At 47.1% G+C, this 115,343-nt stretch carries 110 protein-coding genes and 1 other annotated feature (1 of these 111 running past the window's edge); of the genes, 35 read left to right on the top strand and 75 right to left on the bottom strand.

The annotated features are described in order from the left end of the window. The 11 genes from KNP99_RS05250 to KNP99_RS05200 all read right to left on the bottom strand — a co-directional run. Positions 1-35: the start of a S41 family peptidase gene (locus KNP99_RS05250; protein WP_214766833.1), read on the bottom strand. 1,384 nt of this gene lie to the left of the window's left edge; the window shows 35 of its 1,419 coding nt (coding positions 1-35); it begins with the start codon at positions 33-35; its stop codon lies off the left edge, out of view. Positions 36-420: 385 nt separating this feature from the next. After that, positions 421-1,755: a murein hydrolase activator EnvC family protein gene (locus KNP99_RS05245; protein WP_215193074.1), complete on the bottom strand. Its 1,335-nt coding sequence runs from the start codon at positions 1,753-1,755 to the stop codon at positions 421-423. Between the two features lie 38 nt (positions 1,756-1,793). Beyond that, complete coding sequence (ftsX, locus tag KNP99_RS05240; protein ID WP_215193073.1) at positions 1,794-2,693, bottom strand: permease-like cell division protein FtsX; 900 nt, start codon at positions 2,691-2,693, stop codon at positions 1,794-1,796. Continuing rightward, on the bottom strand, positions 2,683-3,369 hold the full coding sequence (ftsE, locus tag KNP99_RS05235; protein ID WP_088837760.1) for a cell division ATP-binding protein FtsE: 687 nt from the start codon (positions 3,367-3,369) through the stop codon (positions 2,683-2,685). The genes ftsX and ftsE overlap by 11 nt, the downstream gene beginning before the upstream one ends. 200 nt (positions 3,370-3,569) lie before the next feature. Next, positions 3,570-3,932: a cytochrome c551 gene (cccB, locus tag KNP99_RS05230; protein ID WP_214810566.1), complete on the bottom strand. Its 363-nt coding sequence runs from the start codon at positions 3,930-3,932 to the stop codon at positions 3,570-3,572. 110 nt (positions 3,933-4,042) lie between these two features. Further along, on the bottom strand, positions 4,043-4,912 hold the full coding sequence (locus KNP99_RS05225; RefSeq protein WP_029331387.1) for a YitT family protein: 870 nt from the start codon (positions 4,910-4,912) through the stop codon (positions 4,043-4,045). 103 nt (positions 4,913-5,015) lie between these two features. Continuing rightward, positions 5,016-5,519 carry a GNAT family N-acetyltransferase gene (locus tag KNP99_RS05220; RefSeq protein ID WP_215193072.1) on the bottom strand — a complete coding sequence of 168 codons (504 nt, stop codon included), beginning with the start codon at positions 5,517-5,519 and terminating at the stop codon, positions 5,016-5,018. Between the two features lie 57 nt (positions 5,520-5,576). Then, positions 5,577-6,677 carry a peptide chain release factor 2 gene (gene prfB / locus KNP99_RS05215; RefSeq protein WP_034800913.1) on the bottom strand — a complete coding sequence of 367 codons (1,101 nt, stop codon included), beginning with the start codon at positions 6,675-6,677 and terminating at the stop codon, positions 5,577-5,579. A gap of 67 nt (positions 6,678-6,744) precedes the next feature. Next, positions 6,745-9,264: a preprotein translocase subunit SecA gene (gene secA, locus KNP99_RS05210; RefSeq protein WP_088837764.1), complete on the bottom strand. Its 2,520-nt coding sequence runs from the start codon at positions 9,262-9,264 to the stop codon at positions 6,745-6,747. A 218-nt stretch (positions 9,265-9,482) separates the two neighbouring features. Then, entirely contained in the window at positions 9,483-10,046 is a 564-nt protein-coding gene (hpf, locus tag KNP99_RS05205; protein WP_026827559.1) for a ribosome hibernation-promoting factor, HPF/YfiA family, read from the bottom strand. A gap of 282 nt (positions 10,047-10,328) precedes the next feature. Next, positions 10,329-10,529, bottom strand: coding sequence for a cold shock domain-containing protein (locus KNP99_RS05200; RefSeq protein WP_088837765.1), 201 nt, complete (start codon positions 10,527-10,529; stop codon positions 10,329-10,331). A gap of 250 nt (positions 10,530-10,779) precedes the next feature. Between KNP99_RS05200 and KNP99_RS05195 the strand changes: the two genes are divergently transcribed. From KNP99_RS05195 to KNP99_RS05165, 7 genes are all read left to right on the top strand, one after another. Beyond that, positions 10,780-11,286 (top strand): competence protein ComK, encoded by a 507-nt coding sequence (locus KNP99_RS05195; RefSeq protein WP_088837766.1) that lies wholly within the window; start codon positions 10,780-10,782, stop codon positions 11,284-11,286. A gap of 93 nt (positions 11,287-11,379) precedes the next feature. After that, positions 11,380-13,224 (top strand): hypothetical protein, encoded by a 1,845-nt coding sequence (locus tag KNP99_RS05190; RefSeq protein ID WP_215193071.1) that lies wholly within the window; start codon positions 11,380-11,382, stop codon positions 13,222-13,224. 9 nt (positions 13,225-13,233) lie between these two features. Beyond that, positions 13,234-13,521 (top strand): EscU/YscU/HrcU family type III secretion system export apparatus switch protein, encoded by a 288-nt coding sequence (locus KNP99_RS05185; protein WP_088837768.1) that lies wholly within the window; start codon positions 13,234-13,236, stop codon positions 13,519-13,521. After that, complete coding sequence (locus tag KNP99_RS05180) at positions 13,521-13,913, top strand: flagellar export chaperone FliS (RefSeq protein WP_214766826.1); 393 nt, start codon at positions 13,521-13,523, stop codon at positions 13,911-13,913. Before KNP99_RS05185 ends, KNP99_RS05180 begins: the two co-directional genes overlap by 1 nt. Next, positions 13,913-14,806, top strand: coding sequence for a flagellin N-terminal helical domain-containing protein (locus KNP99_RS05175; protein WP_215193070.1), 894 nt, complete (start codon positions 13,913-13,915; stop codon positions 14,804-14,806). The genes KNP99_RS05180 and KNP99_RS05175 overlap by 1 nt, the downstream gene beginning before the upstream one ends. Positions 14,807-14,824: 18 nt before the next feature. Further along, positions 14,825-15,265, top strand: coding sequence for a YaaR family protein (locus tag KNP99_RS05170; protein ID WP_029331409.1), 441 nt, complete (start codon positions 14,825-14,827; stop codon positions 15,263-15,265). A gap of 24 nt (positions 15,266-15,289) precedes the next feature. Then, positions 15,290-15,958 (top strand): DUF2225 domain-containing protein, encoded by a 669-nt coding sequence (locus KNP99_RS05165; protein ID WP_215193069.1) that lies wholly within the window; start codon positions 15,290-15,292, stop codon positions 15,956-15,958. A 44-nt stretch (positions 15,959-16,002) separates the two neighbouring features. Here KNP99_RS05165 and KNP99_RS05160 read toward each other — a convergent pair whose 3' ends face one another. The 12 genes from KNP99_RS05160 to KNP99_RS05105 form a co-directional block, all read right to left on the bottom strand. Further along, on the bottom strand, positions 16,003-16,179 hold the full coding sequence (locus tag KNP99_RS05160) for a hypothetical protein (RefSeq protein WP_204251403.1): 177 nt from the start codon (positions 16,177-16,179) through the stop codon (positions 16,003-16,005). Between the two features lie 27 nt (positions 16,180-16,206). Next, positions 16,207-16,593 carry a hypothetical protein gene (locus tag KNP99_RS05155; protein ID WP_251133056.1) on the bottom strand — a complete coding sequence of 129 codons (387 nt, stop codon included), beginning with the start codon at positions 16,591-16,593 and terminating at the stop codon, positions 16,207-16,209. Further along, a complete protein-coding gene (fliS, locus tag KNP99_RS05150; RefSeq protein ID WP_214807194.1) occupies positions 16,557-16,925 on the bottom strand; it encodes a flagellar export chaperone FliS in 369 nt (122 codons plus the stop codon). The genes KNP99_RS05155 and fliS overlap by 37 nt, the downstream gene beginning before the upstream one ends. 15 nt (positions 16,926-16,940) lie before the next feature. Then, positions 16,941-18,515, bottom strand: a complete 1,575-nt coding sequence (fliD, locus tag KNP99_RS05145; RefSeq protein WP_215193068.1) for a flagellar filament capping protein FliD — start codon at positions 18,513-18,515, stop codon at positions 16,941-16,943. An 18-nt stretch (positions 18,516-18,533) separates the two neighbouring features. Continuing rightward, positions 18,534-18,890, bottom strand: a complete 357-nt coding sequence (locus tag KNP99_RS05140; protein ID WP_215193067.1) for a flagellar protein FlaG — start codon at positions 18,888-18,890, stop codon at positions 18,534-18,536. A gap of 129 nt (positions 18,891-19,019) precedes the next feature. Continuing rightward, positions 19,020-20,228 carry a flagellin lysine-N-methylase gene (fliB, locus tag KNP99_RS05135; RefSeq protein ID WP_215193066.1) on the bottom strand — a complete coding sequence of 403 codons (1,209 nt, stop codon included), beginning with the start codon at positions 20,226-20,228 and terminating at the stop codon, positions 19,020-19,022. A gap of 117 nt (positions 20,229-20,345) precedes the next feature. Beyond that, positions 20,346-21,185 carry a flagellin Hag gene (gene hag / locus KNP99_RS05130; protein ID WP_215193065.1) on the bottom strand — a complete coding sequence of 280 codons (840 nt, stop codon included), beginning with the start codon at positions 21,183-21,185 and terminating at the stop codon, positions 20,346-20,348. Between the two features lie 223 nt (positions 21,186-21,408). Continuing rightward, entirely contained in the window at positions 21,409-22,692 is a 1,284-nt protein-coding gene (locus KNP99_RS05125; protein ID WP_215193064.1) for a methyl-accepting chemotaxis protein, read from the bottom strand. A 208-nt stretch (positions 22,693-22,900) separates the two neighbouring features. Beyond that, positions 22,901-24,415, bottom strand: coding sequence for a peptide ABC transporter substrate-binding protein (locus KNP99_RS05120; RefSeq protein WP_215193063.1), 1,515 nt, complete (start codon positions 24,413-24,415; stop codon positions 22,901-22,903). A 94-nt stretch (positions 24,416-24,509) separates the two neighbouring features. Beyond that, positions 24,510-24,746: a binding site (T-box leader), on the bottom strand. Positions 24,747-24,808: 62 nt separating this feature from the next. Then, positions 24,809-25,201 carry a hypothetical protein gene (locus KNP99_RS05115; protein ID WP_088837779.1) on the bottom strand — a complete coding sequence of 131 codons (393 nt, stop codon included), beginning with the start codon at positions 25,199-25,201 and terminating at the stop codon, positions 24,809-24,811. A 621-nt stretch (positions 25,202-25,822) separates the two neighbouring features. After that, on the bottom strand, positions 25,823-26,653 hold the full coding sequence (locus KNP99_RS05110) for a GNAT family N-acetyltransferase (RefSeq protein ID WP_215193062.1): 831 nt from the start codon (positions 26,651-26,653) through the stop codon (positions 25,823-25,825). Between the two features lie 63 nt (positions 26,654-26,716). Further along, positions 26,717-27,199 (bottom strand): hypothetical protein, encoded by a 483-nt coding sequence (locus KNP99_RS05105; protein WP_214768847.1) that lies wholly within the window; start codon positions 27,197-27,199, stop codon positions 26,717-26,719. A gap of 138 nt (positions 27,200-27,337) precedes the next feature. Here KNP99_RS05105 and KNP99_RS05100 point away from each other — a divergent pair, with 138 nt between their 5' ends. Further along, positions 27,338-27,841, top strand: coding sequence for a hypothetical protein (locus KNP99_RS05100; protein ID WP_029331436.1), 504 nt, complete (start codon positions 27,338-27,340; stop codon positions 27,839-27,841). 47 nt (positions 27,842-27,888) lie between these two features. Here the strand turns inward: KNP99_RS05100 and KNP99_RS05095 are convergent, their stop codons facing one another. Beyond that, a complete protein-coding gene (locus KNP99_RS05095) occupies positions 27,889-29,151 on the bottom strand; it encodes a HAMP domain-containing sensor histidine kinase (RefSeq protein ID WP_214768848.1) in 1,263 nt (420 codons plus the stop codon). Continuing rightward, positions 29,148-29,810 (bottom strand): response regulator transcription factor, encoded by a 663-nt coding sequence (locus tag KNP99_RS05090; RefSeq protein WP_215193061.1) that lies wholly within the window; start codon positions 29,808-29,810, stop codon positions 29,148-29,150. Before KNP99_RS05090 ends, KNP99_RS05095 begins: the two co-directional genes overlap by 4 nt. A 131-nt stretch (positions 29,811-29,941) precedes the next feature. Here KNP99_RS05090 and KNP99_RS05085 point away from each other — a divergent pair, with 131 nt between their 5' ends. The 4 genes from KNP99_RS05085 to KNP99_RS05070 all read left to right on the top strand — a co-directional run bounded on the left by KNP99_RS05085 (position 29,942) and on the right by KNP99_RS05070 (position 35,987). Beyond that, complete coding sequence (locus tag KNP99_RS05085; protein WP_215193060.1) at positions 29,942-31,081, top strand: hypothetical protein; 1,140 nt, start codon at positions 29,942-29,944, stop codon at positions 31,079-31,081. Positions 31,082-31,264: 183 nt separating this feature from the next. After that, entirely contained in the window at positions 31,265-34,090 is a 2,826-nt protein-coding gene (locus tag KNP99_RS05080; RefSeq protein WP_215115581.1) for a sensor domain-containing protein, read from the top strand. Between the two features lie 86 nt (positions 34,091-34,176). Next, positions 34,177-35,058: a YitT family protein gene (locus KNP99_RS05075; RefSeq protein WP_088837786.1), complete on the top strand. Its 882-nt coding sequence runs from the start codon at positions 34,177-34,179 to the stop codon at positions 35,056-35,058. A 32-nt stretch (positions 35,059-35,090) separates the two neighbouring features. Then, complete coding sequence (locus tag KNP99_RS05070; RefSeq protein WP_088837787.1) at positions 35,091-35,987, top strand: alpha/beta hydrolase; 897 nt, start codon at positions 35,091-35,093, stop codon at positions 35,985-35,987. An 834-nt stretch (positions 35,988-36,821) separates the two neighbouring features. Here KNP99_RS05070 and KNP99_RS05065 read toward each other — a convergent pair. The 14 genes from KNP99_RS05065 to KNP99_RS05000 all read right to left on the bottom strand — a co-directional run bounded on the left by KNP99_RS05065 (position 36,822) and on the right by KNP99_RS05000 (position 47,591). Beyond that, on the bottom strand, positions 36,822-37,646 hold the full coding sequence (locus KNP99_RS05065; RefSeq protein WP_214807181.1) for a squalene/phytoene synthase family protein: 825 nt from the start codon (positions 37,644-37,646) through the stop codon (positions 36,822-36,824). 137 nt (positions 37,647-37,783) lie between these two features. Further along, positions 37,784-38,008, bottom strand: a complete 225-nt coding sequence (csrA, locus tag KNP99_RS05060) for a carbon storage regulator CsrA (RefSeq protein ID WP_214807180.1) — start codon at positions 38,006-38,008, stop codon at positions 37,784-37,786. Beyond that, on the bottom strand, positions 38,008-38,448 hold the full coding sequence (fliW, locus tag KNP99_RS05055; RefSeq protein ID WP_239456754.1) for a flagellar assembly protein FliW: 441 nt from the start codon (positions 38,446-38,448) through the stop codon (positions 38,008-38,010). Before fliW ends, csrA begins: the two co-directional genes overlap by 1 nt. 4 nt (positions 38,449-38,452) lie before the next feature. Further along, entirely contained in the window at positions 38,453-39,031 is a 579-nt protein-coding gene (locus tag KNP99_RS05050) for a DUF6470 family protein (protein ID WP_088837790.1), read from the bottom strand. A gap of 14 nt (positions 39,032-39,045) precedes the next feature. After that, the gene (gene flgL, locus KNP99_RS05045) at positions 39,046-40,005 is read right to left on the bottom strand and encodes a flagellar hook-associated protein FlgL (RefSeq protein ID WP_214768854.1); all 960 of its coding nucleotides are present in this window, start codon (positions 40,003-40,005) and stop codon (positions 39,046-39,048) included. A gap of 7 nt (positions 40,006-40,012) precedes the next feature. Next, entirely contained in the window at positions 40,013-41,539 is a 1,527-nt protein-coding gene (gene flgK, locus KNP99_RS05040; protein ID WP_214768855.1) for a flagellar hook-associated protein FlgK, read from the bottom strand. Between the two features lie 12 nt (positions 41,540-41,551). Then, positions 41,552-41,959: a flagellar protein FlgN gene (locus KNP99_RS05035; protein WP_088837792.1), complete on the bottom strand. Its 408-nt coding sequence runs from the start codon at positions 41,957-41,959 to the stop codon at positions 41,552-41,554. A gap of 89 nt (positions 41,960-42,048) precedes the next feature. After that, on the bottom strand, positions 42,049-42,297 hold the full coding sequence (flgM, locus tag KNP99_RS05030; RefSeq protein ID WP_088837793.1) for a flagellar biosynthesis anti-sigma factor FlgM: 249 nt from the start codon (positions 42,295-42,297) through the stop codon (positions 42,049-42,051). Between the two features lie 36 nt (positions 42,298-42,333). Beyond that, positions 42,334-42,495, bottom strand: a complete 162-nt coding sequence (locus KNP99_RS05025) for a hypothetical protein (protein ID WP_159173375.1) — start codon at positions 42,493-42,495, stop codon at positions 42,334-42,336. Positions 42,496-42,756: 261 nt separating this feature from the next. Next, the gene (locus KNP99_RS15305; protein ID WP_353048579.1) at positions 42,757-43,119 is read right to left on the bottom strand and encodes a ComF family protein; all 363 of its coding nucleotides are present in this window, start codon (positions 43,117-43,119) and stop codon (positions 42,757-42,759) included. A gap of 272 nt (positions 43,120-43,391) precedes the next feature. Beyond that, a complete protein-coding gene (locus KNP99_RS05015) occupies positions 43,392-44,606 on the bottom strand; it encodes a helicase-related protein (protein ID WP_215193059.1) in 1,215 nt (404 codons plus the stop codon). Between the two features lie 140 nt (positions 44,607-44,746). Then, entirely contained in the window at positions 44,747-45,592 is an 846-nt protein-coding gene (locus KNP99_RS05010; RefSeq protein WP_215193058.1) for a DegV family protein, read from the bottom strand. Positions 45,593-45,726: 134 nt separating this feature from the next. Further along, a complete protein-coding gene (locus KNP99_RS05005; RefSeq protein WP_088837798.1) occupies positions 45,727-46,422 on the bottom strand; it encodes a response regulator in 696 nt (231 codons plus the stop codon). Beyond that, positions 46,419-47,591, bottom strand: coding sequence for a sensor histidine kinase (locus KNP99_RS05000; protein WP_088837799.1), 1,173 nt, complete (start codon positions 47,589-47,591; stop codon positions 46,419-46,421). Before KNP99_RS05000 ends, KNP99_RS05005 begins: the two co-directional genes overlap by 4 nt. Positions 47,592-47,679: 88 nt before the next feature. Between KNP99_RS05000 and KNP99_RS04995 the strand changes: the two genes are divergently transcribed. The 3 genes from KNP99_RS04995 to KNP99_RS04985 all read left to right on the top strand — a co-directional run bounded on the left by KNP99_RS04995 (position 47,680) and on the right by KNP99_RS04985 (position 49,857). Further along, positions 47,680-48,318, top strand: coding sequence for a YigZ family protein (locus KNP99_RS04995; RefSeq protein WP_214768858.1), 639 nt, complete (start codon positions 47,680-47,682; stop codon positions 48,316-48,318). A gap of 86 nt (positions 48,319-48,404) precedes the next feature. Further along, the gene (locus KNP99_RS04990) at positions 48,405-49,442 is read left to right on the top strand and encodes an LCP family protein (protein ID WP_214768860.1); all 1,038 of its coding nucleotides are present in this window, start codon (positions 48,405-48,407) and stop codon (positions 49,440-49,442) included. Further along, entirely contained in the window at positions 49,417-49,857 is a 441-nt protein-coding gene (locus tag KNP99_RS04985) for a GNAT family N-acetyltransferase (RefSeq protein ID WP_215193057.1), read from the top strand. The genes KNP99_RS04990 and KNP99_RS04985 overlap by 26 nt, the downstream gene beginning before the upstream one ends. A 687-nt stretch (positions 49,858-50,544) precedes the next feature. On the opposite strand, the gene chrA is transcribed toward KNP99_RS04985, so the two are convergent. From chrA to KNP99_RS04965, 4 genes are read right to left on the bottom strand one after another with little or no spacing between them, the layout of a single operon-like run. Further along, positions 50,545-51,711, bottom strand: coding sequence for a chromate efflux transporter (chrA, locus tag KNP99_RS04980; protein WP_214807177.1), 1,167 nt, complete (start codon positions 51,709-51,711; stop codon positions 50,545-50,547). 54 nt (positions 51,712-51,765) lie between these two features. Continuing rightward, positions 51,766-52,887 carry a DUF418 domain-containing protein gene (locus KNP99_RS04975; protein ID WP_088837804.1) on the bottom strand — a complete coding sequence of 374 codons (1,122 nt, stop codon included), beginning with the start codon at positions 52,885-52,887 and terminating at the stop codon, positions 51,766-51,768. A gap of 59 nt (positions 52,888-52,946) precedes the next feature. Beyond that, positions 52,947-53,990, bottom strand: coding sequence for a glycosyltransferase family 4 protein (locus KNP99_RS04970; protein ID WP_214766783.1), 1,044 nt, complete (start codon positions 53,988-53,990; stop codon positions 52,947-52,949). A gap of 57 nt (positions 53,991-54,047) precedes the next feature. Continuing rightward, positions 54,048-54,449: a Rok-like winged helix domain-containing protein gene (locus KNP99_RS04965; RefSeq protein ID WP_029331484.1), complete on the bottom strand. Its 402-nt coding sequence runs from the start codon at positions 54,447-54,449 to the stop codon at positions 54,048-54,050. Positions 54,450-54,740: 291 nt separating this feature from the next. Between KNP99_RS04965 and KNP99_RS04960 the strand changes: the two genes are divergently transcribed. Further along, positions 54,741-56,234, top strand: coding sequence for an N-acetylmuramoyl-L-alanine amidase (locus tag KNP99_RS04960; protein WP_215193056.1), 1,494 nt, complete (start codon positions 54,741-54,743; stop codon positions 56,232-56,234). Positions 56,235-56,929: 695 nt separating this feature from the next. Here the strand turns inward: KNP99_RS04960 and pgmB are convergent. Then, on the bottom strand, positions 56,930-57,592 hold the full coding sequence (gene pgmB, locus KNP99_RS04955; protein WP_214767987.1) for a beta-phosphoglucomutase: 663 nt from the start codon (positions 57,590-57,592) through the stop codon (positions 56,930-56,932). 295 nt (positions 57,593-57,887) lie between these two features. Here pgmB and secA (KNP99_RS04950) point away from each other — a divergent pair, with 295 nt between their 5' ends. After that, positions 57,888-60,248, top strand: coding sequence for a preprotein translocase subunit SecA (secA, locus tag KNP99_RS04950; RefSeq protein WP_214768866.1), 2,361 nt, complete (start codon positions 57,888-57,890; stop codon positions 60,246-60,248). Then, complete coding sequence (locus tag KNP99_RS04945; RefSeq protein ID WP_214768868.1) at positions 60,232-60,990, top strand: SLAP domain-containing protein; 759 nt, start codon at positions 60,232-60,234, stop codon at positions 60,988-60,990. The genes secA (KNP99_RS04950) and KNP99_RS04945 overlap by 17 nt, the downstream gene beginning before the upstream one ends. 47 nt (positions 60,991-61,037) lie before the next feature. On the opposite strand, the gene KNP99_RS04940 is transcribed toward KNP99_RS04945, so the two are convergent. Both KNP99_RS04940 and KNP99_RS04935 read right to left on the bottom strand, forming a co-directional pair. Then, complete coding sequence (locus KNP99_RS04940) at positions 61,038-61,370, bottom strand: Asp23/Gls24 family envelope stress response protein (protein WP_235195173.1); 333 nt, start codon at positions 61,368-61,370, stop codon at positions 61,038-61,040. Positions 61,371-61,421: 51 nt separating this feature from the next. Continuing rightward, the gene (locus tag KNP99_RS04935; RefSeq protein ID WP_088837812.1) at positions 61,422-62,489 is read right to left on the bottom strand and encodes an acyltransferase family protein; all 1,068 of its coding nucleotides are present in this window, start codon (positions 62,487-62,489) and stop codon (positions 61,422-61,424) included. 43 nt (positions 62,490-62,532) lie between these two features. Here KNP99_RS04935 and KNP99_RS04930 point away from each other — a divergent pair, with 43 nt between their 5' ends. Continuing rightward, positions 62,533-63,273 carry an SGNH/GDSL hydrolase family protein gene (locus KNP99_RS04930; RefSeq protein ID WP_088837813.1) on the top strand — a complete coding sequence of 247 codons (741 nt, stop codon included), beginning with the start codon at positions 62,533-62,535 and terminating at the stop codon, positions 63,271-63,273. 424 nt (positions 63,274-63,697) lie between these two features. After that, positions 63,698-64,165, top strand: a complete 468-nt coding sequence (locus KNP99_RS04925; RefSeq protein WP_088837814.1) for a hypothetical protein — start codon at positions 63,698-63,700, stop codon at positions 64,163-64,165. Between the two features lie 52 nt (positions 64,166-64,217). Here the strand turns inward: KNP99_RS04925 and KNP99_RS04920 are convergent, their stop codons facing one another. After that, the gene (locus tag KNP99_RS04920; RefSeq protein ID WP_215193055.1) at positions 64,218-64,826 is read right to left on the bottom strand and encodes an alpha/beta hydrolase; all 609 of its coding nucleotides are present in this window, start codon (positions 64,824-64,826) and stop codon (positions 64,218-64,220) included. 324 nt (positions 64,827-65,150) lie between these two features. On the opposite strand from KNP99_RS04920, the gene KNP99_RS04915 reads away from it, so the two are divergent. The 3 genes from KNP99_RS04915 to KNP99_RS04905 all read left to right on the top strand — a co-directional run bounded on the left by KNP99_RS04915 (position 65,151) and on the right by KNP99_RS04905 (position 67,735). Further along, entirely contained in the window at positions 65,151-66,044 is an 894-nt protein-coding gene (locus KNP99_RS04915) for an ABC transporter ATP-binding protein (RefSeq protein WP_215193054.1), read from the top strand. After that, positions 66,034-67,236 carry an ABC transporter permease gene (locus KNP99_RS04910; RefSeq protein WP_088837817.1) on the top strand — a complete coding sequence of 401 codons (1,203 nt, stop codon included), beginning with the start codon at positions 66,034-66,036 and terminating at the stop codon, positions 67,234-67,236. The genes KNP99_RS04915 and KNP99_RS04910 overlap by 11 nt, the downstream gene beginning before the upstream one ends. 64 nt (positions 67,237-67,300) lie before the next feature. Continuing rightward, on the top strand, positions 67,301-67,735 hold the full coding sequence (locus tag KNP99_RS04905) for a hypothetical protein (RefSeq protein WP_088837818.1): 435 nt from the start codon (positions 67,301-67,303) through the stop codon (positions 67,733-67,735). Between the two features lie 57 nt (positions 67,736-67,792). Here KNP99_RS04905 and KNP99_RS04900 read toward each other — a convergent pair whose 3' ends face one another. The 8 genes from KNP99_RS04900 to KNP99_RS04865 all read right to left on the bottom strand — a co-directional run bounded on the left by KNP99_RS04900 (position 67,793) and on the right by KNP99_RS04865 (position 76,516). Continuing rightward, a complete protein-coding gene (locus KNP99_RS04900) occupies positions 67,793-68,422 on the bottom strand; it encodes a helix-turn-helix domain-containing protein (RefSeq protein WP_214767127.1) in 630 nt (209 codons plus the stop codon). 25 nt (positions 68,423-68,447) lie between these two features. Continuing rightward, complete coding sequence (locus KNP99_RS04895) at positions 68,448-70,289, bottom strand: FtsX-like permease family protein (RefSeq protein ID WP_251133054.1); 1,842 nt, start codon at positions 70,287-70,289, stop codon at positions 68,448-68,450. A gap of 55 nt (positions 70,290-70,344) precedes the next feature. Beyond that, on the bottom strand, positions 70,345-71,109 hold the full coding sequence (locus KNP99_RS04890) for an ABC transporter ATP-binding protein (protein ID WP_088837820.1): 765 nt from the start codon (positions 71,107-71,109) through the stop codon (positions 70,345-70,347). Further along, positions 71,102-72,094 (bottom strand): sensor histidine kinase, encoded by a 993-nt coding sequence (locus tag KNP99_RS04885; protein WP_214807171.1) that lies wholly within the window; start codon positions 72,092-72,094, stop codon positions 71,102-71,104. The genes KNP99_RS04890 and KNP99_RS04885 overlap by 8 nt, the downstream gene beginning before the upstream one ends. After that, complete coding sequence (locus KNP99_RS04880; protein WP_214807170.1) at positions 72,091-72,777, bottom strand: response regulator transcription factor; 687 nt, start codon at positions 72,775-72,777, stop codon at positions 72,091-72,093. The genes KNP99_RS04885 and KNP99_RS04880 overlap by 4 nt, the downstream gene beginning before the upstream one ends. A gap of 81 nt (positions 72,778-72,858) precedes the next feature. Next, positions 72,859-74,775, bottom strand: coding sequence for an ABC transporter permease (locus KNP99_RS04875; RefSeq protein ID WP_215193053.1), 1,917 nt, complete (start codon positions 74,773-74,775; stop codon positions 72,859-72,861). Beyond that, positions 74,762-75,523, bottom strand: a complete 762-nt coding sequence (locus KNP99_RS04870; protein ID WP_214767119.1) for an ABC transporter ATP-binding protein — start codon at positions 75,521-75,523, stop codon at positions 74,762-74,764. Before KNP99_RS04870 ends, KNP99_RS04875 begins: the two co-directional genes overlap by 14 nt. A gap of 489 nt (positions 75,524-76,012) precedes the next feature. Next, positions 76,013-76,516, bottom strand: coding sequence for a PTS sugar transporter subunit IIA (locus tag KNP99_RS04865; RefSeq protein ID WP_088837825.1), 504 nt, complete (start codon positions 76,514-76,516; stop codon positions 76,013-76,015). A 176-nt stretch (positions 76,517-76,692) separates the two neighbouring features. Here KNP99_RS04865 and KNP99_RS04860 point away from each other — a divergent pair, with 176 nt between their 5' ends. Further along, entirely contained in the window at positions 76,693-78,399 is a 1,707-nt protein-coding gene (locus tag KNP99_RS04860; protein ID WP_214767117.1) for a M3 family oligoendopeptidase, read from the top strand. A gap of 183 nt (positions 78,400-78,582) precedes the next feature. Here the strand turns inward: KNP99_RS04860 and KNP99_RS04855 are convergent, their stop codons facing one another. Then, entirely contained in the window at positions 78,583-81,381 is a 2,799-nt protein-coding gene (locus tag KNP99_RS04855) for a putative bifunctional diguanylate cyclase/phosphodiesterase (RefSeq protein WP_214767115.1), read from the bottom strand. A gap of 128 nt (positions 81,382-81,509) precedes the next feature. Continuing rightward, positions 81,510-81,932 carry a CBS domain-containing protein gene (locus tag KNP99_RS04850; RefSeq protein WP_029331512.1) on the bottom strand — a complete coding sequence of 141 codons (423 nt, stop codon included), beginning with the start codon at positions 81,930-81,932 and terminating at the stop codon, positions 81,510-81,512. A gap of 174 nt (positions 81,933-82,106) precedes the next feature. Between KNP99_RS04850 and KNP99_RS04845 the strand changes: the two genes are divergently transcribed. Further along, a complete protein-coding gene (locus tag KNP99_RS04845; RefSeq protein ID WP_214768880.1) occupies positions 82,107-84,356 on the top strand; it encodes a methyl-accepting chemotaxis protein in 2,250 nt (749 codons plus the stop codon). Between the two features lie 120 nt (positions 84,357-84,476). Further along, positions 84,477-85,634 (top strand): helix-turn-helix domain-containing protein, encoded by a 1,158-nt coding sequence (locus KNP99_RS04840; RefSeq protein WP_214768883.1) that lies wholly within the window; start codon positions 84,477-84,479, stop codon positions 85,632-85,634. Between the two features lie 87 nt (positions 85,635-85,721). On the opposite strand, the gene KNP99_RS04835 is transcribed toward KNP99_RS04840, so the two are convergent. The 10 genes from KNP99_RS04835 to KNP99_RS04790 all read right to left on the bottom strand — a co-directional run bounded on the left by KNP99_RS04835 (position 85,722) and on the right by KNP99_RS04790 (position 97,395). Further along, on the bottom strand, positions 85,722-86,231 hold the full coding sequence (locus KNP99_RS04835) for a DUF6933 domain-containing protein (RefSeq protein WP_215193052.1): 510 nt from the start codon (positions 86,229-86,231) through the stop codon (positions 85,722-85,724). Positions 86,232-86,269: 38 nt separating this feature from the next. Next, complete coding sequence (gene rlmD / locus KNP99_RS04830) at positions 86,270-87,628, bottom strand: 23S rRNA (uracil(1939)-C(5))-methyltransferase RlmD (RefSeq protein ID WP_215193051.1); 1,359 nt, start codon at positions 87,626-87,628, stop codon at positions 86,270-86,272. 30 nt (positions 87,629-87,658) lie between these two features. Continuing rightward, entirely contained in the window at positions 87,659-88,621 is a 963-nt protein-coding gene (locus KNP99_RS04825) for a diacylglycerol kinase (protein WP_029331519.1), read from the bottom strand. Positions 88,622-88,777: 156 nt separating this feature from the next. Beyond that, positions 88,778-90,211 (bottom strand): Asp-tRNA(Asn)/Glu-tRNA(Gln) amidotransferase subunit GatB, encoded by a 1,434-nt coding sequence (gene gatB, locus KNP99_RS04820; RefSeq protein WP_088837831.1) that lies wholly within the window; start codon positions 90,209-90,211, stop codon positions 88,778-88,780. Positions 90,212-90,223: 12 nt separating this feature from the next. Beyond that, on the bottom strand, positions 90,224-91,666 hold the full coding sequence (gene gatA, locus KNP99_RS04815) for an Asp-tRNA(Asn)/Glu-tRNA(Gln) amidotransferase subunit GatA (RefSeq protein WP_214807167.1): 1,443 nt from the start codon (positions 91,664-91,666) through the stop codon (positions 90,224-90,226). A 16-nt stretch (positions 91,667-91,682) separates the two neighbouring features. After that, positions 91,683-91,973 (bottom strand): Asp-tRNA(Asn)/Glu-tRNA(Gln) amidotransferase subunit GatC, encoded by a 291-nt coding sequence (gene gatC, locus KNP99_RS04810; protein ID WP_088837833.1) that lies wholly within the window; start codon positions 91,971-91,973, stop codon positions 91,683-91,685. Between the two features lie 201 nt (positions 91,974-92,174). Then, positions 92,175-93,395: an Nramp family divalent metal transporter gene (locus tag KNP99_RS04805; RefSeq protein WP_088837834.1), complete on the bottom strand. Its 1,221-nt coding sequence runs from the start codon at positions 93,393-93,395 to the stop codon at positions 92,175-92,177. Between the two features lie 446 nt (positions 93,396-93,841). Continuing rightward, positions 93,842-95,353: a sodium/proline symporter PutP gene (gene putP / locus KNP99_RS04800; RefSeq protein WP_285800494.1), complete on the bottom strand. Its 1,512-nt coding sequence runs from the start codon at positions 95,351-95,353 to the stop codon at positions 93,842-93,844. Positions 95,354-95,432: 79 nt separating this feature from the next. Further along, the gene (gene pruA, locus KNP99_RS04795; protein WP_029331525.1) at positions 95,433-96,977 is read right to left on the bottom strand and encodes an L-glutamate gamma-semialdehyde dehydrogenase; all 1,545 of its coding nucleotides are present in this window, start codon (positions 96,975-96,977) and stop codon (positions 95,433-95,435) included. Between the two features lie 130 nt (positions 96,978-97,107). Continuing rightward, positions 97,108-97,395 (bottom strand): HesB/YadR/YfhF family protein, encoded by a 288-nt coding sequence (locus KNP99_RS04790; RefSeq protein WP_088837836.1) that lies wholly within the window; start codon positions 97,393-97,395, stop codon positions 97,108-97,110. Between the two features lie 126 nt (positions 97,396-97,521). Between KNP99_RS04790 and KNP99_RS04785 the strand changes: the two genes are divergently transcribed. The 4 genes from KNP99_RS04785 to KNP99_RS04770 all read left to right on the top strand — a co-directional run bounded on the left by KNP99_RS04785 (position 97,522) and on the right by KNP99_RS04770 (position 102,071). Continuing rightward, complete coding sequence (locus tag KNP99_RS04785) at positions 97,522-98,364, top strand: hypothetical protein (protein WP_215193050.1); 843 nt, start codon at positions 97,522-97,524, stop codon at positions 98,362-98,364. 14 nt (positions 98,365-98,378) lie between these two features. Continuing rightward, positions 98,379-98,828, top strand: coding sequence for a thioredoxin-dependent thiol peroxidase (gene bcp / locus KNP99_RS04780; protein ID WP_214807164.1), 450 nt, complete (start codon positions 98,379-98,381; stop codon positions 98,826-98,828). 664 nt (positions 98,829-99,492) lie between these two features. Then, positions 99,493-101,142 carry a peptide ABC transporter substrate-binding protein gene (locus tag KNP99_RS04775; protein WP_214807162.1) on the top strand — a complete coding sequence of 550 codons (1,650 nt, stop codon included), beginning with the start codon at positions 99,493-99,495 and terminating at the stop codon, positions 101,140-101,142. A gap of 278 nt (positions 101,143-101,420) precedes the next feature. Continuing rightward, positions 101,421-102,071, top strand: coding sequence for a homing endonuclease associated repeat-containing protein (locus tag KNP99_RS04770; protein ID WP_088837840.1), 651 nt, complete (start codon positions 101,421-101,423; stop codon positions 102,069-102,071). A gap of 207 nt (positions 102,072-102,278) precedes the next feature. Here the strand turns inward: KNP99_RS04770 and KNP99_RS15495 are convergent, their stop codons facing one another. Next, positions 102,279-103,973, bottom strand: coding sequence for a GGDEF domain-containing protein (locus KNP99_RS15495; protein ID WP_214807160.1), 1,695 nt, complete (start codon positions 103,971-103,973; stop codon positions 102,279-102,281). Positions 103,974-104,096: 123 nt separating this feature from the next. Here KNP99_RS15495 and KNP99_RS04760 point away from each other — a divergent pair, with 123 nt between their 5' ends. Continuing rightward, the gene (locus KNP99_RS04760) at positions 104,097-104,705 is read left to right on the top strand and encodes a YktB family protein (protein WP_029331532.1); all 609 of its coding nucleotides are present in this window, start codon (positions 104,097-104,099) and stop codon (positions 104,703-104,705) included. 33 nt (positions 104,706-104,738) lie between these two features. On the opposite strand, the gene KNP99_RS04755 is transcribed toward KNP99_RS04760, so the two are convergent. From KNP99_RS04755 to KNP99_RS04730, 6 genes are all read right to left on the bottom strand, one after another. Continuing rightward, positions 104,739-105,248, bottom strand: coding sequence for a hypothetical protein (locus KNP99_RS04755; protein WP_029331533.1), 510 nt, complete (start codon positions 105,246-105,248; stop codon positions 104,739-104,741). Between the two features lie 129 nt (positions 105,249-105,377). After that, complete coding sequence (locus KNP99_RS04750) at positions 105,378-106,439, bottom strand: ABC transporter substrate-binding protein (protein ID WP_371816049.1); 1,062 nt, start codon at positions 106,437-106,439, stop codon at positions 105,378-105,380. A gap of 15 nt (positions 106,440-106,454) precedes the next feature. Beyond that, positions 106,455-107,258 (bottom strand): ABC transporter permease, encoded by an 804-nt coding sequence (locus KNP99_RS04745; protein WP_088837844.1) that lies wholly within the window; start codon positions 107,256-107,258, stop codon positions 106,455-106,457. Further along, the gene (locus KNP99_RS04740; RefSeq protein WP_214807158.1) at positions 107,255-108,064 is read right to left on the bottom strand and encodes an ABC transporter permease; all 810 of its coding nucleotides are present in this window, start codon (positions 108,062-108,064) and stop codon (positions 107,255-107,257) included. Before KNP99_RS04740 ends, KNP99_RS04745 begins: the two co-directional genes overlap by 4 nt. Further along, positions 108,061-109,155: an ABC transporter ATP-binding protein gene (locus tag KNP99_RS04735; protein ID WP_215193049.1), complete on the bottom strand. Its 1,095-nt coding sequence runs from the start codon at positions 109,153-109,155 to the stop codon at positions 108,061-108,063. The genes KNP99_RS04740 and KNP99_RS04735 overlap by 4 nt, the downstream gene beginning before the upstream one ends. Positions 109,156-109,167: 12 nt before the next feature. Then, positions 109,168-109,713 carry a helix-turn-helix domain-containing protein gene (locus KNP99_RS04730; protein WP_088837847.1) on the bottom strand — a complete coding sequence of 182 codons (546 nt, stop codon included), beginning with the start codon at positions 109,711-109,713 and terminating at the stop codon, positions 109,168-109,170. A gap of 192 nt (positions 109,714-109,905) precedes the next feature. Here KNP99_RS04730 and KNP99_RS04725 point away from each other — a divergent pair, with 192 nt between their 5' ends. The 3 genes from KNP99_RS04725 to KNP99_RS04715 are packed head-to-tail and all read left to right on the top strand — an operon-like array spanning position 109,906 to position 111,938. Further along, on the top strand, positions 109,906-110,751 hold the full coding sequence (locus tag KNP99_RS04725) for a DegV family protein (protein ID WP_214807155.1): 846 nt from the start codon (positions 109,906-109,908) through the stop codon (positions 110,749-110,751). Between the two features lie 59 nt (positions 110,752-110,810). Further along, positions 110,811-111,539 (top strand): tryptophan-rich sensory protein, encoded by a 729-nt coding sequence (locus tag KNP99_RS04720; RefSeq protein ID WP_214767096.1) that lies wholly within the window; start codon positions 110,811-110,813, stop codon positions 111,537-111,539. Positions 111,540-111,590: 51 nt separating this feature from the next. Beyond that, positions 111,591-111,938 (top strand): iron-sulfur cluster biosynthesis family protein, encoded by a 348-nt coding sequence (locus tag KNP99_RS04715; protein WP_088837850.1) that lies wholly within the window; start codon positions 111,591-111,593, stop codon positions 111,936-111,938. A gap of 263 nt (positions 111,939-112,201) precedes the next feature. On the opposite strand, the gene KNP99_RS04710 is transcribed toward KNP99_RS04715, so the two are convergent. Then, complete coding sequence (locus KNP99_RS04710) at positions 112,202-114,244, bottom strand: putative bifunctional diguanylate cyclase/phosphodiesterase (protein ID WP_215193048.1); 2,043 nt, start codon at positions 114,242-114,244, stop codon at positions 112,202-112,204. A gap of 204 nt (positions 114,245-114,448) precedes the next feature. Here KNP99_RS04710 and KNP99_RS04705 point away from each other — a divergent pair. Beyond that, the coding region (locus KNP99_RS04705; protein WP_215193047.1) for an RNA-guided endonuclease TnpB family protein at positions 114,449-115,343 on the top strand (895 nt) is incomplete at its 3' end.

Raw genomic sequence — 115,343 nt, 5'->3', positions numbered from 1 at the left:
CTGACTGCTATGACTGCCGTTGTAGATTTTTTCACGCTTGATTCCTCGTTTCCGGTGTAAACCTGCTATTTTTTTCAGTATAGCAAAAAAAGATAGGTTACCCTATCTTTTCAACGTGTAGACAAATTCTTATAGAGAGTGAACAGGAGATATCGAGAGACAATCCGTTCGGGCTTTCCGTCACGATATTACCTAAAAAGCGTCACGTTTCGTTGACTCCTACGGGAGAAGTGCGTTGTTAACGCGACTTGCCAGAGGCAGGCAAGACCCAGCTCGTTGTCCGCTGGGATCCAAGGAGCAACGGCTTGCGCCTCGCCCGAGGAAAGCAACGAAAAAGACGCTTGATCTCCCGATAGCACGTTGTCTACAGTCTGAAAAAAATAGGTTACCCTATCTTTTCGCTAAAGAGCTATAGGTCAATCAAAAAATGTACGGGGCTGGATCGACCGCGTTCGGTTGTCCGACCGCCCACTCCCCTTGGTGAATCTCAAAGTGAAGATGAGGACCAGTCGACCAGCCTGTCGAACCTAACTTTCCGATGACCGTCCCCGGCATGACCGTTTGCCCTGCCTCCACGGCGACGGAATCAAGATGTCCGTAAACCGTCGTCCAGACTTTCCCGTCGATCAGATGGGTGATCATCACGACATTCCCGTATCCTGTCGCACTTCCGGCGCGCAGGACGATACCACCTGCCGCCGCCTGAATCGGTGTTCCTTTAGCATTGACGAGATCGATGCCCGTATGAATCTCCGACTTGCCGGTCAACGGATTGTTCCGTGGACCGAACGGGCTGGACACGTAACCGGAGACAGGTAATTGAAATGGCTTTGCATGATCCGTCGCAGATGGTACCGGCTGCGTTTTCGTCGTTGGCGATGCCGTCCGGTCCGCTGCCTGCGTGTCGTCCGCTTCCTCTTGCTCACGTTTCGCTGCCTCGATACGGGCGAGACGTTCTGCTTCCGCCTTTATCTTTGCTTGTTCAGCGGCACGTGCTGCTTCTTCGAGTTCCGTCAGTTGCGTGCTAATCAATTGTTGCTGATCTGCTAAGATTTGGGCTTCTTCCGCCTTCGTGAACTGCTCCTGCTTCAATTGTTTGACCTGATCGTTCAATTGGACGACCAGTTTTCGTTTCAACTCAGATTCCGCGATAATCCGCGTCTGCAGAATCAACAGTTTCCGTTGGTCTTTTTTTAGCTGACCGAGGATGAGTTCTTGACTTGCGCGTTGCTCCGTCAATTCCGTGACATTTGCTTTATAGGCATTCAAAACACCGTCATCTTGTTTAATGATTTCACTGACAGTACTAAAACGCGAGATTAAATCGCCGAAATCTTTTGAGTCGAGCAACACTTCGATGTATTTGATGTCGCCATCCCGCTGAACGGCACGAAGCCGGTTCCCAAGTAAATCTTCCTGCGCCCGTAACTCGGACAATGTTTGTTTAATCGCTTCTTCGATCGCTTGCAACTCTTCTTTCGATGCAGAAACAGCCGCTTGTTGATCTGCAATTTCACTCGCTAAATCATCCAAACGGCTGTTGACTTCATCCAAACGCTCCTCTGCGAGGCGGCGTTCTTTTTTCGTCAAGATTAACTTCTCAGATGTCTGATTCTGTGATCGTTCCGTCTCTTGCAGACGGGACTCGATCTCCTGTTGTTCCTTCAACAATTCTTCTTTAGACACGGCGTGAACGGATACACTTGAACCAATGAGGGCCAAGCTGAGCACAGCTGAACAGAATCGAACCTTCATGAGAAGCATCTCTCCTCTATATTTTGTTTTTGCGTAACTTATACTTTTAAGAAACGTCCGAGTGACGTCGTTGATCCCCATACTCCGATGAAGGCACCGAGCGCAAGTAAAATCAATGCGACTTGAACGGATAGTTCACCTGGTGGAATCAAGTTAAAGATTGATGCATTTAAAGATACGAGTTGTGGTTGAAGGGCATTGTATGTCACTTCATAACCAAAATAAACGACAGCGATTGGAATCAATGCTCCGAGTACACCCATCAAGAGTCCCTCGACGAAGAACGGTGCACGGATGAAGCCGTTTTTCGCTCCAACGAGACGCATGATTTCGATTTCCCGACGACGCGAGAAAATCGTTACTTTGATCGTATTCGAGATAAGGAACATCGCCATGAAGGTCAGACCGACAATTAAGATGATTCCACCGACGCGTACCCCTTCAAGGAAGTTGAACATCTTCTCGACGTAATCTTCGCCATACTCGACACTATCTATATTTTCCATTTTTTTGACTGTATTTGCAATAGTTTCTGTCTCATTTGGGGAAGTTGCTTTGACGATGTAGCGATCGTGAAGCGGATTATCCTTCTCGACCGACTGGTACGCCTGCGATCCCTCTCCTAACTGTTCTTTAAAACGATCCAGTTCATCTTCTTTTGAACTGTACCGGACAGACGCGACACCCGGCATCTGTTCTAATTTTGAACCAACGGCGTCGATTTTTGCTTGATCGGCCTCGCGTTCGACGAACACTTGAATTTCGACGTCTTTTTCGACGTTGTCTGAAATCTTGTTGACGTTGAACATGACCATCGCGAAAATTCCGACGAGTAATAATGTCACGGTTACGGCACTGACAGAGGCGAATGTCATCCAGCCGTTTCGGACAAGACCTTTCGACCCTTCCCGTAAATGACGGAATCCATTAAACTTCATAGCCGTACATTCCTTTCTCTTCGTCACGGACGATTTTTCCACCGTCGATCGCCAGTACGCGATGACGCATTTTGTTAACGATGTCTCGATTGTGTGTCGCCATTACGACCGTTGTCCCACGGCGATAAATCTCTTCGAAGACCTCCATGATTTCCCATGCCGTATCCGGGTCAAGGTTTCCTGTCGGCTCATCAGCGATGACGAGTGACGGACGGTTGACGATGGCTCGGGCAATCGAAATCCGTTGTTGTTCCCCACCCGATAACTCATCCGGATAGTTCCGCGCTTTATGTTTGAGTTTGACGAGATCGAGGACCTCGTTTACTTTTTTACGGATTTGCGCTTTGTCGTCTCCGACAACTTCGAGTGCGAATGCGACATTTTCATAAACCGTCAATGACGGGAGGAGTTTAAAGTCTTGGAAGATGACGCCGATTTGGCGACGGAGTTCTGGAATTTGACGGTTTTTCAATTTACCGACTTCGATTCCTTTAAACAAAAATGAACCGCTCGTCGGTTTCTCTTCGCGGTACATCATCTTCATGAATGTTGATTTGCCGGCTCCAGAAGGACCAACGATATAGACGAACTCACCTTGATTGATCGTCAAATTGACCTCACGAAGTGCAGTGACTCCGTTCGGGTATATTTTACTAACTTGTTGCATCTTGATCACTTACTTCACATCCTTATTTGATTACTGGGGGTGATCAGCTAGGTCTTAAAACCTACCGATTCCCATTATAACAGGCATGAAAAAAAACCACATTACAATCAAATGTCAATTCCGGCTGTTTTTCATAAAAAAAGGGATAAGAAATGACGAACACGTGTCGTGTCAGCCCTCTCTTATCCCATACTATCACATAGTTATGTTTATTTCTTTTCTGCTAACCAATCAGCAACAGCAACGATTTCTTCGTCCTCTTTCAGGATTCCGGCAGGCATTTGCCCTTTACCGTTCTTGATGATGTCCTGGATCTCTTCAGACGAATACTTTGAACCGACTTTTGTTAAGTCTGGTCCAACATTTCCTTCTAAATTGTTCCCGTGACATGAGGCACAGTTATTCGCGAAGATTTTTTCCGCATCAACCGCTGATTCTGTTTTTGAAGAATCATCATTCATCGACGTGTCTTCTTTCGTTGTATCCGAAGAACTGGAATCATCACTGCCGCAAGCGCCGAGTACGAGTGTCGCGCCAAGTCCTGCCGCGAGTAAAAGATTTTTTAACTTCATCCGTATACCCCCCTTAAAAAATACCAATCAACGTTCTTACCTATTAGAGTATAACCGTTCTTGATGTTTTCTAAGCGTGATTTCACAAAAACTTCACGTTTTCGATGTGTTTACGGAACATTGTGATACCGTTTGTCATCCGTGAAGCCAAGCCCGAGTACTTCATGGGCCTCACTGACGACAAGGAACGCTTCCGGGTCAATGTGTTTGACGATTTCTTTCAACGTCGTGATTTCACCTTGACGGACGACGACCATCAGCATCGGTTTCCGTTTCCGTGTATAGGCACCCGCTGCCTCGATTTCCGTTGCGCCGCGATCGAGTGTCTGGAAAATCTCTTTAACCAGGGCTTCCCGTTGATCAGAAATGATGTAGGCCAGCTTATCGTTCGTGATTCCGAGCTGGACGATATCAATCATCTTAATCGTGATGAACAAAGCGACGAGCGCATACAGACCAATTTCGAGCGAGAAGATAATCGCGGCACTGATGACGATTGTCCCGTCAAGCAAGGCAATGCACAAATGAATCGGTAACTTCGTAAACCGGTGTAAAATCTGGGCGATTAAATCCATCCCGCCGGTCGACGCCCGACCTTTAAAGATCAGACCGAGTCCGATTCCGACGCCGGCCCCGCCAAAAATCGCAGCGAGCATCGGATTCATCGTCGCTGCCGGGACCTCGAACCGTTCATAAATCAAGATGACGACGGGCAAAAAAATCGATCCGACGAGTGACTTGACGCCGAACCCCATCCCGAGAATCATCCAACCGATCGCGAGTAATAGGACGTTCGCAACGAGCTGGAACAGTCCGGGTGAAATCCCGAATAAATCATTCAAGACAATCGATAGCCCACTGACGCCTCCTGAGGCGAGTTGATTCGGTGCGAGAAACAGACTGAACGCACTGGCGACGAATAATGAACCTAATAATAAATAAACATAGTCGCGAACGACTTCCTGACGCGTTGATGTCATGGCGTTGCATTTCCCCTTACCTTAAAATCTAGAACCCGTTTTTTATTTTAGCGCAAAAAGGGAAGTGACGACTAGCCCGTCCGACCAACTCGCAGTGGTTCTCTTATACCGCACTAAAGGGTTTCGGATAACGGACCGTCCCTTTGACGCCCGTTAAGCCGTTTCGGACGAGCGGCATGACGAGAAATACTTCAGCCGGGACCGGGAATGGTGCTTCAATCCCGTAATCGATCGCCCGTTCGAATCCGAACTGCGGATAATAACTGTCGTGACCGAGCACGACGACGTGGTGTTCCCCCGCTTCCCGGGCGTCCTCGATGACTTGGCGGATCAATTCTGATCCAATGCCTTTACGTTGCCAGACCGGCATGACGCCCACCGGTGCCAGGGCGAGCGACGGGACGTCCTCGATGTAAATCCGGCTCAGCAAGACGTGACCGACGATTTCGCCCCGGTCAGCGACGGCGACCCGGCTAAAACGTGGTGCCGCCTCGTCATCTTCCCGCAAGGCGTCGACTAAATCCGCTTCAGCCGCCTGTTCGAACGCTGCTTCATGCACGCGGCGAATCGCCGCTGCATCCTTAAATTTTTCCTGACGAATGATCATCTCATGTCCTCCTTTTTGAAAAAAACCGTCGACTTGACCGTCGACGGCAGGTGCTTCTTACATATTGAGTAAACGAAGGTAGGCATCGATGAAGCCCATGATGTCTCCATCCATTGCCCCTTGCGTATTCCCGACTTCATAGTTCGTCCGGTGATCCTTGACCATGCTGTATGGGTGGAACACATACGAACGAATTTGGCTGCCCCACGCGATATCCGATTTTTCGCCACGGATTTCATCGAGTTTCTTTTGTTTCTCCTCGATTTCACGTTGGTAGAGTTTTGCTTTCAACATCTTCATCGCCGCTTCACGGTTCTTGATCTGCGAACGCTCCTGTTGACATGAGACGACGACGCCCGTCGGTACGTGTGTGATCCGGACGGCAGAGTCGGTCGTATTGATGTGCTGTCCACCGGCACCTGACGCGCGGTACGTATCGACACGAAGATCTTCCGTCCGAATGTCGATATCGATGTCATCGTTGAACTCCGGCATGACGTCACATGAAACGAACGACGTATGACGGCGGCCTGACGAATCAAACGGTGAAATCCGGACGAGACGGTGGATTCCTTTTTCCGCCTTCAAGTATCCATAGGCATTGTGCCCTTGAATACGGAGCGTGACCGATTTAACACCGGCTTCGTCACCTGGTTGGTAGTCCATCGTCTCGACTTTCCAACCCTGTTTGTCACAAAAACGTTGATACATCCGGAGTAACATCGAAGCCCAGTCTTGCGACTCGGTCCCACCCGCACCCGGGTGCAGCTCAAGAATTGCGTTGTTCGCGTCATATTCGCCGTTCAACAAGATTTGTAATTCAAACTCGTCGAACTTCTGTTTGATGTCACCGAGTTCCGACTCGAGTTCTTCTTGCAACTCGACGTCCGGCTCTTCTTTAATCAATTCATACGTCAGGACGATGTTTTCGTGTCCATCGGCGAGGTGTTGGTACTTATCGACCATCGCCTTCAAACCGTTCGACTCGTCGATGACTTTTTGCGCTTCTTCTTGATTGTTCCAGAAGTCCGGGAATGTCATCTCGTTTTCGAGCTCTTCGATCCGGGAAATCTTCGTTTCTAAATCAAGCGATGCCTTATATTCTCCGAGTTTCTTCTCCATCCACTCGGCGGTGTTGCGTATTTCTGCTAATTCCATTGTGTTCCACCTTCTCTTTCCGTCAAAAGAGGCAGGAATCTCCCGCCTCTTTCAGTCGATTCATCACTTATGCCTGACGGCCGTGACAGTTCTTATATTTTTTACCGGATCCGCACCAACATGGGTCGTTGCGTCCGATTTGGTCGTTCGGATTTTTGCGGACAGGCGCTTTTTTGACGACCTTGTCCTCTTTGCCTGAGACGGCGACTTCATCCTTGACGACTTTTTCGCGTTTCAAGTTCGGGTCAAGATCAGCACGAAGGACGAATTGTGTCACTTCTTCCGCGATCGCCGCGTTCATCGTATCGAACATCATTGAACCTTCCGACTGGTATTCCCGCAGCGGATCGTTTTGACCGTAAGCACGAAGGTGAATCCCTTCACGCAACTGATCCATCTGATCGATGTGGTTCATCCAGTGTTGGTCGACGGCACGTAAGACGATGACTTTTTCAAACTCGTCAAACGCTTCAGCCGGTACTTCCGACCGTTTGTGTTCGTAGTGTGCGAACGTCCGCTCTTTGAGCAGTTCGATGATTTCTTCGCGTTCTTTGCCGAACAACTCTTGTTCCGTCACTTTTTCTTCGACGGCAAGCGTCTGGTTCGACCAATCCGCGAGTGCACCGATGCTCCACTCTTCCGGTACGAACTCGATTGGCGTGTACTGATGCACACCTGATTCAATCGTTTGTTCCATCATTGGACGAACGATGTCTGAGACAGACTGGGCGTCAAGGATCGCTGCCCGGTCCGCGTACATGACTTTCCGTTGATCAGCCATGACGTTATCGTAACCGAGGACTTGTTTCCGTGCGTCGAAGTTATTTCCTTCGACCCGTTTTTGAGCGGACTCGACGGCACGTGAGACCATCCGGCTTTCAATCGGTTGCGAGTCGTCCATTCCGAGACGATCCATCATCGATTGTAGGGAATCGGATCCGAAACGGCGCATCAATTCATCTTCGAGTGAAAGATAGAACTGGGATGCCCCCGGGTCACCTTGACGACCGGCCCGGCCACGTAACTGGTTATCGATCCGGCGTGATTCGTGACGCTCTGTCCCGAGAATGTAGAGACCGCCTTTTTCGATGACACCTGCACCGAGCTTGATGTCGGTACCGCGTCCGGCCATGTTCGTCGCGATCGTGACCGAGTTCGCTTGTCCCGCGTTCTCGATGATTTCTGCTTCCCGTGCATGGTTTTTCGCGTTCAAGACTTCGTGGCGGATGCCGCGTTTCTTGAGAATCCCGCTGAGGAGCTCAGACGTTTCGACGGCGACCGTACCGACGAGGACCGGTTGTCCTTCGCGGTTGGCACGTTCGATTTCGTCTGCAACAGCAGCGAATTTCCCGTTCATCGTCTTGAAAATCAAATCAGGCTGATCGTTACGGATGACGGGCTTATTCGTCGGAACGGGAACGACATGCATGTTGTAGATGTTCCGGAACTCTTCTTCCTCCGTCTTCGCCGTACCGGTCATACCGGCAAGCTTCGTATACATCCGGAAGAAGTTTTGATACGTGATCGTTGCAAGTGTCATCGATTCACGTTGAATCTCGACGCCTTCCTTCGCTTCAATTGCTTGGTGCAATCCCTCTGAGTAACGACGTCCTTCCATGACACGACCCGTGAATTGGTCGATGATCATGACCTCATCTTCCCGAATCATGTAGTCGACGTCGCGGTGCATGACGGAGTTCGCACGGAGCGCGAGACTCAAGTGATGGTTCAGGGCGACGTGCTCGAGACCAAACAGGTTGTCGATGCCAAAGTATTTTTCAGCGCGGTCGATGCCTTGCTCCGTCAAGAGCACACTTTTCGTTTTGATGTCGACCGTATAGTCTTCATCTGCCTTCATCATCTTCGCGAACGTATCTGCTTGTGAGTAGAGGGCCGTCGATTTCTCAGCAGAACCTGAAATGATCAACGGTGTCCGTGCTTCATCGACGAGGATCGAGTCGACTTCATCGACGACAGCATAAGAAAGCGGACGTTGAACACGGTCTTCTTTATACAGGACCATGTTGTCACGCAAGTAGTCGAAACCGAACTCATTGTTCGTTCCGTACGTGATATCACAGCTATAGGCTGCTTGTTTTTCTTGACGCGACATGCTTGACAGGTTCAAACCGACCGATAGACCGAGCGCCGCATAGAGCGGCTCCATGATGTCACGGTCACGTTTCGCCAAGTATTCGTTGACGGTGATGACGTGGACGCCATTGCCGGCGAGTGCGTTCAAATAGACAGGAAGCGTCGCGACAAGCGTTTTCCCTTCCCCTGTCTTCATTTCAGCAATATCACCGTTGTGAAGGACATATCCCCCAATTAATTGGACACGATAATGGCGCATGCCTAAGACACGCGTCGATACTTCACGACAGACGGCGAATGCTTCCGGTAAGATATCATCTAAATCTTCTCCGCCCGCAAGACGCGTCCGGAACTCCACCACTTTACCTTCTAATTCTTGATCTGATAAAGCACCCATTTGTTCCTCGAATGCTTCGACGGCGTCTGCCACTTTTTCTGCTTTTTTCAGGACACGTTTCGTCGGTGCGAATAACTCTTTTAGAAAATTAGCCATGCCATACAGTCCCCTTACTTCGAACGATTCTTTATATGAACAGAATTCCGAGATTTTTCCTTTATTCAGTGTACCGAATACAGCGTCAAATTTCAACAAGCGGACGACGTGACGTCTCGTCCTGTTCGATCTATGTAGCATACGCATCGACTTAAGATATAGTTTTCTAACATATCAAAAAGGGACCCACTCCTAAGAGCGAGTCCCTTGTACATTCATTATTCTGGTTCAATCAAGCCGTAACGACCATCTTTTCGACGGTAAACGACGTTCGTGTTACCCGTTTCAGCGTCTGAGAAGACGAAGAACGTGTGACCGAGCATGTCCATTTGAAGAATCGCTTCTTCCGTATCCATCGGCTTGAGTGTGAAACGTTTTGTTCGAACGAGTTCGAGTTCCGCTTCATCCTCTTCGTAGACAGGTGCTTCTGCCTCCGGTCCTTCGAGCGTTTTGAAGTATTCGCCAATGCCGCCTTCTTTGGCGCGTCCTCTCCGGTTGATTTTCGTTTTATGTTTCCGGATTTGACGTTCGAGCTTATCGACGACGAGGTCGATTGCTGCGTACATGTCGCCATTTACATCCTCTGCACGAAGCAAAAGGTTTGGCATTGGAATCGTCACTTCGACTTTTTGTTTCTCATTATTGACTTTGAGATTGACATAAGCCGTCTGCGCTTCCGTAGGAGTTGTAAAATAACGAGTTAACTTTTCAAGCTTTTTCTCGACGTAATCCTTGAGAGCATCTGTGACGTCCAAGTTTTCACCGCGAATGTTGTAGATCATGTAAACTCCTCCTTAAGTAACCGGTTGAACCTATGAATTCGCTAAACTTCAGTCGTTTCCTTCTGAAGATTCAAAATTCTTTTGGTTCGTATTTATTATACCACGATAAATGATACAAGGAAATGAAAACGATGACATTCTGTTGAACATCCTCCTCAATCTTTAGCGTACTATAATAGTTTTGTGTGGTGATATTAGCGTATATACCCTTACGAAACTAAATCGAAACAAAAAAAACCGCCTTTAGACAATGCCTAAAGACGGTGGCGGCTGCTATTCGGATTAAAGTTTTGTAACGTTCGCAGCTTGTGGGCCACGATCGCCGTCAACGACTTCAAACTCAACTTCTTCGCCTTCTTCAAGTGACTTATAGCCGTCTGCTTGAATTGCTGAGAAGTGGACGAAAATGTCTTTTGCGTCCGATGTCTCAATGAAGCCGTAACCCTTTTCAGCATTAAACCATTTTACTTTACCTTGTTCCATTCGAATTCACGTTCCCTTCGCAAACCAGAGTTCGAGAGCAAGCTCTCTACCGCTTAGTCTATCAAAAGAAGGAATTATTGACAATTGAAAATTCTGATTAATGCGAATTCATTGATGATTTTAAATAAATAGCGCGATCTATTGCTGTTCTTTTCAAAAAATTACATTGTCATTACAGGTGTAGTATTGTATTATATCGTTAGTAATTACCTATTTTATCCATTGTCCTAATTGAGGAGGATGTAGTCGAATGCGACCATTCCATAATGACGAAAAATACCGAATCACGAAACGGACCGTCGCGATCCTGCCGTGTTATGACATGATGAAACAATCCATCATCGTCCTAGAAGACGGCTCAACGATCATGACCCCGCTTCGTCCGTATCAACTCCTGCAACTATCTTGCAGGCAGTACAACAGTTCCATCGAAGAACGGATCGTCACGGCAAAACGTGTCGCTTCCGTCAAAGGAAAAGTTCCAGTCGTCATCGAACCGACGCTCGGTCTTGTCTTTTTCCCTACCAAATCACCAAAACGTGATGATTGCGAGTGGTACGCCTGGAGCCACATGTCCGACGTCATCGAGGAAGACGGACAAACGAAACTCCAAACTCGTAATGGCATGATCCTTCCTGTAAACGCCTCTCCTTACATTGTCCGTAACCAAATGAAAGCAACTGGCGAGCTGATGGCTCGTTACCAACAATTGAACGCGATGACACTAGAGGAACGCTTTAATTCAATTAAACATTAAAAAAAGCGGGTTGGGCGATAATTTCGCTCAATCCTTTTTTATTTATGCCGATATATAATAAGATGAAGAAATTATGAAACAGGAGGTGCCTCGATGAACATCCAGTTGCAACCAAATAGTCCGGCCGTTCCGTCGCCACCGACGACGTTGTCCGACAAAAAGACGTATAGCGGGACCGTCCTTGAAAAAACGGGTCCGCATACAGCGCTCGTCCAAGTCGGACGCGACCAAATCGAGATGACGTTTACAGGTGACGTCCCAACAGGAGACTTCCAGTTTAAGGTAAAGAGAGCGACAGCAGAAGGCTATTTGATTGAACAATTGACGGATACCTCGGACACAGCGCCGACAGGCTCCGTCAAGACCGATGCAACTGGCATCGATCCGACCTTACTCGACGAATTGCCACAAGAGTTAAAGCAAGCTGTCGCCCGACTGCTTGCGACAGGACAATTGCCGCAAACGAAGGAAACCGTCGCCCGGCTCGTCGCCGCTCTTCAGGGAACGTACAAAGATCTCGTCGTCGCTCTCGTCTCACGCCCTTCCGACAGTGCCTTGCCAACGGACGTCGATGCGTTGATCAGCAGCCTGCTGACTGAAACGGATTCACTCGTCGACCTTTTACCGGAACGTCAGGCCGTCGTCGATAAACCGACACTCGGCACTGCCATCGCGCTCGACGTTGCTCGAACGACCTTGCCGACACAAGCAGACATCGAGCAAGCGAATGCGCCAAGACTTCGGCAAATCGTGAACCACCTGCCCCTGAACGACCAAGGCGCGATTGTCGAAACGATCGAACGCGGTGCGTTGACACAGGCACGGGAGCAACTGCGCCCGCACTTCCCCGTCACGCTCGAAGCGCCGGAACCGACGAAGCTCGAGCAGTTAACGGCACTGACCGCTGCGCGCCAGACGACGGAACCCGCCCGGTCGGCGTTGACCGTCGTCCGCGAAGTCACGCCACGACTGGCTGAGATGACGAACGACTTCCGCAGTAATCAGCGGACGATCGTCTCGCAACTCAAACAGATTGAACCGCTCGTCGAAGGGCGTCCGGCACAGATGGCACAAGTCATCGAGAGTACGGCGAACCGGCTTCGCCAAACGTTCCAACAGACGGATGCGATGTTACATACGTCGATGCGGGACGAAAAACAATTGATTCAGTGGCTCTCGAAACTGGAGCGCGGTGCCGACCTTGCCGCAACTGGTCGCGGGACGGAAGCAAAAGCACTTCTCCAGGAAGTCCGGATCGGATTCGAAGCGTTCCGCTTCACACCGGCGAACGTCCGGACGACGTACTTACCGGAGCTCAATCAACCGGCTCGTCCTGTCAGCGGACAAACACAGACCTCACAAGCACCGAGCCGCCCGCTGCCATATGAACCAAGCCAAAACAGCCCGCGCGTCTTACAGGAGACGGTCCAAAAAACACTCCAACTGCAGACGGCCGAGTTGAAGCTCGCGACACCAGCCGCGAACCCGGAAGCAGCGAAACTGCAAACGTTTTTGACGACACAACAACAAGTCAATAAACCGGATGCCAGTCAACAACTCCAACAATTGTTGCTCGCCCTTCCTATTCAACTTGTCGAAGGGACAGCAGGCTTACACGTCCATCTGCAAAACAAACGCCCGGACGAAGTGATTGACTGGGAAAACAACACACTCTATGTCCAGCTTGAAACCCCGCGGCTCGGTGACATCGGCGTCCGCGTCGAAACGGTCAACCGGAAGATGCAGATTACGATTGAAAATGATGTGCCGATTCTCGAGCGACTGGCAACCCCGTTCCTCGAGCGGACGACCGAGGCGTTAGAAGCGACCGGCTTCCAAGATGTCCGGATTCGCTTCAGTCCATTTACAAAAGAACAGGCGACGCCAGAACCTGTCAAACCGGCAGAGACACCAGCTGGCTACGATTACCGGATTTAAGGAGGAGCCATGTATCAAAAAATTGATTTAAAACATCGAAAATCAGCTGCCGTTCTACGGTATGATGAACATTCAGGCAACGCTCCCGTCGTCGTCGCCCGGGCGACCGGGCAAGCCGCCGACCGGATTTTACAGGAAGCGCGCGCCAGTGGTGTCGCAATCGAACAGGATACATCGTTGCTCGGTCACTTACTCGACCTCGATCTTGGAACGGCGATTCCGCCACAACTCTACGACGTGATGGCCGAATTATTGTTATTGATTGAAGAACTCGATCACGCGAAAGGACGAGACTGATGACAGAACAAGAACTGTTTCAAATGACACCGCAACAATTGACGGAAACGATGCTCCAGGGACTCGTCCTGCAATACGACCGGTCGTTGCTCGCCCGCGACGACAACCGGTTCGATGAAATCAACGAACGGTTGCAAAAAGCGTATCAACTTTTAACGAAACTACAAGCAGGGCTCCATGACGACGGTGGCATCATCACCGGTCAACTCGACGCCCTTTACCAGTACTTAGCAGACCAGACGTTACAGGCCTACCGGACGCCACTCGTGTTAGACGAACTGCTCCAACTCGCAGAAGAACTGCTCGTCACGTGGCAAGCCGCAAGTCTGAAAAAAGAACGACCGCTCGTCCGGGCGGCACACCATGAACGGTATGAAGGGATGGATTATTAATGCGGATCACCAATAACGTACAGGCACTGAAAGCGTACCGGAATTTAAGTGCTAACCAACTGAACGTCAAGACGACGATGGATAAGCTGTCGAGCGGACAAAAAATCAATCGCGGCGCCGATGACGCGGCCGGTCTCGCTATCTCGGAGAAGATGCGGAACCGTCTCAAAGCGCTTGATAAAGCGGAACAAAACGTTCTCGACGGGATTTCGATGGTCCAAACACTTGAAGGCGGGATGAGTGAAACCCATAACTTATTACAACGGATGCGCGAGCTTGCCGTCCAGGCCGGCAATGGAACACTCGCGACCGAGGACCGGACAGCCATCCAGGAAGAAATCAACCAATTGACAAATGAAGTCTCACGGATTGCGCAAACGACGCAGTTCAACGGGAAAGACTTATTGACGGGTAACTTCAGCACGGAAGACAATGCGATCTTCATCCAGACGAATGCCGGGGCGAACGAAGGGATTTCCTTGACAATCGACGATGTCCGCGCTCTGAGCATCGGCATCAGCTCGACCGTTCAACCGAACGCCGACGTCCGCAAGCTCGATGTCCCGAGCGTCGACGGTACACCGGAGTATGCGCTCAGCATGATGACGGAACAGGACGCGAATGATGCCATCAGCCGTTATACGCAAGCAATCGACACGATTTCAGCGCAACGGTCGAAACTCGGTGCCATCCAAAACCGCTTTGAAGCGATGTCGTCCGTCCTCAGCGTCAGTAAAGAAAACTTAACGGCGTCGGAATCACGAATTCGCGATACGGATATGGCGCGTGAGATGATGGAATATGCGAAATACAATATTTTGAATCAATCCGGGATGGCGATGATCGCCCAAGCAAACGCCTTACCGCAGGGCGTCTTGCAACTACTCAACTAATCAAGGAGGACGACAGCTATGGACATCCGGCGCATCCAAGAAACGAGCCGCCTGCAGACACCGAAGACCGGACCACGCGAGGTCGAGGCGTCGACGACGTTTTCTGCGTTGATGCAAGATAAACGCGAGCATAAAGGCTACGAACGGCTCCAACAGAAATTGACACTCGTCGAAGAGCACGGACAATTGCTCGCTGAGAGCCAGACGATTGAGAACCTCGAGAGTTACAAAGAGAAAATCAAGGACTTCCTAAAAGACGCCCTTGATCAATCGCAACAACTCGAGGAGAAACGTGGCTTCAATCGCCGCGGACGGACGAAAATCTACAAAGTCGTCGAACAGGTCGACGCGAAGTTGCTCGAACTGACAAACACCGTCATCTCCGGTGAGTCACGCCGTCTCGACATTCTCGACCAAGTCGGAGAAATCAAAGGGATGCTCGTCAACGTCTTTGTCTAAATCGATTCCGAGGAGTTTTATCTAATGCCTGCTATCTACTCAAAAAAATGTAAATGCCCGTATTGCTTGAAGGAAACGGAAACGAAGCGCGTCTTAAGTCGACATATCCGTGTCGCGAAGACCGACTTCGACGGTTTCATTCACTACGACGGACCAAATGTCTATTATTACGAACCGGTTCAATGCACGCATTGCCGCTTCATCTTCCATGAAGCGTTCGAGAAGCTCCGTCCGGATGTCCGGGAACGACTGACGACGGACATTCTTCCCGCTTTACCCGTGTTAGCGTTCGCTACGACTGAGCGGACAGCGGAGCAGGCAATCCAGCTTTATAAGCTTTGTCTTTATAGTGCTCAAGTGACACTCCAAAAAGAGAGTATCCTCGCGATGCTCGGCGTCCGAATCGCCTGGTTAAATCGTTTGCTTGCAAACAAAGAGCAGGAAGTGCTCTGGATGGAGCGGTCGGTCGAGAAGTACGAAGCGCTTTATCTCAATTATACCGATGCTGTCCGGACCGGGATTCCGCATGATGTTTTATTATTACGAATTGCCGATCTCTATGCGAGTCTCGAGCGGACAGATGACGCGAAGCAATGGTATAGCCTTATCTTTCAGAGTCAAAAAATATCTGACCGAATCAAAAAAGAGGCACGGGAACACTGGGAACTGTATCGGGAACGGCACCAAATCTAAATATCATAACAAAAAAGGACATCCATACAGGATGCCCTTTTTTGTTACGACTCGCGTCGATATTTTTCTTCTTCATAGACGTCAGGCCCGTCCGAAATCGGGCGTTCCGCCTCTTCCCAAGATTCGGACTCAACGTCCGGTTCGATGAATTGATCATACGAACCATCCGATCGGTAAAACGGTTTTGGCACGGTACGTTTTTTCTCTTCACGTTTAGTCACGCAAGATCCCTCCCTGGAATAAGAAAGTTACTGACGAGAATCAAAATATGGTGAAAAACTACCTTCCACTTCTTCGTACGGGTCGATATACGATTTCCGGCTGACTTTCGTCTGTCGGAGTTGATTGATTTGTACCCCTAATTTAGCGGTTTCTTCAGATAATTTCAAGTCCAGTTTCCGACTTTCGGCGACAAGTTCTTGAATGACCGCTTGATTGGCCCCGGCAAGCAAGTTCGAATGAGCGGCAATGAACGCTTCCCGTTCATTCAGCAAGTTTTGAATCTTGCTGAGCCATTCGTCATAAACTTCTTCTTCCGGTGTCTGCTCAAGCAAGTCCATCAAGTGTTTCGTCTTCAGGCGCAGCGGATCGAGCGGACTCATCGCTGACGGGCGAGCTTCATCGCTTCTTTCCATGTTTCACGAAATTCTTCCGCGAACCCAATCACTTCGTCAATCGCCGTCACATCATTTTTAATGTTCGCATCAATCAAGCGTCCCTGCATGTAATCATATAAATTATTTAAATCGGTTGATAAACTGATTGATTTATTGAGCGTCAGTTGGAGCTCCATGATGATCGCTTGCGCTTTTTGAATGTACGTGTTTTTATCTTGAATATTTCCTTGCTCGATGTTGCGCTTCGCCATCATCGCAAACTTAATCAGACCTTCATAGAGCATCAACGTCAAGTCTTGCGGCAATGCTGTCGTCACCGAGTTCGTTTGGTACGTCGCATATGGGTTCATCGTCAGAAGCCCTCCTTATTGTCCTAAGTATGAAGCGAGTGTCGCTGATTGACTATTCGCTTGGTTCATCGCTTGTTCCATCGCCGCGAAACGACGGTAATAGGCATTTTCTTTAGCTGTCAATTTGTCTTCCCAAGACAAGATACTCTTATCGACGTCAGCAAGTGATTTTCCGAGCCGGTATGTCGTTGCAACAGCACCATCAAGTCCAGCGACTTGTGAAATTTTATCTCGCATCGTTTTTGCAAATCCTTGAATTTGGCGTGCAAATCCATCCAGTCCGCCAGGGTTTGGAGTAACAGAACCATCAGGATTTGTAACTGGATCTGGTGCATCCGCTGTAAACAGCTTGTAGACACCTTCAGGTTGTTCTTCAAGCATTTTCTTCAGCTTTGTTTCGTCAATTTTTAGTTTACCACCGTCGCGGAAGTCACTTGTCGTCGTAATCCCGATTTGCGACATGTAGCTCAAAGCAATCGTATCCGTCCCTGATTGGTACGTGTATCCCGTATCAATTTTTGAGGAAATGGCACTGCGGAATGAATTCATTCCGTCACGCAAGAAACTATCATTCTTTAAGACGCCACTCATCGCTTTTTCTTCCCACTTCTTGACTTCGTCTTCACTCAGTTCTTTCCGCTGCGCATCTGTCAACGGTTGGAAGTCACGATACTTCTCTTCGTTGACTTTTTTGTTTATCTTATCAATCATATCGTTATATTTATCGACAAACTTTTTAATCGAATCGAAGTTCGTTTGCGTGTCGACTTTTGTATTCAAGGTGATTGGCGTTGTCGATGTATTGTTTAATGTAATTGTCAATCCGTTTTGCGAGAACGTATTGGTTGTTTGTTCGAGTTGTGTTCCACCGATTGTATAAATCGCATTTTGTCCCGCCACAGCGTTTAATACAGGTTCGGCACCAGAGGCCGGAGTATTTTTATCAGTCCAAGAAATTTCATTGGAGGCTCCAAGTTGTCCCGTGCTTTGCCGTGTTACAACTAATTTTCCTGTGATGTCATTGAAGACGGCATTCAACCCTAGTGATTTATCACTATTGATTTTTGAGACGAGGTCGCCAATCGTTGCCGTTCCATCAAAATTCATCGTCACCGGTGTCGCAAGCATGCTTCCGTCTGCTTGGTACGTATTTAACTCAAGTGAGACATTACCGGAAGCATCTTTGGCAACGAGCCCACTGTCAGCAAGCTTCGACTGACTCGTCATCTTTCCGGTAGCAGAAGCATTTCTCGAAATCGTTAACGACGACGCTGATGCAAGCTGATCAACACTATCAATCGTCACACTTCCGGTAGTCGCAGCTGGACTTGCCGATACTGATACCTTTGACGTATCAGAACTTGTGACGGTCTTTGACGTATAGTTTTTTGATAACAACATGTCGCTCGCTGCTGTCCGTAAGTCAAGTAATCCCCGATTCATTTCACGGTAGGCATCGCGTTGCCACGTTAAGGTTTGTTTCTTTTGCGCTAAGCGATCGACGGGCGCACGTTCCGCCTGCATCAATTGTTTAATCATCGTTTCTGTATCAATCCCGCTTGCGAGACCACTTATCCGAAGTCCTGCCATCCAATCAGTCCTTTCCCGTTAAATCCGCTTATCGATCAGTTGATTAAATTCCATGAATGCCGCAAAAAAATCCAGTTCTTTTTTACTCGGGATTTCTTGCACGACATTGTTGTTCGTATCAACGACTTGAATATAAAACTCATTCAGTTTTTCATGTTTGACGAACTTTAGACCAGTCCGTTGCGTTTCTAATTGTAAATTTGCTTTATCAATCGCCGTCTCAAGTTTCGTTACATGTTGCGGCGTCGGTAAGATGACGATTCCGTCTTGTGCCAGTTCTTCTTGATTCGCTTCAACGAAGACGTTCCGCGTTGCTTCGTAGGGCAAGACATTTGCAGGCAGGTGAAGCCGAATTTCTGATTTTATGGAATACATTTTCTTTCACCCCAAAAAATATTTTAAAACCATTTATAAAAATCAAATTTAAGTCAAGACTTAAAGAAAAAGTTTCACTTCAATTCTCTTGAAAAGTGAAACTTTTGCAATTTTAATGTAATCAAAAATTTAGTTTTTAATAAGAATAGTCATATAAGCTATATTATTCATTTTATTTTCTTTAACAAGATTTAAAACTTTACTTAGATACAAATAGTTATGCTCGACAACTTTTGAATAAGACTGTATTAATTTAATTATTAAGTCTTCATTTAACTTTTTATGAAAGCCTGATAAACCTATCAGATGGTATTTAATTAAGGAAAAATGAACCGTAAGCATAATGTAGCTATCAAAAACGTTCATAGAATCACTTGGAAATAAACTTTTAAAAAGATAATTAACAACGTAGTTTTCTAGTATATACTCATTATCTTCCATAAAAGGAGTATAATAATCGTTATATGCTTTATTATACTTTTCTTCTTTACTGATAACGTCTTCAATAAGTAACGCGTCGTTAATTTCATTTAAGCATTCTAAATATCTTTTGTTTCTAATTCCTAAATCTACCTTATATTCAATAAGTTCTTCACATAAAGCTAATTTAATTTTTGTATTTTTTTCACGAATTTCAAATATTTTTTTAAATTCATTGTTATTTATGTGAATACTAAAATCACTTATTAAATTCGGAATTTTAACATACTTTTTTTGAGTAACTATGTTTTTTAAACTATTACAAAAAATACCCAACATAATTAAACGATCTTCAATTGAAAAGTCACGATTTTGCATCAAATTAATTGAAAAAATACGTATATCCCAAAAATATAACTGTATTTCATCAGTCGATGATTTTTGTGTCATTATTTTCTTAACTATATAGTTTGAACGTGAATCTTCTATTTTTGTTTCAAATTCCATTTTTCTAGAATCTAATAACGCAACTCTAGCCGCTTCTGGACAAGACAATGAAGCAGATTTTTCTATACTGTTATCTACTGCATTAATTATTCTTGGATAAACTGAACAAGTATCCGATAAATAATCTTCTCCTAAGTTCAATTGTATCCCGCAAAGTTTTTCGTCAGTTAAAAAAGAACAATCACCGTTTTCTTTCATTTTTATTTTCGCAAAATTTTTGGAACTCTTATCAGATCTTTGTCTTGTTATTTTCTTTTGAAAGTCAGTTTTTAGTATTGGGTTATTTGTTTTTCTGTATTTACGATATGTTTTTTCATCGACAATTACTTTCCATCCACTGCAGCATGTATCTTCACATTTAGAGCCTATACATTGAAATTTATTCATATATTGAGGAATCAGTGTATTCATAGTTTAATCACCTTTTTATCCATTTTTTTATAAATTTAAATTACTATAAAAATATAAAGTAATTTAAATTTATATAAAAATGGATAGAAGAATGTTCTTCCATCCATTTTTTAAAAATTAACGAAGTAATTGTAAAACACCTTGTGGCTGTTGGTTAGCTTGAGCAAGCATTGCTTGGGCAGCCTGAGCAAGAATTGAATTTTTTGTCTGGTTCATCATTTCTTTTGCCATATCAACATCACGAACACGTGATTCTGCTGCTGTAAGGTTTTCAGACGCATTTGTAAGATTATTAATTGTGTGCTCTAAACGGTTTTGATTCGCCCCCAACTTAGAACGTGTAGCAGAAACTTTTCCGATTGCATCATCCATCAACTTGATATCTGCATCGAAGTCAGCTTTTGAACCACTTAGTTTCAAATCAGCAGTTTTAACTCCTAGATCAGTAGAACTAAACCCTTTAGTAGCAGTTCCGTTATCGATTTTTAATGAAAGTTGTTGAGTAGAATTTGCTCCAATCTGGAAATCACTAGAAAATGCACCAGTAAGTAATTTTTTTCCGTTGAATTCTGTTCTTGTAGAGATTCCATCTAATTCAGCATTTAACTCAGTAATTTCATCTTTAATTGCTGTAAGATCTTCTGTCGCAAGAGTACCGCCATTCCCCGATTGAACGACCAATTCACGTTGGCGTTGTAAAATAGAATGCGTTTCGCTTAACGCGCCTTCAGCCGTTTGAATCAATGAAATTCCATCTTGTGCATTACGCGATGCTTGGTCAAGACCACGAATTTGTCCACGCATTTTCTCAGAAATCGAAAGACCCGCTGCATCATCTCCCGCGCGGTTAATCCGAAGACCTGAAGCGAGTTTCTCCATTGATTTACCTTGCGCTGATGTAGCGCTAGAAAGCTTACCGTGTGTGTTAAGTGCTGTAATGTTGTGATTGATAATCATTTTAAGTTTCCCTCCATAGGAATAATTTTTTTGTCTCTTTGAAGATCCTTCTTCTCCGAGATGCGCCCCCTGGCCGGCCCAAGAGTAGCGCGGTGGTTGTAGTCGATGACTGCTTCCACTCTATATATCGTCGCCGTGCCGAAATGTTTAACAGTTTCTCTCAAAAAAAATAAAAAATTCTAAAGAAAAATCGCAGACGGGACTTCCGCCTGCGATTCCTAAATTAGAGACGCGTCGCGCCTGTCTCTTCCTGTAATTGTTCCGCGACTGCGACGAGCTCTTCCATCGCACCGTTGACTTCACTGAGTGAAGCCGCCTGATGGCTCGATGCTTGTAAGACTTGTTCTGCATGTTTTGATGCTTCTTCGACCATCGCCAGGATGTTCGCCGTCGTCAAACCGACTTGGTCAATCTCTTTGTCTGATTTCACGACAAGCTGATCAACCGATTTAACGCGTGAATAAACATGTTCTGTCGAATGGTGAATTTCTTCAAAGGATGATCCGGCTTGTTCGACGAGTCCGACACCGGTCGCAACTTCTTTTTGGACGTCCGTCATCGCATTCGCTGTATCGTTAACGAGACGTTTGACACCGGAAATCAAATCCGTGATTTCTTTCGCTGACGTCGCTGTTTGTTCGGCCAGCTTCTTGACTTCCGCCGCAACGACGGCGAAACCACGACCGGCTTCTCCGGCACGTGCTGCTTCAATCGAGGCATTCAAACTGAGTAAATTCGTCTGTGCTGAAATATCACTGATAACATCGGTAATCCGTGAAATTTCACCCGTCATATCCGTCAAACGACCATTGAGTGTCGCGGATTGTTCCATCTTACTTGAAATCATATGCATCGCTTCAACGGAATCCGTCGCGAGTGTCTTGCCGTTCTCGGCTTCTGTCTGCATGACGGTCGCTGATTTCAAGGCTTGGTTCATTTCCTTTGCGACTTCATCCATCGTCCGTTTGACGGCACCGAGCGCATCCATCGAGAGGTACGCTTGGTCGACGTTTTCGTTCATCTTCGTCGATAGTTCCGCCATTGCAGTCCGGATGCTTTCACCTGACGCATTGCCTTCCTGGACGGCTGCCGCGATTTCCTGAGCAGATGCCGTCAGCTTATCGCTTGAGCTGCCCATCTGTGTCGCTTGCTTGCGGATATGTACTACCATCACTTCAAGTTCATGCATCAATTGATCGACTTCGTCACCACGCTTCGCTTCTTCGAAATCCACATCAAAGTTCCCCTTCGCGACTTCACGTGCCGTTTGTGTCGCTTTTTCGATTGCTTTGATCGGCTGACGGAGAATCAATTGAATCAATAGTGATCCGAGAATCGACAAGACTAATCCGATACCCGCTCCAAATAAAATCGCTTGGTTTTCTGCAACGTCGACTCCACGCGAGAGGAATAATGTCAGCTGGGCAGAAATTCCGCCTGTAATGATTGAAATCACGAGAACCCATACAAATAACCGAATCTTTAAATTGCTACGTAACTTACTCATATCCGTAACTTCCTTTCCTGATTCTTTTCTCAACATTCTCCTTATCGGCAAGATATGAGAACGCTTTAATAGAATTGACCTGATTTCAAAGTCGGTTATAGGATTTACTTGTCACAAAATAACAATTTGATTTGTGACAATGACAGATCCACACAAAAAAACCGTCCGCTTCATCATCTAATCATGACAAGGCGGACGGCTGATCTTTTTACTTCCGGTCAATTTCGACGTACTTATACGAGATGTCCGTCCCGACGTTGTGTCGGGCGAGGTGCGTGATTTCCGTGTTTTGCAAGAAGGCGTTTTTGCGTTGGTAGACCGGCGAAATCGCTTGATCGTCGAGTAACAGCGATTCGGCTTGGCTCAAGAGTTCCAACCGTTTATCTTGATCAAGTTCTTTTTCTGCCTGTTGCAAGAGACGGTCATACTGTTTGTTCGAGTAATCCATCATGTTGAACGGGTTACCGGTCATGAACAAGTTCAAGTACGTCGTCGCGTCTTGATAGTCCGGTGCCCAGCTCGCGAGTGACAAGTCGTAGTCCCCTCGTCCTTCACGGGCAAGACGTTCCTTCTTCGGCAGCGGCAAGAGTTTGACGTCGAGGTTTTGACGTTTAAGCGTTCCTTGAATGTACTCACCAATTTTTTTCGAGACGTCATCGTCCTCGATGATCATCGTCAATTCTAGATTTTGCGGTTCGAGGACTTTCTTCGCCTGTGCTTCGTCGAATGATGACGTGATTTGACGTGTTTTATCGTACTGCGGGTCAAGCTCTTGCGGGACGATATAATCGGCCGGTAACGAACCGTTTCCGAGTAACGTTTCCGTCAACGCTTCTTTATTATAAGCAGCGTCAATTGCTTGGCGGGTCTGCTTATCTTTTAAGGCGTCCGTTTTTTGATTCATCCGGATGAAAAACATCCGTGAATCACTGAACGTGTTGTACTCTTTTTTATCTTTATAGTTGATGACGTTTTCCGAGTTGAGCGGTGCGACATCGAGTTCACCTGTTTCAAACAAGTTGATCGCAAGCATCGGGTCCTTGATGATTTTGACGTCGACTTCGTCAATCTTGACTTGTTTTTGGTCGGCGTAGTCAGCATTTTTCGCGAGCGTGTAGCCTTGCTCCGCTTGATACTTCTTGAACGTGAACGGTCCATTGTAGACATTCGTCTCCGGATCCGTCCCGAACTTGTCGCCTTGTGCTTCAACGATATCTTCACGGACCGGCATGTATGTCCCGAACGTCGTCATGCTGAGGAAGTACGGCGTCGGCCGTTTCAGTTCGATTTGCAACGTTTCGTCGTCGATGACTTTCGTTTCTTTGACGGGCTCAAGCAAGTACGCAAACGGGGAGTTCGTCTCGATGACGCGCTCATAAGCATAGCGGAAGTTTTCTGCCGTGACGGGTTTTCCGTCAGACCATTTCGCCGTCGGGTCAAGCTTGAACGTATAGAGTTTACCGTCTTCCGATACGCTGTGTGACGCAGCAGCTGCCGGGACGAGTTCATTGTTTTCATCGAAGCGGTACAGTCCTTCATAAATCTGGTTGAAGATGTTCGACGTGATGGCATCTGCCGGGTCAACCGACAGGAGATCATAACTTTCCATCGTGTGCAGGACTTTCTTTTCGTTTTCATTTGGTGCTGCCTGTTCTGTGTCTGTCGTCGAGCATCCTGCGAGTAGGAACGCCGTGCTTGCCGCCGCGATCAATGTCTTCTTCATAAAAAATTCCTCCTAAAGATAATGTGCGTTGGATGATTCGGCGTTCCTTGACGTAAAACAAAAGACGCCCTCTATGCATAGCAAAAGCTGCTGCATAGAGGACGCCTGTATCCGCGCGGTGCCACCTCTAGTTGAGATTAAAAATCTCCTCTTGTCGCTGGTCCAACAACCAGCTAGCCTTGTAACGGGGGCAACCGTCCTGTCTACTGGAATCGTTCAACAGGCTCTCAGCGGTCCATTCCCTAATCAGCTTACCGCGTCAGGCTCTCACCTTTCCTGACTCGCTTTGTCGGCAGTATTGACGGTACTTACTCCGCGTCGTTGATTTGTTTGATATGGCTTAACTTGGTCTTTACTTTACACGGCTCGGATTTCACTGTCAATCAAAAGTGCTCAAAACGGATGATCTTCCTGTTTCTCCTGTTCTTTCCGGACCGGACGGGGACGAATCGGTTCGACCCGCTCGACGTGGGTCCGTGTAATAATCCGGTTACCAAATGCCGCGTCAAGTAAAATCGTGATGGCCGCTGCCATGTGCAATAACATCCCGACGACCGGAATGACACCGACTGTCGACGCGACGATTCCGACGATGTTTCCTTTTGAGACATTGCCGGCCCGCGCCGTCAACACCACAACCACGATGTGAAACGCAAGCATCAACCATAAGGCGTTATAACCTGACCCGATAACAATCAATCCACCGAGAATCGGAATCCCGAGGATGGCCTCTAAACCACCTGACACCCACTTCAACGTCCGTAATGACTCCTGTCGATCATTCATGTCGTCGCCTCCTCTATTTTTCCATATATCTAGTATACGACAAAACACGGGAGAGGTTTCAGACTTCCTTTAGATTATGAACTTATTTTTTTACGTGGTTTCCTTCGCTACATGTCCCCTAATTGCTAACAAAAAAGTTTCCGTCGTCCGGGCGCGACTCCTGTGGGAAAAGGAAGGGCTTGTCCCTTCCGTCAGGAACAGGCAAGACCCGGTCGGCTGCAAGTCGATCGCGGCTTGCGTTCCGCCCGAGGAAAGCGCGCCCGAGGACGATAGGAAACGATACTCTATTTTTTAAAATCAGTAAGACCCAAACGCCTATGCCTTTTATAACGATTACATAAACAAGCCCACTCCCATGAACTTTCCATCAAACTGCTTATGCTCCTATCGTCCGGGCGCGACTCCTGCGGGAAAAGGAAGGGCTCGTCCCTTCCGTCAGGAACAAGCGAGACCCGGTCGGCTAAAAGCCGATCGCGGCTTGCGTTCCGCCCGAGGAAAGCGCGCCAGCGGACGATCGGAAACGATATTCTATTTTCTTAGAGAGTAGTAAGACCTAAGGTCTATGCTTGCTATACGATTTCACAAAAAAAGCCCACTCCCGTGGACTTTCGTTCAGACTTCTTATAATTCAAGCACGTGGAACTGATAACCGCGACCGACGACGAATCCGGCATCTTTATAGAGATCCAGTGCCCGTGCGTTATCCGTCTCGACATCGAGTTCAAGCTGCGTTCGACCTGTCCGGAACATCGCTTGGACCATCAGTTTCAACATCTTCTTCCCGTAGCCATTGCCCTGCGCTTCCGGACGAACGGCGAACGCATGGATGCTCGCTTGTGTCTCGGATGCTAAATATGCACGGACGACACCGACCGGCTGACCGTTCGCGACACCGACATACGTGACGCGATCCTCTGTCTCAATCGCTTGATAAATCGCTTCCGCCTCGTCCGCTGTATTTCCGAACGACTGTCCGAGCGTCTCGACGATGAACGGACGGTCCGATGCCGTCGCTTCGCGTAATTCGAAATCAGGGTCTGCTTTTAAGAACAATTGCGCTTTTTTCAGCACCATATTGTATTCCGTCATCCGGTACTCTGCCCCAAGCTTGCCCAAGACTGCTTTACCGGATTGACTTGCATCATCAATGACGAACGTAAAGGCTTCCGCACCCGCTTCGCGCGCTACGCCAGCCGCCGTTTCGACGAGCGATTTAAAAATCCCTTGCTGCCGGTAATCGGGATCAACGAAGACGTTGACTTCCCATTCTGTCGGTAGATACGCGAAGGATTGCAGGTAGCCAATCAATTTTGAGCCGTCATAGACAGCAAAATCATTCTCGCCGACATAATCTGCCGCCACCTTCAATTCAATTCCATCATGATCGTTGACACATTTCTCAAGTTGCAAGACATCTGTCGTTTGTAAGACTTTCGTTACTGTAAATTCCATCTCTCTTCACCTCAATCTTTACTATAGCGAACCACTAAAAGAAGCACTAGCAAAAGCTAATGCTTACTGCAGTTTAAATGTTTTCATCATCCGCGGAACGTGATATGTGATCAAGCGTTCGATTGTTTTGTTCCCGACTGCACCTTTAACGGCTTCCGTCGGTTGGACATAATAGTACGTTTTATTGTCCTTCGTCCCAAGATACGTGCCGTACCCGACTTGACGATCGAACTGTTTTTTCGACAGTTTCTTCGGTTCATAGTTCAAGTTGACGAGCAACTGATCTTTTCCCTTCACCTTATAATAGAGCGAAAACGTTCCACTTCGTGTCACGGTACCGTACTTCGTCTTGACCGTCTTGTTTTTGATCAGCTCGACTTTGTCTTGCGCGATCGCTTTCTTCAGCGTCTCTGTCGCCTTGACGGTATAACCAAGCTGTTTGTTTTGAACCATCCCTTTTTGATAAGAGACGTTCGTCGCACCAAAGGCCGTCACCGGAATCAGACATGCCCCGATTAATAGTCCTGTCATTGCGATTCGTTTCATGCTGATTCCTCCTTTATGTATGCGATAATAGTAAAATTCCCTTTCGTACAATAGGTAAACCTTATTCTCGAAAAAGATTTGACGGAATTGTCTAAATTTCTTACGATAAGAGTAACGAAACGAAATGGGGTTAAAAGGATGGCTGAACAAGAACAATTAACACAAGAACAGCTCGATAATCTGCTCAAGAACTCATTCGCGATGCAGGTACCAATCCTCGAGAAGTTCATGAAAGATACACATGACCGCTATGCACTCGCAACGACTTCTTTCAAACGGGATATGGACGCGATGAAAGAATCGGAATGGCATCAATTCTTCGCCGGCAAATTGTTACCGCACTTCTTCCTCGAGCATCTTGGATTCGGCGCTTCGTTCCGCTTCAACGGACACGATAAAGAAGTCGACCTCCCGGAAAACGTCGTCCCTGTCCGTAATGATGCAGATGACCAAATCGCGAAAGTCGTCCTCGGCGTCGAAAAAGCGATGAAAGACATGCACATCAAAAACCACAGCCTCGTCGCGAAATTTTACCAAGAGACACTCGAACTCGCTTGCCAAATGGGCAGCCGTGTCGGCATGAGTGATGAATTCTATACACTCGTCAAACCGAGTCTCGTCCACGAAAACGAATCAAAATAAGCACTGACAGCCCCGCTCCTCTCGACGAGGAACGGGGCTTTTTTACATTATAGACGAATAAAGAAACACGCTCCGCCTTGCGGACTCGTTCGGACGCCATAGACCAGTTCATGGCTGTCGAGAATCAAACGGCTAATCGCAAGCCCGAGCCCGTGCCCGGAACTGCCGTCTTGTTTGACGTACAAATCCCAAATCGTCGTCCGGTCGGACTCCGGGACGCCACGCCCCGCGTCCTCGACCGTCAATTCAGTCTCCGTCAGCCGAATGATGACCCGGCTATCAGGCGGAGCAGCCGCGTGGGCATTCATCAGGAAGTTGACGAGGACCCGTTCGAACATGTGCCTGTCAACACGACGCGTGACGGACACAGCTTCAGCGACAAGTGCCACTCCATCCTTCGCAAACGTCGCCTCCAACCGTCCGACCGTATCGAACACCAGGTCATCTAGTCGCGTCTCAATCCGTTCGAGCGGCATCATCCCTCCGGCAAGTTTCGAGTAGACCAGCGTCTCATCAATCAATAGGCCGAGGCGATCCGTCTCCTCGATGATGCTGTCCGTGACATCCGGTAGTTCGTCTAGCGGAATCACTCCTGCTGCGAGCGCCTCCGTTTCGTTGCGGATGATTGCGAGCGGCGTCCGCAAATCATGGGTGATACCGGCGATGAATGACTTTTGCAACGTTTCTTTTTGGAGGAGTTGTTCCTGCATCTCATCGACGGCAGCAATCAACTCACCGACTTCATCATTCGGTCGTTCGGGTAGCGGGACGCTTTTTTTCCCCGCTCCGATTTGCTGGGCGACGGACCGTAAGTTGACGATCGGCCGCGTGAACTGTCGTCCCATATAATAAGCAAGCCCTGTCGCAAGCAACAAGGTCACGAGGAGCGCGACACCAATCGCCAAGTAGACACCGTTCAACGCACTACTCGCGAGCGGTGCATTTCGAATCGTCGTGATGACCGTGTCCCCCTCTTTCAGCTGATAGGTCAACAAACGTTGATTCTGAACATCAATCACGTCTTGTTGCTGCAACTTCTCGAGCGCCGGTAAGTTGACCGGTTGCGGTCCTCGTCCACCGAGGCGTTGCGTTTGTCCGTCGATCGTGATGAAACCTTGAATGTCACGGGGAAGCGGTTGATTGCCGTCGATCGCTTCTTGAATGATATTTGCTTCACGTGCGAGTTGACTGTAGCGTTCGTCTTCCGCAAACCGATTGACGAGCACCGCCGTCAAGATAAAACTCAAGCTACCCATGACGAGGAGCGGTGCGACGACCGCCAGTAAAAACTTCCGCATCAATTTACTCATTCCATCGCCTCCAGTCGATATCCGACCCGGTGGACCGTCTTTAACTGTTGTTTGATCGTCGGTAACTTATCACGCAATTGTTTGACGTGCGTATCGACGGTCCGGGTATCGCCACCGAACGTATATCCCCAGACATCATCCAGGATTTGATCGCGACTGAGTGCTTCACCGACATGTTCGACGAAGTATGTCAACAGCTCAAACTCCATCTTCGCTAGACTAAGCGACTGCTCGCCGTTTTTGACGAGACGCGCTTTCGGATCCAACGTTAAGTCACCCAACCGGAAGGCGGTGTCTTTCGGACGCTGGTTCAGCGCCCGCTCGAGCCGGATCGTCAGTTCTTTCAAGACGACGGGTTTGACGAGGTAATCGTCTGCTCCGAGCTCAAGTCCGAATACACGGTCATCCGCTTCACCACGCGACGTCATCATGAAGACGACGGGCGGCATAGCGACCGCTTTAATCGACGGGACGAGCGACCAGCCGTCCCCATCCGGGAGTCGAACATCGACGAGGACCGCGTCAAACGTCGTTTTGCTTAAGGCGTCCTTCGCTTGTCCAATCGACATCGCGAGTGTCACTTCATATCCGTGGTGCCGTAAAAAACGTTCTGTCACGTGTGCTAACTTTACTTCATCTTCAATCAATAAAATATTCATCGTTATCCCTCCACATGCTTAGTGTACCGCCTTTTCCAGCCGATTTGCTTTTCTTGGCAATTTCTTTGCAACTTCCTCACAACTTCGTTTTCGATTCACGCTAACATACAAGGTGAAAGGAGTGATCAACCATGAAATTCAAAAAACAATGGATCACCGCACTTACAATCAGCGCATTAACAGTAGGAGGAGCTTCTGCTCTCGCTGCAACAAATGATAGCGATGCATCGAAAACGAAATCCGAGCGTCATCACTTCGAAGGTATGAAAAAAATGGACGTTACAATCCTCTTAGATAAACTCGGCATCACAGAAGACGAGGCACAAACAGCACGGGAAGCGAAGACATCGATCGCTGAGCTCGCAGAAGAAAAAGGTATCTCGTTCGCCGACTACAAAGCCGCTGAACTTGCAGCAACAAAAGAACAACTCGCTAGTCTTGTCGCGTCAGGTGATCTTACGAAAACACAATCCGCTGATATGTTAGAACGTCAAACGGAGCGCTTCAGCAAAGTCTCGAGCTATGACGAATTGAAAGAACAGCAGCCTAAAGGGCAACGTCACGGTAACAAGGGCGGTTTCTTTAATAAAGAACTCGTCGCAGATGTCCTTGCCGCACTTAACTTAAATCAAGAGGACTTCGATGCTGCAAACCAATCACTCGCCGCGTTCGCGAAAGCCCAATCAATCCAGTTCGCCGACTACAAAAAAGCGGTCATCGCCTCACAATCAGAACAACTTGACCAATTCGTCAAAGACGGTAAGATGACGGAAAAACAGGCGACGACGATTAAAGAACGGATGACGGAAGAGTTCTCAGACATGACGAGTTATGACGAGTTGCCGGATCGGGAAAAACAAGGACAAGGCAAACGTGACGGCGGAGCACGCGACGTCTTCGGTGACACGACTGCAACGGTCTTAGCGAGTCTCAAACTCGATGAAGCGCAATTCGAAGCTGCCGATCAAGCACTTCCTGAATTTGCGGAAGCGAACGATATCGCCTTCGACGACTTCGAGCAAGCAGTCCTCACCGCTCAAACGGCTGCAATTGATGCGAAACTAGCAGACGGTTCCATCACAGAAAAACAAGCGACGTCGATGAAGGAACGGATGCAAGAACGTGCGGATCAGGTCTCAAGTTATGACGACTTTAAGCAAGGACCACGCGATGGTGGACAAGGTGGACGTCACCACGGAATGAACGAAAAGAATACGGATCAATCAACGGACCCGAATGCAAGCGAGACATCTGTCGATCTCGCCATTTAATCCATTCAAAAAGAACAGGTGCTTCTGTACCTGTTCTTTTATTTGTTTTTTGATATTCCGATTCTCTTTTTTTGAAAAAACAGTCTATTTTTCGAACTTTAATTGCAATTGTCGCCACTTAGAACCGATACTAGAAATAGGATTACAGATTCTTGAATTACATTCTAGTGAGGAGATATAGCTATGACTTTTTTCGACGCTATGCAACGACTAAGTCGTTCATCGACATCCCCTCTATTCATTGGTGGATTAGAACTCTCACATCCCGATAGCGCAGAATTCTTTTTCCATCAAAACGCGGATGCGATTTTCTTTTTTAACCATCTTGGTGAAATCATATATTTCAATGAAAAATTGCCTGCAATGCTTGGGTATTCCACGGAAACACTGTATGAACACTTTGGAGTATTTAATCCCCCTGAACAAATTGATGCAGTCACAGCATTTTTTGAACGTGCTCTTACAGGAGAGACCGTTCACTACACCGCCCAAGGCCTCCATAACGATCATTATCGGCTGACCTTAAAGATTACGAACATGCCCATTCTTCAAGATAATCGAGTCATTGGTGTATACGGGATCGCACGTGATATCACTCGAGAAAAACAACTTGAAGAAGATGTTGTTCAAATTCGATCACAGCTCGAACTAACGGAACACATTCCAGAACTTGTTGTCTTCCATTACGATCCTTCTACAAGGAGCATCGAACATTCCGCCTCTTTGATGAATTACTTAGGCGTTTCATCTGACGAGTTGGGGACATTATCACGCGAACAGTTACATAACCTCATTCACCCGCGCGATTTTGACCCGCTTCTGTTTAATATGGAGCGACTCATTGATTGTGAAGTGGAGATGTTTGAACAAGAGGTTTCTGTCTTAAATGCCTCAAACGGATATCAATTATTACGCTTAAAAGCATTTCGCCGCCCGGAAAACAATGAACTAATTTCCGTTATCCTGTATGACTTATCGGAAGTCAACGAAGCGCGACGCCAATTAACGCTTGAACGGGAACAGACACGTGAAATTTACGAAGCGCTTGATGCAGCCATTTCGCAAATCGACCCTTCTACTGGCCGAGTCCTCTTCCACTCCCAGGGGTTTCTTCAAATTTTTGAAGAATTGCCAGAGGATTTGTGCTTAAGTCAAAAATGGCTATTCGAGCGAATAGACGAACGGGATCACCTGGCGATGAAACATTTTATCCAACAACTGCTTTCTGGAAAATCCGGAACGATTCAATATCGTCTCCGCTTTCCAGATGGACGACGGAAATGGATTGAAGATCAACAGTTACCTGTTTTCCACCTGGATGGGAACATTGCCTATTCAAACAGTATCATGCATGACATCACGCTTCAAAAAGAGTATGAGGAACGGCTGCAGCAACTCGCATTGATTGATGCAATCACCGAATTGCCGAACCGTCAATTATTAACGGACACCATTGAGGAATGGATGAAGAACGATCAATCTTTCTCCGTTCTTTCGGTTTCCTTCAACCGGATTTCTGAAATCAATAACGCGTTCGGCCATGCATCCGGTGATCAATGGTTACAAGCGACGAGTCGCATTCTGTCGATCACTAAACCGGAAGAAGTATTCCTTGGCCATCTTGGGGGAGATGAGTATGCCATGCTCGTACCCTCCAGTTACAGTGATGACATTACTTCCTGTGCGGAAAAACTGCTCGCACTCTCGGCAAATCCGATTTTGATTGAACCGTATGAATTGTTCGCCCGTATTTCTGCTGGGGTTAGTCGTTTCCCGGGAGACAGTCAGGATGCGATTGAACTGCTAAAACATTCCTACACTGCCTTACGCCGTTCACGACGGGAAGATCACAGTACGTTTCATCATTACGCTTCGAATCTTGACATCGATTACTACAGACGTTACCGACTCGAACAAGACTTACACTATGCCATTGAACGCAACGAGCTATTCCTTGAATACCAACCGAAAGTCGATAGCTGGACCGGAAAAATCATTGGACTTGAAGCTTTAATCCGTTGGCAACATCCAGAATGGGGACGGATTCCGCCAAATGACTTCATCCCCCTTGCTGAGGAAAGCTCACTTCATCTTGCAATTGGCGACTGGGTCATTGAGACCGCATGCCAAGCAATGAACTCTTGGGCACGGGCCGGTTCAAATCTTATTCCAATTTCAGTGAACGTCTCACCAAAACGTTTCTTGATTCCCGGTTTTGAACATCAGATTGAGCAGGCATTGCTAAAATACAATTTATCCCCTCATTTATTTGAACTCGAAATCACGGAAGCAGCACTTATTATGGAAGACCCGAACACGAACCGTATGCTCGAACACTTAAGTCACCTCGGTGTTCGAATTGCATTGGATGACTTTGGTAAAGGTTACTCATCGATGGTTTATTTACAGCGATATCCGATTGATGTCGTCAAGATTGACCGTCAGTTTGCAACGCACATTGCTGATGACGCAAAAGCACAGGCCATTGTTAAAAGCATTCTTTATATGGCGTCCGTCTTCAATCTTTCCGTCGTTGCAGAAGGTATTGAAACGATACGACAGCTGGAAACGTTCCGTGCCCTCAATTGTCCGAACATTCAAGGATATTTGTTCAGTCGTCCTGTTTCAACAGAAATCATGCAAAGTTATTTGTTACGGGAAATTTTGTATCCGATTGAAGCCTGCGCCCTGACAAGTGAAGGTACTCCCAGTTTTTCGATTGAAGGGAAAATTAAGATGTTGACGCACCATGAAATGGCGCTGGATTTCGATTATTCGGACATTCATGCGCATCAGACGGATACACGCCACCTCTATTTCACAACAGAAGTCCCGCTGCCTTTAAACACAGCGACCTTCGAAGTCCGTTTATCCGAAGGGTTACAACTTGTCAGCTGCACACTGACCGTCATCGGTTTCGAACATGGACAATATATCGGTGCCTATACGAACACTTCGGAAGCAGAACTCGTTTTACGGTTTTTCCAATCAATTCGACCGTTTATCTAATTATTCGCACTAAGGTTGCTCTCGCATGCCTTAGTGCTTTTTTGTTATAGTAAACACAGAAACACTTTTCAAAAAGGGGGAATTCGATGAGTGGTGCGATCCAAACGAAAGCTCACCGACGAACGACGAAATGGCAACTTATACGCCGCCTTTTGTTATTGACGATTGGTGCCATCGTCTTCGCAATCGGTTTGAAAGGATTCCTTGTTCCGAATAATATCATCGATGGTGGGATTGTCGGAATTTCCATCATTGGGTCAAAACTGACGGATACGACACTTGCATTATGGCTCTTCTTTTTAAATATCCCGTTCATCTTTTTTGGTTATAAACAGATTGGTAAGACCTTTGCCCTGTCTACGCTTTATGCAATTTTCATCATGGCGGTCGCGACGAAATTACTCGAAGGCATCGGACCGATGACGAACGTCGATCTCCTTGCGACCGTCTTCGGTGGTTTAATTCTCGGAATTGGCGTCGGTATCGTCATCCGGGCCAGTGGATCGCTCGACGGAACGGAGATTCTTGCTGTTTCCTTCAGTCGCTCGACCCCCTTTTCCGTCGGTGAAATTGTAATGTTCTTTAACGTCTTCATCCTCGGAGCAGCCGGATTCGTCTTCGGTTGGGACCGGGCGATGTACTCGCTGATTACGTATTTCATTGCCTTCAAGACAATTGATGTCGTCATTGACGGACTCGATCAATCAAAGAGTGTATGGATCATTTCTGAGAACTACGAAGAAATCGGCCTTGCCATCATGGACCGGCTCGGTCGGAGCATGACGTACTTACACGGAGAAGGATCCTTTTCCGGAGATGATAAGAAAGTCATTTTTTGTGTCATCAGCCGGCTCGAAGAAACGAAATTAAAAGAAATCGTCCGCGACTTCGACGAACAGGCCTTCATCGCCATCGGCAACATTCATGACGTCCACGGTGGCCGCTTCAAGAAAAAAGATATTCATTAATTCACAGTTGTTCGAGAAAGGGAGTCGCGCCGTTGTTGAAGAAACATCGCAAGAAAATCATCGGGGGATTGATCCTCGTCATCGTTCTTTTGTTGATTGCTCTCGTCGGAATTTCTGCTTATGTCGGTTCGTCCTTAACGAAACCGGAACGGGAAGCATTGACGACGAATCCTAAAAAAGCAGAAAAACTGGCTTATGAAGACGTCTCCTTCCGCTCGCTAAAAGATCGCACGCGGCTATCCGGCTGGTGGATTCCGAGTGAGGATGCGAAACTGACAATCGTCTTTGCTCACGGCTATGGGAAAAACCGGGAACAGACGGATGTCCCCATCTTCCCGCTCTTCAAAAAATTTCATGATGCCGGCTATAACGTCTTAACATTTGATTTCCGCGGGTCCGGGATCTCGGAAGGAAAACGTGTCACGGTCGGGGCAAAAGAACAAGATGACTTGCTGACAGCTGTCAGCTATGCCAAATCACGTGCTTCAGAGCCGGTTGTTCTTTATGGTATCTCAATGGGCGCTTCGACTGCCCTTGTCACGGCTCCAAAAGCAGATGTCGCCGGTGTCATCGCGGATAGTCCGTTCAGTGATTTAGAAAATTATTTAGAAACGAACCTCCCCGTCTGGAGCGGGTTGCCGAACTTCCCGTTCACACCCGTCATCCTGCAAGTGACGCCTCCACTGACAGGGCTGAACCCGGAACGTGTCAAACCGATTGAAGCGATTCGACGGATTGATCTTCCCATCCTGATGATTCATGGCAAGGACGATGATGCGATTCCGGTCACGGAAAGCATGCGCCTTCAAAAAGCGGCGCCACATTCTGAGCTTTATGTGACGGAAAACGGCGGACATGTCCAGTCTTATGCCCATGACCGCAAAGCCTATGAAGACAAGGTCCTATCTTATTTAGAAGACATCAAATGATTTCACATCAATAATCGCAGCAACTCTTTAATTAAGGAACAGTCGCTGTACCTTCAATCTCTTAATCCAGAAAAAAGAGTCAATCCAAGCTGATCTTGTATCAGTAGGTTAGACTCTTTTTTGTTTGGGACGACTTCACTAAAATGATTCGAAGTAGAGAAAAACACGGCGACTACGCTCAGACCTTAGACAAATGCTTATGAAGCGTGAACATGCTATAACGAGATGCGATCCGTTCGCACTTCCCTGTCTCGCCTCGTCTTCAAAGCGGCAATCGGTCACGCCGATACAGCAAAGCTGCAGGGTCGCGACCGATTGCTTTTCGCGGTTCTAAGCGATTCGAAACGGATTGCGCTCTAAACCGCCTGCATGCCTGGATTTCTGTCACGGTATTACCTAAAAAGCGTCACGTTTCGTTGACTCCTACGGGAAAAAGTGCGTTTTTAACGCACTTTCAGAGGCAGGCAAGACCCTGCTCGTTGTCCGTAAGGACCAAAGAGCAACGGCTTGCGCCTCGCCCGAGGAAAGCAACGAAAAAAGAGACGCTTTCTCTCCCGATTACACGTTGTCTACAGTCTGAGTACGTTTTTAACGCACTTTCAAAGTCAGACAAGACCCTGCTCGTTGTCCGTGGGGATTAAGGAACAACGAACAAGGAAGACGCCTTCTCTCCCGATTGCACGTTGTCCACACGTTTAAACCCAGCTACTACACTGTTCAGAAACCGCGGCAGAACATTAAAGTTCCGGACTCTTGCTAACGACAAAAAACACTTATCCACACGCCTCATCCTGCCAAGCGTCATGTGTAAGTGTTTCTCTTTTAGTCAGTTCATTATCGTTTTAAAACCGCACTTCCGACGATTTTCAAGACTTCTGGTCGACTGAGCTTCTCTTTTCCCCGAGCGAGCGCATCCAGCGTTCCATGTGCGAGGGCAAGTGGAATCTTACAAAACTCGTAGATCGTCGTCTCTTTCGGAATCGACGCGAGATACAAATCCGCTTCTGCCAAGTTATCCTGCGCGTACGTAAACATCGTCTCCGTCGTCCAACCGGGTGGGAAGTATCCGACACCGCGTTCTGCATCTTCTTGTTGGTTCCGTAAGATGTTAACTGCTTGGAGTCCCCGACCAAAACCAATCGCCTGTTGTTTATCCGTGACGATACCCGCTTTCCAGTACCAAATATCTGACAACATGACACCGACGAGTCCCGCAACATAATACGTGTACTCATCAAGATCCGCTTCCGTTTCGACCGTCCAATCACGTTCTGCCCAGACGGCCATCCCTTCTGCCATCTCTGCCGTCGATTCAAGAACTTTCGCTCGGATACCACTCGGGCAGTAGGCAATCCATTCTGAAAGACGAAGGGTCACTTCCGGCAACTGATTTGCATACGGCGCAATCAATGCTTGATAAGCAGCTCCCGAAAACGTTCCACGCATCTGGAGGGCCGTCTCCCGAAGGAGCGTCGTCTTGACGTCTGTCGGCAAGTCTTCATGGTCCTCAATCTCATCAATCGCACGCATGCACAGGTAGGCAGACCCGACTGCCTCTTGCAGTTCTTGCGATAGGCGACTGATTGGTATATAAAAGGTTCGGCTCGTCGCTTTTAGTACACGATTCGCATCTTTTTTCAGCTGCTTCGTCTCATTCATTGCTTACACTCCCTCTTTGTCTAAAAAGGTTTCTTTTCTCTACATTACTATACACGATTCGAAAGGAATGAGCATTTTTTTCGTAGAAACGAAAAAAACTTCTTTTGGTCGCGTGCGCACAAAAGAAGTTCACCTCATTATTCAGAACGCTGTTTTAACAACTGACTCATCAATCCGGTACTTCGAGATGCTTCCGCATTTTCATCTTGGATTGCAAGATAAATTTCTTTCCGATGGATGTCGATGTGACGCGGTGCCTCGATTCCGAGTTTGATTTGGTCCCCTTCGATTGCAAGAACCGTCAACTCGATATCATCCCCGATTTGAATCGCTTCCCCCGTTTTACGTTTTAAGACGAGCATCAGCGACCACCTACTTCCGTTAGACTACCAATCACATGCCGGTTTGAATACGTTTCATCAAGGATGACTTGTTTCGCTTGCCGACGTTTCGTCTCCATTACGAACGGTGCGCGTAAGTTCGTCGTCGACTCCTCGAACCGTTCACGTAACGTGACCGTCGTATAGACAGCGACTTGTGCCGTATCTTGGATACCGAGTTGTTCTTTCGCTGATTCTGGTAATTCAAAGACATACTCCGGATCAATCCAAAACGGATTCGTCACGACGAATGCGCATTCCGTTTGATCAATCGATTGGAAGGACCAGAACGGAATGCCTTCTCCGAACGGTAATAAGATAAAACGACGTGCCTCTGGAAAACCGGGTACTTCGGAAGCGAACGTGATGATTTCACTTTCCTCGATTTGAACCGTTCCAAAAAAATCTGTTTCGATATGCATGTGATTATCCTTCCCCATCGAATATGCCGCCGACTGGCCACATATCCAGTTGATTTTGTTCCCGTAGGTAAATTTCTGTCGTGCCTGGCGTGACGTTTAATTCCGGTCGATGTATCTCAACATCGATTTGCGGTTTTTGCGCCGTATAGTTGACACGCACCTCTGCCGGTGTGTAATTGATTTTGACCCGGTCGAGACTGCGTGGCGTAAAGCCGAGCGTCGTCACTTCTGCCGGTGGTGCTTGCCGGGATGTCGCGATGCGAGCAACGGCATCTCCCCGTTGCTCGATCCGCATCAACTGATCCCCTTCAGCTGCTGCCCGCCCGACTGCTTGTTGTCCCATTTGTCGTCCGTAATCAGCATAACGCTGAACGGATTCAAATGCCGGGATTCGTCCGATTTCAATCCATGCCTGGGATGAATCAATTTCGAGTCGTGCCGCGACCGTTTCGAGCGACAGCTCGCCTTTCGGTTGCTCGATTGACAAGGACGCTTGTTGTTGGTGTTGTTCAAGCGTCGCCCGTGTCGTATTGATACCGATTTTAGCAGACGTTTGACGCATTTCAAGATGCGGAAGGTTCATCTCCCGTCACCTCCTTAACGTAGGAAATCGAGTAGTGTCGGTTGAATGATTCGCGCACCGGCACTGAGTGCGGCCCGGTGAAGCGTCTCGTACGATTTGAGTTCCATGATGACTTTTTCCGCTTCGATGTCTTCGTTATCCGACATGACGGATTTCGCGATGATTTCTTGATCTTCAAGGCGTGACGCATTCAGTTCAAGACGATTGACGCGTGCTCCGAGATCCGCTCGTGTCTCGACCGTTTGATTCAGCATCGTGTCTAAATCCTTTAGCATCCCTGACAACTCGGCTCCATTGTTTGAGCTATCGACGGCTCCCGTGTCTGAGACACCACCAAGCGCATCATATAATTTTTTTAGTGTTGTAAACGTCTCTGCGCTAAACACGCTCGTCGGCGAGACATTGACCTGGACTTCGATTCCTGACGACACTTCATAGCGGATTACTTCGCTGTCTTTACCGCCCGGGTTTCCGTCCGTAAAGACCGTATCGACAGACTTACCAGGCGTCGCTAAATACTCTTTTAGACCTTCCATCGAAACGAACGGTTGATCCGTCTTCGTTCCGTTGAAGATGACTTTTTCATTGTATTTCGTGTTGGCGAGTGTCCCGATGTGTTCAATCAGCTGCCCGACCTCACTTTGAATTGCTTTTCGTTGTGTCGCGTCATACGTATCCGTTGCTGCTTGCGTCGTCAATTCACGAACACGACTCATCGCTGACGTCACTTCGTTCAGTGCCGAATCGGTTAAGTCCATCCAACCTGTCGCTTCGTTGACGTTCTTTTTGAACTGTTCGACTTCACGGACTTCTGTCCGGTAACGGATTCCTTGCATCGCGACGACGGGGTCTTCCGAGGGACGTTGGATTTTTTTACCGCTGATCAATTGCTCTTGTAATGTGCTTAATTTTTGGTAGCTTGACGATAAGTGTCCGATATTCGTTTTCGTCAGCATCGTTTGCGTTACTCTCATTTAGTCATCACCGTCCTACGATTCCCATACCGTTGATGATCTTATCGAGCATCTCATCAACCGTCGTGATATTACGCGCTGCCGCGTTGTAAGCATGTTGGTACTGAATCATCATCGTCATCTCTTCATCGATTGAGACAGCCGAGACTGACATACGGCGCTGTTCCGCGCTTTCCATCAAGACGGCCGAGCTTTGCCCGAGTCGCGCGACTTGGTCGGTCGCGACCGCCATGTCACCGATGACGTTTTGATAAAAGGAACCGATTGTCGTTGTCGTATCCGACTGGTCGAAACGAATGCTTGCCGTCTTCATGTTGGCGAGCTTCAAGGCACCGGCGCTGTCCCCGATGTTTCCATCCGTCGACGTCGCGATGTTATCGAGACTCCTCTTGATTTCGCTTCCTAGTGCGATCGTCTTCGCTGTGATCGGACCGTTGGATGAACCGAAAAATTCGTTTGTCCCATTCGTCCCGTCTTTTTTAAGATTCCCTGCGTGGGCTGTGTTGAAGGCTTCGGCAAATGTTGCTGCCATCTCATCGAGGTGCCCTTGCATGTTGACGTATTCGCCCGTTGCTTGACCATTCTCGACATGACCATACATCTCAATCAGACCGATTAGCCGTCCTGATGAGAAGCCGCCTGCTGTGTCAAATGAAATCGTTTGTGAATCTGTTTTAAACCCTGTATAGAGTCCGTTCGCATCGGTCGTGAACGTGAGTGTCCCGGCCTTCGGTAAATCCGAGTCGACTGCAAGCAACTTATCGCCGTTCGGTAGTTTAATCCGGACATCGATTCGTCCTTCTGCCGTTTTGACGGTATTTCCGAGCTGCCCTTGCTGGATCGCATCGCTGTCGACGGAGACTTTTTCAAAGTCGACATATTCAGCGAGCTCATCAAAGTAACGGTCCCGCTCATCGTATAGCGCATTCGGTAAGACGCCGAGCGGCTCAACCGTATGGATTTCCGCATTGATATTGTGAATTTTTTTGAACAAATCGTTGACTTTTTTCGTCGAGACGTCGATTTCGCTTTTCAGGTCGCCTTGCACTTGATTAAGCGCCTTCGCCATGTAGTTGAACGTTTGCGTCAAGGTTTCTGCTTTTTGACGGACGACACTGCGCGCCCCGGAATCTTGCGGATTCGTCGACAGTGTTTGAAGCGACTCCCAAAATCCATCAAAAGCTTTTGATAGACCGGTATCCGACGGTTCATTGATGATGTCTTCCATTCGGCCGAATGCCGCTTCTTTCGTACCATAGTACGATGTCTTCGTCGCTTCGTCGCGATACTGTTTATCGAGCATCACGTCACGCACCCGTTCAAGCAATTCCCCTTTGACCCCTGTGCCGATTTGCCCCATCTTGCCCGTTCCGATCGACATCGAGAGTTGCTCTGTCGTCGCCATGATTAAGCGCTGACGTGAAAAACCAGCCGTTCCGGCGTTCGCAATATTGTTTCCTGTGGATTGGAGCGCCCATTGGTTCGTCGTCAGTGCCCGACGTCCTGTCTCAAGCCCCATAAAAGTTGATGCCATTCGTCTACCTCCTTAAGCATTCCGGTTGAAGTGTGTGCGGTCGAGTGCGGACTGACCATATGTAAAATCATCGGCTTCCGGGATCAGCAATTGTAAGTGCCAATCGAGATAATGAAGCGATTGTTCGAGTAATTCAGCGTTCAGGTCGTTCAGTCGTTTGAGTTGACCGATCGTCTGTAACAAGCGGCGTAATGAAGCGACATCCTCCGGGTGATCTTGTAACCACTCGGTCATCGTCACCTGTCCCATCCGTTCAAGCCGTTGTTGTTCGAGCTGTTCAATCCGTTTCAGATGTACCGGTTCTTCTTTGACGATTTGTGAGAGTCGCTTCATATCATTTTGAATCAAAATTGTCTTTTTTTCTTTTGCAAGATCCAATAAAGCATCGTGCTCACTTACGAGTTGTTCAAGGATTTCCATCCGATTGCCTCCTCACAGTTTGCTCTTCATATAAAAAGCGACCCGCGCATCCGTGCCCCGAGTCGCCTCTACTGTCATAGTTGTCCCTCTTACAAGTTCAAAAAACGCTCCGCGATTTTTTTCGCGTCTGGTTTATAGGTTCCATCCTGAATGGCTTGACGAAGGGATTCGATTTTTTCGGTCCGTGATGTTGGTGTCTCATTGAAACGCGCACGCGCTTCACTCGAGATTGTCACTTCATCCGGCCGATTCGTACGTTTTGCTTCTGTTCCTTCTACTGCTTGATTTCTTTCGTACGCTTTAGGCATATTCACCCATTTCGTAGAATCAATTCGCATGTGAACACCTGCTTTCTAGATTACAAGATTCTTAATTCATGTTCGATACGTTCTCGGTTTCGAAGGGGCAGAAGAATCTAGCATCGCTTGGGCGAGGTCGCGTCGTAATTTCTCACGACAATCGGCACAAATCGTACCGTCACGGGAAGGTTTCCCGCAACTCTCACACGTGATTTCCATCTGTGTGATTTCTGACATCAGTAAACGCCCATCCCTAATGTACCGGAGGACTGTTTCTCGTTTGACCCCGACCGCTTGCTCAACATCAATAGGTGAGGTTCGGATTTTCCGCCGTTCTCGCAGGAACTCACGCACCTTCTCAAAATCAGTATGATCTTTCCTAATGCAATCGATGCACAGGTCAGAAGATTGACGAACAAATAATTTCCCGCAAGATTTGCAGTTTAACACATCCATTTCCTTCACCTCATTATGAATATCGGCAGAAATGAAGAATTCTTAAACACTTCGAAATAAAGTTACGGCAGAAATTTCTTTTGCACCTGCTTCACGTAGTCGCAAAGCCGCTTGATGCAAGGTCGTTCCCGTCGTATACACATCATCGACGAGTAAAATCGTTTTCCCCTCGACGGAAGTGATCACTTCATACGGATTGGTCCGAGACAGGCGCTCTCGCCTCGCCTTGCGACTTTGCGCTGGACCATCTGAACGTGCCAAACACAATGTGACCTTTCCACGCATCATCCGGGCGATGCCTTCCGCCTGATTGAAACGCCGTTCGCTCAGTCGCTCTCGACTGAGCGGAATCGGCACAATGAAATCCTGTTTCACTTTTACCTTCTTCAGCTCTTCTTTAAACACGTCCAACAGCGCCGTATCCCCTAAAAACTTATAGCGCTTCAAAAAATCCTTTGCGGTTGCCTCATATAAAAATAATGGGTCCGTCTTCAAATCATAACCGAGTCGCCGCCACTGCTGACAATCGCTGCAAAGGGTGAGACCCGGTTTTCCACAATCCGTGCATTCCCCTCTTTTTACAAACTTTATTTTACAGGTTCGACATACCGTTTGCCTAGTCCATACGTTCGACAATGACCAGCTCGGTAAAAAAAATTGTTGGCAAAGCAGACAATTCATCGGAAACCCTCCCGGTTCGCACGCTGAATATCAGCGATTGCTTCGTATAACGCATTCGATCGATCATTTGCGAAAAAGATGACGTCCCCACTCGGGAAATCGACATCTCGCCCGACACGTCCACTGATTTGAATCAATGCCGCTGCCGTAAACGACACGTCTGCATCGACGACCGCGACTTGGACGTTCGAAAAGGTGACGCCACGTTCTAAAATCGTTGTCGTCAATAAAATCGTTGCCGTCGTCCGAAAGCGTTCGACCTTAACGATCCGGCCAGGATCTGCCGCGTGGACCGTTTCAGCCGTTAATCCCGCTTGTTCGAGTCGCTCCTGCCATAACGCGAGTACGGCAACGGTCGGCACAAAGACGAGTCGTGGTTTGTCTGCGTGACTGTGAAGCCATTCAATCAAATGGGCTGGTGTATAGGAAAAGTGGAGTTGCGGAACGGGTAACGGGAAGCCGTGATACCGCCGCATCAGGCGGACGGTCGGCAGGCGTTTGTTCCTAAAGGAAGGGGTTGCACTGAGAAGGATGAGTGATGCCGCGCGGCACATCACCCGTTTGACGTAGCGATGTAGCGTCCGGTCCGTACTGTAAGGAAAGGCATCGACTTCATCGATGAAGACGACGTCAAAGCAAGCACGGTAATGGATCAATTGATGGGTCGTACTGATCGTGATATCTCCAAGCTGAAGACGTTCCTCCGAGCCGCCGAACAACGAGACGATCCGCGCGTCCAAAAAAGCACGTTTGACGTGTAACGTTAATTCTCGGACGACATCCGCCCGTGGCGTCGTGATGAGGACACGTTTCTTCAGACGCAGTGCCGTCTCGATGCCGGGAAACAGCATTGGTGTTTTTCCGGCACCGCAGACAGCGTGGACGAGCAAACGTCCTTGTTGCTCAATCGTTCGTTCAATCGCCGTCGCAATCCGTTGTTGGTCGGGTGTTAATGCGAGCGGCTCGTGCCGACTCGGCAGGACGGAGTCAAGCGGACGGGCATCCGTGACGAGCGTATCACACGTTCTTAATTTACCGAAGATGAGGCAGTGCCGACAATAGTAACAGCGTTTCCCGCATGTACATGGTCCGCGTGTCGGCAGTCCCCCGCATCGTTGACACCGCCATGTCACAGCAGGGTACCGACGTTCATTCGAACCAAGCGAAACCTTTACTTGATCGCTCGGAATCAGGCGTCCTCGAATATCCATGACTCACTCCCTTTCTTGATGAGACTCCCCCTCCTTTCGTCAGTCTTGCGTGCGCTTCCTGCCGGCAGTGTAAAGACGAGTCAAAAAAGAAAGAACATCCCATTGAAGTGATGTTCTTTCTCGGTGCAACACTTGTTTCATTAATCCGCTTTGTACCACGTGATCCCGATCGCACCAGGACCAAGGTGTGTCCCGATAACCGGACCGAACACGCTCATTTCAATTTGCGCTTTCGGGAACCGTTGCTTGAGTACTTCGATTTCAGCACGTGCTTTGGCATCGTCTTCGGCATGGATGACACCGATGACATATCCTGCACCCTCATTATGAATCGTATCTTCCATCATCTCTTCAATCCGTTTAACCGCCCGTTTGAACGTCCGAATCTTTTCGAACGGAACGATTTTCCCATCGACGAAATGAAGAACCGGTTTAATCTTTAAGAAAGAACCAACGACGGCTTGCGTCATACTGAGACGTCCGCCCCGTTGTAAATGCTCTAAATCATCAACGACGAAATACGCACGAATCATCCCTTTAAGATCTTCAAGACGTGCGACGATTTCTGTTGCCGTCGCCCCGGCATCACGCATCCGGACAGCCTCCTTCACTAAGAATGCTTGCGGCATACATGAAATTCGTGAGTCGACCGGGTGCACTTGAACGTGATCAACCATCATATTAATGGTATGTAAAGCTTGATACGTTCCACTAATCCCGCTTGATAACGTAATTCCGATGATATCCGTTCCCGCCGGTAGTCGTTCAAAGGCATCCGTGATGTCACCGATGTTCGGCTGCGAAGTCGTTGGCAGACTTCCCGTTTGAATCTTCGCATAAAACTCAGGGACTGAGATATCGAACCCTTCACGATATGCATCACCATCAAAAATGACGCTGAGCGGTGCGACATGAACATTATTTTCTTCACAATAGGTAGTTGACAGATAGGCTGTACTATCCGTTAAAATCACAATCTGGCTCATCCGTGAATTTCCTCGCTTTTAAGAGTTCCGTCGTGACTTGTAATTTTCTGACACGTCACAATCGTTATTAAGTGTATCATAGTTCGTTTCGATACAAAAACAAAGACGGCGCCGCTTTGGCAACCGTCTTTTTATTATACGACGACGACCCAGCCGCGTCGGATTGCTTCGACGACAGCACCTGTCCGGTCGGGTACATTCATTTTCCGCAAAATTGAGGAAACATGATTTTTGACTGTTTTCTCACTGATATAGAGCGTATCACTAATCGCCCGGTTCGAGAAACCGTCAGCAAGCAACTGCAGTACTTCGCACTCACGACGCGTCAAGACGTGTAACGGCGCTTCCGCGACACGTTTTTCAATCGGTTGGGAAGACATCGTTTGTTTCATCTTCATCAAACGACGGTACTCTTGCAAAAGGTTTGGTGTGACTTTCGGGTGGACGTATCCCCCTTCGCGATAGACGGAACGAATCGCATTCACGAGTTCATCCGTCGCCATTTCTTTCAGAAGATAACCAACCGCTCCTGCGCCTAACGCGTGCATGACGTACGTTTCATCGTCATGAATCGACAAAATGATGACGCGGACATCCGGATGGACCTCCATGAGACGTTTTGTCGCTTCAACACCATTGACTTGCGGCATATTAATATCCATTAAGACGATATCCGGTTGATGGGCTTCGACGAGTGGAATCACTTCCGCTCCGCTCGCCCCTTCTGCGACAACGATGAATTCTTCTTCAAAATCAAGAATCCGTTTGACGCCTTCCCGGAATAACTGATGATCGTCGATGATGACTACTTTTACTTGCTCGTTATTCACTGTGTTTCCCCTCTCGCTTCGGATTCTTCGATCGGAATCCCTACCTTGATGACCGTCCCTTTATCTGGTTTCGTTTCGATTTCAAACGAACCATCAATCAATTCAATTCGCTCACGCATGCCAACAAGTCCAAACGACTCATCGCACGAAGCAAAAATTTCATCAAAGTCAAACCCGATCCCATTGTCCTTCACATGAATACGGACAGAATGTTGATACTGTTCTATGATAATACGAATGTCACTCGCTTTGGAATGCTTAACTGCATTTTGGACGGCTTCTTGAACAATTCGGAAGACAGCGACTTCATACGTCGACTCAATCCGCTCCCCACCGCCAAGATAATTAAAATGAATCGGAATGTTCGAAATTTCCTGCATATGACGAAGATAACGCTCGAGTGTCGGAACAAATCCAAGATCATCGAGTGTCATCGGACGTAAATCATAAATGATCCGGCGAATATCCGCGAGCCCGTCACGAATCAAGATCCGGAGGCGATGTATTTCTTCAAAGGCTGCTTCTGCTCCGTTATGCTGGTGAATCTTTTCAATTAAATCTGCACGAATCAAAACGTGAGCAAGCGTTTGTGCTGGTCCATCGTGCATGTCTCGAGATAAGCGCCGTCGCTCATTCTCAGCCGACTGAAATACTTTTAAACCCATCTCTTGTTTTTGCATCGCCTTTTCATACTTTTCATTCATGACCTGCATATCGTCCGTCAAAAAATTCAGGACAACCGAGACGCGACTGATCAGCATATCGGCTCGCTCAATCGTCTCATCAAGGTGGACTAAGCGACGCTCGAGTTCATCCCGCCGCTTTCGGCAGTTCATTTCATCCCGTTGGTTGATGAACGACTCGAGTTGAAGGGCATTCGCCGTTTCGTAGGCGCTTCTGACGTCTTGTTCGGAGTAATGATCGAAGTTCTTGCTGACGACGACGAGTCGTGCTTTTGAATCCTTGATCAGTCGTTCCAGTCGTTCGGCTTCTTTAATATAGTCATGAACACGCGTCTTCAAATCCCGTAACTCCTGTTGGATTTCTGCGTATTGTTCTCTTGAATCTTCTGTAATTCGAACGATTTCTTCCCGACTTTCTTCTACGACACCAATGATGTTCTGTACGATATCATTCAAGGACAGCCGCTCCCTCATCTCATTCGTCATGCTACTCCCTCCAGTCCCCGTGGTTGTCTCTCTCCCGATTCGTCGTTATGCTAGAAAGAACTAGTTAACGAGGAGGACATTTTTGATTATGTCATTATTTAATTATTATACAGTAAAAGAAAATGGTTTCCATGAAATCATTATACAAAAGTCACGATTTATTACATATTTAGCACGCGCTACCTCTGAGCAAGAAGCACAGGGCTTCATCGCGGCGATTAAAAAGCAACACCATGACGCCAATCACAATTGTTCAGCGTACGTCATCGGTGAACGAAATGACATTCAAAAAGCGAATGATGATGGTGAACCGAGTGGAACGGCCGGCGTTCCGATGCTCGAAGTGTTGAAAAAACGTAATCTCCGGAATACGGTTGTCGTCGTCACCCGCTACTTCGGAGGAATCAAGCTCGGTGGCGGTGGTTTAATCCGTGCTTACGGCACAAGTGTCTCAGAAGGATTGAATACAATCGGCGTCATCGAACGCGTTTCCCACGACCTCCTTGAAGTGACGGTCGATTACACATGGCTCGGAAAATTAGAAAATGAACTCCGGGCGACGCGTCACCTCATCGACCAAATCCATTACCTCGATCATGTTCAAATCGACGTCCTCGTCAATTCAGACGATGTCGCCCCATTCATCGAGTGGATGACGAACTTGACGAATGGGCAAGCGAAGATACACGAAAATGGTTCTCGCTACATCGAGCACGATGTGACCTGACGTGACATTCTGTCTCGACCTGCTATACTGTTTGTAAAGAATTTAAAAGTTTTTTAATTATTCAGTAAAGTTAGGGGCAATGAACAGTGGAGGATTCTACACGATCTCGTTCTAATAACCGAAAATCAAAACGCTCTTGGTTTAAGATTTTCGTCACCGTATTTCTCATCGTCTTAGTCACAGGTGGCGCTACGTTCGCCTACGTCGCATATAAAACCTTTCAAACAGCCAACAAAACAGAAGTAAAATTATCCCGTGGTGAAAAATCAGAAAAACGTCCAGCGGCCGTCGATTTGACGAAAGATCATTTCTCCGTCCTGCTCGTCGGGACGGACGAACGCCCTGGTGACACTGCTTCACGATCAGACACGATGATTGTCGCCACCTTCAACAAAGCGGAAAAGAAAGTCAGCATGTTGAGTATCCCCCGGGATTCCCTCGTCATGATTCCGTCTGTCGGCTACGAAGATAAAATTAATCACTCGTATGCGTTCGGAGGAATCGATTCAACGATTGAGACGGTCGAGAACTTGCTCGATATCCCAATCGACTATTATGGCTCAATCAACTTTAATGGTGTCGTCGCGATTGTCGATGCAATTGGCGGAGTCGACGTCGACGTCAAGTTGCCGATCGACACACTCGATTCATCTGATCAACAGAGCGGCGTCAAGCTCGATCCCGGCGTTCAGACATTAACCGGTGAAGAAGCACTCGCCTATGCCCGGATGCGCTACGAAGATCCCGAAGGTGACATCGGCCGTACAAAACGCCAACAACAAATTTTACAAGCCATCATCGATGAATCGACTTCGCTCGGTTCAATCACAAAGTTGAATCAATTGATGCAAGCGACCGGCGATAACTTCCAAACAAACATGTCGTTAACGGAAGCATTCCAGCTGCAGCCGTTCGTCAAGTCACTCGCGACCGTCAACCGGATCGACTTAGAAGGATCGGATGCCCGAATCAACGGCGGCTATTACTACAAGCTGGATGAAGAGTCGCTCCAAGAAGCAAAAAACATGTTAAAAGAACAACTCGCTCTGCCGACGAACCAGGCAAGTGAGGCATCGGCTGACGATTCAGGGACAAAAGATGATACGTCGACTGAAGCAAACTGACTTTGAGGCGTTGTTCGCATTACAAAAACGTGCTTATCAAATAGAGGCGGAGTTAATCGGTACGACCGATTTTCCACCTTTGCGCCAAACATCGGCTGAATTGACGCAAGAAGCTCCGCTCGGTTACGTCTTGACGTCCGAATCCGGACTCATCGGTTGCCTGACGTATTCCGATCGGACGATTACACGTCTGCTCGTCGCACCCGATTTTTTCCGGCAAGGTGTCGCCTCTCGTTTACTGCACCATGCGCTTGCAGCAGAGGATCTGCAGTTCGTCTCAACGGCAAAATTGAACGCGCCGGCGATTGCGCTTTATCATCAATTCGGTTTCATCGAAGACGCGACGACCGTCCGGCAAGACATCGCCCTCGTCCACCTCAAGCGTAAGACTGAAAACAATGGAGCTGACTCATAAGTCAAATCAAAATCAATATTTGTGTCGTACGTCTCCGACAACAATCAAACGGCCGATGATTCTGTTTTTTCATGGAATCATCGGCCATTTCTATGACTATTCTTTTCGCTCATGCCGTCTTGAAACCTATCCAAGTCACATATGGAAAAGTTCGCATTCCTTGTCCAAAACGATTACGCGCTGTCTATTAGAAAGACAGCGCGTTCAGGCTGTAGACAAAGTGCCATCGGGAGATCAAGCGTCTTTTTTCGTTGCTTTCCTCGGGCGAGGCGCAAGCCGTTGCTCCTTGATCCTAACGGACAAGAAGCAGGGTCTTGCCTGCCTCTAAAAGTGCGTTAAAAACGCACTTCTCCCCGCAGGAGTCAACGAAACGTGACGCTTTTTAGGTAACACTATGACGGAAATCCAGTCATGCAGACGGTTTAGGGCGCAATCTGTCTCGAATCGCTTTTAAAGCGAAAAGCAATCGGTCGCGACCCTGCAGCTTTGCTGTAGAGGCGCGGAAGATTGCCGCTTTGAAGACGAGGCGAGACAGGGAAGCGCGACCGGATTGTCTCTCGTTATCGCATGTTGACGCTTCATAAGAGTTTGTCTACACGCTGTACGCGCTGTCTATTAGAAAGACAGGGCGTTTTTAGTTTGTATCATACCTAGATGAAGTAACGGCCGGTTAGACACTCCTCTGTGTTAAGCGAGACCAATCCCGCTTAACACCATTCCAATCACTGCTCCAAGTAAAACGATGCGTAACGGCGACTGGTTATAAAAACGAAGTAAACAAAAGAGCCCGAAGGCGACGAAGAAATCGAGACCCGTCTCGACGCTCGATGTAAAGATGGGGTCATATAGGGCGGCTAACAACAAACCAACGACTGCTGCATTGACGCCGATCAACATCCGTCCGACTTGTTTGTTCATCCGGACGCGATCCCAAAACGGGACGACGCCAATCACGAGCAGAAAACCGGGTAAAAAAATCGCCAATGTCGCGAGCAGACCACCCGACACACCTGAAATGACCGTCCCGAGATACGTCGCAAATGTAAAGAGTGGACCGGGAACGGCTTGGGCCGCGGCATACCCCGCCAGAAAGTTCGTTCCGTCCATAAATCCTGGTACGAGTGCCTGGTTGAGAAACGGTAAGACGACGTGACCGCCCCCAAACACGAGTGCACCGGCATTGTACATGATGCTTGCAAGCTGCACGTTTCCCGTCGCCACCGTCGCTAAAATCGGTGTCGCGACTAACAAACCGAAAAAGAGTATGAGCGCACTGATGCTCCACACGCGTGATACGTGAATGGCTAACGGCTGACCAGATTGTGGTTCAACTTTAAACAAGAGTAATCCGAACAATGCCGCCAGTAGTAAGACACCGACTTGCGCAAGCGGATGATCGAAGATTAAGACACCTGCAAGCGCAAGCAACATCAACGCTAACCGCTTCGGTCCAACAGCAAGCTTCATCCCCATTCCGAGTACAGCATCGGCAACAATCGCCACCGCGACGAGTTTCAGACCGTGAATGAATCCCGCATCGGTCAAATCGTAAGTTGTCGCAAGCAATGCGAACATGATCAATAACAGACTCGACGGTAATGTAAACCCGATAAAGGAAATGATTGCACCGACGACGCCACCACGAATCAACCCGATTCCCATCCCGACTTGACTCGATGCCGGACCGGGAAGAAACTGGCAAAGTGCCACAAGATCGGCGTAGCCTTTCTCGTCAATCCACTTCCTTCGTTTGACGTATTCTTCATAAAAGTATCCGAGATGCGCGACAGGACCTCCGAACGATGTCAAGCCGAGCTTCAAAGAGACGATGAAGATTTCTATCCATCTACTCATTTCTCCACCTCCAACACCTAGTATACGAAACGTTTGTAAATTTTTTGTGACAGCTTACAGTTCAGTCGACTTTTGTTTTCCGTATGTCCCCTTTCTCCACAATGCTTCGATTGGCCCTTGGTGATGGTGTCGCAAATACCAACGCGAGAAAAACGTTTGGCAGGCTAATAAGATGAGAGCTCCTAACGTCCCTTGCCACAGCGGAATCGTGCCGTATGTCCCGGATAAGAAAACAAGGACTGTAAAAACGAGTGTGTGCGTCAAATAATTCGTTAGCGCCATCCGTCCGAGCAAGCGGAACCCTTCCATTCGCAGGCCGGCCCGAACAACCAAGGCGATGGCTGTCGCATAAGTAATGGCGAGCGTTCGTCCGGACAACCAGACGAAAAAGTAATTGATTAGTCCATCTGCAACCTGCCCTTGGTGAACGCGAATAATTTGCGTTAGTGCAGGGAGTGACAAAATCAAGCTTACGAGGAACCCTACGATGAGTAATCGTGTTGTCGGTGGCCGCACTGAAAAGCGTTCCATCAAATAGGCGCCGATTAAAAAGAGAGATAAAATTTCCGGCCAAAGCATCAACGTATTTCCGAGTGCATCCGGCAATTGGACGGTCGCATGATAAATGAAATAACCTCCGAGATCACGTTCGGCAACAAGATCGGTCAATCGACCGTCCGGTTCAATGATGGAACGATCGCCTTCTGATTGAGCAAAGAGATAAATTGAAAGATAGAGAGAGACCGTATACAGTTGGAGGGCAAGACCGATGAAGAGTTTGGTCAGCGGTCGTGTTTTGACGAAGAGCAACAAAAGGAATCCGCAAAACGCATACGTTTGGAGGATGTCACCTTCCCAAAACAATAAATGAATGAGACCAATCGCAAATAAAATCGTCAAACGGCGAACAAAAATCCACAGCGAACGCTTTTTTTGACGGAGCCGGTCGATGAAGAGGATAAAGCCAGCACCAAACAACGCGCTAAACAACGTATAAAACTTCGTTTGAATGAACAAATCAAAGAAAAGCCGGAGCAATCGGTCGACTTGTCCCATATCGGACACGAACCGTTCCCCGAGAAAACTCGGCATGTTGACGAGCAAAATCCCACACAGTGCAAAACCACGGAGGACATCCAAATAAATAATCCGTTCTTTTTCCGCTATCGGATTCATAATAGTCTCCTTAATCGTCAATCAGCCGCCCAAAAATCAAATTTTGAGCGGCTGATTGGTCATTTTGATGTAAGTCGTTCGAGTAAATTCAATAACGGACGATAGCGTTCGCCAAGTAGTCCCAGCGATTCGACTAAGATATCGAGCACAATCAATAACATGATTAACGAAACGAGTGCCCCGACGGAATTCGTTTGTGAAAATAAAATCGCCGTCATGCCGAAAATCGCACACAACCCATAAATCACGAGCACAGCTTGGCGCATCGTAAATCCAAGATCGAGCAGACGATGATGCAGGTGGGCTTTGTCTGGTGCGAACGGTGGTTTCCCTTGAAGAACACGCCGGACGATTGCAAACAACGTGTCGGAGATCGGAATCCCGAGCAAGATGACCGGAACGGCAAGCGAGAACAAGGTCACGTTTTTAAAACCGAGTAACGATAAGACACCAAGCATGTATCCAAGGAACAAGGCCCCTGTATCCCCCATGAAAATCTTCGCCGGATAAAAATTGTGGAATAAAAAGCCGAGCGTGCTCATCAAGAGTAAAATTGCGACGATCGTCACGTAAACATTTCCTTGGATGACAGCGAGGCTGATCAACGTCAACAACACGATGCTCGAGACACCGGCTGCGAGTCCATCCAGTCCATCAATCAAGTTGACGGCATTCGTAATCCCGATGACCCAAAGAAACGTCAACGGCACACTCCACCAACCGAGAAACAGTTGCTGGTCAAACGGCAAATTGATGAATTCGATTCGAATACCTCCATTTAAGACGATGACGGCAGCAACAATTTGTCCCATCAGTTTCAACCGGGCATTCAATTGGAATCGGTCGTCGAAGGCCCCCGTCAAAATGATGACGAATCCTCCGACTAGAATATGAGTCGCATAGGGACTCGAAGGTTGCAAAATAAAATAGCCAATCATGAACGCGATATAAATCGCCAAACCACCTAGACGTGGCATGATTCGCACATGTACTTTTCGCGCGTCCGGACTGTCAACGGCACCGACTGCAATCGCAAAGCGTTTTACGACGGGTGTGATCAGTAAGGCCGCGATAAAACAGACGATGGACGCAGTCCATAACATAATAACATCACGCTCCTGCGCGAATTATATCATAAAAAAAAAGAGCCGACGAGCGGCTCACATGAAGATTGGGACTTCAGCAGACGGATCATATGTATAAATCCCACGGCCAACCTTTTTGATTGCCGGGTTCGCTTGCTCGACTTTCGCCATCAATTGATAGATGTTACTGATTTGATGACGGTAACGTAATTCAAGTTCCATTTGAATGTCACGTGCCGACATCGATTCACGTTCACGCATCAAATCACTGATTTGGTGGACGTACACTTCAAGCGGGTAACGCTGATTGACACGCCGTTGTTTTAGAGGGCGTTCTTGTGCTACGGCGATTTCTTTTGAATACTCTCCAGCACCACGACTCAACTCTGCAATCAAGTATTCTGCACGCCGTTGAAGACGGCGGTATTCCTCTTCAATCTCCATCAACTCACGATAAATGTGTTCACTCGTTCCCATGTTTACCCTACCTTCCAAAATTAAACATAAATATTTCAATTATATTTCAATTGTATGTTTATTGAAATATTACAGACTATAAATTGTCTGTGTAATATATAATTTTTTTAAATATTTAATTATCCTGTAATATTTTCATCAAACACCCGATACAATGGTTACACCTCATATTAACAGAAAGGAGCTAGAACGGAACATATAAATTATAAATTAAACTATCTCAAAAGCACTTATTTTATTCGTAAAGGTGTTCTAACTATTGATTTTACACAAAAGGAGACTGGAAAATTAATGGACAAATTAACTAAATTATTGTCGTTTGCACTAGTACTTTTGCTTCTACTCACGGTTGCGTTTCCGTCTTCTTTAGTATCGGCAGCTAGCGGTACTTCTTTTACGAAAACGACTTATAAAACAACAGATTCTTTAAATCTTCGGACATCCAATACAACCACGTCGAAAAAGTTGACGACGATTCCGAAAAACACACAGATCAGCTCCTCTTATCGTAAAGGGAATTGGTACAAACTGTCTTATCAAGGAAAGACGGGCTACGTGCTAGGAACATACTTAAAGAAAGTCGTCACGGGGACTGCTTTCGCGAAGACAACTTATCAAACAACCGCAGCACTTTCTTTACGCAAAGCAACGACGACTTCTTCGACACGGCTGTTGACGATTCCAACAGGTAAAAAAATCAGCTCAAGCTATAAAGATGGAAACTGGTACAAAGTCACGTACAGTAATAAAACCGGTTACGTCTCCGGCTCTTACTTAAAAAAAGTCGCGGCTTCGACAACATCGAAAACGACTGCTTATACAACAACCGAACGGTTAAATCTTCGTACCGCACCGAGTGCATCCGGGAAACTGATCTTGACGATTCCGAAAACTCAAGTCGTTCAGTCGCTATCTACAAGTGGCGCGTGGCATAAAGTGACCTATAACGGATCGACGGGTTATGTCATCGGTACTTACTTGAAAAAAGGGACTTCTTCTCCCGCCTCTTCTTCTACGGCGAGCGTCGATTACAGCGGTTCAAAAATGTATGTCCTCATCAGCTCAGGTAGTACGGTCACATTACGCTCCGGTCCGTCTTCTTCAAGTAGCCAACTCGCTCGTCTCGGACGCGGTACGCCGGTCGTCGTCTCAAACAGTACACATAAAACACGTGGTTATGTCGCGGTCAAGACAGCGGACGGACGCTCCGGTTATGTCGAGTCGATGTATTTAACCCTCTTTCAACCCGCTCCTTCGAATCGACCATTGATCGTCCTTGATCCTGGTCATGGCGGTTATGATCCCGGTGCTACACGGGTCGGACTAACAGAACGCGATATCGTCCTCGCCGTCGCGCGTCAGGTCGCAAGCCTTCTCGAAGGAAAAGTCGATTTACAATTAACGCGGTATACGAATGACTATTATCCGACATTGACCGACCGCAGCGTCATGGCGAACTCACATGCAACTGCTCGCTTCGTCAGCATCCATATCAATGCCTCAAACGCTACGAGCGCTTCCGGTGCCGAAAACTATTACTATAGCGGATCAACATCCATTCAATTAGCAAATGCGATTCAACAACGGCTGGTCAGTTATGCCGGTATGCGAAATCGCGGTGTGGATTTCGGTAACTTAGCGGTCATCCGAGGCACGAATGCTCCCGCCGTTTTGACAGAACTCGGATTCCTTTCAAACAGCACGGATCGTTCGAAGTTAACGAACGCTGCCTACCAGGCACGTTACGCACAAGCGATCGCAGATGGAATTCTCGCGACACTTTAATTTTCCACAACACTTCGAGCCGACTAAAAAATATGACATACAATCACAAAAAAGGATTGCCATCTACCGATGCGCAATCCTTTCAGCGTGTAGACAAACTATTAAAAAGCGTAAACATATGGTATCGAGATGCAATCCGTTCGCGCTTCCCTGTCTCGCCTCGTCTTCAAAGCGGCAATCTTCCGCGCCGCTACAGCAAAGCTGCAGGATCGCGACCGATTGCTTTTCGCGGTTCTAAGCGATTCGAAACGGATTGCGCTCTAAAACGTCTCCATGCCCGGCTTTTTGGTCACGGTATTAGCTAAAAAGCGTCATATTTCGTTGACTCCTACGGGAAAAAGTGCGTTTTTAACGCACGTTCAGAGGCAGGCAAGACCCTGCTCGTTGTCCGTAAGGACCAAGGAGCAACGGCTTGCGCCTCGCCCGAGGAAAGCAACGAATAAAGACGCTTTTTCTCCTGATAGCACTTTGTCTACAGTCTGCACGCTAAAAGGATTGCCATCTACCGATGAATTTTGCGAAAAAAATTTGTTTTGAGAAGAAGCAGGAAAGCAACTTTTCACCATCCGTTAAGATTAAAAACCGCTTAATTTGTCTATACGCAAAAAGGACCGCTCAGGGAAGCGGTCCTTTTCCTCACATGAAAAGAGTCAATCAGATGAAACAACGAACCATCAGGGAATGGAACGTTGTCGTTAGCGATTAGCTAAGATTTGCTCAAGGGAAAGCAAATCTGTCGAATCGACACGATAGTCTGCCTCATGTAACGTCGTTTCCGGTCCGACGCCGACAGCATACATGCCTGCCGCGTGGATGGCTGTAATACCGGCTGCTGCATCTTCTACACCGATACAGCGACTCGGATCGACGTCAAGCGCTTCAGCTGCCCGTAAAAACACTTCAGGGTGTGGTTTAGACTGAGCAACTGTTGCCGCATCGACGATATCATCGAAATAGTGTCGGACCTTTAGTGCCTCAACGACCGTCAGCGCATTTTTCGAAGCCGACGCCATACCGATTTTCAGCCCAGCAGCCCGAATTTCATCCAAGAACGAAATAATTCCCGGAAGAAGATCTTGTTCTGAGATATGTTGAATCAACTCGACGTAGTGCTCGTTCTTTTTCGTCGCAAGCGCGTTTTTTTCGGCTTCCGTGAAAGCATGCTGCTTTCCACCGAGCGCCAAGATCCGCTCTAACGAATCGGTCCGACTTACACCTTTAAGTGTTTCGTTGAAATCCCGGTCGAACGGAATCTCAAGCTCCTCTCCGAGTTGCTTCCACGCTAAGTAATGATACTCGGCTGTATCGGTAATCACGCCGTCTAAGTCAAAAATAACCGCTTCAATCGTTGGTGCCATCCGACATCCATCCTTTCATCCATCGTACATGAAAGACAAGAAATCGAATGATTTGCGCAAACGATTGCACTTGCCTCAAGAAATATTTTACCTCTTCATACACCTCTTTGCAAGCGTTATCAAAAATTTCTTCATTTAGACCTTTTGAAGTTATCAGGAAAAATTAGTTTGCATTGATAACGCTTTCAAATAAGCATAAATGTTTTCTCTATTTATCTCTTTACTATTCGTTTTACATTTTTTAACTGGTATAATCAGGTTAGTTTTAGAATCGGAATTGAAGGAGTGACTTAGTATGTTTCAACGTGTCAAACAACTACTCGACGAACAGAGCCGTCGGATGCGACGTTATGAAAAAATCGTCCTGTCGATCAATAGTCTAGAAGCGGAAATGCAACAGAAGACCGATGACGAACTCTGCCGCTTAACCGCTTCTTTAAAAGAACGTCTTCAGACGGGTGAGTCGGTCGAAGCGATTACTGCGACTGCATTTGCGCTTGTTCGGGAAGCGAGTAAGCGGACGCTCGGATTCCGCCATTACGATGTCCAGCTGATTGGTGGCCTATCGCTACTTGAAGGACATATCGCCGAGATGGCGACCGGGGAAGGAAAAACCCTCGTCGCTTCGCTCGCCAGTTTTACACAGAGTCTGTACGGGCAAGGCGTCCATGTCATCACCGTCAATGAATATTTGGCCCGCCGTGACGCGGAACAAATCGGACAAATCCATCGCTTTTTAGGACTGACGGTCGGCATCAATCATTCCGACTTATCATTTGACGAGAAGCGAGCCGCCTACGCTGCCGATATTACATACGGAGTCGGAACGGAGTTCGGTTTTGATTACCTTCGCGACCATCTCGTCATGCGCAAAGAAGACCGGTTGCAACGCCCTCTCCGCTTTGCTCTGATCGATGAAGTCGATAGCATCTTGATTGATGAAGCTAAAACCCCCCTCATCATGGCGGAACGTGACACCGTTCACGAAGCGCTCCAACAACTCGTCCGTCGTGTCATCGAAGCGTTCCAGCCAGAGGAAGATTATACGTTTGACGATGAAATTAAAGCGGTTGCCTTAACCGACCAAGGCATCGAGACGATTGAGCGAACGTTCGGAGTCGATCAACTCTTTGCGGCAGAACATGCTGTCTTGTTTCATTATGTCATCCAGGCACTTCGCGCGCATGTCGTCTTGACACGCGATATCGACTACATCGTCAAAGATGATAAAATCGCCCTCGTCGACTTATTCACAGGTCGCTTAATGGAAGGGCGCAGTTTATCTGACGGCCTACACCAAGCACTCGAGGCAAAAGAGAATGTTACCGTGACTGAAGAAAACCGGACGACAGCCCAAATCACGATTCAACATTATTTCCGCCTCTACCGTCATGTTTCGGGTATGACGGGAACCGCGTCGACCTCACGCGATGAGTTCCTGAAAACTTACCGGATGGATGTCGTATCGATTCCACCGAATCGCCCGAAAATCCGAATCGATGAACCAGACGTCCTTTTTTTGACGCGTCAGGAAAAATATCAGGCCATCGCACAGGCAACACGACTCGCACATCAAACAGGACAACCCGTATTGATCGGGACGACTTCAATCGAACAATCCCTAAAAGTCGCTCACGTCCTGGAGCGCGAACAGTTGCCTTATGAGATTTTGAATGCAAAGACGGTTGATCAAGAAATCCGAATCATCGAGTCAGCCGGACAAGCCGGCCGGATTACGATTGCGACGAACATGGCCGGTCGTGGAACGGATATCGTCCTCGATGCCTCTGCCAAACAGCAAGGTGGATTGTTGGTCATCGGGACAGAACGCCACGAGTCGGTCCGCATCGATAATCAACTTCGCGGCCGGGCCGGTCGCCAAGGTGATCCAGGATTGACGCGCTTCTATTTATCACTCGAAGACGAGCTTCCCCGCCGCTTCGCAAAAGACCGCCTCACCCGTGTTCAAAAAAAGCTTCCCGATGTCGCAGGTCCTGTCACGTTAAAAGAGGCGCGTCAGTTGATGTGCTATGCGCAGGAGACATGTGAATCCGTCAACCGGAGCGTCCGTGATGAACTCGTCCAGCTAGAAGATGTCATCAGTGAGCAACGCCTCGCGATCTATCGTCTTCGCAATCAAATTGTTGAGTCCGAGTCACTTGAAGGGTTCGTCCAGTCCTTTGCTGCTCGTGTCATTCATGCCTTAGTCGATGAGCATCTCCATGACGCGCTCGTTCCAGAAGAATGGCCACTGGCATTACTGACATCGGAACTTGAACAGCTCGTCCAACAACCGGTCCTGCTCGAGCGCGTCGAATCGCGTGAAGAAATGAAACAACGATTGACTCCACTCATTGCAGAGACCGAGACCACGATGGCAGACCATCTTGCGTCCCATGAAGAAACAGCACGTCGCTTCATGCTGCTCGCACTCGATGAACAGTGGACGGGTCACTTAACGGCGATGAATTCATTGAAGGAAGGGATTCATCTTCGCGGTTATGCGCAGGAACAACCTGTTCGTATCTTTGAACAGGAAGGAATGGACTACTTCACTTATGCGATTTCTACTTTTGAAAAACAGATTGTCTCTAGTCTTTGTCGCTTCGAAAGTGTTACGACTGAAGGAGGAATGCTTCATGCAACCGTCGACTGATTCACCGGTTATTCAACCTGCGCTCTATTTCACGGACGATATGCCAATCGTCAAAGAAGATGAGTATGTCTTCCGCTACGTCGCGGCACAACTACCTGGACTCGCTCCTGGTCAAATGGCAATCCACCTCTTCCAAAGGTTAGAAAACAAGCCGTTGCGCTTGATTGCCTTGTTCCAAAATACACTTGACCAAGCTTTCCAGCTGAATGATTTAGTCGTTCTTGCACTGTCCGGCGACCAGTTGATTGCCCGGAAAACGCTTAGTATCGAGGAGATACCGGTCCTTTTACCAATGGTAACAATTCCGCTTTGGCTTGAGTTTGCGGAAGAAGATGTGTTTGTCGACCTTGATTTACTTACTGATCCGGTCCAACTTGTCTTTTCGAACGAATTATTGACCGATGTGCTGATTGATTCGTCCTTCTCGGAGACTGAACGCCAACGGATCCGCCAAATCGCTTTTTCTCACCCGATTCCTCCGACAGACGGTTGGTCGCTCCTTCCGGTATCGATTCTAAAAAAAGAGACTTCCGTTGAAGCGATTGTCTTAGTGCGTAATCCAAGTAATCAGCTTTTGACACTCGATCAGTTGGCATTCGAACTCGTGACCGGAGAAACGACGCTTGCGCAGACCGAGCACCCCGCTGTATCTGTTTTTTCGACGAGCGAATATGCCATTCGCCTCCAGTTTGACTATTCGGCAAAGGCAACTGAAACGTTCGCCCTCCGCTACCTCCCCTAATCAACAACGAGGCGCCTCGTCCAATGACGAAGCGCCTCGTTCCTTTTTTATCCTTTTAACAATCCGATGACGCGGACGTCGACTGCTTTCGGTGGGAATGCCAACATGTTTTCCATGTCTTGCACAATCCGTTCTTGCACTTTACCCGCTGTCTTGATGATCGACATACCATACTTGATATGAACAGCCAGGCTGACCGTAATCTCGCCTCCGACATCTTCGACCTTAACGAGTTTGACCATTTGTTTTTCTTGCAGTTTCGAATCATCTTGCGTAAATGCGATACCTTCTGTTTCCTTGACGGCAACTCCGGCGATGACCTCGATTACCTGCTGAGAAACGTTTACGACACCATCCGCGTTGTTTAAGTTATATGACATACTTTCCACGCCCTTCATCTATTAATCCATCTACTTTAAAGTGTATAGCATTTAACCTTTTTTTGAAAGGTCTTCCCGCTTCTCGACAATCGGACGGATGTCAATTTCAATCAATGGGCGTAACATCCGAACAACTGCCGGGTGAACGATGATTCCGACGATTAAAATCGCAACGCCAAAAATGATCAACAAAGCGACCCAAGGTTCTGTTACAAATGCACCCGTTACATATTGTCGCCAAGCCATGACGAAGAAGACGTGTAAAAGATAAACGTAGAGACTCAGCTCCCCTGCCCGGGTCACGAGTGGAAGCCTGCGCATCGGCACAAGCATCATGAACCCGAGTGACGCCGTGATCGATAAGAAATAGATGACGCTATGCTTCAGTACCCCGACCCAGGCATCGCTATCATATTGTTCGACGTAAGGAAAACGGTGTTTAAAGGCATTTGCAAGATCGACGACTTCTTGCGGTGTATCCCGCCAGGCTTGAAACAATAAAAAACCGACGACGGAAGTAAACGCGAGTCCGCCCAGTAAGCGGACGTTCATCCGGCGTTTGAAATTTTTCGGCATCTCGAAAATCCGGATAAACTCGTGTTCCGAGAGATAGTTCCCTAATAAGAAATACGGATAGAACATGATTAACTTCCGTAATGCCAGGAATCCTGTATTCTCAAGTTCGAAGCCGTATAACAGGGCGAACGCTAAACCGAACCAGATATATCCTCTCAAGTGCACGACGTATGGTGTGACAATGTACCAGACGACCATGACGAACAAATACCAAAGCGCCCAGTACGGACGCAACAAGTGCGTCCCGATATTTTGACCGGAAAATAAGGGTAACCCTTCCCCAAAGGTTGCCCACGACCCGATTAAAATTTGCCAGACACAATAGACGGCAAATAATTGAATCACCCGTAAGTACTTGTTTTCGCGAAAGAAGTAGCCACTCAAAATGATGAACAATGGCATGTGGAACGAATAAATAATTAAATAGACCGTCTCGAGTACCTTGCCATCATAGTCGAACCGAATATCAGTCAGCATATGACCAATGACAACGAAAATGACAAGAAATCCTTTAATATTGTCGAACCATGGATTTCGATTCATGTTACACTACCCCTTATACTCCTCTGAAAGGAACGATTGTTTTATGAAAAAAGCACTATTGATTCTCTCGGTTGTCATAAACATCGTTCTCCTTGCACTACTGTTCGGACGTAAACCACTTGATTTAATCGAAGACGTCTTCCCTGCAATGAGTTCGAAACCGGTTACGACATTCCAATACACAAAAAACTCCAACTATGTCCGATTGAATAGTCTCTTCCATACTTATCAATACCCAAAATCTCCGAATGCTGTCATGTTAGGTGATTCGATGACACATTTTGGTGACTGGCGGATTTTGATGAATGATTCATCGATCGTTAATTTCGGGATTCCCGGTGATACAACGGAAGGATTTTTGACACGACTTGACCTAATTCTTGAGTTAGAACCAAAACAAGTTTTCGTGATGGGTGGTATCAATGACATCCGGCACTTCACACCCGTCTCTAAGATTACAGAGAATATGACGACGATCGTGACGACACTCCGAAAAAATAACATCGACGTCGTCATCCAGTCAACGGTCCCCGTCGCACCGAAATATTCCGACTCCGTCCGGGTCAACCGTGAAGTCGAAGCGTTGAACCGTAATTTGAAGCAGCTCGCAGAATCGGTCGATGCCGACTTCGTCGATTTACGGCCGGTCTTGACGAACGATCAAGGATACCTCCAAAATCGGATGACGTATGATGGGTTGCACCTCGTCGGTGGCGGTTACTTGCGGTGGAGCGATGCCTTAAAACCGTATGCAGAAAAGATAGATGTGACGGAAAATAAATAAGCTCTACTCGGCCGACCCGAATGATGCGCTTGTCATTCGGTTGGCTTTGATTGTATTCAAAAATCTAAAAAGGACGATTCCGACAGCGGAATCGTCCTTTGAGCTTGTAAAGATTCGGTGAGGCTGATGCCTGACCAATTCTTAGTCTTCTTGATTTTTAACGCCCATGTACGCAGCAACGCTTGAAGCTGTGAACACAGCGATTGCGACGATACCAACCGCGATCCAAACGACTTGATCCACCATCTGTTTTCCTCCTTTAATGTAACCGCTCACTTTCTTTTTTTAGCGTACACGAAAATCGTCAAGAAAGAAACACATTTTCCATGTCTAATGACTGGACGTTTAGGGAAAAAGTAACTATAGTAGAAGGACAACTATAAATTGTCAGAAAATTCGATTATTTCACAAGGAGGTGATTCTGATGGCCACTCCACTCTTGAAACCGAAACTCATGATGCAACGACGAAGTACACTCAACTTTGGTTATTGGCTCGTCATCGGGCTCATTGGTTGGATGATGCTCAGCTTAGTCACAGGACTTCGCGATGTCCTGACAAGTCTTCCTTTGTATGAAACAATTCCACTGACATTTCTGATCGTCTTTGTTACCGGCGTTACTTTAAAGATGCTTCGCGATGAATGGTGGATTCGTTATCTCAATCGGCAAAAGCAATTCTATATCGGTCAAGAAACCGTCCTGACGTGGTGTTCGATCATCGACAGCATGTGGCTCGTCCGCAAACCGATGCGTCGCGAACTACGGCACCTGTACAAACATATCACACAGACGAAAATTTCTGAAGAAGCAAAAGAGACACTCGCAATGCAACTCGTTGAGCGAGGAATCTTGATTGTTTATTCTCGTCCGAAAAGTGACCATCCAGCTTAATAAAAAAGCATTGAGAACTCAGGATTCTGCCCCTTGAGTTCTCAATGCTTTTTTATTGTGTCAATTGATTGTTTAACCAGGATGCCGCGCTTTCAATCGTCGGCATGACGAGCTGATGTCCGTGGTTTGACCATGTCACGTCGACATGCGCTCCGGCACCTTCAAATAGTGCTTTTAGTTCTTCCGTCTCACTTGCGGCACAAATCGGATCATTTGCCCCCGCTCCGATGAAGACGTTGACGCCTTCACTATTTGGCAACGGGATGCCACGACGCGGTACCATCGGATGGAGCAAAATCGCTTGTGCGAACAGCGCTTCTTCAAACATCATGTTCGCTGCGATATTCGCACCGTTCGAGTAACCGACGGGAATTAATTCCTGAACGGAAAATTGATACGTCTCACTTTTTTCTTTGATGAATGCCATCAATTCTTTTGTCCGTAAGGCTAAGTCGGCTTCGTCAAAGACGCCTTCTGCCAAGCGTTTAAAGAAACGCGGCATCCCATTTTCCGTGACTGCTCCACGAACGGAGAGATAACCGGCATCTGGATGAAACAATTGGACGAGTCCGATTAAATCTTGTTCCGATCCACCCGTGCCATGGAGAAGCAAGAAAATCGGTGCGCCTTGTTTTTTAGGTTGTTCAAAAAGATGTATCATACGAGTCTCCCCTTCTTGACTGTGATTGGTGCGGCATGTTGCGCGATTTGCACCCGGTGCGCCTCAAATTGTTCCGGCAACTTTAAGTCTTCACCGAGTGCTTCGAATGCTTCATCAACGGCAAAACCAGGATTGTCCGTTGCGCTTTCATGACGATTACCTAGTTACTCCCTTTTATCCTTAATATAATAATAGTAACTAAATTACTAAAAGTAAACAAAAATGCTCAATTATATAAATTTTAAAAATGGAACCTTTAACCAGTTTTAACGTAAGGGTACAATGTAAAGAGAAGTGACTACTTAGTCTACCAAGGAGGTTCACATGCTAGAACTACAGAACATCACAAAACAGTTCGGCGATTTTACAGCCGTCGATGAGCTATCGTTTCAAGTTCCGGAAGGACAGATTTTCGGATTACTTGGCGCGAATGGTGCCGGAAAGACGACGACGTTCCGGATGTTGCTCGGTATCTTACAGCCGACGACAGGATCAATCACCTGGAAAGGAAAAGCCATCCCCCTCTCGCAAATCGGCTATTTACCAGAAGAACGCGGTCTTTATCCAAAGATTCGGGTGGACGAGCAATTAATCTTTTTAGCCGAGCTTCGTGGGATGCGGCGTAAAGAGGCTAAAGCATCTCTAGTGGCGTGGTTGGATTACTTTCAAATTCCTCAATATGAAAAGATGCGTGTCGAACAGCTTTCAAAAGGGAATCAGCAAAAAATTCAATTGATTTCTGCCGTCCTGCACAAGCCGGATCTGTTGATTCTCGATGAACCGTTCAGCGGACTTGACCCTGTCAACGTCGAACAACTTAAAAAAGCGGTCCGGAAACTGACGACGGACGGGACGACGATTGTCTTCTCGAGTCACCGGATGGATCATGTCGAAGAATTATGCGAACATGTCGCGATTTTAGATCACGGAAAACCTGTTGTCGCCGGTTACTTACCAGACATCAAAGCAGGCTACGGAAAAACGCGTGTTTTGTTAGCAACCGATGCCCCACCATTGTTATGGGATGCACTGCCTGGTATTTTACAGGTCGAGACGGAAGGCACCGGCTACACGCTCCAAGTCGAATCGAAAGAAGCCGCCGACGGATTACTTCGCCGTTTAATTACAGAAGGTTTCCACGTCGAACGTTTCGTCTGGGATCAACTCTCCCTACAGGACATTTTCATCGAGGAGGTCGGAAAACGTTATGAACCGTAAATTTATGACCCTGTATCGCTTTAGTTTATTACAAAAATTGCGGGCAAAAAGTTTTCTTATCTCAACCGCTTTAATGATTGTTTTTTTGATTGGATTTTCGAATATCGAACGAATCATTGACTGGTTTGCAGGAGACGAACCTAAAATCGCTGTTGTCAGTTCACTGGATGCGGACATCGTTCCTGTTCTAAAAGAAAGTGGGATAAAATCCGAAATCGATCAGAAAGATTATTCATTACAGGAAGCACGAGATGCCGTTAAAGACGGCACATATGAAGTGGTTGCGTTGATGACGAGCGATCCTTACGCTGTCACATTAATTAGTGAGAGTCCGGAACAATCCCTGAAAACTCAACTGTCAACGGCACTAAAACTGGTTCGTGATCAAAAAATCATTTCTGAATCAAATGTTGATCCTGCGATTCTCGCCGCATTGGCTGCTCCTATTACAACAAAACAAGAGTTAACATCCACTGGCGGAAAAAATGAGGACGAACTGTTTGCCGCTTCTGCCCTCGTGTATGTTTTGCTGTTCTTAATGTATTTTACGATTGTAATTTATGGCGGAATGATTGTAACCGAGATTGCCAATGAAAAATCATCACGTGTCATGGAGCTGTTAATCTCTGCTGCCAGTCCGATTCAACATATGCTTGCAAAAATTTTATCCATTGCAACGGTCAGCATCATTCAACTTTCTTTGCTTGTTGGCGTTGGTTACTACAGTGGACAAAAAAGCAGCTTGTTTGACCAACTATCACTCGACTCTTTAAGCATTCAAACAGTTGTCTACTTATTTGTATTCTTCTTACTCGGCTACTTCCTTTATGCAACGTTGCTCGCCGCACTCGGTTCACTCGTCAGTCGGGTCGAAGATGCACAGCAAGTAACGATACCCGTTATCATGCTGATTGTAGCCGCGTTCATGATTTCCATTTTTAGTTTAAACGCTCCAACAAATCAAGCGGTCGTCGTCTTATCATTCATTCCGTTCTTCACCCCGATGTTGATGTTCTTACGGGTCATGCTGACGGACGTCCCGATGTGGCAAATCCTTTTATCCATCGGCTTAATGGGGGTAAGCATCGCCCTTGCCCTGTTCGTCGGAACGAAATTTTATCGAGGCGGTGTGCTGTTCTATGGATCGAACCCGCTCAAGCAACTGCGACGTATTTTAAGTGGTCGTCAGTAGTGGTTTACAAGATGAGACGTTTCCGCTATCGTTAAGTGAGAAAAACTTTAGGAGGAACTACGTTATGCGGTCTCGTTTTTGGGCAGCTATTTTATTCACCGCTGCCGCCATCGTCTCGTCCCTTGTCATGTTTACGAAATTTCCACAAGCGAGCGAGACGTGGAAGCTCGTCCTTGCCTATGGTGGCATGACGTTTGTCGTCAGTCTATTTTTCTGGTCGTTCGTCGCTATCCGCATTCAATCATCTCGCCTCTTCGGAAGTTGGATGGGAATCTTCATCGCCGGCACGACGGTGTTACTCGTTTGTATCGCTCGGTTTGTGATCCGTGGAGATTTCATGATGGTCTTCAAATGGCAAGCTATGCTTGGTAGCTTGACGCTCAACTTTGGATACGTCGGATGGGTTCTCGTCATCGCGAACGCAATCATCGGCTTCATCATCGGGCGGACACGTCAAAAAAGCCGAGTCTCTCATCACCAAGTTCCACGACGATCATAAAACAAATGCCGCCACTTCTTCAGGAAGGGGCGGCATTTTTAATGAAAAGACTTCGCATCACTTTCGATGATAGCGCATTCGTTCAATCTGATTACTATACTGAGTGTAACACGTCGTTCGCTCGGTCGTTTCTCCCTCAGTCAAACGATCTAAATACTCGTCGAGTTGAATCATCGAGGGGAGTTTATCCTCGAACATCTCAAACGTCCCCCGCGCTTCTTCCCGACGAAGCTCTCCGGCCTCCATGACCGACTCGACCAGCTCGTGAAAGATTCGCTGTTCCGTCGTACTCATCGTCTGTTCAATTCGCTTCACGTCATCATCATACATCAAGTCAAACATCCGCATCCGTTCTTCGAGTTGTTCTTCGATGACGGATTCATCCTGACCCAGTGTCTGCTCGTACGCTAAACGCATTTCCTCGAGCGGTGTGCTGTCCTGCATGACGAACTTCAACGATTCCCCTGTCCAAATATGCCGCGCCAAATAACTCGAATCGATTTGTAAAACTTCTGCTAACGACTCGATGTAGGCTTTCGTCGGGTAGACCTCACTTAATTCTGTTCGTCGAATGAAATAAGGTGCGACACCCAGGTTATCTGCTAACTGATCAATCGAGATTCCGGCGCGTTCCCGCAAAATCCGAATCCGGTCCCCGTACCCTCGATATGGTGAATGATTCAGCATATGCTCCCTCCTCGCTATGCTCTTATCATACCCTTGAATCCGGTATCGGATACATCGAACTTTCGCCTGACTTTTGAAGCAGGTGTCGTGGGTATCGAACCCAGAGCGGGAAGATGCTTCCGATATAACAAAACGTGACGATTCCAATCCACATCAAGGAAACACCGAACAGGGGACCCATCTTAAGACCCGCCTCGGAAATGATGGCTTGGAACAACAACCAGGCATGAAATACGGAAATCAAGTATGGAATCATCAAGACCGCTCCATATTTCACAAGTAAAAACGTTCGGACACTTTGACGATCAAAACCGAGGGCAAACAGCGTCTTCAATCGTTTTTGTTCTTGTTCAGCCGTCATCTGCATCCAGACGTGGAGGAAACTCGCGTTGATGACGAAGAGCCAGACCGTCAGTAAAATGACGACGAATGAGACAAGACGGACAATCCGAATCCCATCGAGTTCATCTTCTGTTTCATTGATTAATTGATACGGCGCCGCCGCTTCGTTCGTCATCTTCGATTTCGACTGAATGTCCCGGACGATTGACATCCAGTCATCCCAAGCCCCTGTCCCGTAATCCCGATAGGCTGGCGTTTCAAAAACACGAATCCGGGCGAGGGGTTGTGCCAGTTCGTTGAAGCGCTGATCACTGATGACAAATAGCGTTTCGATGCGATAGTTATAACCGAAAAAGAGGCGGTGTTTAGCCGGGGTTACTAATCTGTATCCAGCTTGTTCCATCGCCTGTCGCGCTTTTTCCATCGTCGGTGTCTGTTCTTTTAACTGAACGGGACGGGCTGGAATTTGAAGCGCCTCACGGTCGTTCAGCTCGCGTCGTTTCTGTCCCAGCTCGTTTAATAATTGATTGTAGTCGGATAAAGGCAACACGTAACGTGTCCCCTTCTTTTTCAGACGAACTTCCTGCTGATATTTGTCCGGGAACGTCTCTTCCATCGTCTCTTCAATCTTTTGCAAGCGTTCGGACTGCTCTTTCGACTCTTCATAATAGACGAGTCCAAAATGATTTTGTGAAGATAAGTCTAACCCGACTACTTGAAAGATGAAGACGAGCCCGACTGCCGTTAGTGCACATGACGTCAAAATCGTCCCAAGGGCAACGAGGGTGCTATTCGTCCGGAGCTGTGTCGCAATTTCAGAAAGGATGAGTTTACGTAACGACAACGTCCGGGGACGATACAATTTCATCAACGTCGGTAACACATTACGGCAGATGAAAAAGGAACCGATAAAAATGACGAGTGGAAACAACAAAACAAATCCGGTTTGTTGGACGAACGCTAATATATAGCCGTACAACAACAGAAGAATCGCCAGGACGCGCAGCGACATACGAAAGCGGCGTTTCCATGTTGAACGTGTCCGAATGGGGCGATCCGGACGGAATCGATAGATTGCGAGTACTGTCGCCGTTAAGAGAACGAGGAGCGCCCCGGCGATGAGTACCAAAAACGACAGTGCAGAGATTTCAATATCGAGTCGTGGTAAAAACATCACTTTTTCGATTGCCAGCAACATTAGTTTCGTCAAGACGACTCCAAGCAACAACCCCGCCGAAATCGCTAGTCCGCCGACAAGGAGAACCTCAATGAGGAAGTACTTTAAAAAGTGCGAAAATCCGCTCCCGAGCGTCCGCATGACACGTAAATCATTTTTACGGTGTTCAAGCATCGTATACGTCGTCGCATAGATGAACAGGATACTGAAAAACAAAATAATCAGTTCCGCGATAAAAACAAAAATCATCGTCAGTTCGATGACTTGATTCAATTGACTTAAGACTTTTGCGACATTTTGGAACGAAGCACTCGTCACTAAGTTCCAGTAGCTCGTCGAAATCGTCATCGCGATGACAATCGTCAGGGCGTACCCATAGTACAGACGCTGATAGCGTTTAATGTTACGTAGGGCGTATTGTAGATAGTTGATGTTCGTCCCCTCCTAATAACGACAGCGACTCGATGACGCGTTGAAAGAAGACACGACGCGGTTCGTCACGAAACAACTCGGTTTGAATATTACCATCCTTCAAAAATAAGACATGGTTACAATACGAGGCGACCGTCGGGTCATGGGTGACGATGACCATCGTCATCCCGGCTGCATTTAACTCAGCAAGTAATTCCATTACATGTTTTGTCGCTTGGAAATCGAGTGCACCGGTCGGCTCGTCAGCCAACATCAAACGCGGAGCATGGATTAAAGCACGCCCAATCGCAGCGCGTTGGCGCTGTCCACCGGATACTTCATCCACCTGTTTGTCGAGTAGCTCATCGATTTGAAGCCGTTTTGCGAGATGCAGCATCTCCTCTCGCGCGAGCTTCGTCTTTTTCCCAGACAGCATCAACGGAACGAGCATGTTTTCACCAAGCGTCAACGAATCGAGTAGATTGAACTCTTGAAAAATGATTCCGAGTGTCTCACGCCGAAAGCGCGTCGTTTCTTTTCGCTTGAAGGTCGATGTATCAATGCCCTCCATCAAAATCGAACCCCAGCTCGGTTGATCGAGCGTCGCCAGTAAGTTGATCAGTGTCGACTTGCCACTTCCGGACGGCCCCATCACCGCGACCATCTCGCCTTCCTCGACACGGAAATTCAAATCCGTCAGCGGTTGTTCCGTTACTTTTCCTGCATATACTTTCCCAAGCTGTTTGACTTCAATCATCCGTTCGTCCTCCTACAAGCTTCAATCGACACGTCGTCCCTTGGCCTTCCAGACTATTCAATTCAATTTCATGCCCGAGCTTCGTACAGACCTGCCAGACGAAATAAAGTCCCATTCCGGTCGACTCTCCGTAACGCCGTCCATTTTCACCCGTGAAGAAGGCGTTGAAGACACGCGGCAAGTCACGCTTCGGAATGCCGACTCCATCATCAATCAATGTCAGCACGACTTGTCCGTCGCGTTCCATCGCCCGAATCAGAACTTCTTTACCATGTCCCGTCGTGTATTTGACGGCGTTCGTCAACAGTTGAAGTAACAAAAAGCGGAACCATTTAGCATCTGTATACACGTATAAGGACGGTTCGATTTCAAGCTTCGGATAGACTTTATTTTTGACAAACAGTCGTTTTTCTTGATTGATGATGTCCATGACGAGAACACGGAGATTAAGTTGCTCCGCCTTCAAATCCGTCTCGATTGCTTCGAGGCGTGACGAATACAACATTTGATCAAGACCTGTCCGTAGTCGTTCGACTTCGTGCCGCAGATCTGTCCGGTAATCTTCACCCGGATGTTCAAGAATCAGTTCGATGACCGAGAGCGGCGTCTTCATTTGATGAATCCACTGATCGACGTACCGGTGCCGTTCTTTTTCTTTCCGCCGTTCGGCAAACAAACTGTTTCGAAAAATCGTTTGTTGCCGTTCTAAAAATTGTTCGACTGCTGCAGCGATTGGTTCCTCACTGCCGGGGCGAATCGGTTCTGCAACCGAGGTAATCGGATTTTGTAATCGTTTAAGCAGTGGCAACATACTAAAAAAGCGATAGCTTAAATAAATGATGAGCGCGATTGTATCAAGTAAGATGATATAGAAAAACGCTGCGGGTTGATAAAGATCGTATAACCATAAGACGAGAAATAAGCCGACCAGTTGAACGATGAAAAACAGCAGTCCTGGAATCGTATAACGAAAAAACAGTTTCATTTTTCAAGCACCAGGCAATACCCGACTCCCCGGACCGTCTCAAGCCCTGACACGCCGATTTCTGCCAAACGTTTACGAACACGCGTAATATTGACGTTCAATGTATTTTCATCGACGAAGGCTTCATCATCCCAAATTCGTTCGAGCAGGTCTCCCCGGCTGACAATCCGCGGGCTAGCCGTCAGTAACATTTCTAAAATCAAACCCTCTTTTTTCGATAGTTCAATCGATTGATCACCATGTTCGACGATATACCGATCTAAATACAACGTGATGCCCGCCTTCACGACGGTCCGTTCATCATTCTCACTTGATAACGTCCCGTACGCCCGCCGAATCTGACTTTTGATTTTCGCGATGACAACGGCTCCTTGGAACGGTTTAACGATGTAGTCATCCGCCCCATATTCAAGTGCCATGACTTGATCCATTTCTCCGACTCGCGCCGAAATGAACAAAATCGGGGCACGTGTTTTTAAGCGAAGCTGCCGGCACCAATAAAAGCCGTCGAACTTCGGAAGGTTCACATCAAGCAAGATGACATCCGGCTTCGTCTCTTCAAAACGTGCCGCGACATCACCAAATCCATCTTCGTGAATGACACGGAAATCATAACGTTCGAGCAACTCTTGAAGTAACTCCGCGATTTTTTGATCATCTTCCACTAATAAAATTGTTTCCATCGAATGATTCATCTCCTTCGTTATCTATCATACCGAACAAAAAAAGGACTGGAAACGATTATTCGTTTCCAGTCACCGTCGTCACATCACAATCCGCCGGTACGCTCGGACCGTCATGATGTAATACACAAGGTAGACGACCGTATAACAGCCAATCGCAAGGACTGTCGGCATGACGATGTTGTAGTTGAGTAGTTTTTGGAGGACTTGCATCGCAAAGATGCTGTGAATGAGTCCAAGGAGGTACGGTAGGGAGAAGACAAATCCGACGAGGCGACGAATGATACTCACCTGTTCGCCTTGCGCCACCCCAACCTTTTGAATGATCGCAAAACGGTGCTTTGATTCTTCTGCTTCCGCAAGCATCTTGAAGTAGATGATTGAACCTGTCGCGAGCAGGAAGACGAGTCCGAGGAACCCGGCAGCAAATGCGAGCAGCCCTGTCGTCGCCGTCGTTATCGCGTAGACCGGATAATAGGCCGCCATGTCCGTTTCCGCCTGCTTTCCGTAAAGTGCCTCGAGTTTCTTCATCAACCCGTCATCCGTCCGTTCATCTGAAAATTGATAATTCGTCAGCATCCATGCACGCTCCGGCATCATCGCGAAGGCATCGTCCGAAACGACGAACGCCAATCGTTGTTTCTCATAGAGTTGAGCGATTGGTAAATCCGTTTCACCCGTGATGCGAAAGGACGAATGGATGTCGTTTATCTTGATTCCAACGGGTGACTTGACTCGTTCCTGCAACAAGTCGTTTCCTTTGAATGTCTCGAGGACAATCGCCTCACCTTGTTGCGGCTCAGGTAAAACACGTTTTCCGTTCGCCTTCGCTAGTCTGCGGTAGTCTGAATAATTGATGTAGCTGAATTGTCCTTTTGAACCGTCCATCGCATATGTCCGGTAGTACTTCGTCAAATATAACGGATTTGGTAACTCTTTCATCTGATGGTCGACATTTTTGACGTTGACCATCGTCCGCTGTTCAATGGTTTGATTCGATTCCTTAATCAATTGCTCTGCCTCCGGTCGTTTACTCGCAACCGATAAACTGTATGGCATTTGTTGCTCGACCGTTCGATCGATGAAATAGTAAATCGATGTCGCTGTTCCGACCGTCGTCAGTGTGACTGCCGTGATGACAGTAATCGTTGATAACATGACAGCATTCGACTTGACGCGTGACAGCAATTGACCATGTAAAATCAAATTCGTTCCTTCGAAGTGACGTGCCTGTTTACTGAGAACAAGCAACAAGAAAATCGTAAAGTAACTCATCGTCCCGAATGTTCCGACGATGATACAAACTATCAAGAGTGGCGCGACTACAGTAAAGTGATCGAGCAGCGGCTGCCCCGTCAGGTAATAACCGAATCCAATCAATAGAAGAGAAAGGACTGCGAGAATCGGATGGACTTTCGGAATCACTTCGACTTGTTGGTTTGCTTTGAATAGTTCAATCAAGGTGAAGCGATAAATTGTTCGTGCCGATCGCAGAGCAATCAATAAAAAAATGACCAAGAACACGGCAATCGTCTGACCCATTGCAGCGAGGCTGATCGTAAACGTCGCTTCGATATCGATTGCCATGACATGCGCAAGCAGTTGAACAAAGTATTTTGAAGCAACCGTCCCTAGAGCGGTCCCGATGATCAATCCGACCATTCCATATCCCATCGTTTCAATAAAGATCAGTTGAGCGATTTGTTTTCGCTCGAGTCCAAGTAACGCATATAAACCAAGTTCTTGTTTACGACGTCGTAAGAAAAAGTCACTCGAATACCAAATGAAAATCGTCGAGAACACGGCCAAGATGATACTCGATCCCGTAAAGACCGTCCCGAGCTTACCGTACATCTCATTTGCGTTCAGCATCGCTTCGTTCGAACGAATCGCTAAAAACGTGTAATAAATCAAAATTGCGAATGTGACGGCACCTAGATACATCATATTGTGCCGAATGTTCTTTAAATTACGAAAAGCTAATTTAGACAAACTCACGTGCTGCACCCCCGAGTTCGCGTTGGACTTCCATGATTTGTTCGAAAAATTCCTTTTGCGTCCCAAACCGATGGATTTCTCGGAACAGCTCTCCATCTTTGACAAAGACAATGCGTTCCGCGTATGACGCCGTGACAGAATCATGGGTCACCATCAAAATCGTTGCCCCTTGTTCATTCAGCGTCTCGAGGGCTTCGAGTAACCCTGTCGCTGACTTTGAATCGAGTGCTCCCGTTGGCTCATCAGCTAAGAGGAGTGATGGTTGGTGGATGATTGCACGTGCTGCTGCGACGCGTTGTTTTTGACCACCTGAAAGTTCGACCGGACGTTTCTTCAACAAATCTTCGACTCCAAGTTGCCGCGCCACTTGTTCAACACGCAACACAATCATCGCTTTCTCGACACGTGCCAGCGCAAGCGGAAGGGCAATGTTTTCTTCGACCGTCATCGTGTCGAGTAAGTTAAAGTCTTGGAAGATGAAACCCAGTCGTTCCCGACGAAACCGTGCCAATTGTTTTTCAGTCATGCTCGTGACATCTTCACCATTAATCGAAATCATACCTTCACTCGGTTGATCAATCGTCGATAAAAGATTCAACAGTGTTGATTTACCAGCTCCTGAAGGACCCATGATGCTGACAAACTCCGCTTCATGTACCGTCAATGATGTCGGTTTTAGTGCTTCATGCCGCGCCATCTTCGTTTGGTATACCTTCGTGATATTTTCTGCATTCAAAATTGCTTTCATATTCTGTTCCTCCTGAAGTCGATTCGTTACCTTCAGTCTACCGAGCAATCGTACTTCAAGGGATGGAGTTGACTTTCAATTCACTTACAAAACAGTAAGGTTTGGGTGGAGAACAAAAAACTCCCTCATCTCGTAAGATGAGGGAGTCGTGTAGACAAACTCTTATGAAGCGTGAATATGCTATATCGAGACGGATTGGGTTCTAAACCGTCTGCATGCCTTGATTTCCCTCACGGTATTACCTAAAAAGCGTCACGTTTCGTTGACTCCTACGGGGAAAAGTGCGTTTATAACGCACTTTCAGAGGCAGGCAAGACCCTGCTCATTGGCCGCTAGGATCCAAGGAGCAACGGCTTGCGCCTCGCCCGAGGAAAGCAACGAAAAAAGACGCTTGCTCTCCCGATAGCACGTTGTCTACAGTCTGAAACTCCCTCATCTCGTAAGATGAGGGAGTTTCAGGAGAAGCGCAAAATTTCGCGCGTAATCAGATTATTTATGTGTTGCCTTGAACAATTCTGTTTCGCCTGCCACTACTGAAGTACCTTCAGCAGGAACAGCAGAAAGTGTGAATTGGTCGTGGTTCGTGACGATGATTGGTGTAACCGTCGATGGTGCATTCGCACGGATGTAATCTAAATCGAACTCAACGAGGACATCGCCCGCTTTGACTTTATCACCAGATTGAACATGTGCTGTGAAACCTTCACCTTTAAGGTTAACTGTATCTAAACCAACGTGAATTAATAGTTCGAGACCATCTTCACCTTTAAGACCGATTGCATGTTTTGTTGGGAAAATCGTTTCGACTGTTGCGTTAATCGGTGCGACCACTTTACCTTCAGTCGGTTCGATTGCGACTCCGTCTCCCATCATTTTTTGTGAGAAGACTTGATCGGGTACGTTCTCGATGCTGACGATTTTACCTGTAAGTGCAGAAGTGATTTTTGCGTTTCCTGCTTCGTTGCCACCAAACAATTTTTTAAAGAATCCCATGATACTATCCCTCTACTTTCTTGATCGTTTTTCTTCATTGAAGAAGATTCGATTTTTTTATAGGAGCGTGTTTATGAACGACTCGCTCACGTTCTCACAAAAAGCATACGTTTGTCCCTCTAGTTTTGCAAGTATTTTTGTGTGATAATAGTTAGAAATCAAAAGGAGGCGCTTACATGTTACCATTTTCAGAACTTACATATGTCCGTCCTGATCTGAATGTTTTAGAAACCACCATGCAAAACGCAATTTCTCGTTTAAAAGAAGCCACACAAGTCGAACAGGCAAACGCAGCCATCACTGAGATTAATACCCTTAGAAACCAATTCGAAACAGCGAGCCAAATCGTCGAGATTCGTCATACGATTGATACGCGCGACGCATTTTACGAAACGGAACAAGGCTTTTTTGATGAAGCAGGCCCCGTCTATCAGGGCTACGTCTCGAGTTACTATCATGTGTTGACGGCGCATGCGCTCCGTGAACAGCTCGAAACGACTTGGGGCAAACAACTCTTCCTCTTAGCAGAAGCCAGCTTAAAAACTTTTTCAGAAGCAATCATTCCGAAGCTTCAAGAAGAAAATCGTCTCTCGAGTGAATACACGAAGTTGATGTCTTCAGCAGAAATCGAATTTGATGGCAAAACGTTGAACTTGTCTCAGTTCGGTCCTTACTTACAGTCACCTGACCGCGCGGTTCGTAAAGCGGCTTCAGAAGCACGTTACGGTTATTTAGCAGAACACGGCGAAGCGATTGATACGATTTACGACAAACTCGTCCATGTCCGGACTGAAATCGCCACGACGCTCGGATTCCCATCATTTGTCGAACTCGGTTATGCCCGGATGCTTCGCGTCGACTATAACCAGTCGATGGTCGAGGATTACCGCCAGCAAATCCTTGACACGATCGTTCCGATTGCGACGTCACTAAAAGAACGTCAACAACGCCGGATTGGTGTCGATTCACTCTACTACTACGATGAAGGATTCGCTTTCAAATCAGGAAACGCGACACCGCAAGGCGAGGAAGCTTTCATCATCGAAGGCGGAAAAAAAATGTACCGCGAGATGTCGCCTGAAACAAATGAGTTCTTTGATTACATGATCGAGCGTGGTGCCCTTGATTTGACGGCGAAGCCAGGTAAAGCAGGCGGTGGGTATTGTACCTACATCGCTGACGAAAAACTGCCGTTCATCTTCTCGAACTTCAACGGGACGTCGGGAGATATCGACGTCTTGACGCATGAAGTCGGTCATGCTTTCCAAGTTTATGAGAGCCGTCACTTCACGACACCGGAGTACGGGTTCCCGACATATGAGGCATGCGAAATCCATTCGATGTCGATGGAATACTTCGCGTACCCATGGATGGAAGAATTCTTCGGTGAAGAAACATCGAAGTATAAATTCAGTCACTTGGCTGGCGGTGTTACCTTCTTACCATATGGAGTCGCAGTCGACGAGTTCCAACACGTCATCTACAGCAAACCGGAGCTAACACCGGCTGAACGTCGTCAAGCGTGGCGGACGATCGAGAAGAAATACCTCCCGCATCGCAACTACGAGGAGAATGACTACCTCGATTCAGGTGCTTGGTGGCATCAGCAAGGACACGTCTTCGGCAGCCCGTTCTATTACATCGATTACACGCTCGCTCAAGTTTGTGCCTTCCAGTTCTATGCGTGGATGGAGAAGGACCGCGAAGCCGCTTGGAAATCGTACCTCGCGCTCTGTAAAGCAGGTGGATCAGAAAGCTTCCTTGCACTTGTCGAACGCGCCGGCTTGAAGTCACCTTTCGCTGACGGGACAGTCGACGAAGCGGTCGCACCAATCAAAGCCTATCTCGAACAAGCAGACGACTTAGCACTCGATCGTGTCTAACTAAAACATGCCTGACAGCAACAGGAATCACTCGTTCGCAAGTGTGCTGTCCTCAAGCAAAAAACATAAGCCCCGTTTTCCTGTCAGTTCAATGGACAGGAAAACGGAGCTTTTTTTGTGTACGCGTAGTTTACGTTAAGCCAACCGAAACGAACGAGGTACCCACTCTCCGCTTCGATTGTCTCATGAAGATTTCAATGTTTCCTGATGCTGCATGAACCAAACTTCAAATTCATCTGCCGGAATCGGACGGGAATAGTAGAACCCTTGTCCATATTCACAGTCGAGCTTTCGTAAACTCTCGCTTTGTTCCAACTGTTCAATTCCCTCTGCGACTACGTCGTACTTCAACGTATGCGCAAGCTTGATGATTGTCTCGATCAATGGTGCATTCGAACATGCATCTTCCCCGCTAATGAAGGAGCGGTCGATTTTCAGACGTTGGATCGGAAGGCGACTTAAATAAGACAAAGAAGAATAGCCGGTTCCAAAATCATCGATTGCCAATTGATAACCCATTGCATGTAGCGACTCGAGGGCATCAAAGACGCGTTTATCGGAAAAGACACCAAACGATTCCGTGATTTCTAACTCCATCCGCCGTTCAATTCCCGGATGTTCATTTCTGATATCCGCCAAATAGTCGACGATGCGACCGGAAGCAAGTTCTTTCACTGATAAGTTAGCTGAAACACCAAGCATCGCAAGTGGCGTCTGCTCCCAGCGTCTAATTTGGTTGACCGTTTCCTGAACGACCCACATGCCGACTTCTTCAATCAGCATCGAGCGCTCGGCAATCGGAATGAAGACGGCCGGGCTAATCATGCCTCGTTCAGGATGGAACCAACGGAGTAACGCTTCACAGCCTTCGACCTGTCCTGTCTTTAAGTTAATTTGTGGCTGATAAAATAACTGAAGCTCATTTTTGACGATCGCTTCGCGCAACTCTGCTTCGAGAACGACCGATTCACGGTACTCTTCACTCATCCATGATTCGAACCAAACCGGCTCCCCTGCTTGATCCCGTTTCGCATGTTGCATCGCGATATCAACAGATGACAAGAGCGAGGTCACGGCAACTGCATCGTTCGGATAACGGACCATACTCATACTGATGCTGACATGGATTTCTTCACCTTCGACATAATACGGAAGTTCCATGACTCGTTTTAATTCGTGGTAATCGACGATGCCTTGCTGCGAAATCAAGACAGCAAATTCATCTCCACCGATTCGTGCCGGTGAACCTGTCCCGATGAAGTGACGGCGTAAACGGTTCGCTACTTCTTTTAGAATCAAATCACCCGCGCTATGCCCATACGCATCATTGATGCGTCTAAACTGGCGTACACTGACTGTGACGAGTTCGCCGGGCTGTAACCCTGCCAATGCTTCCGTCATCTTTTGTTCGAAACCATTTCGATTCAATAGCGTTGTCAAGACGTCATACAGTGCCAGTTGCGTAATCCGCTCTTCTCGTCTGTATTGATCCGTTTCATCGTGACACGTTAAATAAAGTGCAATCCCGTTCTCGCTTTTCGTCGGCACATAAATGATGTTGACGAACATATTCCGAATGTCCGCTTCGAAAATCATCTTACAACGAATCGTTTGACTATGCCCTTCGATTGCCCCATTTAAGGCACGACGCACCCGGTTCAAATCAGCCGGGTGAATCAGTTCTTCAATCGTCACGAACTCTGTCGTCTCGACGAGCTTCTGGAACTGGTCATTCCCATGCAATAACTTGAAGTCTGCTGCTAAGGCAATGATTGGATCTGTATTTTGTGAAAACAGGGATTCGATTTCTGCTTTTCTCTGTTTGATTTCGAGCGTTTTTTGGTCATTGTAATCCAGTAGTCCTGAGATAATCGCCGTCATCGTCCGAAAAGCATGGACGACAGGTTGAAAATCATTGCGTTCCGGCACTTGATAAAACGATTGTTGCTGTCCTTCAGCAAATACGTTTGCTTCTTCCTGTAACATGACTAAGTCTTTTCGGAAAGCACGTAACAGCGAGAGCGTCAGTAAGAGTAAAGCGAAAATGATGAAGCACGTCGCAACGAACATCAACCACGCATTTCGAATGACATCATTTCCCCGGTCCGTCATTTCCGTTTGTACGTCTGAAATTGCTCGATTAAACAAACGGTACATGCTGCCTTGATAGCGATCTGAAATACGTTCTAACGTTTCGTATTCGCGAAGTGCGGGTTCACTCAACGTCGTATCGATCACACCAAAATATGCCGCCATCTCACTTTTCATCGTATTAATATCAAGTCTCGACGCTCCGTCTTCAGCATCAATCGTTGCCGAAAGCGTTTTCGTCACCGTATCATTTCTCACTGCCAAATCTTGACGTATTTGCCGTATTCTTGATAACTCGTATGCATCCAATTGTTTGTCTTGATCTGCACTAAGCAGGCTCTGTCCTGCTTTTCCGAAATCCCGTTCCATTAAGAACAGGTTAGAAAACAAGGAATAATATTTCCCGGTATCTTGACTGAGCGATAGCTGATTAAATAAAATTTCACTTTTATAATTTGCTACGGCCGTAAAAAATCGATTGCTCGCGACATAACCGTTTTTTCGAACCTCGTCGATTTCGGTTAGTACGTCCTCTTTCAAAGAACTTGTCGTCGGCATTGTCTCTAAACGTTTGCTCAGCGCCACGAGCTCGTCATCGACCTTTTTCGACCACTCGATTCGTTCCGTCAACGAGTCATCGACCCGTGAACTCAATGATAAGTAATAATAGTATGTAAGATCGCGTTCCGCCTGATTGACTTGTTCAAATACATCCATCACGCCGCTCGCACGTTTATAACTGTAACCTTCTTCTACATTTTTTAAGAGTTGCTGCGTCGCAATTAACACGGCTAACAACCCGATAATCGAAATCATCCATGAGAACGTTTTATAGTAGGAGCGTTTCCGAAATGCTTCTACGATGAAGACTGGTGGTAAAAGTCGCAACACATCGTCCTCCCTAAATTGTCATTATGTCTATATATCGTCTAAAAGAAGCGATTCGTGAAGCGGAAAGAGGTCAATAAAAACGCTTTCGCCCGTTTATTTTCGGGACAAAAGCGTTTTTGATCCATTCTTCAATATTGGACATTCTCTCGCTCTACCTTTTTAGCGAAATAGTCGATGATGTCGCGTCGACGAATGATTCCAATGAAGTGTTTGCCGTCATCAATGACGGGCACGAAGTTTTGATCAGTGATGACCTCAATCATTTCTTCCATTTGTGCTGTGATCGAAACGGGTTTATAACGAACACGTTGTTTAATGTCTGTCAGACGTGTTTGAAGTACATGATCATAATCCGCATGTTCCAGGTTTTTTTCAAGTGCCCAAAGCACATCACCTTCCGTGAGCGTTCCTGCATATTTTCCTTTATCATCAACGAGCGGGACTGACGTGAACCGATGATGTTTCATCTTTTCAAGTGCTTGCCTGACCGTCGACTCAGGATCTAAGTATTTCACTTCATCTTTTGGCAATAAGAAAAAAGCAATATTCATTTCTAAGTTCCTCCCTAGTCACTCTGTGACATCCACTTTATTTTATCATGAACTTTCGTTCGATTCATTTCTCAAATCATGAAAATCTCACCATAATTCCTTCATATTTAACATTACCCGTCCGATAATCAGAATAGACAGATTTTATAGATTATTTAGATAGGAGAATTACATATGCGCCTTCCCATCACACGCCGTCTTTTCATCGGTCTCATTCTATTACCTGCGCTTACGTTAGGTGTCTCAACCTGGTTCTCATACAACCAGACAAGTCAAACTGTTGAAAATCTTGTCGATTCAACGTCTCAAACGGCATTAAAGCAACTCGAGCAATCCTTCTCGCGGATCATCGACGATACAAAAAAAGATACGTCTTTACTCGCCGGACTCCCGTTCACGCGGGCGAGTGGCTCACTGCCGAACTATACTGATCCAAAAGACCTTCCTGATCTGACGGACGAACCGTCTCAAAAAGCAAAAGACATTTACAGCGTCCTCGAAAAATACGGTTCATCGAAAATCGAAAATTCTTTTCTCCAATACGCTGATACGTCAGGCGGCTATTTGAACTGGCCGAAGCAAGACGTCCCTGCCGGCTATGATCCACGAAGCGACCTTTGGTATAAACAAGCACTTGAAAATTCAAGTACGGTCGCCATGAGCGAACCGTATTATGACGAAGCGACGAAACTATCCATCATCAGTTTCTCAAAAGCGACACTTGATGATCAAGCAAACATCAAGGGTGTCTTGTCCGTCTATAAAAGCATCAACCGCCTCTCAGAAGACATGAAGCGAATCGAAATCGGACAGGAAGGTTTCGTATTCAGCTATACAAAAGACGGAAAAGTCGTCACGCACCCGAATAAAAATTACTTCTTTAAAAGTCTCGACCAACTCCGTGAAGAAGGAAAGTCTTATTTCAGTGCACCGAAACAGATGATTGACCAAGAATCCGGTTCCGCCATCATGGATGTTGCGGGGAAAAAATCAGTCGTCATCTGGCAACTCTCTTCTAAAACAGGTTTCAAGCTAGCAGTCGTACTAGATTATGCGTCTCTGTATGCTCCTAAAGATGCCATGCTCGAACAGTCGCTCATCAACTTTGTCGTCGCGATTGCGCTAGCGACATTGATTGCCTGGTTAATTGGACGCTCAATCAACCGTCCCCTCTCGACACTTCGGACGGAAGCCCTCGCGATTGCAAGCGGTGATTTACGGACGACAAAACGTCCAAAACGCTTTATTCGCGATGAACTTTCTGACCTCAATGAGAATTTCGATGCGATGCGTCAAAAGTTGCGTCAAACGATTACGGCCATGACACAATCAGCCGGAACCGTTCGTGATGCGTCACAGGACTTATCAGCAAATGCGACCCACGTCCAAAATGCGTCACAACAAATCGGTCAAACGATGGAAGAAATTGCAGCCGCCGGTGAAACGCAAACGAAACAGGCGGAACGATCTTCGCATGCCGTTTACGGTGTCAAGGAACGCTCCGTCGCGATGCAACAAGCGGCCGCTACGACGTTGTCTGAAGTCGCATCCGTCGCCGATGCCGCAACGCGCGGTAGCTCACTGACGAAACAAACGATTACCGACTTACTACAACACTCCGATTCACTCGAACAGGAAATTCAGAACACGTCCGAATTCCTCGGTAAACGTTCAGGCGAAATCGGAAAGATTCTCGGGACGCTTCAAGCAATTTCAAGCCAGACGAATCTCCTGGCTTTGAATGCCGCCATCGAAGCGGCGCGTGTCGGTGAACAAGGTCGAGGTTTTGCCGTCGTCGCAAGTGAAGTCCGGAAGCTTGCAGAGGAAAGCGATCATTCTGCAAAACAAATTAAACAGCTCCTCGATAATATTCAAAAAGAGACGCACACCGCGATGAGTGCGATGAACCATGTCATGGATGACTTGAAAATTTCCCTTGAGTCCGTCAAAACGACAGGCGTCGACTTCGAACAGATCGCCGGTTCCGTCCATCATGTCTCACAACGGACTGAATCGCTAACCGGTGATATCAGCGCTTTGACGACTGCGACAGAAGAAGTGTCTGACGCGATGGGAACCATTCTCGCGTTGACAGAAGAGAACGCAGCCGGTATCGAAACGAGTGCCGCAAGTATCCAGGAAACGAATGCGACAATCGAAGCCGTCACGACGGCAGCGACGCACTTGGCTCATATCGCAAGTGAACTTCATCAATTGACGTTCGACTTCCAATTAGACGATACACTGCCACCTGAAGAAAGAACCGAAGCTGACGAACTGCCTCATGCCGATGCGTCTGATGAAGTTGCAGACGAAGCAGCCGTGACCGAATTGGAACAGACAAGCGATAGCGACTTGTTTGAACTCGATGCTGAAGAAGTGCTCGATGATTCGACTAATCAGCAGGAATCAGACAATCGTTGATAAGCCTTATTAAAAAAGGAACCTGCCACGCGCAGGTTCCTTCTTTTCGTTCCTCCCTATACAATTTCTTGTACACCCCTTAGACTAGACTTAATGATTTCTACCGAGAGGAGTAGACCCATGAAGCCGCTACAAACAGACGATTTAATCCAGATTGCTGAAAGTATTTATGGGACGACCGGTTTTTTTGTATCGTACCAATCACATGAAAACGATTCACTTCATGTACGACCAACCGCGCCTGTCCATCCCGATCAATTGACGCTTGAAGCCGAGTGGCCGACTGCTGAATCGGTCCCACTCCTCTACACGCTAAAAGATGGAACGGCGTATTTATTCATTGCCGTCGCAGATCAAGGGCAATACCGAATTGGTCCCGTCCTGTTACAATCCGCCTTGTTTCGCGCGCATATTCAGGATGAGTCTTATCACCAATTTTATAAATCGTTACCTCGGACGACTGAAAATCGATTAATCGACTGCGCTCACCTCGTCTATCGGTTATTGAACGGACGACAGCTCCCGTCCCGCGCAATCCGGACGGAGTCTGAAATCGTCGAAGAAGAAATCCCGCTCGTCGCAGACGTACCTGCCCATACAGGAACGACAGCCTACCGCAAAGCTTGGCAACGCGAACAGCAAATCATCGACTGGATTTCCTCCGGTCAAAGCGAGCGATTGGCGACGACTTATTCCTTACCTGCTTATGGTGAATTCGGCTCGCTCGCACGCCATCAACCACTTCGGGCAGAAAAGAATCTCCTACTTGGAACGGTCCTGCTCAGCGCACGTGCTGCCATTATCGGTGGACTTGAACCGGACGAAGCCTTCTCACTCAGCGACCGGATGATTGATTCGATTGAAGCAGCAAACAGTATCTCTGAACTTCGTAATCGTCACGTCCGGATTACTGTCAGTTTTGCAGAAGCCGTCAAGCAAATCCAAGAGTTACGACACTCGCCACACGTCTTAGCTGCCATCCGTTACATTCAACAGCATCTTTACGATCCGTTGTCCGTCTCTTCAATCAGTCATGCGATTCACGTCTCCTCCAATTACCTATCCGTCCTGTTCAAGGACGAAACTGGTCTACCGCTTGCCCGGTATGTCATCCGGGAGCGAATCCGGGAGGCGAAACGCTTGCTCCGTTCGTCTGATGATTCGTTGCTGACGATATCAAACAAACTGCATTTTTCGAGCCAAAGTCACTTCAGTCAAGCGTTTAAACAGACGACTGGTGAGACACCCACCCATTATCGACAACGGCACTACCTGTAAAACGCAGCTGACGATTTAGTTTTTTAACCGACAACAGGACCCTCCGTTTACACGAAGGGGTCCTGTTTTTTGAATCGCCTGATTTAGTTAAAAGGACGAGTCGAACTCTTTTTTTAAAAGATCGACCGGCGCTGCATAGCCGATTGGACCACACAATAAATTTTCTCCGGTCCACATACTTAAATCCATCATATGCACTTGTTCTGTCGGTAAAAAGTCCTCAAGCTTCCACGAAATACTAATGATGGCATCATTCAATTGTCCGATGATACTTCGATCATGTGTCTTCGAGTACTGGACGTCACCGCACCGTTCCAGATAACGATCCACGACCGCATTAGAAAATCCTTCTGCTAAAAATGTGTCCTTGATTGCCTTCAAGGCAATGACATCAAATTGTTTGAATTCTTTCATTTTCATGCCGTAGAAGACGATACTATATCTTGTTTTGTTATTCATCAAGACAACACATTTTCTTCGATCAAACGTGAACACATTCGCATGCCATTCATAAAAAGAACCTGCGTGAGTTGTCTCATACGGAGTTAAGTTGATTTTCATCGCATCTGCTAGTTTTTTTGTACATTCGATCAGCATGCTCCAACCCCGCTTTTCCTTTAGTTAGAAAGTTGCTCTTACATTTTTACGAAAAGAGCTACACTCTCGACGTGTGTCGTATGCGGGAACATATCGACAGGTGTGACTTCCATCAGCTTGTAACCAAGTTCAGCAAGCAACTTCGCGTCACGTGCTTGAGTTGACGCGTTACATGAGACATAGACGATTCGTTTTGGTGCCACTTCAGCCGCAGCACGCAGGAATTCTTCGTCACAGCCTTTACGCGGTGGGTCAACGACGATGACGTCTGGTTTGATTCCAGCTTTGACGAGTGCCGGCATGACGGATTCAGCCGTTCCGTACTCGAATGATACATTGTCGATGCCATTCGCAGCGGCGTTACGACGTGCGTCGTCGATTGCTTGAGGAACCATTTCAATCCCGTAGACATGTTTCGCTTGTTGTGCAAGTGATAATGAAATCGAGCCGATACCACAATACGCGTCGACGACGATTTCTTCACCTGTCAATTGTGCATACTCCAGTGCTTTACCGTATAGTTTCTCCGTTTGCAACGGATTGACTTGGAAGAATGAATGTGGCGAGATTTCATACGTCAATCCGGCGATTTGATCGCGGATGACAGCCGGTCCGTGCAGGACGATGTTCTTTTTCCCTAAGATGACGTTCGTATCCTCTGGGTTGATGTTGTGTTGAATCGATGTCACGTTTGGGACAGCTTTTAAGATGCCCGCGACGATTTTATCGACGCCACGCAATTGTTTGACCTTCGTTACGAGGACGATCATCAATTCATTCGTATGGTACCCGTGACGTGCCATGATGTGACGGATGACACCCGTTTGTTTCTTTTCATCGTAAGCTGGGACTTTTAAGTCAGCGAGGACTTTACGGACCGCTTGGATTGCTTCATCATTTTCCTTGTTTTGAATCAAGCAGTAATCCATATCAATGATGCGGTGGCTCCGTTTTTGGTAAAAACCGGCCATCAACTTGTTCGACTGGAAAGCGACCGGGACTTGTGCTTTATTGCGGTAGCCCCATGGATCTTCCATCCCGATTGTTTCATGGACCGGAATTTCGAGTCCTGCGAGGCGGGCAAATGCATCACGAACACGGTTGTGCTTAAAGACGAGTTCTGCATCATATGATAAGTGTTGCAGTTGGCAGCCCCCACATTGGTTGTAGACAGGACATGGCGGCTCGACACGGTCAACACTCTTCGTCTTTTGACGGATAATTCGTCCGAAACCATATGATTTCGTTGTTTTCGTAATTCTGATTTTGACTTGTTCCGTCGGTAAAGCTCCTGGAATGAAGACCGTATAACCATCGATTCGTGCGACACCTGAACCGTCGTGCGTCAAATCAACGATATCGACGACGTGCTCGTCATTTTTTTGTACTGGGATCATAATTGGGTTCCTCCTAGAAAACCCCGCGCCTTACGCGAGGTTTGTTTCTGTTTCTTGTAGTTGTGTATTAATCAGTTCCATCTCATCGATCCGGAACTTCGGTGTCATGACATCGAAATGCGACTGTAAATTCGTCATCTCCCCTTCACAGGTGCCACCGAACTCACCGTCGATGTTCAAGCTCATCTCAGAAGTATTTTTCATCCGGACGAATGAAGTCGTGACATGCTCGACACAAGGATCCGAGAAGTGATCCCCTTTTAAGGCGAGACGCATGACGCGAATCAGTTCGACAAGATTACATTTTTTTAAGATGAATAAATCAAACCGTCCATCATTGAGTGACGCATTCGGAGATAGCTTCTCAAAGCCACCAACGGAGTTCGTATTCGAAGTCAAAAACAACATGACTTCGCCTTTGAACGTCCCTTTTTCATGTTCGAGTTCGACATACGTCGGACGGATTTGTGGTAGCTTCTCCATCCCTTTGACGTAATAAGCGAGTTGTCCGAGTGCCGTTTTGAGTTTTGACGGAACCTCGTAAGACAACTCCGTCATGATGCCGCCACCTGCGATGTTGATGAAATAATGAACACCCGTCGTTCCTTCAATCTTCCCAATGTCGACAGGCATCGTATAGCCGGTGCAGATGACATCCATCGCGCCTTCAATCGTCAACGGAATCCGCATCGCTCGTCCAAAATCATTCGTCGTCCCGACAGGCAAGACACCCAGTTTAGGGCGAACCTTGTAGGCAGCCATGCCACTGATGACTTCGTTTAACGTTCCATCTCCACCCGCAGCCACGACGAGGTCAAATTCAGCTTCACAGGCCCGTGCTGCTTCATGTGTTGCGTCACCGACCGCTTTCGTCGAATAGACGGAAGTCTCATAACCCGCTGCTTCAAGCCGGTCTAAGATATACGGCAGATTTCGCTTTACCATCTCTTTCCCGGAAGTCGGGTTATAAATCACTCGCGCTCTAGGTCTCATAAGTTTTTCTCCTTTTTAATCAACCGGTCCATTTGATACATAACTGTTTTATTTTACATGAAGTTTTGCTACATTACAAAGCCGAAAAAAAAGATGTTCCCGTTCTCCGCCTGATTACGAGACGAAAAATGGGGACATCTACTACGATTTAAAGGATTATTTTAATTTTTCGAGTTCTTCATGGAAGAGTTGATCGAGGAGGGCCGGATTCGCCATCCCTTTCGTTTTCTTCATGATTTGACCGATGACGAAACCTTTTTTCCGGTCTCGTCCACCCACGAGTTCTTCGACGACAGCCGGATTTGCTTCGAACATCTCGACGATCAGTCCTCGTAAGAGACCCTCGTCAGAAATTTGAGCGAGTCCTTGTTCTTCGACATACTGACGCGGTTCGACACCCTGTTCGATCGTCGCCGCGAAAACTTGTTTCGCGATTTTCGAAGAAATCGTTCCACCGGCAATTAATTCGATCATCTCGGCGAGACGTGCCGGTGTCAGTTTGATTGTTTCGAACGTTTCACTCGACTTGTTCAAGTGTCCTTGTACTTCACCGACTGTCCAGTTCGCTGCCGCTTTCGGTTCTGCACCGGCAGCAATCGTCGCTTCGAAGTACTCAGCCATCTCGCGTGTGACGGTTAATTGTTTCGCGTCATACGCGGATAAACCGAGCGTTTCTTGATAGCGGACACGACGTGCATCCGGAAGTTCCGGAATCGCGGCACGAATCGCTTCTTTCCAGTCTTCGTCGAGGACGAGCTTGACGAGATCCGGTTCTGGGAAGTACCGGTAATCGGACGCGCCTTCTTTCACACGCATCAAGACAGTCTGTTTTTTCGCTTCGTCAAACCGAAGTGTTTCTTGACGCATGACGCCACCCGCTAACAAGAGTTTACGGTGACGGTCTTCTTCGAATTCGAGTCCTTTTAAGACGTTCCCGAACGAGTTGAGGTTCTTCAATTCGGTTTTTGTTCCGAACTTCTCTTGCCCGTAAGGACGGACTGAGATGTTACAGTCGCACCGTAACGAACCCTCTTCCATCTTCACGTCCGAGACGCCTGCGTATTGCAGGACTTCTTTCAAACGTTCGAGGTAGGCGACCGCTTCTTTTGGTGAACGCATGTCGGCTTCACTGACGATTTCAATCAAAGGTGCGCCCGTCCGGTTAAAGTCGACGACAGAATGATTAGCACCCGTATGGTTCATCTTCCCGGCATCTTCTTCTAAGTGGACCCGTTCAATCCGGAAGCGTTTTGTTTCACCGTCGACTTCCGCATCGATGAATCCATCAAACCCGATTGGCTGATCGAATTGTGAGATTTGGTAGGCTTTCGGCGTATCCGGATAGAAGTAATTCTTCCGGTCGAATTTTGTTTGATCGGCGACGTGGCAGTTGAGCGCCATTGCCGCACGAACCGCGAGTTCGACTGCTTTTTCATTGACCATCGGAAGTACGCCCGGGTGTCCGAGACAAATCGGACAGGTTTTCGTATTTGTTTCCGCACCGTACTCACGGGCACAGCCACAAAACATTTTTGTATTTGTATTTAGTTCGGCGTGGACCTCGATGCCGATAACCGTTTCAAAGTTCATAACGCACTCTCCTTATAACTTCGGAAGCGCGAATCCGCCCGTTGCAAGCTCGAAAGCATGCGCCGCACGATAGATCGTCGCCTCGTCAAAGTGTTTTCCGATGATTTGTAGACCGACTGGTAATCCGTCGACGAGACCTGCCGGGACCGAAATCGCCGGAACACCCGCTAAGTTGATTGGAATCGTCAAGATATCATTCGCATACATCGTGACAGGATCATCGTTTTGCGCACTGAGTTCGAATGCAGGTGTAGGTGCCGTCGGTCCGATGATGACATCATAGTTCGCGAGGACGTCATCAAAATCTTTTTTAATCAATGTCCGCGCTTGTTGCGCTTTTTTATAATACGCGTCGTAATAACCTGAACTTAACGCATACGTTCCAAGCATGATGCGGCGTTTTACTTCGTCGCCGAATCCTTGGGCACGTGAATACTTGAAGACATCTTCGAGCGCATCTGCTTCAGCACGGACACCGTAACGGATTCCGTCAAAGCGGGCTAAGTTCGATGAGGCTTCCGATGAAGCGAGTAAGTAATACGTCGCAAGCGCGTACTTCGAGTTCGGAAGGGAGACTTCGTCGACCGTCGCTCCGAGGGACTCGAGTTTTTTGATGGCTGCACGAATGTTGTCTTTCACAGATTCACTGACACCTTCGCCGAAGTATTCTTTTGGAACGGCGATTTTCAAGCCTTTGATATCACCTGTTAGTGCTTTCGTATAATCAATCCGGTCGACGTTCGCTGACGTCGAATCCATGTCACAATGCCCAGCAATCGCGCTGAGCAAATAGGCGTTGTCTTCGACCGTCCGTGTCAATGGTCCGATTTGGTCGAGTGATGACGCGAATGCGACGAGACCGAAACGTGAAACGAGACCATACGTTGGTTTTAAACCGACGACACCACAATAGGCAGCCGGCTGACGGATCGAACCACCTGTATCAGAACCGAGACTGAACAAGACTTCTCCTGCCGCAACAGCAGCAGCTGAGCCACCTGAAGATCCACCTGGAACGTGTTTTGTGTTCCATGGGTTACGGACCGGTTTGTACGCTGAATTCTCATTGGAAGACCCCATCGCGAATTCATCCATGTTCAGTTTACCGATCGTGATGGCACCTGCTTCATGTAAGCGTTCGACGACAGTCGCGTCGTGGGCGGGGACGAAGTTCTCGAGGAATTTCGAGCCGCATGTCGTCGTCATTCCCTTCGTGACGATATTATCTTTCACACCGATTGGTAAGCCGAACAATGGGTTTGCTTCATGTTTTGCGAGCTCATCCATCCGTTTTGCTTGTTCGAATGCGTCTTCATTCAAGGACAAAAAGGCGCCGACCTTCCCGTCAACACGATCGATTTGATCAAACGATTCTTGAACGAGATCCGATACTTTCACTTCGCCATCCTTGACGAGTGTATGCAGTTTTTTGACACCATGCTCAAAAAGTGACATCTCTGTGGTCTCCTCCTTATTCGAACACTGCTGGGACGCGGACTTGTCCGGCTTCCCAATCAGGTGCGAGTCGTTCTACTTCCGTGCGCGGAAGCGATGGACGTACTTCGTCTTTTCGTAAGACGTTCTTTAAATCAAGGACATGCGTCGTAGGTTCGACACCTGTCGTATCAAGTTCATTTAATTGCTCAGCAAAACCGAGAATTTTTTCGAGCTGAACCGTAAATTGTTGTACTTCTTCATCTGTCACGGCAAGGCGTGCCAAATGCGCCACGTGGCGGACTTGCTCTTCATTAATATTTGCCATGTCATTCCACCTCCGGAACTTTTGCAGTATATTTTACACTATTTCTAATCATAGCACTTTTTAGTCAGACAAAAAAGACGATGGTGCATCGGGGGGAGGTCCGCACCATCGTCTTTATAGGGGTAGCAAAGCTTTCGGGCGGAAAGCTTCTAGTAATTCATTACCCGTGCGACTGTTTTACAAAACAAAATAACAGAATATTCAAACTAAAAGATCAACCAGTAAATAGACATTGAAGATGATGACGATCGTCACGATACTCCAGGCAAGGAGTTTCATCTTCATCCCGTTCTTGAAGTCACCCATGATTCGCCCACTCGACGTTGCCCGAATCAATGGAATCAGCGCGAACGGAATCCCGAACGATAAGGCGACCTGACTCCAGATTAAAGCACGCGTCGGATCAAATCCCGATAACAACAATACAATGGCTGGTGCCATCGTGATGCTCCGACGAAGGAAAATCGGAATCTCAATCTTTAGGAACCCACGCATAATCGCATCGCCGGACATCGTCCCGACACTTGATGATGCAAGACCGGAGACGAGTAAGGCGACCCCGAACAGGTAGGGTGCTGTTCCACCGAGCGATGTCCCGAGTCCTGAAAAAATACTTTCAAGTGTCGCTGCTTTTTGATCGGTTCCGAAGAAGACTGTCGCCGCGATGACGAGCATCGCCCCATTGACCGCCCCTGCGATTAACATCGCTGCCCAAATATCAAGTGTCTGAATCTTCATCAATCCTCGTTTATCCGCAATTTTCCCCATCCGGCGTTTCGTCAAATCCGAGTGCAAATAAATCGCGTGCGGCATGACCGTTGCCCCTAACATCCCGGCAGCAAGGACGATACTCGGTGTTCCCTCGAATCCGGGAATCAAGCCCCCTGCCATGTCCCGCACGTTCGGCTCGACCTGAATGACTTGGATCGCGAATGCAACGGCAATGACGAGGACCAGTCCAGCGATGACGGCTTCGAAATGGCGTAAGCCCTTCCGTTCAAAGCCGAGAATGACGAACGACGCGATGGCTGTTAACAGCGCAGCGATTTTCATATCAATATTAAATAACAAATGAAATCCGAGTGCGGCACCAACGAATTCCGCGAGATCCGTCGCCATGGCGACGAGTTCCGCCTGTGCCCAGTAAAACAGTCGGGCGACAGGTGATAACTCGTCCCGGATGACTTCCGCCAAGCTCATATTACTGACGAGTCCAAGTTTTGCTGACAACGTTTGGATGACGACCGCCATCAAGTTCGCTGCGACGATGATCCAAAGTAATAAAAATCCGTACTGGGCGCCGGCCGTCATGTTCGTCGCAAAGTTCCCCGGGTCGAGGTACGCGACGGCGGCAACAAAGGCCGGACCGATAAATTGTCTTTTTTTCAATCGTTCGACCGGTGCTACCGGTTGACTGACCATATTGAACACCTCTCTTTAGTTGCAAGTATACGCTTTTCTTTCCTTCAGGCAACATACATGCTTCACGGAAATACTTATTAACAAAGTAAACTGAATCATTCAGTCCTGAAATCAAGCCATCTACCATTCTTTTTGACCGCGCATTCTAACCACAAAAAAAATCGAAGTTCACATTCAAGTGAACTTCGATCAGATTGTAGACAAACGCTGATGAAGATTGAAGCTTATCTATTCGCATACTGTCTTACTGCGCTTCCCCGTCTTGACTCGTCTTCACGGCAATTCAAGACGAATTGCGCCCTAAACTGCCTGCATACCCGGCTTTCCGTCACGGTATCACCTAAAAAGCATCACGTTTCGTTGACTCCTACGGGAAAAGACGCTTGATTTCCCGATAGCACGTTGTCTACAGTCTGAGTTCAGTCCTTACATGACCTGCTGTTCACTCACACGATTTTCTGCTCTGGTTTGACACCTTTCAACTGCGCCTTTACTTCATCAAACTCACGGTAGACCGCTTCGCTTGGTTCAGCCGTCGCCAGACTGACGACAACGAGTGCAATCGTCGACGCGAGGAATGCAGGAATCATTTCATACATCTCCGAAATATAGAACGGTAAATCCTTCACGTACAGTTTGACTAAAATCCAGGCGATGACGACGACGGATCCCGTCAGCATCGAAGCGAGTGCTCCCGCTTTGTTCATCCGGCGCCACAGTAAGCTGAACAAGACGACCGGACCAAAAGCAGAACCGAATCCTGCCCACGCGTACCCGACGAGTGTCAAAATCGATTTTTGTGCGCCGAACGATAACGCAATGGCAAGTAAGGCAACTGCCAGCACCATGATACGACCGACGAGCATCAACTCTTTGTCTGAAGGCGTCCGCTTCATGAAGCGTTGATAAAAGTCATTGGTCGCAGCACTCGAAGAGACGAGTAGCTGTGTCGAAATCGTCGACATGATGGCAGCGAGTAACGCTGCGAGTAAGAGACCGGTAATGAAGCCCGGGAATAGATCACGCGAAAGCTGAATGAAGACGTTCTCCGGGTTGTTCAGCTCAATCGCCTGTTGCGTAAAGTACGCATAACCGAATAATCCTGTCACCATCGCGCCGATGATGGAGAAGGTCATCCAGACCATCCCAATCCGGCGGGCCGACTTCATTTCACTCAAGTTACGTATCGCCATGAAACGGACGATGATGTGCGGCTGACCAAAGTAGCCGAGTCCCCAAGCGAGTAAGGAGATGATGCCGATAATCGTCGTTCCTTTAAACAGTTCAAGTTTTGAACCATCCGTCGTCCGAATCGTCTCGAGCGTCTCATTGATCCCGCCGCTCAGTGAAAGGGCGACACCCGGAACGATCAAGAGCGCGATGACCATGATCATCCCTTGGACGACATCCGTCCAACTGACGGCGAGGAATCCGCCAAGGAACACGTAGGCGATGACGACACCGGCTAAAATCCAAAGACCCGTCGTGTACTCTAAACCGAAGACCGCTTCAAACAATCGGCCGCCGGCGACAAACCCGCTCGATGCGTACATTATAAAGAATATTAAGATAACTCCAGCTGAAACTGTACGCAACACACCACTTTTGTCATGGAATCGTTTTTCGAAATAGTCGGGAATCGTGATGGCGTCGCCCGCATGCGCGGTATACGCCCGCAGACGTGGCGCAACAAGCAACCAGTTTGCATAAGCTCCGAGCAATAGGCCGATCACGATCCATCCACTGGACAGACCAGTTGCAAACATCGCACCCGGCAATCCCATCAACAACCACCCGCTCATATCGCTTGCTCCGGCTGAGAGTGCAGTGACGACGGGCCCGATCGTACGTCCTCCAAGCATATAATCATTCATGTTTTTCGTCCGGTAATACGCCATCACGCCAAGCGTCACCATCAGACCGAGATACAGTAAAATCGCTAACCACATTCCGTTCATCCTTGCTCCCCCTTTTCTATGGTGTATAAAAAAAACGGATATGCAGGTCGCATACCCGTTTCATCTATTAAACACTAATTCAGAACATTTCTGAAGTCGTTTTTGCTTGCAAGTGGAGTGTTAAATAATCCGGTCCACCGGCTTTTGAATCCGTTCCCGACATGTTGAAGCCGCCAAACGGTTGGTACCCGACGATTGCACCTGTACAACCACGGTTGAAATAGAGGTTCCCGACATGGAAGTTCGCCCGTGCGTACTCTTGGTTTGTCCGGTCTTGTGTGATGACTGCCCCTGTCAAACCGTACTCCGTGTTGTTCGCGATCGCGATTGCTTCTTTAAAGTCTTTCGCTTTCGTGAATGCAACGACCGGTCCGAAGATTTCTTCTTGCATCAAACGATCCGTCGGTTGAACGTCGGCGACGACCGTCGGTGAAACGAAGAAACCGGTTGAATCGTCAGCCGTTCCGCCTGCTGCAATCCGTCCTTCTTGTTTTGCGATATCGAAGTACGACGTGATTTTTTTGAATGCCGCTGCATCGATGACAGGACCGACGTTGTTCGTCACGTCGACCGGGTTCCCGATGCTCAGTTTTGCTGTATTCGCAACAACTTTTTCGAGTAACTCGTCGTAGACGGAGTCGAGTGCGACGACACGTGAACACGCTGAACATTTTTGACCTGAGAAGCCGAATGCTGCTTTTGTGATCATGTCTGCCGCGTAATCAAGATCGGCTGACTCATCGATGACCATCGTGTCTTTTCCGCCCATCTCTGCGATGACACGTTTGAGCCAGATTTGACCGTCATTTAATTTCGAAGCACGTTCGTTAATCCGGAGACCGACATCACGTGAGCCTGTGAAGCTGATGAAACGTGTTTTCGGGTGGTCGACGAGGTAATCCCCGACTTCTGCCCCTGGTCCCGGGATGAAGTTCAAGACGCCAGCCGGAAGACCTGCCTGCTCCATGACTTCAACGAATTTAGCAGCGACGACTGGTGTCGTCGATGCCGGTTTCAAGAGAATCGGGTTTCCGGCGACGATTGCCGCAACCGCAGTCCCTGCCATGATCGCGAGTGGGAAGTTCCATGGTGAGATGATGACCCCGACACCGAGTGGGATGTAATCGTAACGGTTGTATTCACCCGGACGACTCTCGACTTTTTTGCCGTCTTTTAAGACGAGCATCTGACGTGCATAATATTCAAGGAAATCGATTGCTTCTGCTGTATCCGCATCTGCTTCGTTCCATGGTTTCCCAGCTTCTTTGACGAGGTACGCCGAGAATTCATGTTTGCGTTTACGGATGATGTTCGCCGCTTTGAACAGGACGTCCGCACGAACACTCGGATTGACGAATTTCCACGTTTCGAATGCTGTGACAGCTGCCTGCATCGCATCCTCTGCGTGTGCTTGTGTCGCTTTTGAGACACGTCCGACGATTTCTTCTTTGTTTGCCGGATTGACCGAAACGATTTTATCTTCCGTCGTCACATGTTTGCCCCCGATGACGAGCGGATAATCTTTTCCTAGCTCTTGCGATACGAGTGCAAGTGCCTCCTCGAACGCTTTCTTGTTCGCTTCTTGTGAGAAGTCCGTGAATGGTTCGTGTTTGTACGGAATCATCTCTATTCCCCCTTTATACATACTTTTAATCGCTTACATTCTCCATTGTACAGAAGCATGACGCCGCTTACAATTATTCTAGTCAAAAAAAATGAGCAGGCTACGTTCTCCCGCTCACGTTTCGCTCGAATTATTCAGTTGCTTGGGAAAAGACGATCTCTTCGTTTTGGATTGAGACCTTGACGTCCTGCTCCTGGAACAACCACTCATCTTGATCGGAGACGACGAAATGAATCCCGTCCACGACTTCTTCGACAGCTGCCCGTTCGACTTCTTCCATATGGACACCGACCGAAAATCCTTGTGTCAAATCCGTCGATCCGCCGTATTTCGCGAAAAAGCGAATCGTGTCGCCTTCCTTCGCTTCCATCTCATCTTTAAAGTATTGTAATGCTTCATCCGTTACGTGAATTTTCATGTTTTATCCACTCCCCTTTAGACTAGTGTACCTATTTCCTACTCAAAAAAGCGAATATCCTGTATGGTGAAGACAGTAAACACTTCATTCCATCATTCCTGTTGATTCTGATTTAGGAGGTCCTATATGAAACGATTAATCACAGCTCTACTATCAACGAGCATTCTGTTAGTCGGATGTGGGAACGATTCCACTTCCTCTACAGATACTGAATCCCCGAAGACGACGGAAACGAAACAAGTTGCGCAAGCCGATCAAGCCGTTCTTGATGTCTATCAAGCCTATCAAGATACGTTAGGGAAAACGGGATCAGCTGATGCAAAAGCACTCGCTAAGATTGAGTACACGGGTGAGTCCGAACCGTTACGCGCAGCAGCGATTGGTGCTAAAAACCTGAACGTCACGCCTGGCAAGGTCGTTAAAAGCTTCCAACAAGGCGACGTCGCCTATATCATCCATGAATTCAATGATGCGGATGGGTCCCCGCTCCCAAACCGTGCGTCGAAGTTATTCCTGAAAAAAGATGGGGAATGGAAAGCTGTCATCGCACCAACGACCTTTGAACCAGCCGTCTTCACGACGCTCGCTGAGATGTTTGATTCATTTAATGCAGACGAATACGGTGTCAATGCCAAAGCAGCAGAAGCCGTCGGGAACACACCGGAAGATGAACAGGATAAAGTGTTCACACGCGTCAATGCCCAAACCGACTATATGGCACTCGAGATGAACAGTAACATCTTAATGATTTACGGTATGGCACTCGGCAACGAAGGCAATCCCGAAGTATTAGTCGATTATTATTCCGATTACGCGGACTGGTATGTCGATGAACAAGATCTATTACTCAAAACTGCGAAGGCCGGAACAGACTATGAAAAATATTTAATCGCACTTGACCCATTAAAGGAAAGCTTACAAAAGAAACTCGGAAAATACGCTGATCAACTGAACATGGAACTAGGTTAAAGGAGGACTCTTTTATGAACGCACCGACATTTACGTTACCGAACGCTACAGGCGAAGACATTTCACTCGCCGATTATCGTGGTAAGAAAGTCATTCTCTACTTCTATCCGAAAGACTCGACACCGGGTTGTACGACGGAAGCCTGTGACTTCCGTGACGCGACGGACGCCTTCGCGGCTGAAAATACCGTCATCCTCGGGATCTCCGCTGACAGTCAAAAACGGCATCAAAACTTTATCTCAAAATATGAACTTCCGTTTCAACTTCTCTCTGATGTCGATCATACGGTCTGCGAACAGTATGGGGTCTGGCAACTCAAAAAGAACTACGGTAAGGAATATTATGGGATCGTCCGTTCAACGTTTTTAGTTGATGAGGCGGGTGAATTAATCCGAGAATGGCGGAGCGTTAAAGTTAAAGATCATGTTACTGAAGCCTTAAACTACGTAAAATCACTTGATTAAAAAGAAAAACACGCTACTGATGTAGCCTGTTTCAATGTAGACAAACTCTTATGAAGAGTAAATATGCTATAACGAGAGGCAAAGTTCGCGGTTCTAAACGATTCGAGACGGATTGCGCTCTAAACCGTCTCCATGCCCGGATTTCTGTCATGGTATTACCTAAAAAGCGTCACGTTTCGTTGACTCCTACGGGAAAAAGTGCATTTTTAACGCGACTTGCAGAGGCAGACAAGCCCCTGCTCGTTGTCCGTTAGGATCAAGGAGCAACGGCTTGCGCCTCGCCCGAGGAAAGCAACGAAAAAAGACGCTTTCATCTTCCGATATCACTTTGTCTACACGCTGACCACGTTACGGATGTAGCGTGTTTTTTAATTTTACAATCATTTTATCGCTACCAATTTTATCCTTTCAAAAATTTTTTTCACATAAAAAACCTTGGCATTACTCATATTTTTAATGTTTTTGAAATAATCTGAAAATATTCTATTGATTTTTCTGAATATTGTATTTATTATTAGAAACAAGTTGATCCGGTGCTTTCCTTCAACAAAAGTAAAAGGCGATGACCCCTCTTATTTTTTTTCATAGGACACCGGATCGCTCTAACTACCGGGTACTCATTTTATCATCATATATATTTATTCTTGGGAGGGAACTTATCATTATGAAGAAGAAAAAAACACTCGCACTCGTTGGTGCACTAACAATCGCAGGATCAAGCTTGGCAGCTTGTTCATCAACAGATGACTCGAAAGACACATCCGGCTCGAAAGACACTGCAAAATCAGATGACAAGCAAGTCTTGAATTTAACAAGCGGATCAGACATCCCGGCACTTAGCCCGACAGTCGCGACAGACTCTGTTTCTTTCACAGTTTTAAACAACGTTCAAGAAGGTCTCTTCCGTCTTGATGAAAACCAAGAGCCGACACCAGGTGTTGCAGAAAGTGTTGACGTCTCGGAAGATGGACTTACATACACATTCAAATTACGCGATTCAAAATGGTCTGACGGCAGCGATGTCACAGCAAAAGACTTCGAATATGCTTGGAAACGTGTCCTCGACCCTGATAGCGGTTCGCAATATGCTTATATCATGTATGTCATCGATGGAGCGGAAGGCTACAACACTGGTAAAGGGAAAGCGGAAGATGTCGGTGTTAAAGCAGTGGATGACAAGACACTCGAAGTTAAGTTGACACAACCTGCAGACTACTTCAAAGCCTTGACTGGATTCGGTTCATTCATGCCGCTTAAGCAGGAATTCGTCGAAGAAAAAGGTAAAGATTTCGCGAAAGATCCTGAAAACTTCCTTTACAACGGTCCATTCCAACTAACAGACTGGAAAACAGAAGTCGGTTGGTCGTACAAAAAGAACGATCAGTATTGGGATGCTGACGCAGTTAAACTTGAAGAAGTTAACTACAAAGTCGTTAAAGAAGTTTCAACGGCTGTCAACCTGTACGAAAAAGGCGACATCGATACAGTCGGTTTGACAAGCGAATTCGTCGATCAATATAAAGATGATGAAGATTTCCAAACACGTCTCGATGCATCAATGTACTATATCCAAATGAACTTCAAAAACGAATTGCTCAAAAATAAAGATATCCGTAAAGCGATCGACTCAGGATATGACAAAGAACAAATGGCGAAAGTCCTCTTAAACAACGGTTCAATCCCGGCATACTACTATGTCCCGCAAGAATTCGCAAATGGTCCGGACGGAAAAGACTTCCGCGACGGCAACGAAGGCTTCGGTTCATTCGATGCTTCATCTGCAAAAGCATCATTCGAGAAAGGTCTAAAAGCAGAAGGCAAAGACAAAGTTAAACTCGAGCTTCTCTCATATGATGATGACAACTCGAAAAAAATCTCTGAATACCTCAAAGGTGAATGGGAGAAAAACCTTCCTGGTCTTGAAGTAACAATCAAGCAGCAGCCATTCAAAAACAAATTAGATCTTGAATCGAAAGGTGAATTCGAACTTTCATTCGCTGGTTGGGGACCTGACTACCAGGATCCAATGACGTTCCTCGATATGTGGATGACTGGTGGACCGTACAACCGTGGTAAGTACTCAAGCGAAAAGTACGATTCACTCATCAAATCTGCAATGAAAGACGCGAATGCCGAAACACGCTGGCAGTCACTGAAGGATGCTGAAAAAGTCTTACTCGAAGACGATCAAGCAATCTCTGTCATGTACCAACGCGGTGCTTCCCTCTTACGTAAACCTTACGTTAAAGGAATCGTCAACCACAAAGTCGGAGCGGATACTTCGTTCAAATGGACATACATCGAAGGAAGATAAGCATACAAGATCTCTAAAGGCCAGCCTCGCTTTACGCGGGTCTGGTCTTTTTTTCCATATGGGGCGAATGTACTGTTTTTTAAATATTGATTAAAAAGTGGTAACATTCTGTTTTCATTTGTATTACTTCCATTTATACTTATGCAGAAGAAACTAAATTCACTTTTTTTTACAATAATTCGCGGTAATTCTTCAGATTTAATGAAAAAGTGCCGATACATTCTATATAGAGGACTTTTGCCTCAACACTACGATTATTTAGGAAGGAGGACTCATCTTTGAAGCAACGTGTACTGACGAGTCAACAAACATTCACAGAAGAACAAATCGAGATGATTGAAGCCATCCGTGCAGTCGGCGAACTGATTCAAGACCGGCCACGCCGGACGATCTACCGCCGCTATGCCGTTATACATGGTTGGCCATTACCTGAAAACATCATCCGTCAATTCGGTTCGTGGCCGGAAGCTTTATCTGCCGCAGGTTTTGAATGGCATATCGATCAGCAACCGGAAGAGCTGGAGCGGGCACCGAAATATACGAAAGATGAAATTCTGAATTCTTTCCACCGGTATGCGAAAGATGTCGGTTCGACGATTACCTTGAAGAAGTACCAAATTTGGCGGAAGTCGGTTCACCATGCACCGAGCCACTATCATATTGTGAAGATGTTTGGTTCTTGGCATGATGCCTGTACAGCAGCAGGACTCGAAGCAAGCGTCACGTATTCGAAAGCTGAGCTTGCGGCATCACTTCGACAAGCAATTGAAGAAGTCGGATTCTCATTGTCTTTTGAAGCTTACCGTGAGTGGGCGAAGCGAAACAACAAACCCTCTACAAAAGCATTGCTCCATCGCTATGGTTCATGGTCAGCCGCTATTCATGCGATCGAGAGTGAAATCCGTATGAGTAACCAACAAGCGCAATAATCAGTCTAGTGCATTCATTTTCTTCTTGTTTTATAGTTCACACGCTAAACAGACCAGTCGAAACCTCGACTGGTCTGTTTCATGTTTAATAGTAGTGGCCGATGCTTCCGTGAAAAGATGGAAGCATCGGCCACTTGATTTGATGTAGGACGAAAACGTCTGTCAAAAAGATTGTTTGGGCTACACTTATGAGTCAGCACCGTTATATTAAATCACTTTTTCTTTCCATTCTTGGTATGACGCAACGCGGTCACGCCCCTGGAATTTAGCCCCTACGTACATCGCACGGTCTGCATTTCGAATCAGGCTCGCAAGATCGCCTAACTCTTTCAGCGTATCGATTCCGATGCTTGCGGTGATTTCTAACGAATGACCGGATACTTCGATTGGATTGGCGTGTAGCGTCTCACGGATGCGCTCTGCAACGATTCGTGCCGATTCGATGTCCGTATTCGGTAATAACACGACGAACTCTTCTCCGCCGTACCGCGCGACAAGGTCTGTGATGCGTGTTGCCTGCATCAAGAGTTTAGCGACCTCGAACAATACAACATCTCCGATTTCGTGACCATGGGTATCATTGATTTTCTTGAAGTGATCCAAGTCAATCATCAATGCCGAGAACGGATACAAATCCTTTTGCTTGATTCGTCGATCGCCCCACTCTTGCAAGGCACGGTAGTTCGGTAATTTTGTCATGGCGTCTGTCCGGCTATCGATTAAAAGATGTTGTCGTTCTTGGGCCCGTTCAACGGCCCAGGATAACACACGCAATGCACGATACAGCTCATAACCAAAATCTGTCGTGAATTCACCACTTGCTTCCGATGCTAAAAATAACGAGCAATTGATGGTTTCCGTCGCTTCCGGTTTGATGAACAGAATCGATTGTGTTTCTTCAGGAAGACAATCGTAGAGGCGAATGTCCCACTCCTGTTGCATGCCGTAAAGGAGAACTTCCTCTTTTTCAATCAATTCTTCGATGATGATTCCTTCGACGTGATCCGCTTTTAATTTCCGTCCATCTTTCAGCGAATAATAGACTGTCTTTCCTTCTCCAAAATCAAACTTTATCCAGGCGATGTCAGGTTTAACGAATTGATTGAGTTGTTTTAAGTAGCGTTCGATGATGAACTGGGAATCCCCGTCCTGCCACGCTGCTTCTTTTAGACGCTCAATCTGTTCCCAGTGTTCAATCCGGTCACTCGCATGAACTGAACTGCCGAGCGCACGTTTGATGATGAATAATGCAAATGCCGTCATGACCAATGCACTGATTCCATTGTTTTGGGCCATCAAGGTACTAAAAACTCCAAATAACAGTTCTGCCGTAATGACGACTGCTTCAAATCGTAGCAACGGGATCATGACGCTGCTCGGGATATTCTCTCCGAGTAAGAAGTTCGACAATGTATATTGGAACAAAAGGACGACCCACATGATGACGACCATCGTCACGAGCGGTACGATATTCCCGATGAGTGAAAAATCCGGACCGTGTGTTCCACCGAGCGCATTGTAGGCTAAACCTGCCGGCAAAATCAATAAGAGTTCAAGCGTGACGTTGAATGGATAATTGTGCAGCATACGCCGTCGTCCGATTGCCGTATGAAATGAACGCAATTGGTAAATCAGCATCGTCAATTGTCCGACACAAATCGCTGATAACAATCCGTATGTTAAAAAGGTATACAGGACAAAACCAAAGTGGAACGTAAAACTCATATGTCTTCGACGAACCGGGTCGACGACAAAAATCGTCGATAACGCTACTACCAAAAAGAATGTAAAGTAATCGATGCTGAGGCTGTATCCGTCTGCTCTCGCGATAAGATCAATGACAATCACGACGATAAAGAACACGACCCAGCTTCGAAGGAGGTATTGTTGAAAACGACGCACGTTGAGTTCCCCTTCCTAAAAAATTTTTATTTTTTTAAGTGTACTGCATTGCACCTAAGAAAATCTTCAAACGCTCTTTTTCCTAGACAGATTTGTTACAATGTAAACAGAGGTGATGAATACATGAGTACTCAATTTACAAAGGAAGCCTTCGAAGCGTTTGAAATCGAAGGGTTAGAAAACCGGATGGAAGCGATCCGGGAACGGATACAACCTGTTTTTCGGCAGATCGGCGCTGAAGTCTCACCCGATTTGACAGTCAACCTCGCAGAGGATATGTATGTGCACATCGCACAACATGCAAGACGCAAGGTAAACCCGCCTAATGATACGTGGATGGCGTTTTCTCCAAACAAACGTGGTTATAAAAAACATCCGCATTTCCAAGTCGGACTCTTTGATGATCATTTGTTCATTTGGCTCGCTTATATCTACGAGCTTCCTAATAAACAACAATACGCGACGCAACTTCTCGAGCAACAAAATTTGTTACAGGACTTACCGGAGGACTTCGTCATTTCCTACGATCACATGAAAAAAGAAGCAGTTCGTGTGACTGATGCAAACCTTGAACAAGGATTAGTTCGTTTTCGTGATGTAAAAAAAGCTGAATTTTTAATCGGACGGCATGTTTCCGCCCAAAAAGTCAGCACAATGTCCCATGATGCATTACTTGAATTGATTCGAAATACCTACGACCATCTCGTGCCGGTCTATAAAAAGGTTAAATAAAAAGGATGGCCTATAAGGTCATCCTTTTTCTCATTAGTTATATTTTACTAGAATTGACATGACTTGTGTACGGTCAGAATTTAAATTTAGATAAATGTTGACCTTTTTCGCTGAAACGGTCATCGTGTTGAACATTGGATCAAGTTTAGCAGTTGGATACGCTTTTTTTACTTCCTTGACAGAAATCGTGCGTTTGACCATTTTCGGATCATATACGATTGCTGAAACTTTTGCTTTACTGTCTTTTACTCCGTACGTCGAACAATAATGAACGGAACGATCGGGTGTCATAAGCCCGTTACCACTTTGGCACCAGTTCGAATTTTTTTCACCTTTATATGCACTATGTACCTGTGCGAGTGTCGTTCGGTTAAGTTTAACGTTTTTGTCGAGTGACTTAGCATAACCGGCGTTCTTCTTAATATGTTGAAGCCAATTGACATCCGTTGGTTTCGTTGCTTCTGCTGATTGATTATATGAAGTGCCTGACACGACGCTGACGGCAAGAGCTGCTGTTAAGATAAGTCCTAAGATTCGTTTCATGGTGTTACCTCCTAAAAATACTTTGTTAAATAACTCATTCCCCCATTTCTCAAAAAATACTCATCTTCCATACATTTTTTAGAAAAATATTTTAAAAAAGGCTGGTATCCGTGGGATACCAGTCCTGTGTTATTTTTTATGCATTTTAAACTCTAAGAATAATTCATTGTAATGGGCAAGCATCTTTTTCCCCAAGTTTTTGTAGACTTCGAGTGTATCCGTCACAGCTTTATCCGGATAGAACCGTTCGTCTTCCCGTACCTCTGCGTCGAGGAGTTTTAAAGCATCTTTGTTCGGTGTCGAGTAGCCGACATAATCCGTATTCTTCGCAGCGATGTCCGGGCGCAACATGAAGTTGATGAACGCATGTGCCCCTTCGACGTTTTCCGCCGTTTTTGGAATGACGACATTATCAAACCAAACGTTCGACCCTTCTGACGGGATGACGTAGTTCAAGTCTTCATTTTCACTCATGATTTCATTGGCATCACCGGACCAGACGACCCCGATTCCGGCTTCTTCGTTTGCGAGCAGTAGCTTGATTTCATCTCCAACGATCGCTTTGACGTTCGGCGTCAAGTCCATCAAGTTCGCTTTTGCTTCCTGGAGCTTGTCTTCGTCCGTTTCGTTCAAGGAATAACCGAGACTGTTTAGACTCATCCCCATCACTTCACGGGCTCCGTCCGCTAATAAGATTTGATTTTTAAAGGCAGGGTCCCATAAATCTTTCCAACTCGTTGGTTCTTTTCCATCAAGCAGTTTTTGATTGTAGACGATGCCGACCGTCCCCCAAAAATACGGGATCGAATACTGATTGCCCGGGTCGAACGGCAAATCAAGGAAACGATCATCGATATGCTTGAGATTCGGAATTTTCGATTGATCAATCGGGATGACGAGATCTTCTTCAATCATCTTCGCAATCGCATAATCTGAAGGAACGGCGATATCATACGTCGTCCCTCCTTGCTCAATCTTCGTCAACATCGCTTCGTTCGAGTCGAATGTCTGATAGACGACTTTAATTCCTGACTCTTCTTCAAACTGATCGATTAAGTCCGGGTCGATGTAATCCCCCCAGTTGTAAATATTCAAGACATTTCCCCCGGAATAACCTTGTGTCGCGTTTAAGCGGTTCAAAGCAAACAGGATGACGCCCGAGATTAAAAAAATCGTTACGAACAATTGGATTAATTTTTTCAACGGTCATTTCACCTCCGGTCGTGACAACTTCGCTACAGAACGTTGGTTCAAGAAATAGTAGCCGATGACAAGTAAGAACGTAAATAAGAAGATGACGGTCGACAAGGCATTGATTTTCATCGAAATCCCTTGGCGTGCCAATGAATAGATTTCAACGGATAAGGTCGTAAACCCATTCCCCGTCACGAAAAATGTCACAGCAAAATCATCGAGTGAGTACGTCAGTGCCGTAAAGAATCCGGCAAAGATCCCCGGTGTGATGTACGGCAAGATGACTTTCGTCAGGACGTCCAAACGACTTGCCCCTAAATCACGTGCCGCATCGACGAGCGTCGGGCTCATCTCTTGCAGTTTCGGCAAGACGAGGATGACGACGATCGGGACAGAAAACGCGATGTGCGACAGTAAGACGGATGTAAAGCCAAGTTGAATCCCGAGCATCGTAAAGAAGATTAAGAACGATGCACCGATGATGACGTCCGGACTGACAATCAAAATACTATTAAGTGTCAGGAGCGACGTTTCAATCCGCTTTTTCCGAACTGCTTGAATCCCGATTGCACCGAACACGCCGACAATCGTCGAGATCGCTGCTGAGAGCAAGGCGATGACGAGTGTATTCAAGACGATGATCAAGAGGCGTGAATCTTGAAAGACTTCCTTATACCAATCCCACGTGAAGGAATCAAAGTTCGTCATGTTATCTGCACTGTTGAACGAATAGAATGCGAGATAGAAGATTGGAGCATACAAGACGATGAAGACACCAATCAAATATAGGTTTGCCAGTTTAAACCGTTTCATCATGCCGTCGCTCCTTTCTTCCGTTTTGTACTCGTCAAGGCGAGAATGATGGCCATCGCGATGATCAAGAAGACGGCGATTGTCGCACCCATCCCCCAGTTTTGGGTGACAAGAAATTGTTGTTCAATTGCTGTACCGAGCGTGATGACACGGTTCCCGGCAATCAGGCGGGTAATCATGAAGAGTGATAACGCCGGGATGAAGACAAGTTGACAGCCTGACTTCACACCATCAATCGTCAACGGGAAGACGACACGACGAAATGTCGTAAAGTTCGATGCCCCTAAGTCACGTGCCGCAAAGACGAGCGACGGACTTAACTTTTCGATGGCATTAAAAATCGGCAAAATCATGAACGGGATGAAGATGTAGACCGACACGAAGACGAAGCTGAAGTCCGTGAACAGGATTTGCTTCCGTCCGATGCCAATCGCTTCAAGCGTTTGGTTCGCGAGTCCGTACGTGCTGAACAGTCCGATGAAGGCATAGGCTTTCAGCAGCAGATTGATCCAGGTCGGCAAGATGATCAAGAGCAACCAAAGTTGTTTATGCTTCGTTTTCGTCAATAAATAGGCCGTCGGATAACCGATCGCAAGCGAAAACAACGTGATTAAAAAAGCATACCAAAATGAACTGAGCGTCATCGTCAAATACGTCGAGGTAAAGAAATTCTGATAGTTGACGAACGAGAAGTTTCCATCTAAATCAAGGAACGAATAATAGATGACAAGCACGATTGGTGCGATGACGAACAAGGCAATCCAAAATGTATAGGGAATCAGGTACCAGTTACGTGTTTTTTGCATCATAACACCCCATCGTACGATTCAAGCCGTTTATCAAAGTCCTCTTCCGTCTCATTCAGACGCATGACATGAATCGCTTCCGGATCAAATGTCAGACCGATATGCTCACCGACTGTCGCTTTTTTCGTGCTATGGACGAGCCACTCATTTCCGACTTCATCGATACAGGCGATTTCATAATGGACGCCGCGGAAGAGTTGTGAATCGACCGTCACCCGCAGCTTCCCTTGGGCGACATTCGTGATTTCTAAGTCTTCCGGACGGATGACGATTTCGACCGGCTCATTCAATTCAAGTCCCCGGTCGACACATTCAAATTCTTTTTCAGCGAACGAAACGAGGTAGTCGTTTAACATCCATCCCGGAATGATGTTCGATTCACCGATGAAGTCGGCGACGAAGCGGTTGATCGGTTCATCATAAATGTCGGTCGGTGTCCCCGATTGTTGGATTGAACCATGATTTAAGACAAAAATTTCATCCGACATCGCAAGCGCTTCTTCTTGATCATGCGTGACGAAGATGAACGTAATCCCAAGACGACGCTGTAAGTCGCGCAGCTCGTATTGCATCTCCGTCCGCAACTTCAAATCGAGTGCTGACAAGGGTTCGTCCAGTAAAATCACTTCCGGTTCATTAACGATTGCCCGGGCAATCGCGACACGTTGACGTTGTCCACCCGACATCTCTGTGATTTCCCGTTTTTCATAGCCCGATAAGTTAACGAACTTCAACGCATCAAGGACACGTTGCTTAATGTCTGCTTCTTTGACCTTTTTGATTCGGAGGCCGAAGGCGATGTTCTCGAAGACGTTTAAGTGCGGGAACAAGGCATAATCCTGGAAAACCGTATTGACTTGACGTTTGTTCGCCGGAACATCGTTAATCCGTTTTCCGTTGAAGATGATTTCACCCGCTGTCGCTTCCGTAAAACCGGCAATCAAGCGCAGGACTGTCGTTTTACCGCATCCGGATGGGCCGAGCAATGTGTAGAACTTCCCCCGCTCGATTTCGAAGCTGACACCGTCGAGGACGGTTTGGTCGTCAAACTGTTTTGATACTTCTTTGAATTGAATGATCGTATTCGTTGTCACTTTAGTTCCTCCTTAAAGATACGAGTCGGTTGCTGTGACGAGAAGTTTCGCCTCCGTCGCTGACTCGTTTCGTAGTTGATGGATTTCTGACGCTTTATAGTAGAACGTCTCACCTTGTTTCGCCCGGAATATTTGTCGACCGAGTGCGAGTGTCACGTTACCCTTGAGGACATAAACGAATGTTTCCGATCCGGACGGTTCATAAGCTTTAAATGAACTGTTCGCAGCAAGCGTCAACAGGACCGGCTCCATTTCTTTTTCATTCGACTCCGGAATCAACCAGGTGACGTGGTACCCTCGTTCCTCATCGGCATAACTCGTGACATCGTCTCGTGTATAAACGACTTTCTGATTCAGCGCCTCCTCATCGAAAAAGTCTCTTGCTGATATGCCTAATACTTCAAGGAGGCTAAATAATGTCTCAATCGAGGGAGAACTGATCTCTCGCTCGATTTGCGAAATATATCCTTTACTTAAATCGGTTCTTTCCCCGAGCTCTTCTTGTGTCAATCCTTTTTGAAGACGCAGGTTTTTAATTTTATTGCCAATCGTACGCACTTTACGCCCTCCTCTCCCATACTGTTCCTGAGTTTAGTATAAGACGACTGAAAGTTTACTAATCACGTACCGATTATAGCGTACTGACTTTTTTTAGCAAGGGAAATTACTCACTTTTTTCAGGAGGGTTTGACACCGATAACGCTTACACCTACAATTAATATCAGGTACTAAAATGAGGAGGAATTCACGATGCGCATTGCTTGGATTACAGACAGTACGACGATTGTGCCAAACTCAATCGTCGACCATCAAGACTTAACGATCGTCCCGTTACTTGTCATGAAGGATGGTGAAAGTTTTATCGACGGTGTCGATGTCAATGCTGAGACTGTCTATAGCTGGATCGATGCCGGTCATAAGGTCACGACAAGCCAACCTTCGATTGGGACTTTTACGGAACACTATGAAAAACTAAAAGCAGACTATGACTTCGGATTTGCCGTTCATTTATCAAGCGAACTGAGCGGTACGTATAATGCTTCCATTCAAGGAGCAGAAATTGCCGGTTTTCGTCTGATTGCGATTGATTCCCGTTGCGGTATCTATCCAGCAGGACAATTACTTGCGGAAGCGATCCAGTTAGCAGAACAAGGAGTTGCGATTGAACAAATCGAACAGATGATTTTAAAACGACGGTTCGATCATCACATCGAATTTACCGTCGAAAACTTAAAACAGTTGCAAGCTGGCGGTCGCATTTCATCGACGAAAGCTTTCGTCGGTAATTTACTTCAATTACGCCCGCTCTTCCACTTCGAGGAGGGCAAAATCGTTCCTTACCAGACGGTTCGGACCTTCAAGAAAGCGCACTCCAAAATTTATGATCATCTCGTCGAAATCCTTGAACGTGGTGACGTAACGGATATTTCACTGTTTCATGCCACAGCGTACGACTTAGCACGGGAATGGAAAGTAAAACTCGAGGCGCGCTTCGATGTCTCGATTCGTATTGACGATCTTACGCCTGTCCTCGGCTCACACACCGGGAATCCGGCGATTGGCATGTCATTCTTAAATCCGACAAGCCGACACTAATGTCTAAAATTGAAAGATTCAGGGTAAACCTTCTTTAGAGATTAAAGGAGGTTTTTCTATTGAAAAATAAATGGATTTGGTTGAACTGGCTTGGTTTCATCTTTGCTGTAACAGTTAACGCACTCGACGGTGGGAAAACCGGTCGTATTTCCGACACGATTCCGACGTTGTTCAAACCTGCCGGGTACGCGTTCTCGATTTGGGGACTCATTTATGGTGTTTTACTTGTTTGGTTAATTTTACAGACCATCCCGAAATTCAAAGAACATGAAATCGCAAAAAAAATCGGTCCTTGGTTTTTGATTAGTTGTCTCTTTAATGCCGCTTGGATCGTCACATTCGCTTACAAACTTTTTCCATTGACGCTCGTCGTCATGATTGGTCTACTCGCTTCTTTGATGGTCATTTACTCGAAGGTCGATCGCGAAACAAAAGCCCTTCGTTTTAAAGTCCCGTTCTCCCTTTACATCGGCTGGGTCTCGGTCGCGACAATCGTTAACGTCTTCATCGTCATGCAGACGCAAGGCATCACGAAGTTGCTCGGCATCGGTGACGCCGGTTGGACGATGATCATGCTTCCGGTAGGTGTCATTGTCGCACTCATCTTTATGTTTGCGAACCGCGATCCGATTTATCCGCTCGTCTTCGTTTGGGCCTATATCGCGATCAACTTTAAATCAGATGACGGTCTCGTTGATACGGTCGTCCTCGGTAGCGTCGTCGTCCTTCTTGCAGGATACGTCTTCTTACTCGTCCGGATGCGTCGGCAAATCCATGTGAGCAAGTAACGTTATTTCTGTTTGAAACACGCGTATACTGGAGACAAAGGAGTGATTGTCATGAACATCACATTTACACGTCCCGCACTTGACCGGATTGAACAATTGCGCGGTGACATTAAAGGACAGCTTCATCTTTATTACGACACAGAAGGATGCGGTTGTGGAAACTCCGGTATCTTCAGTATCCGTTTCGTCGAGTCGGCGACTGACGAAGATATGACGATTGATTCAAATGTCGGTCCCGTCCTCGTCAAACGTTGGTCGAGTCACTTTCTCGATCAAGACATGACACTCGATTATAAAGAAGAATCAAAATCACTGATTTTAAAAAGCGACGGACAATACTTCAATACGAATGTTCTTGTGACCGATCATACCGGCTGTCAGTTGACACCGAATCGGTAAGTACAAAAAAGGCAGCCTCCCTTGTGGAAGCTGCCTTTTGTAATAGTTGGACAGACAGAGGCTGCGTTGATTACAGAGTCACGGTCATCTATAAAATGTACTAGAGTTCTGTCTGCATCGTACACGAGTCGAGTAGGTTTTTCCGCCCGATCAACCTACTACCAATACGTTTTTCGTCCCCCATATCTTCGCACGCATCATGCCGGCGTGCTTATCTAGCTTACGTAACCAATCCGTGATTGGATTTAAAAAACAACATTTTTTTAGCCGACATCACGTACTGTACGCTCAATCGTCTGCTGATCCAAGTCCTTGACGTTCATCGGACGGCTATAGTAATACCCTTGTCCATAATCACAGCCGAGGCGTTTTAAAAATTCGTGTTGTTCGAGTGTTTCGACACCTTCCGCCACGACCTCAATTCCGAGACTTTTCGCTAATTGAATGATCATTTCCGTGATGGCCGTGCCCCGCTCGTCATGCGGAACCTCATCGATGAACGATTTATCAATCTTTAAGATATCGATTGGTAAGTGCTTCAAGTGGGTCAATGAAGACAACCCTGTTCCGAAGTCATCCAAAGCAATCGTCAGACTCAACTGTTTCAGTTCACCAAGCATCATCAGGGCCCGTTCCAAGTTTTCCATGACAGAGGTTTCCGTAATTTCGAGTTGAAGATGAAGCTCTCCCCCGCGTTCGAGTGAATGATGGACAATCTCTTTAATCATTGAATTATGAGACTCGGACCGGAAGTGCATCGCTGATAAGTTGACCGACACCTGACGAATGAAGTGATCCTCCTTTTTCCACAACTCCATCTGGTGGACCGTCTCCTTCAAGACCCATTCTGTCAGTCGATGAATCAAACTGTACTTTTCAGCAATCGGAATGAACTCGGCCGGTGAGATGAAGCCGAGTTTCGGATGGTTCCACCGAATCAGGACCTCTGCTTGTTCGACCTTCCCTGTCGCTAACGCAATCTTCGGCTGATAGACGAGATTAAATTCTTTGTAATCGGTCATCGCCTTTCGGAGTGAACCGACGATCAACTGTTCCCGTCGATCCGAGTGAATCAATTCATCATATAAAACAAACCGATCGCGCCCTTCATTTTTTCCAGCCCGTAAGGCACTCTCCATCTGACCAATCCGCATCTCTAACGTTTCTTCTGGATTCGGCAAGATGACACCAATCGTCGCAGTTAAATGAATCTCTTGATTTTCAAGGAGCATCGGTTGACGGATTTGCTCGAGCACTTGATTAAATGAAGCCTCAAGTTGTTCCGTATCGACTTGTTTAATCAAGAAAAACTGTGTTCCGTTATAGCGGATACAGGTTTCTTCTTCACCGAGGATTTCTTTAATCCGATCTGCGAACTGACGAATGATCGTATCCCCTTGATCAAAACCGAATGTGTCATTAATCCATTTATAGCCGTCTAAATCAATCAACGCCATCGCCATCGTTTGTTTCGAGCGGTTGTATTGTCCATCCACCTTCATCATGTGATGGTCAAGCCAGCGCCGATTGTGCAGCCCTGTCAAATGGTCCGTATAGGCCATCATTTGAAGTGCGCGTCGTTCCAAGTGGATGTAGAGTCCCGTGATCAAGATGATTAAAATAAAGATTGGAATCGCCACTTCACTCAAGATGTTCGACGTGATCGGGTCATTTGACAAAACGGTAGTGGAATCAGCCGGTATACAAAATGTCGTTCCGAGCATGCCTACGTAATGCATCGCTGATACGGCTAAGCCCATCAATGTCGCGACAGGGATTAAAATGCGTTTTTTGTCGACATGGCGCGTCATATAAAGCAATAATAGCGCCACATAGGCAACCGTCACGGCAATTAACACTGAAAGAGTGAAGATGCCGGTGTCATAACGGATATCTCCCCCAAACTGCATCGCGGCCATCCCGAGGTAATGCATCATTGTAATTCCAATCCCGATGAGTGAACCTGCAAGCACGACTTTTTTACGCGTAATCGCAGAATAATATAATAAATAAAAGGCAATCCATGCAGCCATGATCGCGGGTACGACCGAGAGTAACATCAGGACCCAGTCATAATTGACCGCGACCGATAATTCGAATGCACCCATTCCAATAAAGTGCATGCCCCAAATCGATAACCCCATCGTCAATGATGAAAGAAGCAGTGTTCGTTTTCTTAAGGACGTCGCTTTAGCCAAGCGTCGATTGAGTTCAAGCGAGGCGTAGGATCCGACAATGGCGACGATAACCGATAGGATGACCAGTGCCTCTTCATAGTGTTTCGGTAGTATGATCCATTCATTCATTGTGTAAGTGCCTCTCTTTTTGACTGACATTCCTATTAGTATCGTCTTAATTCGTCATTTCTTTCAGTACTGTTTCGAATTTTTATCAAAATCAGGCGAGAATACGCCCACTTCTAAACAATTCGGGTGAAGCCCGAGTGAAAGTGGGAGATGAATCGCCACCCTCTCTTTCGGGTATATTCTTTTTGAAGGAGGTGAAAAATCTTGTTGACTCACAAGGCCTACAAATTCAGAATCTACCCGACAAAAGAGCAGGAAATCCTGATCGCGAAGACGATCGGTTGTTCGCGCTTCGTCTTCAACCACTTTTTAGCGAAGTGGGATGAGACATACAAAGCGACAGGTAAAGGACTGTCCTACGGGTCTTGTTCGAAAGAACTCCCGTCGTTGAAGCAGGCGTTCGACTGGTTGAAAGAAGTCGATAGCACGTCTGTGCAGACGAGCGTCAAACATCTTGCCGATGCCTTTGACCGCTTCTTCAAGAAGCAGAACGAACGGCCCCGCTTCAAGTCAAAGTGCAGCCCTGTTCAATCGTATAAGACGAACATTCAAGGTAAGTCTCAACTTCCAGAAGTCTCGATTGTCGGCGCAAAAATCAAAATTCCAAAGCTGAAGTGGGTGCGTTTCGCCAACTCGAGGCAGGTCGTCGGACGCATCTTGAACGCGACCATCCGGCGGAACGCTTCAGGTAAATACTTCGTCTCCCTGCTCGTCGAGCAGGAGAGCAACGAAATGCCGAAGACGGGCTCATCCGTCGGCGTCGATGTCGGGTTGAAGCACTTCGCCACCCTGTCGGACGGCACGGTGTACAAGAATAACCGTTACTTCCGTTCGCTTGAGAAAAAGCTGGCACGTGAACAACGTAAACTCTCTCGTCGTCAACGGTTGGCCTTGGACAAGAAAGGAACACTTTCCGAGGCGAAGAACTACCAGAAGCAGAAGCGGAAGGTCGCCCGCATCCACGAGAAGATCGCGAACAAGCGAACCGATTTCCTGCACAAGGTATCGATCGAGATCGTCAAAAACCACGACGTCATCGGCATCGAGACCTTGCAAGTGAAGAACATGCAGAAGAATCGCAAGTTGAGCAAGTCCATCT

The organism is Exiguobacterium sp. s95, assembly GCF_018618655.1.
Taxonomy (GTDB): domain Bacteria; phylum Bacillota; class Bacilli; order Exiguobacteriales; family Exiguobacteriaceae; genus Exiguobacterium_A; species Exiguobacterium_A oxidotolerans.
Note: the sequence above shows the minus strand (reverse complement) of the source record. Positions and strands in the feature narration are given on the sequence as shown.

What these genes read in the sequence shown, in the direction of transcription:
- KNP99_RS05245 (WP_215193074.1), bottom strand. Translation starts at nt 1,755, where the DNA reads ATGAAGGTTCGATTCTGTTCAGCTGTGCTCAGCTTGGCCCTCATTGGT.
- ftsX (WP_215193073.1), bottom strand. Translation starts at nt 2,693, where the DNA reads ATGAAGTTTAATGGATTCCGTCATTTACGGGAAGGGTCGAAAGGTCTT.
- cccB (WP_214810566.1), bottom strand. Translation starts at nt 3,932, where the DNA reads ATGAAGTTAAAAAATCTTTTACTCGCGGCAGGACTTGGCGCGACACTC.
- KNP99_RS05225 (WP_029331387.1), bottom strand. Translation starts at nt 4,912, where the DNA reads ATGACATCAACGCGTCAGGAAGTCGTTCGCGACTATGTTTATTTATTA.
- KNP99_RS05220 (WP_215193072.1), bottom strand. Translation starts at nt 5,519, where the DNA reads ATGATCATTCGTCAGGAAAAATTTAAGGATGCAGCGGCGATTCGCCGC.
- prfB (WP_034800913.1), bottom strand. Translation starts at nt 6,677, where the DNA reads ATGGAATTAGCAGAAATACGCAACACCGCCGAGTGGATGGAGAAGAAA.
- secA (WP_088837764.1), bottom strand. Translation starts at nt 9,264, where the DNA reads ATGGCTAATTTTCTAAAAGAGTTATTCGCACCGACGAAACGTGTCCTG.
- hpf (WP_026827559.1), bottom strand. Translation starts at nt 10,046, where the DNA reads ATGATCTACAACATTCGCGGTGAAAACTTGGACGTCACAGATGCTCTC.
- KNP99_RS05200 (WP_088837765.1), bottom strand. Translation starts at nt 10,529, where the DNA reads ATGGAACAAGGTAAAGTAAAATGGTTTAATGCTGAAAAGGGTTACGGC.
- KNP99_RS05195 (WP_088837766.1), top strand. Translation starts at nt 10,780, where the DNA reads ATGCGACCATTCCATAATGACGAAAAATACCGAATCACGAAACGGACC.
- KNP99_RS05190 (WP_215193071.1), top strand. Translation starts at nt 11,380, where the DNA reads ATGAACATCCAGTTGCAACCAAATAGTCCGGCCGTTCCGTCGCCACCG.
- KNP99_RS05185 (WP_088837768.1), top strand. Translation starts at nt 13,234, where the DNA reads ATGTATCAAAAAATTGATTTAAAACATCGAAAATCAGCTGCCGTTCTA.
- KNP99_RS05180 (WP_214766826.1), top strand. Translation starts at nt 13,521, where the DNA reads ATGACAGAACAAGAACTGTTTCAAATGACACCGCAACAATTGACGGAA.
- KNP99_RS05175 (WP_215193070.1), top strand. Translation starts at nt 13,913, where the DNA reads ATGCGGATCACCAATAACGTACAGGCACTGAAAGCGTACCGGAATTTA.
- KNP99_RS05170 (WP_029331409.1), top strand. Translation starts at nt 14,825, where the DNA reads ATGGACATCCGGCGCATCCAAGAAACGAGCCGCCTGCAGACACCGAAG.
- KNP99_RS05165 (WP_215193069.1), top strand. Translation starts at nt 15,290, where the DNA reads ATGCCTGCTATCTACTCAAAAAAATGTAAATGCCCGTATTGCTTGAAG.
- KNP99_RS05155 (WP_251133056.1), bottom strand. Translation starts at nt 16,593, where the DNA reads ATGGAAAGAAGCGATGAAGCTCGCCCGTCAGCGATGAGTCCGCTCGAT.
- fliS (WP_214807194.1), bottom strand. Translation starts at nt 16,925, where the DNA reads ATGAACCCATATGCGACGTACCAAACGAACTCGGTGACGACAGCATTG.
- fliD (WP_215193068.1), bottom strand. Translation starts at nt 18,515, where the DNA reads ATGGCAGGACTTCGGATAAGTGGTCTCGCAAGCGGGATTGATACAGAA.
- KNP99_RS05140 (WP_215193067.1), bottom strand. Translation starts at nt 18,890, where the DNA reads ATGTATTCCATAAAATCAGAAATTCGGCTTCACCTGCCTGCAAATGTC.
- fliB (WP_215193066.1), bottom strand. Translation starts at nt 20,228, where the DNA reads ATGAATACACTGATTCCTCAATATATGAATAAATTTCAATGTATAGGC.
- hag (WP_215193065.1), bottom strand. Translation starts at nt 21,185, where the DNA reads ATGATTATCAATCACAACATTACAGCACTTAACACACACGGTAAGCTT.
- KNP99_RS05125 (WP_215193064.1), bottom strand. Translation starts at nt 22,692, where the DNA reads ATGAGTAAGTTACGTAGCAATTTAAAGATTCGGTTATTTGTATGGGTT.
- KNP99_RS05120 (WP_215193063.1), bottom strand. Translation starts at nt 24,415, where the DNA reads ATGAAGAAGACATTGATCGCGGCGGCAAGCACGGCGTTCCTACTCGCA.
- KNP99_RS05115 (WP_088837779.1), bottom strand. Translation starts at nt 25,201, where the DNA reads ATGAATGATCGACAGGAGTCATTACGGACGTTGAAGTGGGTGTCAGGT.
- KNP99_RS05110 (WP_215193062.1), bottom strand. Translation starts at nt 26,653, where the DNA reads ATGGAATTTACAGTAACGAAAGTCTTACAAACGACAGATGTCTTGCAA.
- KNP99_RS05105 (WP_214768847.1), bottom strand. Translation starts at nt 27,199, where the DNA reads ATGAAACGAATCGCAATGACAGGACTATTAATCGGGGCATGTCTGATT.
- KNP99_RS05100 (WP_029331436.1), top strand. Translation starts at nt 27,338, where the DNA reads ATGGCTGAACAAGAACAATTAACACAAGAACAGCTCGATAATCTGCTC.
- KNP99_RS05095 (WP_214768848.1), bottom strand. Translation starts at nt 29,151, where the DNA reads ATGAGTAAATTGATGCGGAAGTTTTTACTGGCGGTCGTCGCACCGCTC.
- KNP99_RS05090 (WP_215193061.1), bottom strand. Translation starts at nt 29,810, where the DNA reads ATGAATATTTTATTGATTGAAGATGAAGTAAAGTTAGCACACGTGACA.
- KNP99_RS05085 (WP_215193060.1), top strand. Translation starts at nt 29,942, where the DNA reads ATGAAATTCAAAAAACAATGGATCACCGCACTTACAATCAGCGCATTA.
- KNP99_RS05080 (WP_215115581.1), top strand. Translation starts at nt 31,265, where the DNA reads ATGACTTTTTTCGACGCTATGCAACGACTAAGTCGTTCATCGACATCC.
- KNP99_RS05075 (WP_088837786.1), top strand. Translation starts at nt 34,177, where the DNA reads ATGAGTGGTGCGATCCAAACGAAAGCTCACCGACGAACGACGAAATGG.
- KNP99_RS05065 (WP_214807181.1), bottom strand. Translation starts at nt 37,646, where the DNA reads ATGAATGAGACGAAGCAGCTGAAAAAAGATGCGAATCGTGTACTAAAA.
- csrA (WP_214807180.1), bottom strand. Translation starts at nt 38,008, where the DNA reads ATGCTCGTCTTAAAACGTAAAACGGGGGAAGCGATTCAAATCGGGGAT.
- fliW (WP_239456754.1), bottom strand. Translation starts at nt 38,448, where the DNA reads ATGCATATCGAAACAGATTTTTTTGGAACGGTTCAAATCGAGGAAAGT.
- KNP99_RS05050 (WP_088837790.1), bottom strand. Translation starts at nt 39,031, where the DNA reads ATGAACCTTCCGCATCTTGAAATGCGTCAAACGTCTGCTAAAATCGGT.
- flgL (WP_214768854.1), bottom strand. Translation starts at nt 40,005, where the DNA reads ATGAGAGTAACGCAAACGATGCTGACGAAAACGAATATCGGACACTTA.
- flgK (WP_214768855.1), bottom strand. Translation starts at nt 41,539, where the DNA reads ATGGCATCAACTTTTATGGGGCTTGAGACAGGACGTCGGGCACTGACG.
- KNP99_RS05035 (WP_088837792.1), bottom strand. Translation starts at nt 41,959, where the DNA reads ATGGAAATCCTTGAACAACTCGTAAGTGAGCACGATGCTTTATTGGAT.
- flgM (WP_088837793.1), bottom strand. Translation starts at nt 42,297, where the DNA reads ATGCGAATTGATTCTACGAAATGGGTGAATATGCCTAAAGCGTACGAA.
- KNP99_RS05025 (WP_159173375.1), bottom strand. Translation starts at nt 42,495, where the DNA reads ATGTCAGAAATCACACAGATGGAAATCACGTGTGAGAGTTGCGGGAAA.
- KNP99_RS05015 (WP_215193059.1), bottom strand. Translation starts at nt 44,606, where the DNA reads ATGGATATTCGAGGACGCCTGATTCCGAGCGATCAAGTAAAGGTTTCG.
- KNP99_RS05010 (WP_215193058.1), bottom strand. Translation starts at nt 45,592, where the DNA reads ATGAGCCAGATTGTGATTTTAACGGATAGTACAGCCTATCTGTCAACT.
- KNP99_RS05000 (WP_088837799.1), bottom strand. Translation starts at nt 47,591, where the DNA reads ATGACGAATGAGATGAGGGAGCGGCTGTCCTTGAATGATATCGTACAG.
- KNP99_RS04995 (WP_214768858.1), top strand. Translation starts at nt 47,680, where the DNA reads ATGTCATTATTTAATTATTATACAGTAAAAGAAAATGGTTTCCATGAA.
- KNP99_RS04985 (WP_215193057.1), top strand. Translation starts at nt 49,417, where the DNA reads ATGATACGTCGACTGAAGCAAACTGACTTTGAGGCGTTGTTCGCATTA.
- chrA (WP_214807177.1), bottom strand. Translation starts at nt 51,711, where the DNA reads ATGAGTAGATGGATAGAAATCTTCATCGTCTCTTTGAAGCTCGGCTTG.
- KNP99_RS04975 (WP_088837804.1), bottom strand. Translation starts at nt 52,887, where the DNA reads ATGAATCCGATAGCGGAAAAAGAACGGATTATTTATTTGGATGTCCTC.
- KNP99_RS04970 (WP_214766783.1), bottom strand. Translation starts at nt 53,990, where the DNA reads ATGTTATGGACTGCGTCCATCGTCTGTTTTATCGCGGCCTTACTGATC.
- KNP99_RS04965 (WP_029331484.1), bottom strand. Translation starts at nt 54,449, where the DNA reads ATGGGAACGAGTGAACACATTTATCGTGAGTTGATGGAGATTGAAGAG.
- KNP99_RS04960 (WP_215193056.1), top strand. Translation starts at nt 54,741, where the DNA reads ATGGACAAATTAACTAAATTATTGTCGTTTGCACTAGTACTTTTGCTT.
- pgmB (WP_214767987.1), bottom strand. Translation starts at nt 57,592, where the DNA reads ATGGCACCAACGATTGAAGCGGTTATTTTTGACTTAGACGGCGTGATT.
- secA (WP_214768866.1), top strand. Translation starts at nt 57,888, where the DNA reads ATGTTTCAACGTGTCAAACAACTACTCGACGAACAGAGCCGTCGGATG.
- KNP99_RS04945 (WP_214768868.1), top strand. Translation starts at nt 60,232, where the DNA reads ATGCAACCGTCGACTGATTCACCGGTTATTCAACCTGCGCTCTATTTC.
- KNP99_RS04940 (WP_235195173.1), bottom strand. Translation starts at nt 61,370, where the DNA reads ATGTCATATAACTTAAACAACGCGGATGGTGTCGTAAACGTTTCTCAG.
- KNP99_RS04935 (WP_088837812.1), bottom strand. Translation starts at nt 62,489, where the DNA reads ATGAATCGAAATCCATGGTTCGACAATATTAAAGGATTTCTTGTCATT.
- KNP99_RS04930 (WP_088837813.1), top strand. Translation starts at nt 62,533, where the DNA reads ATGAAAAAAGCACTATTGATTCTCTCGGTTGTCATAAACATCGTTCTC.
- KNP99_RS04925 (WP_088837814.1), top strand. Translation starts at nt 63,698, where the DNA reads ATGGCCACTCCACTCTTGAAACCGAAACTCATGATGCAACGACGAAGT.
- KNP99_RS04920 (WP_215193055.1), bottom strand. Translation starts at nt 64,826, where the DNA reads ATGATACATCTTTTTGAACAACCTAAAAAACAAGGCGCACCGATTTTC.
- KNP99_RS04915 (WP_215193054.1), top strand. Translation starts at nt 65,151, where the DNA reads ATGCTAGAACTACAGAACATCACAAAACAGTTCGGCGATTTTACAGCC.
- KNP99_RS04910 (WP_088837817.1), top strand. Translation starts at nt 66,034, where the DNA reads ATGAACCGTAAATTTATGACCCTGTATCGCTTTAGTTTATTACAAAAA.
- KNP99_RS04905 (WP_088837818.1), top strand. Translation starts at nt 67,301, where the DNA reads ATGCGGTCTCGTTTTTGGGCAGCTATTTTATTCACCGCTGCCGCCATC.
- KNP99_RS04900 (WP_214767127.1), bottom strand. Translation starts at nt 68,422, where the DNA reads ATGCTGAATCATTCACCATATCGAGGGTACGGGGACCGGATTCGGATT.
- KNP99_RS04895 (WP_251133054.1), bottom strand. Translation starts at nt 70,289, where the DNA reads ATGACGATTTCGACGAGCTACTGGAACTTAGTGACGAGTGCTTCGTTC.
- KNP99_RS04890 (WP_088837820.1), bottom strand. Translation starts at nt 71,109, where the DNA reads ATGATTGAAGTCAAACAGCTTGGGAAAGTATATGCAGGAAAAGTAACG.
- KNP99_RS04885 (WP_214807171.1), bottom strand. Translation starts at nt 72,094, where the DNA reads ATGAAACTGTTTTTTCGTTATACGATTCCAGGACTGCTGTTTTTCATC.
- KNP99_RS04880 (WP_214807170.1), bottom strand. Translation starts at nt 72,777, where the DNA reads ATGGAAACAATTTTATTAGTGGAAGATGATCAAAAAATCGCGGAGTTA.
- KNP99_RS04870 (WP_214767119.1), bottom strand. Translation starts at nt 75,523, where the DNA reads ATGAAAGCAATTTTGAATGCAGAAAATATCACGAAGGTATACCAAACG.
- KNP99_RS04865 (WP_088837825.1), bottom strand. Translation starts at nt 76,516, where the DNA reads ATGGGATTCTTTAAAAAATTGTTTGGTGGCAACGAAGCAGGAAACGCA.
- KNP99_RS04860 (WP_214767117.1), top strand. Translation starts at nt 76,693, where the DNA reads ATGTTACCATTTTCAGAACTTACATATGTCCGTCCTGATCTGAATGTT.
- KNP99_RS04850 (WP_029331512.1), bottom strand. Translation starts at nt 81,932, where the DNA reads ATGAATATTGCTTTTTTCTTATTGCCAAAAGATGAAGTGAAATACTTA.
- KNP99_RS04845 (WP_214768880.1), top strand. Translation starts at nt 82,107, where the DNA reads ATGCGCCTTCCCATCACACGCCGTCTTTTCATCGGTCTCATTCTATTA.
- KNP99_RS04840 (WP_214768883.1), top strand. Translation starts at nt 84,477, where the DNA reads ATGAAGCCGCTACAAACAGACGATTTAATCCAGATTGCTGAAAGTATT.
- KNP99_RS04835 (WP_215193052.1), bottom strand. Translation starts at nt 86,231, where the DNA reads ATGCTGATCGAATGTACAAAAAAACTAGCAGATGCGATGAAAATCAAC.
- rlmD (WP_215193051.1), bottom strand. Translation starts at nt 87,628, where the DNA reads ATGATCCCAGTACAAAAAAATGACGAGCACGTCGTCGATATCGTTGAT.
- KNP99_RS04825 (WP_029331519.1), bottom strand. Translation starts at nt 88,621, where the DNA reads ATGAGACCTAGAGCGCGAGTGATTTATAACCCGACTTCCGGGAAAGAG.
- gatB (WP_088837831.1), bottom strand. Translation starts at nt 90,211, where the DNA reads ATGAACTTTGAAACGGTTATCGGCATCGAGGTCCACGCCGAACTAAAT.
- gatA (WP_214807167.1), bottom strand. Translation starts at nt 91,666, where the DNA reads ATGTCACTTTTTGAGCATGGTGTCAAAAAACTGCATACACTCGTCAAG.
- gatC (WP_088837833.1), bottom strand. Translation starts at nt 91,973, where the DNA reads ATGGCAAATATTAATGAAGAGCAAGTCCGCCACGTGGCGCATTTGGCA.
- KNP99_RS04805 (WP_088837834.1), bottom strand. Translation starts at nt 93,395, where the DNA reads ATGGTCAGTCAACCGGTAGCACCGGTCGAACGATTGAAAAAAAGACAA.
- putP (WP_285800494.1), bottom strand. Translation starts at nt 95,353, where the DNA reads ATGAACGGAATGTGGTTAGCGATTTTACTGTATCTCGGTCTGATGGTG.
- pruA (WP_029331525.1), bottom strand. Translation starts at nt 96,977, where the DNA reads ATGATTCCGTACAAACACGAACCATTCACGGACTTCTCACAAGAAGCG.
- KNP99_RS04790 (WP_088837836.1), bottom strand. Translation starts at nt 97,395, where the DNA reads ATGAAAATTCACGTAACGGATGAAGCATTACAATACTTTAAAGATGAG.
- KNP99_RS04785 (WP_215193050.1), top strand. Translation starts at nt 97,522, where the DNA reads ATGAAACGATTAATCACAGCTCTACTATCAACGAGCATTCTGTTAGTC.
- bcp (WP_214807164.1), top strand. Translation starts at nt 98,379, where the DNA reads ATGAACGCACCGACATTTACGTTACCGAACGCTACAGGCGAAGACATT.
- KNP99_RS04775 (WP_214807162.1), top strand. Translation starts at nt 99,493, where the DNA reads ATGAAGAAGAAAAAAACACTCGCACTCGTTGGTGCACTAACAATCGCA.
- KNP99_RS04760 (WP_029331532.1), top strand. Translation starts at nt 104,097, where the DNA reads ATGAGTACTCAATTTACAAAGGAAGCCTTCGAAGCGTTTGAAATCGAA.
- KNP99_RS04755 (WP_029331533.1), bottom strand. Translation starts at nt 105,248, where the DNA reads ATGAAACGAATCTTAGGACTTATCTTAACAGCAGCTCTTGCCGTCAGC.
- KNP99_RS04745 (WP_088837844.1), bottom strand. Translation starts at nt 107,258, where the DNA reads ATGATGAAACGGTTTAAACTGGCAAACCTATATTTGATTGGTGTCTTC.
- KNP99_RS04740 (WP_214807158.1), bottom strand. Translation starts at nt 108,064, where the DNA reads ATGATGCAAAAAACACGTAACTGGTACCTGATTCCCTATACATTTTGG.
- KNP99_RS04725 (WP_214807155.1), top strand. Translation starts at nt 109,906, where the DNA reads ATGCGCATTGCTTGGATTACAGACAGTACGACGATTGTGCCAAACTCA.
- KNP99_RS04715 (WP_088837850.1), top strand. Translation starts at nt 111,591, where the DNA reads ATGAACATCACATTTACACGTCCCGCACTTGACCGGATTGAACAATTG.
- KNP99_RS04710 (WP_215193048.1), bottom strand. Translation starts at nt 114,244, where the DNA reads ATGAATGAATGGATCATACTACCGAAACACTATGAAGAGGCACTGGTC.